This is a genomic window from Thermomonas carbonis (assembly GCF_014396975.1).
GTDB lineage: Bacteria > Pseudomonadota > Gammaproteobacteria > Xanthomonadales > Xanthomonadaceae > Thermomonas > Thermomonas carbonis.
Map to the genome: position 1 here is coordinate 840,001 of NZ_CP060719.1, position 115,080 is coordinate 955,080.

At 67.2% G+C, this 115,080-nt stretch carries 97 protein-coding genes and 3 pseudogenes (2 of these 100 cut by a window edge); 43 read left to right on the forward strand and 57 right to left on the reverse strand.

Annotation, left to right across the window (positions count from 1 at the left end):
- On the reverse strand, positions 1-63 hold the 5' end (the start) of the coding sequence (gene tyrS / locus H9L16_RS03945) for a tyrosine--tRNA ligase (protein WP_187553276.1). It extends 1,149 nt beyond the left edge of the window; the window shows 63 of its 1,212 coding nt (coding positions 1-63); the start codon lies at positions 61-63; its stop codon lies beyond the left edge, outside the window.
- A 166-nt stretch (positions 64-229) separates the two neighbouring features.
- Here tyrS and H9L16_RS03950 point away from each other — a divergent pair, with 166 nt between their 5' ends.
- Both H9L16_RS03950 and H9L16_RS03955 read left to right on the forward strand, forming a co-directional pair.
- Positions 230-1,660: a M23 family metallopeptidase gene (locus H9L16_RS03950; RefSeq protein ID WP_187553277.1), complete on the forward strand. Its 1,431-nt coding sequence runs from the start codon at positions 230-232 to the stop codon at positions 1,658-1,660.
- A 31-nt stretch (positions 1,661-1,691) separates the two neighbouring features.
- Positions 1,692-2,819 carry an anhydro-N-acetylmuramic acid kinase gene (locus H9L16_RS03955; RefSeq protein WP_187553278.1) on the forward strand — a complete coding sequence of 376 codons (1,128 nt, stop codon included), beginning with the start codon at positions 1,692-1,694 and terminating at the stop codon, positions 2,817-2,819.
- A gap of 1 nt (position 2,820) precedes the next feature.
- Here H9L16_RS03955 and H9L16_RS03960 read toward each other — a convergent pair whose 3' ends face one another.
- The 3 genes from H9L16_RS03960 to H9L16_RS03970 are packed head-to-tail and all read right to left on the reverse strand — an operon-like array spanning position 2,821 to position 5,513.
- Positions 2,821-3,078 (reverse strand): hypothetical protein, encoded by a 258-nt coding sequence (locus tag H9L16_RS03960; RefSeq protein ID WP_187553279.1) that lies wholly within the window; start codon positions 3,076-3,078, stop codon positions 2,821-2,823.
- Positions 3,079-3,120: 42 nt separating this feature from the next.
- Entirely contained in the window at positions 3,121-4,713 is a 1,593-nt protein-coding gene (locus tag H9L16_RS16105; RefSeq protein WP_229796536.1) for an AmpG family muropeptide MFS transporter, read from the reverse strand.
- Positions 4,710-5,513, reverse strand: a complete 804-nt coding sequence (locus tag H9L16_RS03970) for an exodeoxyribonuclease III (protein WP_187553280.1) — start codon at positions 5,511-5,513, stop codon at positions 4,710-4,712. The genes H9L16_RS16105 and H9L16_RS03970 overlap by 4 nt, the downstream gene beginning before the upstream one ends.
- A gap of 96 nt (positions 5,514-5,609) precedes the next feature.
- Between H9L16_RS03970 and pyrE the strand changes: the two genes are divergently transcribed.
- The gene (pyrE, locus tag H9L16_RS03975; RefSeq protein ID WP_187553281.1) at positions 5,610-6,272 is read left to right on the forward strand and encodes an orotate phosphoribosyltransferase; all 663 of its coding nucleotides are present in this window, start codon (positions 5,610-5,612) and stop codon (positions 6,270-6,272) included.
- Positions 6,273-6,307: 35 nt separating this feature from the next.
- Entirely contained in the window at positions 6,308-6,988 is a 681-nt protein-coding gene (locus H9L16_RS03980) for a hypothetical protein (protein WP_187553282.1), read from the forward strand.
- Between the two features lie 15 nt (positions 6,989-7,003).
- Here H9L16_RS03980 and H9L16_RS03985 read toward each other — a convergent pair whose 3' ends face one another.
- The 3 genes and pseudogenes from H9L16_RS03985 to coaBC form a co-directional block, all read right to left on the reverse strand.
- Complete coding sequence (locus tag H9L16_RS03985) at positions 7,004-9,358, reverse strand: phosphomannomutase/phosphoglucomutase (protein WP_187553283.1); 2,355 nt, start codon at positions 9,356-9,358, stop codon at positions 7,004-7,006.
- A 12-nt stretch (positions 9,359-9,370) separates the two neighbouring features.
- A complete protein-coding gene (gene dut / locus H9L16_RS03990) occupies positions 9,371-9,829 on the reverse strand; it encodes a dUTP diphosphatase (RefSeq protein ID WP_187553284.1) in 459 nt (152 codons plus the stop codon).
- Positions 9,829-11,054 (reverse strand): annotated as a pseudogene (coaBC, locus tag H9L16_RS03995) (bifunctional phosphopantothenoylcysteine decarboxylase/phosphopantothenate--cysteine ligase CoaBC). The gene dut and the pseudogene coaBC overlap by 1 nt, the downstream one beginning before the upstream one ends.
- Positions 11,055-11,151: 97 nt before the next feature.
- On the opposite strand from coaBC, the gene radC reads away from it, so the two are divergent.
- The 9 genes from radC to H9L16_RS04040 all read left to right on the forward strand — a co-directional run bounded on the left by radC (position 11,152) and on the right by H9L16_RS04040 (position 18,052).
- A complete protein-coding gene (gene radC, locus H9L16_RS04000; protein WP_187553285.1) occupies positions 11,152-11,826 on the forward strand; it encodes a RadC family protein in 675 nt (224 codons plus the stop codon).
- A 163-nt stretch (positions 11,827-11,989) separates the two neighbouring features.
- Entirely contained in the window at positions 11,990-13,693 is a 1,704-nt protein-coding gene (gene argS / locus H9L16_RS04005; protein WP_187553286.1) for an arginine--tRNA ligase, read from the forward strand.
- A 15-nt stretch (positions 13,694-13,708) separates the two neighbouring features.
- The gene (locus H9L16_RS04010; protein WP_187553287.1) at positions 13,709-14,467 is read left to right on the forward strand and encodes an SPOR domain-containing protein; all 759 of its coding nucleotides are present in this window, start codon (positions 13,709-13,711) and stop codon (positions 14,465-14,467) included.
- Positions 14,467-15,288: a carboxylesterase family protein gene (locus H9L16_RS04015; protein ID WP_187553288.1), complete on the forward strand. Its 822-nt coding sequence runs from the start codon at positions 14,467-14,469 to the stop codon at positions 15,286-15,288. Before H9L16_RS04010 ends, H9L16_RS04015 begins: the two co-directional genes overlap by 1 nt.
- 42 nt (positions 15,289-15,330) lie before the next feature.
- A complete protein-coding gene (locus tag H9L16_RS04020; RefSeq protein WP_187553289.1) occupies positions 15,331-15,699 on the forward strand; it encodes a hypothetical protein in 369 nt (122 codons plus the stop codon).
- 28 nt (positions 15,700-15,727) lie between these two features.
- Complete coding sequence (locus H9L16_RS04025; protein ID WP_187553290.1) at positions 15,728-16,495, forward strand: SDR family NAD(P)-dependent oxidoreductase; 768 nt, start codon at positions 15,728-15,730, stop codon at positions 16,493-16,495.
- Positions 16,492-16,986: a DMT family transporter gene (locus H9L16_RS04030; RefSeq protein ID WP_223158171.1), complete on the forward strand. Its 495-nt coding sequence runs from the start codon at positions 16,492-16,494 to the stop codon at positions 16,984-16,986. Before H9L16_RS04025 ends, H9L16_RS04030 begins: the two co-directional genes overlap by 4 nt.
- Positions 16,987-17,062: 76 nt before the next feature.
- Positions 17,063-17,419, forward strand: a complete 357-nt coding sequence (locus H9L16_RS04035; protein ID WP_187553291.1) for a type II toxin-antitoxin system prevent-host-death family antitoxin — start codon at positions 17,063-17,065, stop codon at positions 17,417-17,419.
- 18 nt (positions 17,420-17,437) lie between these two features.
- Positions 17,438-18,052 (forward strand): ATPase, encoded by a 615-nt coding sequence (locus H9L16_RS04040; protein ID WP_187553292.1) that lies wholly within the window; start codon positions 17,438-17,440, stop codon positions 18,050-18,052.
- A 9-nt stretch (positions 18,053-18,061) separates the two neighbouring features.
- Here the strand turns inward: H9L16_RS04040 and H9L16_RS04045 are convergent, their stop codons facing one another.
- The 3 genes from H9L16_RS04045 to H9L16_RS04055 all read right to left on the reverse strand — a co-directional run bounded on the left by H9L16_RS04045 (position 18,062) and on the right by H9L16_RS04055 (position 22,945).
- Positions 18,062-19,093 carry an acyltransferase family protein gene (locus H9L16_RS04045; RefSeq protein WP_187554038.1) on the reverse strand — a complete coding sequence of 344 codons (1,032 nt, stop codon included), beginning with the start codon at positions 19,091-19,093 and terminating at the stop codon, positions 18,062-18,064.
- 71 nt (positions 19,094-19,164) lie between these two features.
- Positions 19,165-21,051 (reverse strand): arginine decarboxylase, encoded by a 1,887-nt coding sequence (gene speA, locus H9L16_RS04050; protein ID WP_187553293.1) that lies wholly within the window; start codon positions 21,049-21,051, stop codon positions 19,165-19,167.
- 40 nt (positions 21,052-21,091) lie between these two features.
- Positions 21,092-22,945: a M48 family metallopeptidase gene (locus H9L16_RS04055; RefSeq protein ID WP_187553294.1), complete on the reverse strand. Its 1,854-nt coding sequence runs from the start codon at positions 22,943-22,945 to the stop codon at positions 21,092-21,094.
- A gap of 120 nt (positions 22,946-23,065) precedes the next feature.
- Between H9L16_RS04055 and speE the strand changes: the two genes are divergently transcribed.
- Complete coding sequence (speE, locus tag H9L16_RS04060) at positions 23,066-23,920, forward strand: polyamine aminopropyltransferase (RefSeq protein ID WP_187553295.1); 855 nt, start codon at positions 23,066-23,068, stop codon at positions 23,918-23,920.
- Positions 23,921-23,997: 77 nt separating this feature from the next.
- Positions 23,998-25,899 carry a tetratricopeptide repeat-containing diguanylate cyclase gene (locus H9L16_RS04065; RefSeq protein WP_187553296.1) on the forward strand — a complete coding sequence of 634 codons (1,902 nt, stop codon included), beginning with the start codon at positions 23,998-24,000 and terminating at the stop codon, positions 25,897-25,899.
- 21 nt (positions 25,900-25,920) lie between these two features.
- Here the strand turns inward: H9L16_RS04065 and H9L16_RS04070 are convergent, their stop codons facing one another.
- Positions 25,921-26,259: a P-II family nitrogen regulator gene (locus H9L16_RS04070; protein ID WP_187553297.1), complete on the reverse strand. Its 339-nt coding sequence runs from the start codon at positions 26,257-26,259 to the stop codon at positions 25,921-25,923.
- 171 nt (positions 26,260-26,430) lie between these two features.
- Here H9L16_RS04070 and ubiK point away from each other — a divergent pair, with 171 nt between their 5' ends.
- The 3 genes from ubiK (at position 26,431) to H9L16_RS04085 (ending at position 30,385) form a co-directional block, all read left to right on the forward strand.
- Positions 26,431-26,688: a ubiquinone biosynthesis accessory factor UbiK gene (gene ubiK, locus H9L16_RS04075; protein WP_187554039.1), complete on the forward strand. Its 258-nt coding sequence runs from the start codon at positions 26,431-26,433 to the stop codon at positions 26,686-26,688.
- A gap of 11 nt (positions 26,689-26,699) precedes the next feature.
- Positions 26,700-28,229 carry a YifB family Mg chelatase-like AAA ATPase gene (locus H9L16_RS04080; RefSeq protein ID WP_187553298.1) on the forward strand — a complete coding sequence of 510 codons (1,530 nt, stop codon included), beginning with the start codon at positions 26,700-26,702 and terminating at the stop codon, positions 28,227-28,229.
- A gap of 74 nt (positions 28,230-28,303) precedes the next feature.
- The gene (locus H9L16_RS04085) at positions 28,304-30,385 is read left to right on the forward strand and encodes a S9 family peptidase (RefSeq protein ID WP_187554040.1); all 2,082 of its coding nucleotides are present in this window, start codon (positions 28,304-28,306) and stop codon (positions 30,383-30,385) included.
- Positions 30,386-30,409: 24 nt separating this feature from the next.
- Here H9L16_RS04085 and H9L16_RS04090 read toward each other — a convergent pair whose 3' ends face one another.
- Entirely contained in the window at positions 30,410-31,648 is a 1,239-nt protein-coding gene (locus H9L16_RS04090) for a putative peptide maturation dehydrogenase (protein ID WP_187553299.1), read from the reverse strand.
- A 60-nt stretch (positions 31,649-31,708) separates the two neighbouring features.
- On the opposite strand from H9L16_RS04090, the gene H9L16_RS04095 reads away from it, so the two are divergent.
- Positions 31,709-31,984 carry an NHLP-related RiPP peptide gene (locus H9L16_RS04095; protein WP_187553300.1) on the forward strand — a complete coding sequence of 92 codons (276 nt, stop codon included), beginning with the start codon at positions 31,709-31,711 and terminating at the stop codon, positions 31,982-31,984.
- On the opposite strand, the gene H9L16_RS04100 is transcribed toward H9L16_RS04095, so the two are convergent.
- The 4 genes from H9L16_RS04100 to aceB all read right to left on the reverse strand — a co-directional run bounded on the left by H9L16_RS04100 (position 31,981) and on the right by aceB (position 38,706).
- Positions 31,981-34,533, reverse strand: a complete 2,553-nt coding sequence (locus tag H9L16_RS04100; RefSeq protein WP_187553301.1) for a putative peptide modification system cyclase — start codon at positions 34,531-34,533, stop codon at positions 31,981-31,983. The genes H9L16_RS04095 and H9L16_RS04100 overlap by 4 nt on opposite strands.
- A gap of 2 nt (positions 34,534-34,535) precedes the next feature.
- On the reverse strand, positions 34,536-35,555 hold the full coding sequence (locus H9L16_RS04105) for a GGDEF domain-containing protein (RefSeq protein ID WP_229796537.1): 1,020 nt from the start codon (positions 35,553-35,555) through the stop codon (positions 34,536-34,538).
- A 168-nt stretch (positions 35,556-35,723) separates the two neighbouring features.
- Positions 35,724-37,022 carry an isocitrate lyase gene (gene aceA / locus H9L16_RS04110; RefSeq protein WP_187553302.1) on the reverse strand — a complete coding sequence of 433 codons (1,299 nt, stop codon included), beginning with the start codon at positions 37,020-37,022 and terminating at the stop codon, positions 35,724-35,726.
- A 61-nt stretch (positions 37,023-37,083) separates the two neighbouring features.
- Positions 37,084-38,706, reverse strand: a complete 1,623-nt coding sequence (aceB, locus tag H9L16_RS04115; protein WP_187553303.1) for a malate synthase A — start codon at positions 38,704-38,706, stop codon at positions 37,084-37,086.
- Between the two features lie 115 nt (positions 38,707-38,821).
- Between aceB and H9L16_RS04120 the strand changes: the two genes are divergently transcribed.
- Complete coding sequence (locus H9L16_RS04120) at positions 38,822-39,790, forward strand: LysR family transcriptional regulator (RefSeq protein ID WP_229796538.1); 969 nt, start codon at positions 38,822-38,824, stop codon at positions 39,788-39,790.
- Between the two features lie 110 nt (positions 39,791-39,900).
- Here the strand turns inward: H9L16_RS04120 and H9L16_RS16110 are convergent, their stop codons facing one another.
- Both H9L16_RS16110 and H9L16_RS16375 read right to left on the reverse strand, forming a co-directional pair.
- Positions 39,901-40,908: an isoaspartyl peptidase/L-asparaginase family protein gene (locus tag H9L16_RS16110; RefSeq protein ID WP_229796580.1), complete on the reverse strand. Its 1,008-nt coding sequence runs from the start codon at positions 40,906-40,908 to the stop codon at positions 39,901-39,903.
- 477 nt (positions 40,909-41,385) lie between these two features.
- Positions 41,386-41,844: pseudogene (locus H9L16_RS16375) on the reverse strand (isoaspartyl peptidase/L-asparaginase); the annotation flags it as partial.
- An 84-nt stretch (positions 41,845-41,928) separates the two neighbouring features.
- Here H9L16_RS16375 and H9L16_RS04130 point away from each other — a divergent pair.
- The 4 genes from H9L16_RS04130 to H9L16_RS04145 all read left to right on the forward strand — a co-directional run bounded on the left by H9L16_RS04130 (position 41,929) and on the right by H9L16_RS04145 (position 46,712).
- Positions 41,929-42,501: an RNA polymerase sigma factor gene (locus H9L16_RS04130; protein ID WP_187554042.1), complete on the forward strand. Its 573-nt coding sequence runs from the start codon at positions 41,929-41,931 to the stop codon at positions 42,499-42,501.
- The gene (locus H9L16_RS04135; protein WP_187553306.1) at positions 42,479-43,528 is read left to right on the forward strand and encodes a FecR family protein; all 1,050 of its coding nucleotides are present in this window, start codon (positions 42,479-42,481) and stop codon (positions 43,526-43,528) included. The genes H9L16_RS04130 and H9L16_RS04135 overlap by 23 nt, the downstream gene beginning before the upstream one ends.
- Positions 43,529-43,614: 86 nt before the next feature.
- Positions 43,615-44,085 carry an STN domain-containing protein gene (locus tag H9L16_RS04140; protein ID WP_187553307.1) on the forward strand — a complete coding sequence of 157 codons (471 nt, stop codon included), beginning with the start codon at positions 43,615-43,617 and terminating at the stop codon, positions 44,083-44,085.
- On the forward strand, positions 43,986-46,712 hold the full coding sequence (locus tag H9L16_RS04145; protein ID WP_187553308.1) for a TonB-dependent receptor: 2,727 nt from the start codon (positions 43,986-43,988) through the stop codon (positions 46,710-46,712). The genes H9L16_RS04140 and H9L16_RS04145 overlap by 100 nt, the downstream gene beginning before the upstream one ends.
- A 56-nt stretch (positions 46,713-46,768) precedes the next feature.
- Here H9L16_RS04145 and H9L16_RS04150 read toward each other — a convergent pair whose 3' ends face one another.
- Together H9L16_RS04150 and arfB are read right to left on the reverse strand one after the other, a co-directional pair.
- The gene (locus H9L16_RS04150; RefSeq protein WP_187554043.1) at positions 46,769-47,335 is read right to left on the reverse strand and encodes a 1-acyl-sn-glycerol-3-phosphate acyltransferase; all 567 of its coding nucleotides are present in this window, start codon (positions 47,333-47,335) and stop codon (positions 46,769-46,771) included.
- Positions 47,336-47,388: 53 nt separating this feature from the next.
- Positions 47,389-47,802 (reverse strand): alternative ribosome rescue aminoacyl-tRNA hydrolase ArfB, encoded by a 414-nt coding sequence (arfB, locus tag H9L16_RS04155; protein ID WP_187553309.1) that lies wholly within the window; start codon positions 47,800-47,802, stop codon positions 47,389-47,391.
- Positions 47,803-47,877: 75 nt separating this feature from the next.
- On the opposite strand from arfB, the gene H9L16_RS04160 reads away from it, so the two are divergent.
- The gene (locus tag H9L16_RS04160) at positions 47,878-48,396 is read left to right on the forward strand and encodes a DUF2059 domain-containing protein (RefSeq protein ID WP_187553310.1); all 519 of its coding nucleotides are present in this window, start codon (positions 47,878-47,880) and stop codon (positions 48,394-48,396) included.
- A gap of 7 nt (positions 48,397-48,403) precedes the next feature.
- Here H9L16_RS04160 and H9L16_RS04165 read toward each other — a convergent pair whose 3' ends face one another.
- The 12 genes and pseudogenes from H9L16_RS04165 to oleC form a co-directional block, all read right to left on the reverse strand.
- Positions 48,404-49,159 (reverse strand): pseudouridine synthase, encoded by a 756-nt coding sequence (locus tag H9L16_RS04165; RefSeq protein ID WP_187553311.1) that lies wholly within the window; start codon positions 49,157-49,159, stop codon positions 48,404-48,406.
- Between the two features lie 54 nt (positions 49,160-49,213).
- Positions 49,214-50,155, reverse strand: a complete 942-nt coding sequence (locus tag H9L16_RS04170; RefSeq protein ID WP_187553312.1) for a cation diffusion facilitator family transporter — start codon at positions 50,153-50,155, stop codon at positions 49,214-49,216.
- A gap of 50 nt (positions 50,156-50,205) precedes the next feature.
- Positions 50,206-53,394, reverse strand: coding sequence for an efflux RND transporter permease subunit (locus tag H9L16_RS04175; RefSeq protein WP_187553313.1), 3,189 nt, complete (start codon positions 53,392-53,394; stop codon positions 50,206-50,208).
- 8 nt (positions 53,395-53,402) lie between these two features.
- Positions 53,403-54,419: an efflux RND transporter periplasmic adaptor subunit gene (locus H9L16_RS04180; RefSeq protein ID WP_187553314.1), complete on the reverse strand. Its 1,017-nt coding sequence runs from the start codon at positions 54,417-54,419 to the stop codon at positions 53,403-53,405.
- Positions 54,416-55,705 carry a TolC family protein gene (locus H9L16_RS04185; RefSeq protein ID WP_187553315.1) on the reverse strand — a complete coding sequence of 430 codons (1,290 nt, stop codon included), beginning with the start codon at positions 55,703-55,705 and terminating at the stop codon, positions 54,416-54,418. Before H9L16_RS04185 ends, H9L16_RS04180 begins: the two co-directional genes overlap by 4 nt.
- Positions 55,706-55,756: 51 nt before the next feature.
- Positions 55,757-56,098 (reverse strand): hypothetical protein, encoded by a 342-nt coding sequence (locus H9L16_RS04190; RefSeq protein WP_187553316.1) that lies wholly within the window; start codon positions 56,096-56,098, stop codon positions 55,757-55,759.
- 37 nt (positions 56,099-56,135) lie between these two features.
- Complete coding sequence (locus H9L16_RS04195) at positions 56,136-57,203, reverse strand: serine hydrolase domain-containing protein (protein WP_187553317.1); 1,068 nt, start codon at positions 57,201-57,203, stop codon at positions 56,136-56,138.
- Entirely contained in the window at positions 57,200-58,090 is an 891-nt protein-coding gene (locus tag H9L16_RS04200; RefSeq protein ID WP_187553318.1) for a helix-turn-helix domain-containing protein, read from the reverse strand. Before H9L16_RS04200 ends, H9L16_RS04195 begins: the two co-directional genes overlap by 4 nt.
- 3 nt (positions 58,091-58,093) lie before the next feature.
- Complete coding sequence (ubiB, locus tag H9L16_RS04205; RefSeq protein ID WP_187553319.1) at positions 58,094-59,746, reverse strand: ubiquinone biosynthesis regulatory protein kinase UbiB; 1,653 nt, start codon at positions 59,744-59,746, stop codon at positions 58,094-58,096.
- Complete coding sequence (locus H9L16_RS04210; RefSeq protein WP_187553320.1) at positions 59,743-60,381, reverse strand: ubiquinone biosynthesis accessory factor UbiJ; 639 nt, start codon at positions 60,379-60,381, stop codon at positions 59,743-59,745. Before H9L16_RS04210 ends, ubiB begins: the two co-directional genes overlap by 4 nt.
- 162 nt (positions 60,382-60,543) lie before the next feature.
- Positions 60,544-61,625: pseudogene (gene oleD, locus H9L16_RS04215) on the reverse strand (2-alkyl-3-oxoalkanoate reductase).
- A complete protein-coding gene (oleC, locus tag H9L16_RS04220; protein ID WP_187553321.1) occupies positions 61,535-63,199 on the reverse strand; it encodes an olefin beta-lactone synthetase in 1,665 nt (554 codons plus the stop codon). The pseudogene oleD and the gene oleC overlap by 91 nt, the downstream one beginning before the upstream one ends.
- A gap of 26 nt (positions 63,200-63,225) precedes the next feature.
- Here oleC and H9L16_RS04225 point away from each other — a divergent pair, with 26 nt between their 5' ends.
- Positions 63,226-63,615, forward strand: a complete 390-nt coding sequence (locus H9L16_RS04225; RefSeq protein ID WP_187553322.1) for a YkgJ family cysteine cluster protein — start codon at positions 63,226-63,228, stop codon at positions 63,613-63,615.
- Between the two features lie 6 nt (positions 63,616-63,621).
- Here H9L16_RS04225 and H9L16_RS04230 read toward each other — a convergent pair whose 3' ends face one another.
- Both H9L16_RS04230 and H9L16_RS04235 read right to left on the reverse strand, forming a co-directional pair.
- Positions 63,622-64,305: a phospholipase D-like domain-containing protein gene (locus H9L16_RS04230; RefSeq protein ID WP_187553323.1), complete on the reverse strand. Its 684-nt coding sequence runs from the start codon at positions 64,303-64,305 to the stop codon at positions 63,622-63,624.
- Positions 64,305-65,234, reverse strand: a complete 930-nt coding sequence (locus H9L16_RS04235) for an alpha/beta fold hydrolase (RefSeq protein ID WP_187553324.1) — start codon at positions 65,232-65,234, stop codon at positions 64,305-64,307. The genes H9L16_RS04230 and H9L16_RS04235 overlap by 1 nt, the downstream gene beginning before the upstream one ends.
- A gap of 112 nt (positions 65,235-65,346) precedes the next feature.
- On the opposite strand from H9L16_RS04235, the gene H9L16_RS04240 reads away from it, so the two are divergent.
- The gene (locus H9L16_RS04240) at positions 65,347-66,261 is read left to right on the forward strand and encodes an AEC family transporter (RefSeq protein ID WP_187554044.1); all 915 of its coding nucleotides are present in this window, start codon (positions 65,347-65,349) and stop codon (positions 66,259-66,261) included.
- A 46-nt stretch (positions 66,262-66,307) separates the two neighbouring features.
- On the opposite strand, the gene H9L16_RS04245 is transcribed toward H9L16_RS04240, so the two are convergent.
- Together H9L16_RS04245 and H9L16_RS04250 are read right to left on the reverse strand one after the other, a co-directional pair.
- Entirely contained in the window at positions 66,308-67,888 is a 1,581-nt protein-coding gene (locus tag H9L16_RS04245) for a phosphoethanolamine transferase (RefSeq protein ID WP_229796540.1), read from the reverse strand.
- Between the two features lie 68 nt (positions 67,889-67,956).
- Positions 67,957-68,652 (reverse strand): phosphatase PAP2 family protein, encoded by a 696-nt coding sequence (locus tag H9L16_RS04250; protein ID WP_187553326.1) that lies wholly within the window; start codon positions 68,650-68,652, stop codon positions 67,957-67,959.
- 176 nt (positions 68,653-68,828) lie between these two features.
- Between H9L16_RS04250 and H9L16_RS04255 the strand changes: the two genes are divergently transcribed.
- Positions 68,829-69,521 (forward strand): response regulator transcription factor, encoded by a 693-nt coding sequence (locus H9L16_RS04255; RefSeq protein ID WP_187553327.1) that lies wholly within the window; start codon positions 68,829-68,831, stop codon positions 69,519-69,521.
- Positions 69,521-70,795, forward strand: a complete 1,275-nt coding sequence (locus H9L16_RS04260; RefSeq protein ID WP_187553328.1) for a sensor histidine kinase — start codon at positions 69,521-69,523, stop codon at positions 70,793-70,795. Before H9L16_RS04255 ends, H9L16_RS04260 begins: the two co-directional genes overlap by 1 nt.
- A 205-nt stretch (positions 70,796-71,000) precedes the next feature.
- On the opposite strand, the gene H9L16_RS04265 is transcribed toward H9L16_RS04260, so the two are convergent.
- The 3 genes from H9L16_RS04265 to H9L16_RS04275 all read right to left on the reverse strand — a co-directional run bounded on the left by H9L16_RS04265 (position 71,001) and on the right by H9L16_RS04275 (position 75,346).
- Positions 71,001-72,017, reverse strand: a complete 1,017-nt coding sequence (locus tag H9L16_RS04265; protein ID WP_187553329.1) for a 3-oxoacyl-ACP synthase III — start codon at positions 72,015-72,017, stop codon at positions 71,001-71,003.
- A 107-nt stretch (positions 72,018-72,124) separates the two neighbouring features.
- On the reverse strand, positions 72,125-72,430 hold the full coding sequence (locus H9L16_RS04270) for a DUF4156 domain-containing protein (protein ID WP_187553330.1): 306 nt from the start codon (positions 72,428-72,430) through the stop codon (positions 72,125-72,127).
- A 72-nt stretch (positions 72,431-72,502) separates the two neighbouring features.
- Positions 72,503-75,346: a M16 family metallopeptidase gene (locus tag H9L16_RS04275; protein ID WP_187553331.1), complete on the reverse strand. Its 2,844-nt coding sequence runs from the start codon at positions 75,344-75,346 to the stop codon at positions 72,503-72,505.
- Positions 75,347-75,443: 97 nt separating this feature from the next.
- Between H9L16_RS04275 and H9L16_RS04280 the strand changes: the two genes are divergently transcribed.
- The 5 genes from H9L16_RS04280 (at position 75,444) to H9L16_RS04300 (ending at position 78,260) form a co-directional block, all read left to right on the forward strand.
- Positions 75,444-76,241 (forward strand): SDR family oxidoreductase, encoded by a 798-nt coding sequence (locus H9L16_RS04280; RefSeq protein ID WP_187553332.1) that lies wholly within the window; start codon positions 75,444-75,446, stop codon positions 76,239-76,241.
- A gap of 13 nt (positions 76,242-76,254) precedes the next feature.
- The gene (locus H9L16_RS04285) at positions 76,255-76,734 is read left to right on the forward strand and encodes a tRNA (cytidine(34)-2'-O)-methyltransferase (protein WP_187553333.1); all 480 of its coding nucleotides are present in this window, start codon (positions 76,255-76,257) and stop codon (positions 76,732-76,734) included.
- A 148-nt stretch (positions 76,735-76,882) separates the two neighbouring features.
- Positions 76,883-77,470, forward strand: a complete 588-nt coding sequence (locus H9L16_RS04290) for a diffusible signal factor-reguated Ax21 faimly protein (RefSeq protein WP_187553334.1) — start codon at positions 76,883-76,885, stop codon at positions 77,468-77,470.
- A 142-nt stretch (positions 77,471-77,612) separates the two neighbouring features.
- The gene (locus H9L16_RS04295) at positions 77,613-77,867 is read left to right on the forward strand and encodes an antitoxin (RefSeq protein ID WP_187553335.1); all 255 of its coding nucleotides are present in this window, start codon (positions 77,613-77,615) and stop codon (positions 77,865-77,867) included.
- 30 nt (positions 77,868-77,897) lie between these two features.
- Positions 77,898-78,260, forward strand: coding sequence for a PIN domain-containing protein (locus tag H9L16_RS04300; protein WP_229796541.1), 363 nt, complete (start codon positions 77,898-77,900; stop codon positions 78,258-78,260).
- Positions 78,261-78,293: 33 nt separating this feature from the next.
- Here H9L16_RS04300 and H9L16_RS04305 read toward each other — a convergent pair whose 3' ends face one another.
- From H9L16_RS04305 to H9L16_RS04325, 5 genes are all read right to left on the reverse strand, one after another.
- The gene (locus H9L16_RS04305; RefSeq protein ID WP_187553336.1) at positions 78,294-79,340 is read right to left on the reverse strand and encodes an NAD(P)H-dependent glycerol-3-phosphate dehydrogenase; all 1,047 of its coding nucleotides are present in this window, start codon (positions 79,338-79,340) and stop codon (positions 78,294-78,296) included.
- Positions 79,341-79,436: 96 nt separating this feature from the next.
- Positions 79,437-79,958, reverse strand: a complete 522-nt coding sequence (gene secB / locus H9L16_RS04310; RefSeq protein WP_187553337.1) for a protein-export chaperone SecB — start codon at positions 79,956-79,958, stop codon at positions 79,437-79,439.
- Positions 79,959-80,100: 142 nt separating this feature from the next.
- Positions 80,101-80,535: a rhodanese-like domain-containing protein gene (locus tag H9L16_RS04315; RefSeq protein WP_187553338.1), complete on the reverse strand. Its 435-nt coding sequence runs from the start codon at positions 80,533-80,535 to the stop codon at positions 80,101-80,103.
- A 46-nt stretch (positions 80,536-80,581) separates the two neighbouring features.
- On the reverse strand, positions 80,582-81,004 hold the full coding sequence (locus H9L16_RS04320; protein ID WP_187553339.1) for a hypothetical protein: 423 nt from the start codon (positions 81,002-81,004) through the stop codon (positions 80,582-80,584).
- Positions 81,005-81,059: 55 nt separating this feature from the next.
- Entirely contained in the window at positions 81,060-81,545 is a 486-nt protein-coding gene (locus H9L16_RS04325) for a YiiD C-terminal domain-containing protein (RefSeq protein ID WP_187553340.1), read from the reverse strand.
- 45 nt (positions 81,546-81,590) lie between these two features.
- Here H9L16_RS04325 and H9L16_RS04330 point away from each other — a divergent pair, with 45 nt between their 5' ends.
- From H9L16_RS04330 to hemF, 4 genes are all read left to right on the forward strand, one after another.
- Positions 81,591-82,370, forward strand: coding sequence for a uroporphyrinogen-III synthase (locus H9L16_RS04330; protein WP_187553341.1), 780 nt, complete (start codon positions 81,591-81,593; stop codon positions 82,368-82,370).
- 15 nt (positions 82,371-82,385) lie between these two features.
- On the forward strand, positions 82,386-83,351 hold the full coding sequence (locus H9L16_RS04335; RefSeq protein ID WP_187554045.1) for a uroporphyrinogen-III C-methyltransferase: 966 nt from the start codon (positions 82,386-82,388) through the stop codon (positions 83,349-83,351).
- Between the two features lie 81 nt (positions 83,352-83,432).
- Positions 83,433-84,683 carry a heme biosynthesis protein HemY gene (locus H9L16_RS04340; RefSeq protein WP_187553342.1) on the forward strand — a complete coding sequence of 417 codons (1,251 nt, stop codon included), beginning with the start codon at positions 83,433-83,435 and terminating at the stop codon, positions 84,681-84,683.
- A gap of 36 nt (positions 84,684-84,719) precedes the next feature.
- On the forward strand, positions 84,720-85,661 hold the full coding sequence (gene hemF, locus H9L16_RS04345; RefSeq protein WP_425507231.1) for an oxygen-dependent coproporphyrinogen oxidase: 942 nt from the start codon (positions 84,720-84,722) through the stop codon (positions 85,659-85,661).
- A gap of 21 nt (positions 85,662-85,682) precedes the next feature.
- Here the strand turns inward: hemF and H9L16_RS04350 are convergent, their stop codons facing one another.
- Positions 85,683-86,162 (reverse strand): DUF421 domain-containing protein, encoded by a 480-nt coding sequence (locus H9L16_RS04350; protein WP_187553343.1) that lies wholly within the window; start codon positions 86,160-86,162, stop codon positions 85,683-85,685.
- Between the two features lie 125 nt (positions 86,163-86,287).
- Here H9L16_RS04350 and H9L16_RS04355 point away from each other — a divergent pair, with 125 nt between their 5' ends.
- Entirely contained in the window at positions 86,288-87,859 is a 1,572-nt protein-coding gene (locus H9L16_RS04355; RefSeq protein ID WP_187553344.1) for a carboxylesterase/lipase family protein, read from the forward strand.
- Positions 87,860-88,298: 439 nt separating this feature from the next.
- On the opposite strand, the gene polA is transcribed toward H9L16_RS04355, so the two are convergent.
- Positions 88,299-91,073, reverse strand: a complete 2,775-nt coding sequence (gene polA / locus H9L16_RS04360; RefSeq protein ID WP_187553345.1) for a DNA polymerase I — start codon at positions 91,071-91,073, stop codon at positions 88,299-88,301.
- Positions 91,074-91,130: 57 nt separating this feature from the next.
- On the opposite strand from polA, the gene H9L16_RS04365 reads away from it, so the two are divergent.
- The 3 genes from H9L16_RS04365 (at position 91,131) to H9L16_RS04375 (ending at position 94,738) form a co-directional block, all read left to right on the forward strand.
- On the forward strand, positions 91,131-92,981 hold the full coding sequence (locus tag H9L16_RS04365) for an ABC transporter ATP-binding protein (protein ID WP_308427040.1): 1,851 nt from the start codon (positions 91,131-91,133) through the stop codon (positions 92,979-92,981).
- Between the two features lie 70 nt (positions 92,982-93,051).
- Complete coding sequence (locus H9L16_RS04370; RefSeq protein WP_187553347.1) at positions 93,052-93,327, forward strand: DUF2782 domain-containing protein; 276 nt, start codon at positions 93,052-93,054, stop codon at positions 93,325-93,327.
- A 19-nt stretch (positions 93,328-93,346) separates the two neighbouring features.
- The gene (locus H9L16_RS04375; RefSeq protein ID WP_223158172.1) at positions 93,347-94,738 is read left to right on the forward strand and encodes a phospholipase D-like domain-containing protein; all 1,392 of its coding nucleotides are present in this window, start codon (positions 93,347-93,349) and stop codon (positions 94,736-94,738) included.
- 26 nt (positions 94,739-94,764) lie between these two features.
- Here the strand turns inward: H9L16_RS04375 and H9L16_RS04380 are convergent, their stop codons facing one another.
- From H9L16_RS04380 to H9L16_RS04395, 4 genes are all read right to left on the reverse strand, one after another.
- Positions 94,765-96,291: an alpha/beta fold hydrolase gene (locus H9L16_RS04380; RefSeq protein WP_187553348.1), complete on the reverse strand. Its 1,527-nt coding sequence runs from the start codon at positions 96,289-96,291 to the stop codon at positions 94,765-94,767.
- An 81-nt stretch (positions 96,292-96,372) separates the two neighbouring features.
- The gene (gene uvrD / locus H9L16_RS04385) at positions 96,373-98,580 is read right to left on the reverse strand and encodes a DNA helicase II (protein WP_187553349.1); all 2,208 of its coding nucleotides are present in this window, start codon (positions 98,578-98,580) and stop codon (positions 96,373-96,375) included.
- A gap of 9 nt (positions 98,581-98,589) precedes the next feature.
- Positions 98,590-102,711 (reverse strand): sensor domain-containing protein, encoded by a 4,122-nt coding sequence (locus H9L16_RS04390; RefSeq protein WP_187553350.1) that lies wholly within the window; start codon positions 102,709-102,711, stop codon positions 98,590-98,592.
- Between the two features lie 58 nt (positions 102,712-102,769).
- Positions 102,770-103,399 (reverse strand): TIGR00645 family protein, encoded by a 630-nt coding sequence (locus tag H9L16_RS04395; protein ID WP_187553351.1) that lies wholly within the window; start codon positions 103,397-103,399, stop codon positions 102,770-102,772.
- 214 nt (positions 103,400-103,613) lie between these two features.
- Between H9L16_RS04395 and H9L16_RS04400 the strand changes: the two genes are divergently transcribed.
- Positions 103,614-105,077 carry an MFS transporter gene (locus tag H9L16_RS04400; RefSeq protein WP_187553352.1) on the forward strand — a complete coding sequence of 488 codons (1,464 nt, stop codon included), beginning with the start codon at positions 103,614-103,616 and terminating at the stop codon, positions 105,075-105,077.
- A 91-nt stretch (positions 105,078-105,168) separates the two neighbouring features.
- Here the strand turns inward: H9L16_RS04400 and H9L16_RS04405 are convergent, their stop codons facing one another.
- From H9L16_RS04405 to H9L16_RS04435, 7 genes are all read right to left on the reverse strand, one after another.
- The gene (locus H9L16_RS04405; protein WP_187553353.1) at positions 105,169-106,416 is read right to left on the reverse strand and encodes a cation:proton antiporter; all 1,248 of its coding nucleotides are present in this window, start codon (positions 106,414-106,416) and stop codon (positions 105,169-105,171) included.
- Positions 106,413-107,945: a tryptophan halogenase family protein gene (locus H9L16_RS04410; protein WP_229796542.1), complete on the reverse strand. Its 1,533-nt coding sequence runs from the start codon at positions 107,943-107,945 to the stop codon at positions 106,413-106,415. Before H9L16_RS04410 ends, H9L16_RS04405 begins: the two co-directional genes overlap by 4 nt.
- A gap of 10 nt (positions 107,946-107,955) precedes the next feature.
- Positions 107,956-108,975, reverse strand: a complete 1,020-nt coding sequence (locus H9L16_RS04415) for a cupin-like domain-containing protein (protein WP_187553354.1) — start codon at positions 108,973-108,975, stop codon at positions 107,956-107,958.
- On the reverse strand, positions 108,959-109,666 hold the full coding sequence (locus tag H9L16_RS04420; protein ID WP_187553355.1) for a SapC family protein: 708 nt from the start codon (positions 109,664-109,666) through the stop codon (positions 108,959-108,961). Before H9L16_RS04420 ends, H9L16_RS04415 begins: the two co-directional genes overlap by 17 nt.
- Positions 109,667-109,676: 10 nt before the next feature.
- Entirely contained in the window at positions 109,677-111,230 is a 1,554-nt protein-coding gene (locus tag H9L16_RS04425) for a tryptophan halogenase family protein (RefSeq protein WP_187553356.1), read from the reverse strand.
- A 123-nt stretch (positions 111,231-111,353) separates the two neighbouring features.
- Positions 111,354-114,377 carry a TonB-dependent receptor gene (locus H9L16_RS04430; protein WP_187553357.1) on the reverse strand — a complete coding sequence of 1,008 codons (3,024 nt, stop codon included), beginning with the start codon at positions 114,375-114,377 and terminating at the stop codon, positions 111,354-111,356.
- A 238-nt stretch (positions 114,378-114,615) separates the two neighbouring features.
- Positions 114,616-115,080 carry the 3' portion of a LacI family DNA-binding transcriptional regulator gene (locus H9L16_RS04435; protein WP_187553358.1) on the reverse strand. The gene runs 609 nt beyond the window's last position, so only the last 465 of its 1,074 coding nucleotides appear in the window; its start codon lies off the right edge, out of view; it ends in the stop codon at positions 114,616-114,618.

A 115,080-nucleotide genomic window follows, 5' to 3' on the forward strand; every position in this document is an offset into this window, starting at 1 on the left:
GCGCTTGAGGATTTCGTCGCTGCAGCGGGCGATCAGGTCGAGGGCATGCTGGTGGTCGGACACAGGAAGGCTCGCTGGCGGTCGTTTCGTGACCGCGTTCGGGGAATGAGGTTAAGGTAACGTTAAACCGAATGGTCGAAAAACATTCGGAGATTCAACGAGTTGACGCATGTTGTTCGCATGATTATGGTACCGCGTCGACGCATTCGTCACACGCGGGGAGAGCCATATGACGGATTCGCACCACGACGCAGTGCGTCGCGAGAATCTGCAGCGGGCGCAAGCCAACGGCGCACAAAGTGCCTCGCCACTCGCACTCGCGCATCCTTTCAATGGCCGCTGGACCCGCCGCCACTGGGCGCATGCCAGCCTCTTCGCGACCATCGGTGCCTTGCTGGCAGCGATCGTGCCGGGCTTCTCCACCGCACTGGAAGCCGCGCCGAATACCCAGCGCACCACCCTGTCGCTGGCCTTGCCGCAGCTGCGCCTCGCCCGCGCCGACAAGGATCACTGGCAATCCGTCAGCCTGAAACCCGGGCAGACCCTGAGCGGTGTGTTCGATGAGCTGGGCATTCCCTACAGCCAGCTCGAAAAAGTCATGCAGCATCCGAAGATCAAGCCCGCGCTGCGCAAGCTGCGCCCGGGCACCGAGCTGAGCTTCAACCTGCCCAGCGATGGCAGCGTGCGGGCGATGCGCATCGAGGCGGCACCGGGCATCGGCGACGAGCCGGTGGAGCTGGAATTCGACGGCGACGCCCTGCGCGAGCGCGCCATTCCACAGGAAGTCACTACCCGCACGGTGGTGTTGAGCGGCGAAGTCGGCAAGTCGTTGTTCGCCTCCGCACGCAAGCTCGGCCTGGGCAGCTCGCAGCTGAACCAGCTGACCGACGAGATGTTCAAGTACGACATCGACTTCGACTCCGACCTGGACGAAGACGATCGCTTCAGCGTGGTGGTGGATCAGACCTGGAAGAACGGCCAGTTGGCGAGCACCGGCCCGGTGCTGGCGGCCACGTTCACCATGGATGGCAAGCTCAAGAGCGCATTCCGCCACCTGCGCAATGGCAAGCCGGAATACTTCACCCCGGACGGGCGCTCGCTGAAGCGCGCTTTCATCCGCATGCCGATCCCGTACGCGCGCCTGAGCTCCGGCTTCGGCGGTCGCAAACACCCGGTACTTGGGCGCTTCCGCATGCACAAGGGCGTGGACTACGCGGCCGGCACCGGCACCCCGATCCAGGCCGCCGGCGACGCGCGCGTGGAACTGGTGGGCTGGAAGGGCGGCTACGGCCGCACGGTGATCCTCAATCACGGTGGTGGCCGCACTACCCTGTACGGGCACATGTCGCGCTTCGCCGGGATCAAGCCGGGCCAGCGCGTGTCGCAGGGCACGGTGATCGGCTACGTCGGCAGCACCGGTCTGGCCACCGGTCCGCACCTGCACTACGAATTCCGCGTCAACGGCGTGCACATGAATCCGTTGAAGATGACCCTGCCGCCACCGCAACCGCTCAGCGGTGCTGCCCTGATCGCATTCAAGAGCGAGACTAGCCGCGCCTTGGACAAGATCCGCGAGGTCGAGGACGTGGTCTTCCAGCTCGACGATGGCAGCCGCGTCGCCAGCACCCGGAAGCCCACAGGCATTCGTAAGAAAGGTTGATCGGCTGCGCGGTGCGGCGATACTGCAGCACATGCCCAACCTGCAACCAGCGCGACTCTTCCTTGGCTTGATCTCCGGCACCAGCGCCGACGGCATCGATGCCGCGCTGGTGCGTTTCGCCGACGACACCCCGCATGCGCGGCCCGAGCTGGTGTTCGGCCGCACCTATGCCTGGGATCCCGCGCTGCGGGCGAGGCTGGTGGCGCTGGGCCAGCAATCCGCGCAACTCACCCTGGACGAGGTCGGCGAGCTCGACGTGCGCATCGGTCGCGCATTCGCGAATGCGGCGAAGGCGGCGATCGCCGACAGCGGCATCGACCGTGGCGAACTGGCGGCGATCGGCTCGCATGGTCAGACCCTGCGCCATCGCGCGCATGGCGACGTGCCCTACACCCTGCAGCTTGGCGACCCGTCCAGCATCGCCGAACGCTGCAAGGTGACCGTGGTGGCCGACTTCCGTCGTCGCGACGTGGCCGCTGGCGGGCATGGCGCGCCGCTGGTGCCGGCCTTCCACGCGGCGACCTTGCACGATGCCGGCGAGGATCGCGCCGTGCTCAACCTGGGCGGCATCGCCAATTTCACCCTGTTACCCGCGCAAGGTGCAGTGCGTGGCTTCGACACCGGCCCGGCGAACGGCCTGATGGATGCGTGGTGCCTGCACTACACCGGCCACGGCTTCGATGCAGGCGGCACGTTCGCCGCTTCAGGACAGGTCGACGCCGCGTTGCTGGCCGGGCTGCTGGACGAACCGTGGTTCGCGTTGCAGCCACCGAAATCGACCGGCCGCGACCAGTTCCACCTCGACTGGGTCGCCTCGAAGCTGACGGGCGATGAATCCGCGGCGGATGTACAGGCGACGCTACTGGCGTTGACCGTCCGCACCGTCGCTGATGCCTTGCGTGCCAGCCAACCCGGCACGCGACGACTGATCGCCTGCGGTGGCGGCGTGCACAACCGGGTGCTGATGGCGGCGCTGGCCGACGCGATGCCTGACCTCCGCGTTGAATCCAGCGCCGCGCACGGGTTGGATCCGGACAGCGTGGAAGCGATGGCCTTTGCCTGGCTGGCAAGGGAAACCCTGGCGAACCGGCCAGGCAACCTGCCGGCAGTGACCGGGGCTGCCGGGCCGCGCGTGCTGGGCGGAATCTACCCGCCCTGACTCAGTCGCGCCGGACGACGCGGCCGATCATGCCAAAGGCCGAGTCCGGCACTTTCTCGATCTGGGTGATCGCTTCCGACAGCGCGACCTGCTCGCGGGTGTTGAGCAAATGCTTGCGCACCCGATCCTCGATCGCATCCACACCGATCGCCAGCGCTTCGGCGGCCACGGTATCGAGGGAAAGACCCTGCAACTCGGCGAGACGACGCAGCCGTTCGTCGAGCTTGGGGCGGAGGTTGTGCACGGTGAGATCGGTCATGACAGGGAAATCCTTGCTTGCGCGGGGGAACGCACCGCTTTTCTAACCCGTGGGGCCGCGCCCGGCAAGCGGGGTGTCGTTGGGTGCGCGGATCCGTCGCGCCAGCAACAGGCATAACAGCAGCGCCGGAATGCCGGTCAATGCCGTGCCCAGGAAGAACAGCGCATAGCCGCCAATCTCACCGTGGCTGGCCTGCAAATATTCAACCGCGACGCCCGAAAAGCCCTTCAACACCTTGCCGAGCAGCGCGTAGAACGAGCTCAGCAGGGCATACTGGGTGGCGGTGTAGCCGATGCTGGTCAGGCTGGACATGTAGGCGACCAGGGCGGTGCCGGCGAAACCGGTGGAAAATCCGTCGATGAACATCGCCGCGGCGAACACGGTCGGGTCGCCATTCGCGTAGGCCACCCAGGTGAACGCCGCATTCGAGCCCGGCCCGAGGATCGCACCGGCCAACAGGGTCGGCACGAAGCCGAAGCGCACCGCACTGATCCCGGCCGCAGCGATGCCGAGCACCGAGGCGACCAACCCGATCGAGGCACGCACCTCGCCGACGAATTCCTTGCCGATCCCGATGTCCGCGTAGAACGGGTTGTTCATCGGACCCATCACGAAATCCGGCAGCCGGTACAGACTGATCGCCGCCAGCATCAGCAGCGCCCATTTGCCGTGGGTGCGGACGAACGCCAGCAGTGGACCCACCATCGCGTCGAAGAACCGCAGCAACGGCATGACCAGCGGACGCGACCAGGTTGCCTCCAGAATCGGTGCCGAAGTACCGCGGGGCCTGCGGATCAGCAGCCAGACCGCAAGCGGCACGCCGGCCAGGAATGCAAGGTCGTCTACAGTCCAGCCCATGTCCCAGACGGCATGCGCCATGACCAGCCAGGCCAGCCCATACAAGCCGATCGCTAGCGCGGCGAGCCAGCGCACGACCATCGCGTCGGACACGCCCGATTGCTTGTTGACGTTGATGACCGGCTCGGGCAAGCGGACCGTGTTCGGTTCCTTGGCCAGGAACAGCGCGGCCAGAACACCCACGCCCATCAGCGCCGCCATTACCCAGTACGACGGCGCCCAACCGATATAGGTGGCCAGAATGAGGATCAACGCATCCGTCACCAGCAGCGCGCCGCGATAACCGATCTGGGTACCCGAGGTCAGCAGGCTCTGTTCTTCGGTGTTGTCGGCGATCTCGATGCGCCAGGCATCGATCACGATGTCCTGCGTCGCCGAGGCGAACGCGGCCATCAGCGCCAGCGCCCCGAACACCATCAGGCCGCCCTCCGGTTGCACGATGGCCATGCCGGCCAGGCCGGCCGCGACGATGAACTGCGACAGCAACATCCAGCCGCGGCGACGACCGAGCCTGCCCAGCACCGGCACATCGGTCTTGTCGATGATCGGTGCCCACAGGAACTTCAGCGTGTAGGCCAGCCCGACCCACGACAGGAAGCCGATCGCGGAGAGCTCGCTGCCGCCCTCGCGCATCCAGTAGCCCATGGTGTTGCCGACCAGGTACAGCGGCAGCCCGGACGAGAAGCCGAGCAGCAACATCGCCAGCACCTTGGGCCGGCGCAGTGCGCGAAGGACGTCGCCGGCGGTGGTCTTGCGCGGCGTGGCGCTGGCGGTCACCCGGCGTACTCCACCAGGCAGGGCGCGTGGTCGGAGAACCTCGGTTCAGGGAAGATCTCGGCGGCGATCACCTTGGCCGCGATCCCGGGCGTGGCGATCTGGTAGTCGATCCGCCAGCCGACGTTGTTGGCGCGCGCCGCGCCACGCTGCGACCACCACGAATACTCGACGGCGTCCGGCTTGGCGACGCGGAAGGCGTCCTTCCAGCCGTGTTCGGGGCGGGCAATCAGGCCGTCATGGCAATCGTCGGCGATCAGCCCACTGAGCCACGCGCGTTCATGCGGCAGGCAGCCGGAATTCTTCTGGTTGCCGGTCCAGTTCTTGATGTCATTGCGCGCGCGGACGATGTTCCAGTCCCCGCACAGCACGTAATCGCGGCCGCTGGCGAGCCACTGATCCATGATCGGCTTCAGCCAGGCCATGACCTCTTCCTTGAAGCCCTGACGCAACTCGCCGGAACTGCCCGACGGGATATAGAACGAGACCACGCTGAGGTTGTCGAAGCGCGCCTCGATGTAGCGGCCTTCGTCATCGAACGGCGCCCAGCCCAGTGATGTGCGCACCTCGTCCGGTTCGCGCCGGCTGTAGATGGCCACGCCGCTGTAGCCCTTCTTGGTCGATGCGTCCTTGAACCACGCCTTGTAGCCGGCCGGCCGGAACACGGCATCGGACAGCTGGTGCTCCTGCGCCTTGGTTTCCTGCAGGCAGAGCACATCGATGTCCTGCGCGACGAACCAGTCGAAGAAGCCCTTGCTGGCCGCCGAGCGCAGGCCGTTGGCATTGAAACTGAGGATGCGCATGCGGCGGTCCGGCGTGAGCGATGGCCGAGGGTAGCCGATGCGCCGTGCCGCGCAAGCCCCCGCGACGGCACGCCGCACGCATGGGAGAATCGGTGCATGGATCCTGCACAGAACGACCACCGCACCCGCTTCCTGCACCTCGCGTTGCGCGCCGACGCGCTGCGTTTCGGCGAGTTCACCCTGAAGTCGGGGCGCACCAGTCCGTATTTCTTCAATGCCGGGCGTTTCGATTCCGGCGCATCGCTTGCGGAACTGGCCGGCTGCTATGCCGATGCCGTGGACGATGCCGGGCTGGGCTTCGACCTGCTGTTCGGCCCCGCCTACAAGGGCATCCCGCTGGCCACCGCGCTGGCCTGCGAATACGCCCGCCGTGGCCGCGACCTGCCGCTGGCGTTCAACCGCAAGGAAGCCAAGGCGCATGGCGAGGGCGGCACCCTGATCGGCGCACCGCTGGCCGGCCGCAAGGTGCTGATCGTCGATGACGTGATCACCGCCGGTACCGCGATCCGCGAGGCGCTGGACACCATCGCGGTGGCGGGCGGGATCGCGGCCGGTATCGTCATCGCGCTGGATCGCCAGGAGCGCGTGCGTGAAGACGTGGCGCAATCCGCGGCGCAGGCGGTCGCGGTGGAGCACGGGATCCCGGTGGTCGCCGTGGCCGGCCTGGCCGACCTGCTTGAATTCGCCGGCGAAAGCGCCGACCTTGTACGCCAACGCGATGCCCTGCTCGCCTACCGCGCGCGCTACGGCATCGCATGACCCGCCACGCTTCAGGACTGCCACAGGGGGCTGTCATGACGCATTTCCGCCACATTGCGACCGCTGCGCTGACCATGACCGTGCTGGGCACGAGCATCGCATTCGCGCAGACCAAGCCATCCACAGAAAAGAAGATCTACTGCTGGAACGAAGGCGGCCGCAAGGTCTGCGGCGACGCGCTGCCGGCCTCTGCCGCCAACAGCGCGCGCACCGAAATCAGCACCCGCAGCGGCATGACCACTGGCCGCGTGGATCGCGCGCTGACCGGCAGCGAACGCAGCGCCGCGGATCAGGCCGCCGAACTGGCCCGCAAGCAAGCCGAGGCGCTGGCATTGCAGCAGCGCCGCGATCTGGCGATGGTCGAGTCGTACATGACCGAGGCCGACCTGCGCCGCGCCTATGGCGAACGCACTGCGCTACTCGATGAAACCCTCAAGGCCAGCAAGCTCGGCTTGTCCAACCTGCGTCTGAGCCTGTTGGCGCTGCTGCGCCAGGCCGGCGACCAGGAACTGGCCGGGCCGGTCACCAAAGGCCTGACGACTTCGATTCGCGAACAACACGGCGAACTGCTGCGTCAGCAGCAGATCCTGATTACCCAGCAGCAGGATCGCGGCATGCTCGAAGACGACCTGCAGGATTCGCTGCGCCGCTACCGCGAGTTGAAGCGCGACGAAGCCCCCGCGGCGACCGCACCCGCCGCGCCTGCAGCGGGCTGAGACCGCTGCTGCCGCTCAGAACGGCAGCTTGAGGTCCGGCTGCACCAGGTGCAGCTGCTCGCGGAAGACCTGCTGGATGCGCGCCATCGCCGCGTTGGTGTCCGCGTCGAAGCGCATGACCAGCACCGGCGTGGTGTTGGACGCACGCACCAAGCCCCAACCATCCGGCCAGTCCACGCGCAGGCCGTCCATGGTCGACAGCCGCGCACCCTCGAACTTCGCCACAAGCTTGAATCGGTCGACGAAGGCATGCGGGTCGCCGCCGTCCGGGGCATCGATCTTGATCTCCGGGGTGGAAATACCATCGGGCAACGTGGCGAAGAGTTCTTCCGGCGTCATCCCGCTGCCGTCCAGGATTTCCAGCAGGCGCGCGGCAGCATAGATGCCGTCGTCGAAACCGAACCAGCGCTCCGCGAAGAAGAAGTGACCGCTCATCTCGCCGGCCAGTTCGGCCTCGGTTTCGCGCATCTTCGCCTTGATCAGCGAATGCCCGGTCTTCCACATCAGCGGGCTGCCGCCGTGGCGCAGGATATGCGTGGGCAGGCGGCCGGTGCACTTCACGTCGTACACGATCACCGCGCCCGGGTTGCGCTCCAGCACGTCGGCCGCGAACAGCATCAGCAGGCGATCTGGGAAGATGTACTTGCCGGACCTGGTGACCACGCCCAGGCGGTCGCCGTCGCCGTCGAAGGCGATGCCGAGGTCGGCGTCCAGGCGCTGGACCATCTGCACCAGCGCTTCCAGGTTGTGCAGCTCGCTGGGGTCCGGATGGTGGTTGGGGAAGGTGCCGTCGATGTCGCAGAACAGCGGGGTGACATCGGCACCGATCGCTTCCAGCACGCGCGGACCGAGCACCCCGGCCACGCCGTTGCCGGCATCGACCACCACCTTCAGACGCTGGCCGACCTGGATGTCGCCGGCGATCCGGTGCACGTAGTCCTCGCCGATGTCGCGCTCGCTGAGCGAACCCGGCACCTTGGTCTCCAGCAGGCGGTCCTCGGCGATGCGCGCGTGCAGGTCGAGGATGGCGTCGCCGGAGAGGGTCTCGCCGCCGACCACGATCTTGAAGCCGTTGTAGTCGGGCGGATTGTGGCTGCCGGTGATCGACACCCCGCAACCGGTGCGCAAGTGATAGCAGCCGAAGTACACCACCGGTGTCGGCACCATGCCCAGGTCGATGACGTTGCGGCCGGCCTTGCGCAGACCCGCGATCAGACCTTCGGCCAGTTCCGGGCCGGAAAGGCGACCATCGCGACCGATCACGATCTCATCCAGGCCTTGGTCGAACATCAGCGAACCAACCGCCTGGCCGATCAGCTCGGCCACGCTGGCATCCAGGGTTTTGCCCATCACGCCGCGGATGTCGTACGCGCGGAAGATGCTGCGGTCGATCGCCACCGGCACGGCATCGGCCTTGCTGTCTGCGGACACTTTCTCGCGCACTACCGGCTCGGGGGCGGGCTGGTCGCGCTGGATGTCGGCCAGCGTCGGTTCGGCATCCGCGGCGTCGCTGACGCGCAGGCCCAGCAGGCGCGGGCGCACGATCACCCACAACCATGCCGACAACAGCACCAGGATCGCGCCCAGCCCCACCGCCGGCATGCCACCCAGTTCGAACGGGGTAGCCGCGGCGGCGGGTGCCGATGCGGCAATGCGCAGGTCGCTGTCCGGCACCTTGGCGGCCAGTGCTTCAGCGGCATTACCCAGGCTCAGGTCGCCGCGCTCCAGCACGTTGCGACTGCCTTGGCGCAGGGCGAGATAGGTGTTGGACGGCACCGTGGGAGCCTTGACGCCGTTGGTCAGCTTCTCCAGCGGCAGTTCCACGTAGACGATCATCGGGCCGCGCCCGCCGGCCACCGGCGCTGCCAACGCCAGGCGCTGGACCCCGGCGGATTTCACCACCCGCGCCACCGGCTTGCCTTCGGCCAGAGCGGCTTCGCAGGTCGCCAGCGCGCCGAACCCGGTGCGCGGCAGGCCAGCGTACGCCTGGGTCAGATCGGCCGGCCACAGTTCGGCGCGTTGCAGTTCCGGCCAGCCCTGGCGCAGCAGGCGCAGAGCCGCGACACTGTCGCCGGTCGCCAGCGCGGCCTTGACCCCGTCGGCCGCCAGCCGCTGCACCAGCCGCCCGCGTTCGTCGTTGAGGGTGCGCCGCGCCGCCATCACCGCATCGTCGCGGGCCACCTGCAGACCTGCATGGCGGGCGTCGTCACGAATATGCAGGGCACCGCTGACCAGGCACCAGATGCCCAGCGCCGCCAGCAGGACGACCAGCAGCGGCAGCGTCTTCGCCGCCTGCGCCGGATCCAGCTTCAGCCTGCTCTTTTCTTCGCCGTCGTCCTTGCCACGACCGCCGATTCCGAACACACCCATCGTCATCCCCCGTCAACGCACGCCGGTGTGGCCGAATCCGCCCTGGCCGCGCGCGCTCTCCTCGAAAGTATCCACCACCTGCAGCGCCGCGCGCACGATCGGCAACAGGACCAGCTGGGCGATGCGATCGCCGGGGGAGATCGTGTACCCCGCATCGCCACGGTTCCAGGTGCTGATCATCAGCGGCCCCTGGTAGTCGGCATCGATCAACCCGGTGCCATTGCCCAGCACGATGCCATGTTTGTGGCCCAGCCCGGAGCGCGGCAGGATCACGGCGCACAGGCCCGGGTCGCCGATGTGGATGGCCAGTCCGGACGGAATCAGTGCCGTCTCGCCCGGCGCCAACAACAACGGCGCATCGATTGCCGCACGCAGATCCAGCCCCGCGCTGTGCTCGGTCGCGTAGGCCGGCAGCGGCCATTCGCCGCCGAAACGCGGGTCCAGCAACTTCACCTGCAGGGCCTGCGCCATCAGCCTGCGCTCCGTGCCGACAGGCGACCGGCCACGATGTCGAGCAGTTCACCGGCCAGCGCAGTCTTGGAAGCCGGGCCCAGCGCGCGTTCGCCGTCGCGGTCGATCACCAGCAGCGCGTTGTCGTCGCTCTCGAAGCCGCCGCCGGCCACGCCGACCCGGTTCGCGCAGATCAGGTCCACGCCCTTGCGTTCCAGCTTGCCGCGCGCATAGCCGGCGACGTTGTCGGTCTCGGCGGCGAAGCCGACCACCAGTCGCGGGCGCGCGGCGTGCGCGGCGACCTCGGCCAGGATGTCGCGGGTCTTCACCAGTTCCAGCAGCAGCGTGTCCTGGCCAGGCTGCTTCTTCAGCTTGTTCGCCGATGCCGCCCGCGGGGTGAAATCGGCTACCGCAGCCGCGCCGATGTAGACGTCGCAGGGCAGCGCGCCGATCACCGCGTCGTGCATCTGCGCGGCACTGCGCACATCGATGCGCATCACCGCGGCCGGCGTGGCCATGTGCACGGGGCCGGCCACCAACACGACCTCCGCACCAAGTTCGGCCGCCACCGCGGCAATCGCGAAGCCCATCTTGCCGCTGCTGCGATTGCCCAGGAATCGCACCGGATCGATGTCTTCATAGGTCGGGCCGGCGCTGACCAGCAAGCGCACACCCGCCAGCGACGCGCTCATCGCATGGCTCCGAGTGCCGCGACGATCGCCGCGGGTTCGGCCATCCGGCCCGGGCCGGATTCGCCTTCGGCCAACGGGCCGTCGTCCGGGCCGATCACCAACACGCCACGCGCATGCAGGGTGGCCACGTTCGCCTCGGTCGCGGGATGCCGCCACATCCGGTGGTTCATCGCCGGGGCTATCGCCAGTGGCGCTTCGGTGGCCAGGCACAGCGTGCTGACCAAATCGTCGGCCATGCCGTGGGCGAGCTTGGCGATGGTGTTGGCGGTGGCCGGTGCCACGATCACCTGCTGTGCCCAACCGGCCAGTTCCAGATGCCCCATCGCAGCCTCGGCGCTTTCGTCCCACAAGCTCGTGCGCACCGGCCGATGCGACAAGGCCTGGAAGGTCTGCGCGGTGACGAAGCGCTGTGCATTGTCGGTCATCGCCACCTGCACCTCGGCACCGGCATCGCGCAACCGGCGCAGCAGCTCGGCGGACTTGTAGGCGGCGATGCCACCGCAGACGCAGAGCAGCACGCGACGCGCAGCGTTTGTGGAAGGCGGAGCCTGCATCCGGCCGGTTTCCTGACCACGTGACGGGCAACCAGCTTACCCGATGGTCGATGCCGCACCGATGCCGCGTCGCCATGCCGCGCTGCACGCTGGCCGCATGCATATCCGTGACTGGCCCGAAGGCGAGCGCCCCCGCGAAAGACTGCTGGCCCACGGTGCCGGCAGCCTCTCCGACGCCGAATTGCTGGCGATCTTCCTCGGCTCCGGCACCGCCGGTCGCGATGCGGTGGCAGGCGCGCGCGACCTGCTCGCCGCGGAAGGCGGCCTGCGCCCGTTGCTCGACCGCGAGCCGAAGGCGCTGACCCGGCTGCGCGGGATCGGCCCGGCGCGTGCCTGTTCACTCGCCGCTGCGCTGGAACTGGGGCACCGACACCTCGCCGCGCAACTGGAGCGCGGCGAAATGCTGGGCGATCCGGGCGCAGCCGGTCGCTATTTCGCCCAGCGCCTGCGCGGGCTGGCCCACGAGGTCTTCGCCGCGCTGTTCCTCGACACCCGCCATCGCGCCCTCGGTTTCGAGGAGCTGTTCCGCGGCAGCATCGACGGCGCCGAAGTCCATCCGCGCGCGCTGGTCGAACGCGCGCTGGCACGCGGCGCGGCGGCGGTGATCATCGGCCACAACCATCCCAGCGGGAATCCTGAACCGAGTGCCGCAGATCGGGCGGTCACTGCGCGCATCAAGCAGGCGCTGGGGCTGGTCGACATCCGCCTGCTCGATCACTTCGTCATCGGCGACGGCCCACCGCTGTCGATGGCGGCGCGGGGGCTGGTGTGATACCGGCCACTGGCAGATCCGGGCGGCGGGTCGGGGCTGTCGCAACCAAGCGAGTATCGGGGAGCGACTTTCGATAGCCCCGCCGCCCGGATTCCGTGCAGCCAAGGGTTCATGGAGCGCTCGCGTACAATGCGCAGCCATTGAAACGGCTGCCTGATCCTTCGTGAAAACCCAGCTCCGCGCCCTCATCGAACAGGGCCTGACCGCCCTGCGTGCCGTCGGCACCCTGCCCGCCGACCTTGCCTCGCCCGAGTTCGTGATCGAGCGACCGAAGGAGCGTGCGCATGGCGATTTCTCGACCAATGCGGCGATGCTGCTGGCCCGTGAGCTTGGCAAGAGCGGGGCCAAGACCAATCCGCGTGCGCTGGCACAGCAGCTGGTCGATGTGCTGCCGGCCTCGGATGCGGTGGCGAAGATCGAGCTCGCCGGCCCGGGCTTCATCAATTTCCACCTGACGCCCGCCGCCTGGCAAGACCAGGTGCGCGAAATCCTCGTCACCGGCAGCGAATTCGGCCGCAACAGCAGCGGCGCAGGCAAGACCGTGGGCGTCGAGTACGTCTCGGCCAATCCGACCGGCCCGCTGCATGTCGGCCACGGTCGCGCCGGGGTGATCGGCGACTGCATCGCGCGGGTGATGGCCGCCAGCGGCTGGAACGTGAAGCGCGAGTTCTACTACAACGATGCCGGCGTGCAGATCGAGAACCTCGCGCGCTCGACGCAGGCGCGTGCGCAGGGCCTGAAGCCGGGCGACGAGGCCTGGCCTGCCGATGCCTACAACGGCGACTACATCGGCGATGTCGCTGACGCTTACCTCCGCGGCGACAGCGTCGAGGTCGACGGCCACATCGTCACCGGCAAGGACGACGCGAGCGACATCGACGCCATCCGCAAGTTCGCCGTCGCCTGGCTGCGCCGCGAGCAGAACGCCGACCTCGCCGCGTTCGGCGTGTCGTTCGACCGCTATTTCCTGGAATCGTCGCTGTACGCCGACGGCAAGGTCGAGGAGACCGTGCGCGAGCTGATCGCGCACGGCCACACCTACGAGGAAGGCGGCGCGCTGTGGCTGCGCACCACCGACTTCGGCGACGACAAGGACCGCGTGATGCGCAAGTCCGACGGCACCTACACGTACTTCGTGCCGGACGTGGCCTACCACCTCAGCAAGTGGCAGCGCGGCTACGCGCGCGCGGTCACCGAACTCGGTGCAGACCATCATGGCTCGCTCGCTCGCGTGAAGGCCGGCCTGCAGGCGCTGGATTGCGGCATCCCGGCGGGCTATCCGGACTACGTGCTGCACCAGATGGTCACGGTGATGCGCGGCGGCGAAGAAGTGAAGCTCTCCAAGCGCGCCGGCAGCTACCTGACCCTGCGCGACCTGATCGAGGAAACCAGCGCGGATGCCGTGCGCTGGTTCCTGGTCGCGCGCAAGCCGGATTCGCAGCTCACCTTCGACATCGACCTCGCGCGTTCGCAATCGAACGACAACCCGGTCTATTACGTGCAGTACGCGCATGCCCGCGTGTGCAGCCTGCTGCGCCAGGCCGGCGAGAAGGGCTACAACTACGATGCGGCGAACGGACACGCGTCGCTGCACCTGCTCGACGACGCGCCGGCGCAGGACCTGATGCGCGAACTGTCGCGCTTCCCGGAAGTGGTCGAGACCGCCGGCACCACGCTGGAGCCGCACCTCATCGCGCAATACCTGCGCGAACTGGCCAATGCCTTCCACGGCTGGTATCACGCCAGCCCGGTCTTGGTCGAAGGCGCTGCGCTGCGCGACGCGCGGCTGGCATTGGCCCTGGCGACACGGCAGGTGCTGGCCAACGGCCTGGATCTGCTCGGCGTCAGCGCCCCGGAGAAGATGTAAATGAGGATCGGGTAAATGGCAGCACGACGCGGCAAGTCGCAGGCGCGACGCAACGGTTCCAACGGATTGCCCGGCTGGGCCTGGCTGGTGATCGGCGTGCTGATCACGCTGGCGATTGTGCTGGCCGCACCACGCCTGCTGAAATCCGAAGGTGGCACCGACGGCTTCTTCCGCCCGAAACCCAATCCCGATGCGCAGCCGGCAGCGACCAACGAAGACGGCGAAGCGATCGCCCCGGACACTGCGATCGATGCCGCCAAGCCCGAGGCCGACAAGCCGAAGCAGACCCAGTACGACTTCTACACATTGCTGCCCGGCGAAGGCGTGCAGATGAGCGATGCCGAGCTGGCCGCCAGCGCCAAGGCGGAAGCCGAAGCGCAGGCCAAGGCCGTGCAGCAACCCGACACGACCACGACCACCACCACGGCCGATGGCAGCCTGCCCGCACCCATCGCCGAAACGCCCGCCGCAACATCGACCACGTCCCCGACCACGGAAGTTGCGACGAATGCATCGATCACGCCCGCGACCGGAAGCGACGACACCCGCTACCTGCTGCAGGCCGGCGCGTTCGGTGCCTCCGGTGATGCGGAGACTGTCAAGGCGAAGATCGCGATGCTCGGGCTGAACGCCCGCGTGGAATCGGCGCAGATCGGCGGCAAGACCGTCTATCGCGTGCGCATGGGTCCGTACGGCAGCGCGTCGGAACTGGCCGACGCCAAGGCCAGGCTGTCCGGTGGCGGCTTGCCGGCGATGGCGGTCAAGACCAACTGATGCGGCTCGTCGTGCTCGCCTGCGTTGCGCTGCTGGCGGGCTGCGTCGGCATGACCGGCGAGACCCTCGTGCGCGGCACACCGCCGCTGGATCGCAGCCTGGCGGCGGGAATTTCCGCGGATGATTTCGAGGCAGGCACCTTCACCGCGAGCGACGGCACCACACTGCCCTATCGCCTGCTTGCGCCCGCGAGGATCGAACCCGGCCGCCGCTATCCAGTGGTGGTGCAATTCCACGGATCCGGTGCCATCGGCAGCGACAACCGCGCACAGGTCGAGCGCGATTTCGCTGCGCGCGCCTGGGCGATTCCCGCAATCCGCGCCCGGCATCCCGCCTTCGTGCTGGTCCCGCAGTTCCCGGTCCGCAGCGCGAACTACGACGATCCGTCGACGCCGCGCGTCGCCAACGCCACACCCGCGTTGTCGGCGGCGCTTGAACTGGTCGATGCGATCGTCGCCAAGCAACCGGTGGATCCCGCGCGCATCTATGCCAGCGGCTTCTCGATGGGCGGATCGGCCACGTGGCTGTCGCTGCTGGCGAGGCCGAAGCTGTTCGCCGCCGCGATGCCGATCAGCGGCATCGCACCCGACCGCGACCGGGCGAAGGAACTGAAGCACATTCCGATACTCGTCCTGCATGGCGATGCCGACACCGAAAATCCCATCGACGCGGATCGCGAGATGGTCGCCGCCATTCGCGCTGCCGGCGGCAGGCAAGTGCGCATGCGCACCCATGTCGGCCTCGCGCACATGCCACCGGGCGATCTCGTGCCCGGCGACGCATGGCGCGACTGGCTGTTCGCGCAGCATCGCGATCCCTGAGACACTCCGGCCGCAAGGTGCCTGACCGAAAGGACGCATGCCATGGCCATCGAAACCGCCCTGATCAAACCCGTCGTCGATGCGCTGATGGCCTTGCTCCAGCGCGGCGAGAAAGCCACCCTGAAGCGCAACGCCGAAGCCGCCCTGCGCGATGCGATCCGCGAACTGCTGCTGGCCAATCCCGACGAGAACAAGGCGCAGGCGCGGATCGCGGTGGCCAAGGCGGCCGGCATCCTGTCCGAAGACGTGCTGCTGGCCGAGGACATGCTGCAGAAGACCCGTGCGGCCAAGGCGAAGACCGCCGGCAAGTCGACCACCGGACGCGCGCGCAAGACGCCCGCCATCAAAGCCGACGACAAGCAGGCGAAAAGACCGGCGACCACGCCGCGCAAGCCCGCGAAGAAGCCCTGAGTGCACCTGCCGCCTTAGAATCGGCGGCATGACAGCACACTCCCCACGCACCGCCCTCATCACCGGTGCCACCGCCGGCTTCGGACGCGCCGCCGCGCGCCGCTTCGTCGACGCCGGCTGGCAGGTCGTCGCCACCGGCCGCCGCGCCGATCGCCTCGACGCACTGCGCGCCGAACTCGGCGACGCCGTGCACGCGGCCTGCTTCGACATCCGCGACGAAGTGGCGATGCGCGCCGCGCTGGATGCCTTGCCGGAGCGCTTCCGCGGCATCGACCTGCTGGTCAACAACGCCGGCCTGGCCCAGGGCACCAAGCCTGCGCAGGCCGCGCTGCTGTCCGATTGGAAGACCATGATCGACACCAACATCACCGCGCTGGTGACGCTGACCCACGCGCTGCTGCCGCAACTGGTCGCGCGCAAGGGCGCGATCATCAACATCAGTTCGGTGGCCGGCGTGTATCCGTATCCCGGCGGCAACACCTATGGCGGCAGCAAGGCCTTCGTCAGCCACTTTTCGTTGGGCCTGCGCTCCGACCTGCACGGCACCGGCGTGCGGGTGACCACGATCGAACCCGGCATGGCAGAAACAGAATTCACCGTGGTCCGCACCCATGGCGATCAGGCGGCGTCGGACACGCTGTACACCGGCGCCAACCCGATGACCGCCGAGGACATCGCCGAGTCGATTTTCTGGGTCGCCACGCTGCCGCAGCACCTCAACATCAACCGGCTCGAGATCATGCCGACCTCGCAGTCGGTGGCCGGCTTCCAGGTCCATCGCGAAGGGCAGCCGTGAACGTCTTCGCCGCGATGGTGGTGGCGGTGCTGATCGGTGCCGTGCTGCCGCTGCAGGGCCTGATCAACGCGCGCCTGGGCACGCACATCGGCGGACCGATCGTTGCGGCGTTCGTGTCGTTCCTGGTCGGCACCGCGATGCTCGGCGCGTACCTGCTCGCCACGCGCACGCCGATCCTCCTGCAAGGCAGCATGAAGCTGCCGGCGTGGGTCTGGGCCGGCGGCGTATTCGGCGCGATCTACGTCGCCTGTTTCACCCTGCTGGTGCCGCGCATCGGCGCGGCCGGGATGATCTGCCTGGCAGTGCTCGGCCAGGTCACCGCGTCGTTGCTGCTGGACCAGTTCGGGATCCTGCAAGCGCCCAAGCCAGTCGACGCGGTGCGCATCGTCGGCGCGCTGTTGGTGCTGGCCGGTGTGGTGCTCGTCGTCGCGCCGTGGCGCACGCCGCCAGTGCAGCCAAACGCGCCGCAAGCGACATTGCCGGGCGATTGAGCCTGCTGCGAACGCATTCAGGCGAAAACGGACGAAATGGGTATAAAGTCCAATTTATCCAAATTGGAGCCCCCCCATGACGCCCGCTCTCGCCCTCAAGTCACTGGAAAGCCTGCCGCGCACGCCGGCCTCCGACGTGAAGAAGCTGGGCTGGCGCGGAGTGATGAAGGCCATGGCCAAGAACGGTCAGGTCCTGATCACCAATCACGAGACGCCGGAAGCGGTGATCCTGCCGGTGGAGGAATACACCGCGATCATGAATCTGCTGCGTGATGCCGCCGCCCGCGACGAGGCCGCGCTCGACGCGCTGCGCCGCAAGTACGACGAGCGCCTGCAATGGCTCGATGCACCGGGCGCAGGCGATGTACTCGACGGTTTGTTCGACAAACCGCTGGACTTGAACGGAAAGATTTTCACCGGAACCGAGTTCTGAGCCGTGCCCAAGCCAAGGATGTTCGTATTGGCCGGCGTCAACGGGGCCGGCAAGAGTTCCGTGGGCGGCGATCCCCTGCGCCGCGCAGGCAGGACGTGGTTCAACCCCGATGACTATGCGCGCGACCTGGTTGCCGCTTCCGGCTGTTCACCCATGGAAGCCAACGCCGAAGCATGGCAAGAGGGGATGCGCCGGCTTGAAACTGCCATCAGGGAAAGGCGCCCCCATGCGTTCGAAACCACGCTGGGCGGCAATTCCATTCCGGCAAGACTGCGCGAGGCATCCGCGACCCACGACGTGCTGATGTGGTTTTGCGGACTGGATTCGCCGGAGCATCACATTGCCCGCGTGCAGCAGCGCGTGGCTCGTGGCGGCCACGACATTCCCCCAGCGAAAATCCGCGAGCGCTACGTCACCGCCATCATCAACCTGATCGCCCTGCTGCCGCAGCTCGCACGCTTGCAGGTGTACGACAACAGCATCGACGCCATTCCCGGCCAGCCCATGCCGAATCCGCGCCTGCTGTTGCAGCTCGATCACGAACGAATCACCTGCCCGCGCGACGTGCAGGCCCTGCGGCAAATCCCGGACTGGGCAAAACCCATCGTCGAAGCAGCACTCTCGGGTGCCTGACTGCGGGCCTCAACCGCGCGACAGCACCCGCGTCCGCAAGCGCAGGCCCGGCCGCTCCACCGCGTAATACAGCAGCGCCGCCGCCAGCAGCGAGGCAGCGCCGTACGCCGCATACGCCACGATGCCGCGGCCTTCCAGCCAGTCTCCCCACTGCGACTGCACCACGCCGTACATCGGCTTGTGCACCAGGTACAGGCTGAACGAGATCGCCGCGAACCATGCCGCACCCGGTAGCGCGCGCCTGCCGAGCAGGCCATGCGGTTGCGCGCCGGCGAACACCAGCAATGCCAGCGCGAATGAAAGCACCGGCCAGCCGACGCTGTTGCCGAGCAGGCCGGTGCGCTCGCGGAATAGCCAGAACGCCAACGCGAGCACCGCCACGCCGAGCAAGGCGGCGACATTCGCGTGCTTCGCCATCCGCGCCCACGCGTCGGGGCGATACGCCTGCCATGTCGCCAGCATCACCCCCATCAGCAGGCCGTCGAGGCGGTTCCACGTCGGGTAGTAGATGTCCTCGACGAACCACGCGCGCTGCGGTTGCAGCGCGTCGAAGTGCAGCCAGACGCCGGTGCGCAACGCGATGCCGCCGAGCAGGATGGCGATGCACACCGCCCAGAATTTCATCGCCGACGGTTTGCGCGCCAGCAGCAGCGCGAGCGCCGGGAACAGCAGGTAGAAATGCTCCTCCACGCACAGCGACCACGCATGCGAGAACGCCGCATTCGTCGCGTAGTCGATGTCGAGGTTCACGAAGAAGAGCGCGAACTTCCACCATGGCTCCATGCCGGGCGCCTCGCGAAAGCCTGGCCACAGCAGGTAGACCGCCAGCACCACCCAGAACGCGGGCAGGATGCGGAACACGCGCTTGACGTAGAACGCGCGCAGCGATGGTGACTCGCCGCGCGCCAGTGGCCGCAGCAACTGACCGCCGATCAGGAACCCGCTGAGCACGAAGAACAGGTCGACGCCCATCCAGCCGTAGCGCTCCAGCCAGCGCCAATCCGCGCCCAACCCACCGACGATGAAGCCGTGGAACTGCATCGTCCACAGCACCGCGATCGCGCGCAGCAGGTCCAGCCCCGGCAAGCGGGCCGGCGCTGCATGCGCGTCGTTCACTGCGGGGTGTCGTCGAGGTAGGTGTACGCGGTCAGGCCGGCTTCCAGCGCGGCCTTTAGCATCTCGCTTTCGGCGGCGGGCAGGTTGGCGGCGTCGACCTTGCCGTTGTACGCGTCGCGCAGGTCCTGCAGCTTGTAGCCCACGTAATCCAGCATCACGTCGGTGGTGTCGCCGCGACGCTGCTGGACGATGCGATGACCGTCGCCCTCGCAGCGCACTTCGATCGCGTCGGTGTCGCCGAACAGGTTGTGGATGTCGCCGAGGATTTCCTGGTACGCGCCGACCAGGAAGAAGCCGAGCCGGTAGCTCTCGCCCTTGCGCAGTTCGTGCAGCGGCAGCGAGGAATCGAGGTCCTCGTTCTCGACGTAGGTGTCGATCTTGCCGTCGGAGTCGCAGGTCAGGTCGGCAATGATCCCGCGCCGCGTCGGCTCTTCGTCCAGCCGCTCGATCGGGGTGATCGGGAACACCTGGTCGATCGCCCAGACGTCCGGCATCGATTCGAACACGCTGAAGTTGACGAAATACTTGTCGACCAGCCGCTCGCTGAGTTCGTCCAGCAAATCGCGGTGACTTTTTTCGTCATAAGTCAGGCGCGCCTTCACCGCGTGGGCGATGGCGTAGAACAAATCATCGATGCGCGCGCGCTGGATCAGGTCGATCTGGCCGAGCGTGTACAGCGACAAGCCTTCGGCATGCGCCTGCGACGCCTCGTGGAAGACTTCCACCGCGGGACGCCCGGCCATTTCCTCATGCAGTTCGCGCAGGCGGCGTACCGGCTGCGATTCATCGTCGTGCGGTTCCGGTACGCGACCTTCGGGTGCTTGTTCGACTTCGGAGACGTTGGCCACCAGCACCGCGTGGTGCGCGGTCATCGCGCGGCCACATTCGGTGACGATGCGCGGCGGCGTGAGCCCTTCGGCCTGGCAGGCCTCGGCCAGCGGCTGGACGATGCTCGACGCGTAATGGTGGATGCCGTAGTTGACCGAGTTATAGCTGCGGCTGCGGGTGCCTTCGTAATCGACGCCGAGGCCGCCGCCGACATCGACATGGGTGATGTTGGCGCCGAGCCGCGACAGCTCGACGAAGTAACGCGTCGCCTCGCGCATGCCGGCGGCGATGTCGCGCACGTTGGAAATCTGGCTGCCCATGTGGAAGTGCAGCAGTTGCAGGCAATCGCCCATGCCGGCGTCGCGCAGCGACTTCCACAGGGTGAGCAACTGACGCGGGTCGAGACCGAACTTGGCCTTGTCGCCGCCGCTGTTCTGCCACTTGCCGGAGCCCAGCGAGGCCAGCCGCATGCGCACGCCCAGCCCCGGTTTCACGCCCAGCGCGGCCGCTTCTTCCAGCGCGATCTCGAGCTCCGACGGCTTCTCGATGACGATGAAGGTCTGCAGGCCCAGCTTGCGGCCGATCAGCGCCAGGCGGATGTACTCGCGGTCCTTGTAGCCGTTGCAGACGACCAGCCCGCCCGGCCGCGACAGCGCCAGCACCGCCATCAACTCCGGCTTGCTGCCGGCTTCAAGCCCGAAGCCTTCGCCATGGTGCGATGCCAGGGTGCCGGCCACGGCCTGGTGCTGGTTGACCTTGATCGGATACACCGCGGTGTAGCCGCCGGCATAGTCCCAGTCCTTGCGCGCCTGCGCGAACGCGCCCTGCAGCTTGCCGAGACGGTCCCCGAGGATATCCGGGAAGCGCACCAGCACCGGCAGGTTGCCACCCTGTGCCAGCGAGGCGTCGATCACGTCGGGCAAGGGAATGGCCGGGCCGTTGGCACCCTTCGGCCGCACCACGATGCGGCCCCGGTCGTCGACATCGAAATAGCCGTCCGACCAGTGCGGGATCGAATAGGTCTTGCGGGCCAGGTCGGGCGACCAGTCGGTCATGTCGGCGATGCCAGCGTCGGGGGGACGCGCATTCTACGGGCTACCACCAACCCTTGCGATAAACCGGCACGCCTGCCGCTTTGCGCAACTTGCGGGCGATGCCGCGGCGGTTGCTGGCGACGAACACCATGCAGCTGCCCGGCAGCTCCAGCGCATCGACGATCTTCTGCAGCTTGCTGTCTTCGCTGAATACGATGCCGCGCCACTTGACCAGCATCACGTAGTGCGGCAGCCCGCCATCCGCGCCGGGCAAGCGCTTGCGCGCCAGCCATGCTCCTCCCACGTTGCCGCTGCGTTCGAGCGCCGCATGCACCGATGCCAGCGCGCCGTCGTCCAGCCCGTGCGGCAGGAATTCGTCGCGCGTGGTCAGTTCGTTGCGCGCATGGTGGACCTTGATCTGCGCCGCCTGCAGGCGCTTCCATTCCTCGGCAACGCCATCACGCCCCGCGGCATCGCCGGTTTCGCGATAGAAATTGTCCAGGCAATGCAGTGCCGCTTCGGTGCTGTCGGCATCCAGCGCGATCGCCTTGCGCAGCAGCCCGACCCCCGCCGCGTCGCCGCGTTCCAGCAACATGGCACCCAGCCGCAAGTGCGCGAAGCCATCGTCCGGCGCGTATGCCAGTGCGTCCCGGTAGAGCGCGATTGCATCCACGTCTGCAAGCAACGCTTCCATCAGCCGCGCGCGCTCGACGACCTGGCCCGGATCGCGCACCTCCATCGCATCGAGTTCGGCGAGGCGCTCGCGATCCTGCGCATGCTGGCGGAAATTCTGTTCCCACCCGGCCTGCACGCGATCGCGCCAGTCTTCACTGAACCTGCGTTCCAGTTCGGGCAGCAGGTCGCCGAGCAAGCCGGCGGCGGATTCGCCCTGCGCCGGCAAGCCCTCGGCATCCACGCCCAGCGCGGCGAGGCGCTGCGCCAATGTCGGATGGGTGTCATCGAACCCCGGGGGATGCGCAAGCGCGCGCGCCAGCCGTTCGCCATCGGTCGCGGCCGGCGTGAGCAGGCTCGCACGCATGTCGCCATACAGCAGCGCGGGCGGTGCCGCCTGCGCCTGGCTGGCGCGCTGCACGCCAGGCCAGAAATCCTGTTCAAGGCGCTCCGCGCCGAGGTTGACCCGTACCAGCGCCTGCGCGGCCGCGCGCGGGCCGACCACCCGCGCCGCAGTGGCATCCGCCTGGTATTCCTGCGCACGTGCCAGCACGAAGGTGTAGGCATTGAAGTAGGGCGCGTACCAGTCGAAGAAGCGCACGAACACCGCATTGGCCCACGAACGCTGCGCCTGCAACGCCTCCAGCAGCCGATACCAGCTCATTCTCACGTAGTAGATCCGGCCGGAGAACCGGCCATGGCCGCCTCCGAAATGGCCGAACTCGTGGGCGACCACCGACGCGAACTGCGCGCGGTCCAGCAAGTGCATCAGCGGCATGCCCAGCACGAGGTAATGGCGCTGGCCCAGCAGGCCCATGGCACGCGGCACGCTCGCGGCGGCGGCGTTGAGGTCGGCGTCGATGACGATGCCGTCCAGCCTGGGCGCCCCGGTGGCGGCCCGCAGGCGCTCCACTTCCTCCCGCAACGCGGGCGCTTCGTCCTTGCCCAGCTGATACCCGTCCGGTGGCGAGAACTTGATCCACAGGCTGCGCAACAGCACCCAGCCGAAGGCGATCGGGATCCAGATCAACTTGGCCAGCTTCAACAGCAGCAAAGGGCTGATCGCCAGCAGCACGACCACCAGCCCAATCGACAGGCCGAACGCAAGCACCACCGCGCCGCCCAGCACCACGAACCCGAGGGCCGCCAGCAGCGCCACCTTGACCTTGTAGCGGCCGGGCGAGCGCTCCGCCTCGCGCTCCAGTCGTTCGATCAGTTGCCGCCGCGCGTCCGCCGTCGCCATCCGTATCCCTGATTTCCCATCGGAGCGACATCCTAGACCGACCGCGCGCCACCGACGCCTCGGCGTCATCGGTCATCCGCTACAATCCGCGCCCCGTCACGTTTCCAAGGCTCCGCCGCCATGACCGAACCGACCTGGTTGCACGAGAACTTCGACAAGGCCGGCTCGTCGATCGGCTTCCGCGTGACCCGCAAGCTGGACGAGGTGCAGTCGCCGTTCCAGCACATCGAGATCTACGAGAGCACCGACTGGGGCAACGTCATGCTGATCGACGGCGCGATGATGCTGACCACCCGCGACAACTTCCTCTACCACGAGATGATGTCGCACCCGGCGCTGTTCACCCACGCCGATCCGAAGCGCGTGGTGATCATCGGCGGCGGCGACTGCGGCACCCTGCGCGAGGTGCTGCGCCACCCGGGCGTGGTGAGCGCGACGCAGTGCGACATCGATGAACAGGTCACCCGCATGGCGGAACAGTATTTCCCCGAGCTGTGCGAGTCCAACAATGATCCGCGCGCCGAGCTGCTGTTCGACGACGGCCTGGCCTACATGGCCAATTGCGAGCCCGGCAGCTTGGACATCGTGATCGTGGATTCCACCGATCCGGTCGGCCCGGCCGAGGGCCTGTTCAACAAGGCGTTCTTCGCCGACTGCCACCGCGCGTTGAAGGACGACGGCATCCTGGTCCAGCAGAGCGAATCGCCGCTGGTCCTGCTCGACCTGATCAAGGCGATGCGCGCGGAAATGGGCAAGGCCGGTTTCGCCAGCTTCCAGACCCTGCCATTCCCGCAGCCCTGCTACCCCACCGGCTGGTGGAGCTGCACGATGGCGAAGAAGGCCGCGGGTGCCGATTTCGGCTTCCGCGAGGCCGATGCCCGCGCCAAGGATTTCGCGACCGATTACTACAGCGCCGGCATTCACAAGGGAGCGCAGTCCCTGCCGCCGTTCGTCGCGAAGGCGCTGGCCGGCTGACAGACTGCGAACCCCGGCACGTACATTTAGAGCCTCCGGCGCTACTCTGCCGGGTCGTGGCGAGGACGGGGACAGGCGTGGCCAGTTGGCGGCATCGCTGGTGGATCGGGTGGATCGCCTTGCTGGCGATGCCGGGGCTTCTGCTTGCCCAGCCGAACACCGCTCCAGCCGTCGAAACCGGACAGGCAGCCGACTTCGACCAGATCCTGCAACGGGTGATCGGCCCGGCGTCGCTGGAGGCCAGCAGCACCGAATACGATGCCGACCTGCAGCGTCTGCGCGTCGCCTTGCCGGCGGGCGACCCGGCACGCGACGCGCGGTTCCGTTCGGTCTATTGCGGCAGCTCGACCTGGCGCGACCCGGTCGAGGGCCTGGCCTATGCCGATGGCGCGCTGGCACTGGCCCGCGATCTCAACGACAGCGCATCGCAGGCACGCGCCCTGCTCTGCCGCGCCGAATACGTGATGCTCACCAGCGGTACCCAGCGCGGCCTGGCGGACGTGGACCAAGCCGTGGACATGCTCCGCAACGGCCACGAACCACAACTGCTGGCGGAAGCGCTGGAAACCCGTGGCGACATCCTGTCCCTGCTCGGCGAGCAGGCCAAGGCGATGCTCGACTTCCAGCGCGCCCGCGCCGCCTACCAGCAGGCCGGGATCGCGGGGGAGGCGGAATCGCTGGTCCTGAGCATCGCCGTGGCTTACCGACGGATGGGCGATGTCGAACAGGCACGCCGCTATTTCACCCAGGCCCTGCAGCGCATGCAGGCGCGTGCGGACTGGGAGGGCGTGGCCACCAACCTGATCCAGCTGGGCTTCCTGCAGGAGGAAGCCGGCGCACCGGAACGCGCGGTGCGGCCGTTCCAGCAGGCCCTCGACGTCGCCATCGCGCACCGACTGCCAAACACCGCCAACTCGGCGCTGCTGGGCCTGGCCGAAGCGCAGATCAACCTGGGCCAGGGCGAGACCGGCCTGCGCACACTGGAACGCGCACGCGCCGGATTCGCTGCCCGCCAGGACGCCTCGTCGGAGGACAGCCTGCAACTGCTCACTGGACAGGCGCTGGCCCGCCAGGGGCGGCACGCCGAAGCCTTGGCGCATTACCGGCAGGCGCTGCCGCTGATCAAGCGCAACGGCAACGATCGCTATCTCGCCCTGCTGTACAAGGCGCAGGCGACCAGTCTGGAGGCGATGGGACACCCGGCGGCCGCGCTGTCCGACTACAAGACCTACACCGATCTGCAACTGCGGCTGCAGGGCAAGATGCGCCTGGAACAGGGCCGCCTGCTGGAATACGAATACGAGATCCGCCGCGGCGAATTCGAGAACCGGCGGCTGCGCAGCGAGGCCGCGAGCAAGCAGGAGCAGGTGCAGGCGCTCGAACGCGTGCGCCACTGGCAATGGCTGACCATCCTGCTGGGCGCGCTATTGCTGGCCCTGCTCACCTCGTTGGCCTGGCGACACGGGCGGACCTCGCGTCGGCTCAGTCGGGAAAGCCTGATCGACCCGCTCACCGGCATTTCCAACCGCGCCGCGATCGAAGCCGAGGCGATGCGCGCGCTCGAGGGCGCCACGCGACCGGGCGCGGCGGTGTCGCTGCTGATCCTCGACCTCGACAATTTCAAGGCGATCAACGATCGCCATGGTCACGCCGCAGGGGATCAGGTATTGCGCGGCGCAACCGACGCCTGGCATACGGTGCTGCGCGGCCGCGACCCGCTGGGCCGGATCGGCGGCGAAGAATTCGTGGTGGTCTGCGCAGACACCAGCCTGGAACAGGCCATGGCGGTGGCCGAACGGCTGCGCGAGGCCACCACGGCACTGCGTTTCGACGACATCGACCCGGCCTTGCGGGTGACGGTCAGCATCGGCGTGGCCCAGTCGCAACACAGCGACGACACCCACGAAGACGTGCTGGCGCGCGCCGATGCCGCGCTCTACCGGGCCAAGCAGCGCGGCCGCGACCGCGTCGAACACTGACGCGGGCGCAGCGGTCAGCGCCTAGATCGCGTCGGCATCCAGCTCGCCGGTGCGGATCCGCACTACCTTGCCCAAGTCCCAGACGAAGATCTTGCCGTCGCCGATCTTGCCGGTGCCGGCGGCACGCATGATCGCCTCGACCACGGCATCGACCTGCTCGTCCGGCACCGCGACTTCCAGCTTGATCTTGGGCAGGAAGTCGACCAGGTACTCGGCCCCGCGATACAGCTCGGTGTGGCCTTTCTGGCGGCCGAAGCCCTTGACCTCGGTCGCGGTGATGCCGGCCACGCCGGCGTCCGCCAGCGCCTCGCGCACGTCGTCCAGCTTGAACGGCTTGATCACCGCCATCACCATTTTCATCACGACGCCTCCCAGTTGTCGCCGCGAGCATACCGCGCAGCGCCGATGCATACTGCCGATCCGGCCGCGGGGTTTACTGACCGCGCCCCGCACCCTGCACCGACGGCCCTGGCGCACCGCGATGCGCATGCTGGCGACACCCGCAGGAGAACCCAGATGACACCCGAGCGCATGATCGACCTGGCCCAACTCGACGAACTCGCCCGCCGCCTCAGCAGCCTGGTCCCACCGGGCCTGCGCGAGAGCCGCGAAGAACTGCAGCAGAATTTCAAGTCGGTGCTGCAGGCCGGACTGGGCAAACTGGACCTGGTCACCCGCGAGGAATTCGACGTGCAGCGCGCGGTGCTGCTGCGCACCCGCGAGAAGCTCGACGCGCTGGAGCAGCGGCTGGCCGAACTGGCCAACCTCCCGCAACCGCCCCGCCACTGAGGGCCGCCACCATGGGTCTTGCGATCGTGCACAGCCGTGCGCGGGTGGGCGTGCGTGCACCCGAAGTCCGCGTGGAAGTCCATCTGGCCGGTGGGTTGCCCGCGATGTCGATTGTCGGGTTGCCGGAAGCGGCGGTGCGCGAAGCCAAGGATCGCGTGCGTGCGGCAATCCAGTGCGCGCAATTCGAATTCCCGTCGCGGCGGATCACCATCAACCTCGCCCCCGCCGACCTGCCGAAGGACGGCGGCCGCTTCGACCTGGCCATCGCCCTCGGGATCCTGGCCGCCAGCGGCCAGTTGTCCAACGACACCTTGCAGGAATGGGAGTTCCTCGGCGAGCTGGCCTTGACCGGGGAAATCCGCAGCGTCGATGGCGTGCTGGGTGCCGCGATTGCCGCGGGCGAGGCGGGACGACGCCTGCTGGTCGCACCGGGCAACGGCCCCGAGGCCGCGCTGGCCTCGACCGTCGACGTGCGCACCGCACGCACTTTGCTGGAAGTCTGCGCCGCACTGGATGCCGGCAAGGTGCTGCCGCGTGCAGAGCCGCTGCCCTGCCGCGACCGGCCACCACCGGATCTGGCCGATGTGCGCGGACAGGCGCAGGCCCGGCGCGCACTCGAGATCGCCGCGGCGGGTTCGCACCATCTGTTTTTTGTCGGGCCTCCCGGCAGCGGCAAGACCCTGCTGGCCTCGCGCCTGTGCGGGATCCTGCCTCCGCCGAGCGAAGCCGAGGCGCTGGAAACGGCATCGATCGCCTCGGCGCGCGGCTTCGGCGAAGGCGGACGCGGACTGGATCCCACCCGTTGGCGGCAACGCCCGTTCCGCGCGCCGCATCACACCGCCAGTGCGGTCGCGCTGGTCGGTGGCGGTGCCGATCCGCGCCCCGGCGAAATCTCGCTGGCCCACCATGGCGTGCTGTTCCTCGACGAGCTGCCGGAATGGAGCCGGCATGCGCTGGAAGTGCTGCGCGAGCCGCTGGAATCCGGCAGCGTGCACATCTCGCGCGCCGCCCGTCATTGCGAATTCCCGGCACGCTTCCAGCTGGTGGCGGCGATGAATCCCTGCCCCTGCGGCTGGGCCGGCGATCCCTCCGGCCGCTGCCTGTGCAACGACGAAATGATCCGCCGCTACCGTGCGCGCATCTCCGGGCCGCTGCTCGAACGCATCGACCTGCACGTGGAAGTACCACGGCTGCCGCCGAGCGCTTTGCGCACCGATGGCCCGCCGGGCGAATCGAGCGCATCCGTCGGCGAGCGGGTGTTGCGTGCCCGTGCCGTGCAAGAGGCGCGATGCGGGCAGGTCAATGCGCGCTTCGACCAGTCGCAGACCGATGCGCACTGCCGGCTCGCCCCGCGCGACACCGTCCTGCTCGAACGTGCGGTGGACAGCCTGCAACTGTCGGCGCGCTCGCTGCACCGGATCCTGCGCGTCGCCCGCACCATCGCCGACCTTGCCGACAGCCCCGACATCCAGACCCCGCACCTCACCGAGGCGATCGGTTATCGCAAGCTGGAGCGCGGGCGGGAGCGCGCCGCGGCCTGACCTTCGGCATGTCCGTGCCGCATGGGCGTTTCCGTATGCTTCAGCTTCGGACCACACGGAGAGACGCCATGTCGCTGCACCGCACGCTCATCGCCAGTTCGATCGCCGCCTGCCTGCTCTCTGCCTGCGATCGCGCGCCGAGCGAGCCCACTGCCCAGGCCGCCGCACCTGCTGCCGCGCCGGCGTCGATCAACGATGTCGAGCTGATCCCGCGCGAGGCGCTGTTCGGGAATCCGGAGCGCGCCGCGGTGCAGATCAGCCCGGACGGCAAATACCTGAGCTGGATCGCCGCCGTCGACGGGGTGATGAACGTCTGGGTCGCCCCGGCCAACGACACCGCCAAGGCACGCTCCGTCACTGCCGACAAGGCACGCGGCATCCGCCAGTACTTCTGGAGCCACCATCCGGACACGCTGCTGTACATGCGCGACACCGGCGGCGACGAGGATTTCCATCTGTTCTCGGTGGACCTGGCCAGCGGAACAACGCGCGACCTCAGCGATTTCCCGAAGACGCGCGCGCAAGTGGTCGGCGTCAGCCATCTGCACCCGGGCGCGGTACTGGTCGGCATGAACGATCGCGACCCGAAGTGGCACGACCTCTACAGCGTCGACCTCGCCACCGGCCAACGCACGCTGGTGCAGAAGAACACCCTGGAATTCGCCGAATACATCGCCGACCCGGACTTCAAGGTCAGGATGGCGACCAAGGCGCGCACGGATGGCGGCAGCGACCTGCTGGAACCGGACGGCAAGGGCGGCTGGAAGATCGTGGGCGAGATCCCGTTCGCCGATTCGCTGACCAGCTTCCCCGGTGGCTACACCACCGACGGCAAGACCCTGTATTTCATCGACTCGCGTGGCCGCGATACCGCCGCGCTGTTCGCCGTCGACACCACAACCGGCGCCAAGACGCTGGTCGCCGACAACCCGCGCGCGGATGTCAGCGATTCGCTGCGCGCCCCCACCACCAACAAGGTGCAGGCGGTTGCGATCAATCACCTGAAGGAAGAATGGAAATCGGTCGATCCCGCCATCGCCGCCGACCTGGACACACTGAAGGCAATCGGCCCCGGCGAAACGTGGGTCGCGTCGCGCACGCAGGACGACAAGACCTGGATCGTCGGCTACGCCGCCGCCGAATCGCCAGCGGTGTTCTATCGCTATACGCGCGGCGGCAAACCGGAGGAATTGTTCTCCGTGCGCCCCGCGCTCGACGGCAAGCCGCTGGTGCCGATGTGGCCGCAGGAAATCACGTCGCGCGATGGCCTGAACCTGGTCAGTTACCTCACCCTGCCCAAGACCGCGGACGCCAACAACGACGGCAAGGCCGACACACCGGTTCCGATGGTGCTGCTGGTCCATGGCGGCCCGTGGGGACGCGACGTCTATGGCTACAACGGCACGACCCAGTGGCTGGCCAACCGCGGCTATGCGGTACTCAACGTCAACTTCCGCGGCTCCACCGGCTTCGGCAAGCAGTTCACCAACGCCGGCGACGGCGAATGGGCCGGCAAGATGCACGACGACCTGATCGACGCGGTGGACTGGGCGGTCGAGGGCGGCGTCACCCGCAAGGATTCGGTCGCGATCATGGGCGGCAGCTACGGCGGCTACGCCACCCTCGCCGGGCTGACCTTCACCCCGGACACGTTCAAGTGCGGCGTCGACATCGTCGGCCCCTCCAACCTCAACACCTTGTTGAGCACGATCCCGCCCTACTGGGCCGCGTTCTTCGAGCAGTTCGCCAAGCGCGTCGGCGATCCGCGCACGGAGGCCGGCAAGCAATTGCTGGAGGAACGCTCCCCGCTGACCCACGTCGCCAAGATCACCAAGCCGCTGCTGATCGGCCAGGGCGCCAACGACCCGCGGGTGAAGCAGCCCGAGAGCGACCAGATCGTCAAGGCGATGCAGGAGAAGAAGATCCCGGTGACCTACGTGCTGTTCCCGGACGAAGGCCACGGCTTCGCGCGACCGGAGAACAACAAGGCGTTCAATGCGGTGACCGAAGGCTTCCTGGCGCAATGCCTGGGCGGTCGCGCGCAACCGATCGGCAACGACTTTGCCGGCTCCAGCATCAGCGTGCCAGCCGGCGCGGACGGCGTGTCCGGCCTGGCGGAGGCGCTGAAGTCGCACACGGCGGCGGTCAAGAACTGACGTGACCGCAGCTGGCCGCGCGGCTCAGTCGCGCGGCCAGACCTTGCGGTTGGGATCGAACTCGGACTCGGTCAACGTGTCCGTGCGCGCGCCGAACCCGCAGACCACCAACGGGCTTTGCCTATAGCCGGTGAACCCGAACGCACGCTCCAGGTCGACCTCGTTGATCGCGCCGGTGACGAAGGGCCCAAGCCCGGCCTGGGTAGCGCACAACTGCAGGGTTTGCGACAGGTGGCCGGCGTCCAGCACGCACACGCGATATGCCTTGGCGTGGTTGCGGTACTTCCAGAAATTGCGATGGAAGCGCGGCGCCAGCACGCACAACACTGCGGCATCGGCAAAGAAGTCCTGGCCGGCGACCGCGATGCGCGCGAACGCATGCAGCTCATCGTCGCTCCAAACCCGCTGCGCGGCATCGCCCAAGGGCCGGGTGCATGCGTCGCCGAGCTGCGGCGGGGCGATCGCAGGCGCCACCGGTTCCAGCGCATGTGACTCGATGCGATACCGGTACAGGCCGGGCGCGATGCCCTCCACCCGCTGCACGATCAGCAGGCAGTCGGTGGGATGCAGCGAACCACCGGACGGGCTGGTGCGCTTGTAGACGTCGAAGCCAGGCGCGGGATGGCCGATGCCGCGCGCGCCGAACACCCGTGCCATCAGCTGCGAGAACGCCGCCAGCGGCACCTGCGCTTCTGGATCGTAGTTGCGGCAGGTCGTGCGGGTATCGAGCAAGGCGTCGAAGTCGTCGCGTTCGATGCGCGGCAAGGCGAGTTGCGATTCCGGCGACAGGCACGGCTCCACAGGGGATGGCGGCAGGCCGTGCTGGCGCAACAGGCCTTCGTTGGTATCGACGTCGGCCTCGGCCATGCCTTTCGGTCCGTCGACGCCTTCCCAGCGCGCGGCCATGTGCGCCACCGCAGCGGGCGGATGCCAGCCTAGTTCGCGGAAGTTCGTATCGGCGGGTGCGACCTCTTCATCTTCTACGTTCGTCAGCAGCAGCCCTGCGCCGAGCAGCGCATCCACCGCATCGCCACCGAAACCGGCATCCAGTTCATCGCGTTCGATCCAGTCCACCGGGCTTAGCGCGCCCAGCACGAGCGCATGCGCGGCGTCGACCTCGATCGCCGCACCCAGGTGTGGCGCATGCGCAAACCACGCCAGCCGACTCACCACGCCGGTACCGCCTGACAACAAGTCGTCCAACTGGAAGCTGGCCACCTCGCGCGGCTCCAGCCACACCACCGCGCATCGCCTGATCAACATGTCGACTCCGCACTGTTCCGATTGCTATTGTCGGCGTTCCAATCAACAGGGGGAAACACCATGACTCAGGACGGTCCGCCCGGCTTGCCGCCGCGCATCGCAAAGCTGTTGCTCGACAAGCTGGAAACCGACGACGCCTTCCGCGAAGCCTTCGCCAAGGCACCGGGACAGGCGCTGCGCTCGATCGGCCACGCCGATGCCGCGCCGTGCATGGCGTTGAAGGCAGGTCAGACGCTGGCGTCGCCGGCGCAGATCAAGGCGCAGCGCAGCAAGCTGGAGGAAGTGATGACAGGCATCCAGGGGATGGACTGCGCCTTGGCGTCACAAGAGAACTAATGCGGCTTGCCCGCTGACTGCGTCGCCCCTCTGGCAGCAGGTGCTGCCAGAGGGTTGGCGGTTGGTTCGGCATTCGACAGCAAGGCCTCCCGCGACACCGCGACGTTGAAGAAGCGCAACACTTCCGTGGTTGTGGCTTCCGTGAACACACGTCCCCGACGCGTCGCCAACCACTTCCCATGCACCTGCATGCCTTCTGCATTACCAGTCGCCTGCTCTGCACGCATCAACCCCCAATGGGCCGCGACGAGCGCATCGTCGCGCTTGGCGATGGGACGCAGACGCATCACGGCCGCCTGCGGCTTGCCGGCAAGCCGCTCTTGCTCGGCCATCACGACCTGCTGAAGCTGGCCGACGGTCGGATAGTCGCGAGGCACGCTGCTTGACTGCGTGACACGCAAGGCGTCCTCCACACCAACGGCATCGTCAAGCTGCGCCGACAGCAGGCCGGCATACAGGCGCATCTCGGTCGATGTCGGCGGATAGATCGCATCGGCCGCAGCCGCATCGGCATCGACCGCCTCCAGTAGCCGCCAAATCAGACGGCGTGCTTCGGGGTTGTTGGTCACGACCGCAACACTCGCGATGGCGGCGCGCGCGCGCAGCGCTTCGAGCACATCGTTCGCGCCAATCGCATCCTTCAGCCACGCATCGGCGGCATCGGCCGATTTCTGCCATTGCCCGCGATCGATCCAGGTCACCACGGCGGCATCGTGTTTCCAGCCGTCCCTTCCGTTGGTGCCACTCATGTAGACATTGTCGGATTGCGCATGCTCGCCGCGCGCGTCGTAAGCGCGCGCATACATCACACCGAATCCGCTGAACCCGCCAGCCCGCGAACGCCGGAATTCCGCAAGCGCTTCTTCGTAGCGTTCCTGGCCGAGCAATGCAGTCGCCAAAGCGTAGCGACGGGCTTCGAGATTTTCCGCCTGCGGTTTCATGGCGCCGCGTATCGTAGCCTCCATGCGCTTGAAGTCGTTGAGCTGGTGCCATTGGTTGGTACCCAGACGTCCCCGCAACCGGTAATCATCCGGATACAGCGCGAGGTACTGCTCTGCTTCGCGCAGGTACGCCATTGGCGATGAATGCTGGGTCAGAAGCAGGTCGATCCTCGCCCGCTCCTGCAGGGAAAGCCGCTGCGGGATCGTTAGTGCCTTGCGTCTAGCCTCGGTTGCCTTCGCAACGTTGTCCAGGCTCGAATACAAGTCGGCCATGTCGGCATAGGCCAGCGCAAACTGCGGATCCAGTTGCAGCGCGCGCCGATACAGGCCAAGCGCCTGCTCGCGATCGCGGGTGGTCGCCACCACATTACGCGCCACCGCAAACGCCTTCAACGCGTCCAGGCTCGGCGTGGCCACGTTCGGCAGCGGTACCGAGGTCTTCTCCACGTTCTGCATCGCCTCGCCGAGCTGCTCGCGCAACTGGTCGGTGACGTCGTCGATCGAACCCAGCGCGGATTCGATGCCCTTGCCGTCGGCGGACACCGCGTACACGGTGGTCTGGGTGCGGGGGTCGACCACTTCCGCGCTCACCCGCAGGCGGCCTCCGACTTCGGCCACGGTGGGCAGCAGCAGCGCGCGCGCGCCGTCGCGCAGGGCGATCTCGGAGCCGCTGGCGCGATCGACCTTGGCGTCGTCGGGCCGCTGCATGCGCTGCATGGTCTCGCGCATCTTCAGGTCGCTGAGCACGTTGACGTAGCGCGACTGTTCCAGGCTGATCCGGAACGCCTGCTCCAGCGAGTCGTCCAGTCGCGGGTCGCCGGTGAGGTTGCGCAGGTCGCCGACCACCACCCAGTCGCGTTCGCCGAATGCGATCGCGGGTTGCGGCCGAGTGATGAACCAGCCGCCGACCAGCAGGCAGCCCAGCAGCATGGTCTCCGCGGCCAGCGCCACCGGCCGCCGCCATAGCGGCAGGTCGCGCCAGGCCTTGGGCGTGTGCGATGGCATGCGCAGAGGCGCAAGCCCGGGCTCGCCGACCTCGTAGATTTCCTGTGCTTCCGGCACGCCCTTGAAGCGCCAGCGACCGTAAGACTTCCATACCAGCAGTTCGCCGCGTTCGCCGAGTTCACGCGCGGCGCGATGCGCGAGCGGTTCGGCGGTAGCGGACAGCAGGATCTGCCCGGGCCGGGCCAGTGCCATCAAGCGCCCGGCCAGCGGCTTGGCCAGGCCCTCGACCTCCAGCGACTTGGCGCCAAGCTGCACCGCGTCCACGCTGTTTTCCCAGAGCAGCACTTCGCCGACGTGCAAGCCGGCGCGCGCCTGCAACGGCTGATTGTGCTCGCGGCCCAATTCGCGCAGGCCGCGCACGTAGTCCAGGGCGAAACCGAGGCCATCGATCGGCCGCTCGAAGATCAGCAACAGGCCGTCGCTGCGGTCGATCAGGCGGCCGCGCCAGCGTTGCTGCAGGTCCAGCACGATGCGGTCGTGGGCACGGAACAGGTCCGCCGCGGCGGTGTCACCGATGCGCTCCACCAGCCCGGTCGAATCGACCAGGTCGGTGAGCAGCAGGGTGCGCACCTGCGGCGTGGTGGGGACCTGCGACTCCGCCATGGCTAGTCCTGCCACTCCACGCGGTCGCCGCCCAGGCGTTTCGCGCGATACAGCGCGGTGTCGGCCTGCCCGTACCAGTGTTCCCAGTCGTGCGCGGCGTCGGCGATCACGCAGGCGCCGATGCTCAGGGTGGTGATCTGCGGCGGCACGCTCTGCATCTGCCGCAGGGTGCGCGCGCTGGCGGCGATGTAGTTGGCCATCCGCGCCACGTCCTGCGACTGTCGGCCGGCCACCAGCAGGCAGAATTCATCGCCGCCCAGCCGGCAGGCGATGTCGTCCGGCCCGGACACCGCCCGCAGCAGGTTGGCCACGCTCTGCAGCACGCGATCCCCGGCCAGGTGGCCATGGGCGTCGTTGATCGCCTTGAAGCGGTCGCAGTCGATCAGCACCAGACTCTGTCCGCCCAGTCCCTGGCTGCGCCGGCGCTGGTCGACGTGCAGGGCAAAGCCGCGGCGGTTGGTCAGTCCGGTGAGTTCGTCGGTGCGGGTCAGCACCTCGGTCTGGTTCAATCTGTGCGCGGTGGCGCGCAGCGTATCCAGCGCCATCTGCAGTTCCTGATTGCGCCGGCGCAGGCGTGCGATCAAGCCCTGTTCGTTGTAGACCACGCGCATGATCGCGCGGCGCAGGAAATGCGAGAGCAGTTGCGGGTCGCGCTGGGCGAGCAGGTCGAATTCGTGGCGGCCCAGTTCCAGCAACACCCCGTCCTCGACCATGGTCGCGTCGGCGCTGCGCGCGTGGTCGCCGATCAGCAGGCCGAGTTCGCCGAAGAATTCGCGCGGTCCGAGCCGCTTGGCCACCAGGTCTTCGCCGAAGTCGAGTTCGATCGCACCACTGGCGATCACGAACATGCTGGTGCCGAGGTCGCCGCGGCGGAAGAGCGGCGTGCCGGCATCGATCCGGCGGGCACGCCCGACCTGCGCGAACAGCGCGTACTCGCTGGCGATCAGCACCGAGGCCGTGGGATCGTCCACGTCCCGCCGGCTGTCGTCGTCGTGCACCTGCGCTGCCACACTTTCCGCCACCCACGTCCCCCGACACGCTGGAGGCCACGAGAATACACCGGCCTCTCCATCTCGGTTGAACGCAGGCCGGCGCCACGGCCGGCCCTGCGCCGCGAACGTAAAAATCCCACACGGCCGACCCAGGGCGCGAACGCCCACCGGCATGCAAGCCGCCGGGCCACCACTGCCTCAGGCGGCTTTGCTTTCGCCGTGGAACTGCTCCTCTTCGGTGCTGCCCTTCAGCGCCACCGTCGAGCTCTTGCCGCCCTGGATGGTCTGGGTGATCGCATCGAAGTAGCCGGTGCCGACCTCGCGCTGGTGCTTGACCGCGGTGAAGCCGCGATCCGCTGCCGCGAACTCCTTCTCCTGCAGCTCGACGAAGGCGCTCATCTGCCGGCGCGCGTAGCCATGCGCCAGGTCGAACATGCCGTAGTTCAGCGCGTGGAAGCCGGCCAGCGTGATGAACTGGAACTTGTAGCCATAGGTCGCGATTTCCTTCTGGAAGCGGGCGATGGTGGCGTCGTCCAGGTTCTTCTTCCAGTTGAAGCTCGGCGAGCAGTTGTAGGCCAGCAGCTTGCCGGGGAATTTCGCGTGGATCGCCTCGGCGAACTTGCGGGCGAACTCCAGGTCCGGCTTGCCGGTTTCGCACCAGACCAGGTCGGCGTACGGCGCATACGCCAGGCCGCGGCTGATCGCCTGGTCCAGGCCGTTGTCGGTCTTGAAGAAGCCTTCCATGGTGCGCTCGCCGGTGCAGAACGGCTTGTCGTTGTCGTCGATGTCGGAGGTCACCAGGTCGGCGGCTTCGGCATCGGTGCGGGCGACGATCAGCGTCGGCACGCCCATCACGTCGGCGGCCAGGCGCGCGGCGGTCAACTTCTCGATGGCCTCGCGTGTCGGCACCAGCACCTTGCCGCCCATGTGGCCGCACTTCTTCACCGAGGCCAGTTGGTCCTCGAAGTGCACGCCGGCGGCGCCAGCCTCGATCATCGCCTTCATCAGCTCGTAGGCATTCAGCACGCCGCCGAAGCCGGCTTCGGCATCGGCCACGATCGGCTGCAGGAAGTCGATGGAATGGTCGCCCTCGGCGTGGTGCAACTGGTCGGCGCGCAGCAGGGTGTTGTTGATGCGCTTGACCACCTGCGGCACCGAGTTGGCCGGGTACAGCGACTGGTCGGGATACATCTCGCCGGCCAGGTTGGCGTCGGCGGCGACCTGCCAGCCGCTCAGGTAGATCGCCTTCAGGCCGGCCTTGACCTGCTGCATCGCCTGGTTGCCGGTCATCGCGCCCAGCGCATTGACGAAGTCCTCGGTGTGCAGCGACTTCCACAGCTTCTCCGCACCAAGCCGGGCGATGGAATGCTCGACGTGCACGGTGCCGCGCAGGCGCACCACGTCCTCGGCCGAGTAGGCCCGGGTGATCCCGGCCCAGCGCGGATTGTTGGCCCAGTCCAGCTTCAGTTGTTCGGCGCTCGGCAGGTGGTTCTTCATGGCAGGTCCTCGGTGGGGTGCAGCAAGAGTGGGTTGGCGATGCGGTCGGATCGATGCGATGTCAGTCGATGCGTTCGTAGGCGGGAAGCGTCAGGAAGTCGGCGAGCTCGTCGGCATGGGTGAGCCGATCGAGCATCCCGATCGCTTCGTTGATGCGACTGGCACCGGGCATCCGCAGTTGGTCGTTGAACTTGCTGGGCAGGCCGATGAAGGCGCGCTCGAGCAGGGCGAAGTCGACCGGCGTGCCGTCGTCCAGATGCAGCGGCTCATGGCCGTCGTCGGCGAAGTGCAGCCACTGCCACAGCTGGGTGCGGGCGATCTCGGCGGTCGCGGCGTCTTCCATCAGCCAGTGGATCGGCACGCAGCCGTTGCCGTCGAGCCACGCCGCCAGGTAGCGCACGCAGACCTCGACGTTGCCCTCGAAGCCGGCCTTGCTGATCGTGCCCAGCGAGGGCCGCAACAAGTCGTCGCGCTCCGCATGCACGTCATCGCGGGCGATATGGACCTGGTTGGCCTCCGGCATGTGCGCGTCGAACACCTCGCGGGCCAACGGGATCAACGCGGGATGTGCGACCCAGGTACCGTCGTGGCCGGCAGTGACTTCGCGCAGCTTGTCGGCGCGGACGCGGGCCAGCGCGGCACCATTGGCAGCGTCATCGCCACTGATCGGGATCTGCGCGGCCATGCCACCCATCGCATGCGCGCCGCGGCGATGGCAGGTCTTGACCAGCAACTCCGAATACGCGCGCAGGAACGGCTGCACCATCGTCACCTGGCCGCGCTCTGGCAGCACCCGGTCGCGATGCCGGCGCAGGGTCTTGATGTAGGAAAAGATGTAGTCCCAGCGACCGCAGTTGAGGCCGACGATGCGGTCCTTCAGCGCGTGCAGGATCTCGTCCATCTCGAACGCGGCCGGCAGCGTCTCGATCAGCACGGTGACCTTGACCTGGCCGTGCGACAGGCCCAGGGTGGCCTCGATGTCGCCGAGCACCGCGTTCCACAGCGCCGCCTCTTCCATCGACTGCAGCTTGGGGATGTAGAAGTAGGGGCCGCGATCCTTGGCCGCCAGCGCCACCGCGTTGTGGAAGCAGAACAGACCCAGGTCGAACAGGCTGGCCGAAAGCCGCTGGCCGTCGACCAGCACGTGCTTCTCGTCCAGGTGCCAGCCGCGCGGGCGCACGATCAGGACGGCCTGCTCGGCCTCGGGTCGGAGCGCGTAGGCCTTGCCGTTGTCACCGGTGAATTCCAGGGTGCCTTTGATCGCCTCGCGCAGCGCCTCCTGGCCGGCCAGCAGGTTCGCCCAGGTCGGCGCGGTGCTGTCCTCGAAGTCGGCCATGTAGCAGTTGGCACCGGAGTTCAGCGCATTGATCACCATCTTCGGGTCGACCGGACCGGTGATCTCGACGCGGCGGTCCTGCAGCGCGGCCGGGATCGGCGCGACGCGCCAGTCGCCGTTGCGGATCGGGGCGGTGTCGGGGCGGAAATCCGGCAGGGCGCCGGCATCGAAGGCGGCCTGGCGGGTGCGGCGGGCGGCCAGGCGGGCCTGGCGCTCACCCTCGAAGCGGACATGCAGGCCGGCGAGGAAGGCTTGCGCCGCGGGGGTCAGCAGCGCCTCCTGGCCCGGCAGGCTCCGGGTCAGATCCACGGTGCCCGGCTCGGGGCGGTCTTGCAGCACAGCGGACATCGACAACTCCAGCGTTCGATCAGTGGGGAACCGAACCATCCGCCTGCGTCTGGTATTTGACAAACCAGATTTGTCAATGATTACTATTAGAAAATCTAATACAGATATCGAAACCGTGGCGGATAGCCCTTCCAGCAACATCCGCTTCGCCTACAAGGGCTCGCGACTGAAGCCTTTGCGGGCGTTCTGCCAAGTGGCGCGGCTGGGATCGGTGAGCCGTGCCGCGGAAGCGCTGTACCTCAGCCAACCGGCAGTGACCCTGCAGTTGCAGGCGCTGGAGCGCGAACTGGGCGTGCGCCTGCTGGAGCGCAGCGGACGCCGGCTGACCCCCACCCGCGAAGGCGAACTCCTCTACGAACTGGCCAAGCCGCTGGTGGAAGGGCTGGACGGGCTGGCGGCCAGCTTCCGCGAGCAGGTGCGCGGGCTGGATGCCGGCGAGCTAAACGTGGCCGCCGGCAGCTCGACCATCCTGTACCTGCTGCCCGGGATCGTGGACGCGTTCCGCCAGCGCCATGCCGACGTACGCCTGAGCCTGCACAACGTCACCGGTGCCGGCGGCCTGGACCTGCTGCGCAACGATGCGGTGGATCTGGCCGTGGGTTCGATGCTGGATGTGCCCGCGGACCTGACCTACGCCCCGGTCTACAGCTTCGAGCCGATGCTGATCATGCCGCCCGACCACCCGCTGGCCTCCAAGCGCGACCTGAGCCTGCAGGACCTGTCGCCGTACGGCCTGATCCTGCCGCCCAAGCGCCTGACCACGTATCGGCTGGTCGACCTGGTGTTCCAGCAAAACCGCGTGCCGTATACGGTGGCACTCGAAGTCGGCGGCTGGGAGGTGATCAAGCAGTACGTGGCGATGGGGCTGGGGATCAGCATCGTCACCGCGATCTGCCTGACCGAGGCCGACCGCCAGCGGCTGGCGGCGCGCTCGCTTGCGCGCTGGTTTCCCTCGCGCAGCTACGGCATCGTGATGCGCAAGGGCAAGTTCCTGTCATCGCAGGCGCGCGCCTTCGTCGAGCTGATCAAGCCGGAGCTGCTGTCCCCGCGCGAGCAGGATCGTGGCGGGCACTCCGAGCGCTGAGCGCCCCGTTCCGCCACATCGTAGGAAAGGCGGGTCATAGGAAAGGCGGGTCAGAGTCGAGTTTCGCCCGCGAAACTCGACTCTGACCCGCCTTTCCCTTTCGCCGTCCGTTACTTGCCCGGCGTGGCCAATGCGTCGGTCTTGTAGATCGCCACGTGCGGCACGCCGTCGCTGCCGATCCAGCCGCGGTACATGCCGCCGGTGTTGAACGGGAACGCCACGCTGCCATCCGCGCCCAGCGCGATCGCGCCGCCGTCGCCGCCGGCCTTGGGGATGTCGCGGTTGATGACGCGGTCGGCGGCGCGGGCGATGGGATCGCCGGCCAGCCGCACCCGCGCGCAGATCTCGTGGGCGGCGGCGGCGCGGATGTAGAACTCGCCCCAGCCGGTGCTGGACACCGCGCAGCGGTCGTCGGCCCAGGTGCCGGCGCCGATGATCGGCGCATCGCCGACGCGGCCGTAGCGCTTGTTGGTCATGCCGCCGGTCGAGGTCCCGCCGGCGAGCCGTCCCTGCGCGTCCAGTGCCAGCGCGCCGACGGTGCCGAAGTAGGCCTTGCCGGGCAGCACCAGCGGCGTGTTGCTGGCCTGCGCCTTCTTTTCCTCGTCGAGCGCCTTCTGCAACTGCTGCCAGCGCTTCTCGACGCGGAAGTACGCCGGGTCGACCAGGGTGACGCCCTGCTCCTTCGCGAACGCCTCGGCACCATCGCCGACCATCATCACGTGCCTGGACTTGTCCATGATCGTGCGCGCCAGCAGGATCGGGTTCTTCACCCGGCGCAGGCCCGCGGCCGCGCCGGCCTTGCCGCTGGCGCCGTCCATCAGCGATGTGTCCAGCTCGTTGCGTCCGTCGTGGGTGAACACCGCGCCACGCCCGGCGTTGAACTGCGGCGCATCCTCCAGCACGGTGATCGCGGCGGTCACCGCATCCACCGACGGCGCACCGGCCTGCAACTTCGCGTAGCCGGCCTTGAGCGCCTCGCGCAGGGCGGCGCGCGCCGCCTCTTCCTCGGCCGGCGTGAGGTCACCAGGCTCCACGCCCGCACCGCCATGGATCACCAGCAAGGGCGCATCCAGCGCGACCAGCACGCCATTGCGCACGGCGTAGTGGCGCTGGGCCAGCGGTTTTTCGACGCGGCCCTCGGGCAGGTGCAGCACGGAGTCCACGCCGGCGACCACGGTGTCGACGCGATCGAGCGTCATCGCGGTGTCTTCTGCCTGCTTCTGCCTGAAACCACCCTTGACCACGATCGCGCCGGCACCCGGTGCGGTGGCGTAGACGCGGGCACGGCCATCGCCTTCGACCGCGACCGCGGCGTCTTCGTCCACGCCGAGCCCGATCAGCGGCTTGCCGGCGAGGTGCTCGCCCTTGGCGACAAAGGCAATGAGACGACCAAGGCGGCCGCGCTCGCTGAAGTGGGTATCGGTGATCACGCCCTTGAGCTGGGCGATGTGCAGGAAGTCGGTTTCGATGGTGTTGCCGTCGCCGAGCGGGTCGGCCAGCGCCGCCGGGCTGACCTGGCTGCCGCCATCCATCGCGCCGTAAAGATATTCGCCGAGCATCGCCAGGCCGGCGCTGGTGCCGCCCAGCGGCTTGCCGGCGCGCACGTGCGCATCCAGCGCCTCGGCGACCGGGGTCCCGCGCCAGTAGCGCACGTAGCGCGACTGGTCGCCGCCGGCGATGAAGATGCCGTCCGCACGCTTCAGCGTGGCCAGGATCTTCGGATCGGTCGATGCCTCGCGATCCTTGAACACGAAGGTCTCGACCGACTTGATGCCGCCGACCTCGTTGAAGAATTCCTCGCCGATCTCGCCGGCCTGCGAGGCGCGCAACACCACGATGTGGCCATTGCCGGCCTGCTTCATGAACCAGCGCATCGCATCGAAGTTGCGGTCGCCGCCGCCCATCAGCAGCAGGCCAGGCTGGATCGTGCCGGGCGTCTTCGCGGCGACATCACCGATCACGTAATGGCCGACATCGGCCGCCAGCGCGCCGCCTGCAAGCAGCAGCCCCAGTGTTGCCGCAAGGAATTTCGAAACGCCGGCACGTCGCATCATCGGGTGTCCTCATTCGCCGTCATCGGCAGCCACGTTGGAAGACGAACGGCGGCGCGGTTTCCCCCGTTCGGCTATGGTGCGGCGATGCAGGCCGCGCTCGACCGCTGGTTCATCGACGAGATCCTCGTCCACGAGGGCGCGCTCGTGCGCTACCTGCAGCGCTGCTGGTCGCGCCGCGACGAGATCCACGACCTCCGCCAGGAAGTCTACGCGCGGGTCTACGAGGCCGCGGCCAAGTCGCTGCCGACCCAGCCCAAGTCGTTCCTGTTCGCCAGCGCGCGTCATCTCATGACCGATCGCCTGCGCCGCAGCCGGGTGGTCTCGATCGAACCGATGGGTGATTTCGAGCCTTCGCACGTCTTGGTGGATGACGTGTCGCCGGAGCGCTGGTGCGGCGGCAGGCAGGGATTGCTGCGGCTGGCCGAGGCCTTCGACCGCCTGCCCGACCGCTGTCGCGAGGTGGTCTGGCTGCGCCGCGTCGAGGATCTGTCGCAGAAGGAGGTGGCCGTGCGCCTGGGAATCAGCGAGAAAACCGTGGAAAAGCACATCGCCAAGGGCATGCGCCTGCTCGCCGATCATCTGCACGGCAGCGATGACGTGCGCACACCAAAGGCCGCCACCGTGGATCGTCGTGATGGACAGCAGCGCGCCGATTGACCACCCGCCCGGCGACAGCCGGAGCATCGAGCAATGCGCAGCCGAATGGCTGGCGCGCCGCGAGTTCGGCGCGTGGGCGGACGACGAGGAACAGGCGTTGCAGGCCTGGCTTGGCGCGAATACCGCGCACCGGGTCGCGTTCCTGCGCTTGCAGGCGGCGTGGTCGGAAAGCGACCGGCTGCAGGCGCTGGCCGCGGGCTGGAAGCAGCCGGGGCCGCCGCCACGCGGCTACTGGACCACGCCTGCCGGCGAACGCATCGAACTGGCACCACGCGAATCCACTCGCAGCGCACGGCTACCAAAGCTCGCTGCCGCCGCGGTGCTGGTGATCGCGTGCACGCTGGCGACCGGCCTGGGCTGGCGCAGCTACAACCGCGTCGACAGCGCACATTTGCAGACCGCGCTGGGCGCGACCGGGACGTTGCCGCTGGCCGACGGTTCGCAGGCGATCCTGGCCAGCGACAGCCGCATCGACGTGCGCCTCTCGCGCAAGCAGCGGCACATCGCGCTGGCGCAGGGCGAGGCGTTTTTCAGCGTGGCCAAGGATCCGGACCGCCCATTCGTGGTCGCCGCCGGCGGCCATGACGTGGTCGCGGTCGGCACCCGCTTCTCGGTGCGCCGCGATGGCCCCGACCTGCGGGTGGTGGTGACCGAGGGCACGGTGCGCCTGGAATCGCAGGCCGGCGGGAGCACGCGGCCGGCGTCGCTGTTGCCCGCCGGCAGCGTCGCACTGGTGCGTGGCGATGACGTACTGGTGCGCAGCGTGGCGCTGGACGATGCCGAACGCCTGCTGGATTGGCGGCAAGGCCTGCTGGCCTTCCGCGACACCACGCTGGCCGAGGCCGCCGCCGAGTTCAACCGCTACAACGCGCGCAAGCTGGTGATCGGCGATGCCGAGGCCGGCGCACTGCGGATCGGCGGCAGCTTCCGCGCCGACAACGCCACCGCCTTCGTGCGCCTGCTCGAGCAGGGCTTCCCGGTGCGCGCCGACGCATCCGGCGACCGCATCGTCCTGCACAGCCGCTGACCTCGCGCTGCGCCGGCGGGGGATTTCGCCGGTTCGTTCGTCCTGATCACTTGAAGCGCCGAACACAAGGCGCATGGGGAACCGTCTTGAAGCCATCTCGCCCGTTGCGCGCCCTGCTGCTGTCCCTGGCCTGTACCGCCGCGCTTGCCGCGCAGGCGCAGACCGCCCCCCGCATCGACATTCCCGCGGGCGACCTCGCCGCCGCGCTGGATGTCTACGCCCGTCAGTCCGGTACCCAGCTGGTCTATCGCGCCGACCAGCTGAAAGGCGCGCGCACACCGGGCGTGAAAGGCCAGGCAGCCTCGCCGCAAGCGCTGGATGCCCTGCTCAAGGGCAGCGGCTACCGCGCCCAGCGCGATGCCTCCGGCGCGGTGGTGATCGTGCCGCAGGCGGCCGCGAAGCCGGCAGCGGCCGCACCTCCCCGCCGCGCGCCGCGCAGGCCGCGCCGACACCGACCGTGGCCGATGACACCCCGGTCACCGATCTGCAGACCGTGCAAGTCACCGGATCGCGGATCCCGCGCGCTCAGGTGGAAGGGCCTGCGCCGATCACCCTGATCACCGCCGAGCAGATCCAGGCCGCGGGCCTGACCTCCGTGCCCGATGTGCTGCGCTCGCTCAGCCAGAACAGCGGCAGCGTGCAGGGCCAGCAGAACACCACCAGCGCGCAGTCCACGCCGGGTGCGCAGGCGGTCGACCTGCGCGGCCTCGGCCCGAACCACACCCTAGTGCTGATCAACGGCCGCCGCATCGCCGACTTTCCGCTGCCGCTCAACAGCCGCAGCAACTTCACCGACATCGGCAACATCCCGCTGGGCATGATCGACCGCGTCGAGGTGCTGACCGGCAGCGCTTCGGCGGTGTACGGCTCGGACGCGATGGCCGGCGTGATCAACTTCATCCTGAAGAAATCGACCGACGGCACGACGATCGACTATCGCTACGGCGACACCCAGCGCGGCGGCGGTGAATCGCACCGGCTGTCGCTGACCACCGGTTTCGAGCGCGGCAACTTCAGCGGCATCGTCGGCATCGAATTGCTCGACAAGCGCCCGCTGTGGGGCTTCGATCGCGATATCCAGGACTCCACGCTTGATGCGCCGACATCGCGTCGCCGCCTGCCGCGACTCGTCGCCCAACTCTACGACTGGGACGACGACGTCAACATCGGCCCGGCCGACGACTGCGCGGCGATGTCCGGCCTCAACGACGGCACCACCGTGCTGGCCGAAGACCGCTGGGGCGAGCCGCTGTGCGGCAGCGAGCGCGCCATCGCGTATCGCACCATCCAGAACCAGCGCAAGGGCGCGAATGTCTACGGCGCGCTGGAATACCGCTTCTCCAGCGACCTGTCCTGGTTCGCGGATTTCCAGCTGGGCCGGCAGACGGTCAAGCTGCTGACCGGCACCAACGGCAACGACGTGGCCAGCGACCACATGGGCTGGGAATTCCACGACCCGGACTCGACCGACAACAACGACAAGATCTTCTTCAATGCCGGCACCGGCCACTACGAAATCTGGTCGCGCCAGTTCGCGCCGGAAGAAGTCGGCGGCCTGCAGAACCGCATGAACAGCACCACCCAGAAAACCTTCGCGATCACCACCGGTTTCAACGGCACGCTGGGCGAGGACTGGACCTGGGAAGCGGCCTACAACCATTCCGAATACAAGGCCGTGGTGAAGATGCCGCGCATCGATGCCGCGGCCGCCAATCGTTTTTTCCTGGGCGAACGGCTCGGCTATGACGATGACGGCTACGCCATCTACAACCCCGACCCGACGCGCCTGTTCACCCCGCTGACGCCGGCCGAATTCGCCGCCATCGGGGTGATGTCGACCTGGCATCCGGTGGCCAAGAACGACAACGTCAGTTTCACCGCCAACACGCCGTCGCTGTTCACGATGCCGGCCGGCGACGTGGGCTTTGCCGGCGCGATCGAATACGGCAGCCAGTCCTACAAGATCAATCCCGATCCGCTGGCGCTGACCGACGACGCCTACTACGGTCCGCGCTACGGCGACGGCCGCGGCAGCCGCGACCACTGGAGCGCTGCGGGCGAGTTGCGCGTGCCGCTGCTGGCATCCCTGCAGGCCAGCGTGGCCGGCCGCTACGACCTGTACAGCTACGGCGACAAGAACCCGGGCAAGTTCACCTACAGCATGGGCCTGGAATGGCGGCCGCTGGATACCGTGCTGGTGCGCGGCTCCTACGGCACCGGCTTCCGCGCGCCGGACATGCACTACCTGTTCGCCGACAACGACTACTACCGCACCGTCTCCACCGATTACTACCAGTGCCGCAGCGAAGAACCCGGCTACAGCGATGCCGACTGCTACGACGACGGCAGCTGGGACGTGAACACGTTCGATGTCTACAAGGGCAACATGCAGCTGGACGTGGAAACCAGCAAGTCGTTCACTGCGGGCTTCGTCTGGTCGCCGTCCGCGAACTTCGATCTGGCCGTGGACTACTACCAGATCCGCATCGCCAACCAGGTGCAGACGCAGAGCCGCGAACTGCTGCGGGCCACCGAAGCGAACTGCCTGCTCGGCGTGACCGATGCCGGCGTGTCCGTCGACATCAATTCACCGACCTGCGTGGATGCGCTGGCCCGCGTGCTTCGCGAGGATCCCGCCGATCCGTTCAGCACCATCACCAGCGTCCTGTTCGCGCCGATCAACATCGCCAACGAGGAAACGTCGGGCATCGACGTGACCGCCAACTACCGCCTGCAGACCGCCAGCGCCGGCGATTTCCGCTTCACCGGCAACTACACCTGGGCGCACCGCCACAACCGCATGCTGTACCCGGGCGATCCGGAAGAAGACATGCTGGACCTGAGCTTCAGCGCCACCACCCTGCCGCGGACCAAGGGCAACGTGGGCGTGGACTGGGACCGCAACGCATGGGGTGCCGGCCTGTTCGGCAACTACGTGGGCCGCGTGGCCAACTACAACAACGATGCGTGGACCGGCGCGACCTGGCGTTTCAATGGCAGCGCGCGCTACGACATCAGCGATCACCTGCGGGTCTCGCTGTCGGTCAACAACCTGCTCGACAAGATGCCGCCCAAGGATGCGACCTGGGCCAATTATCCGTACTACGACACCTCGTGGTTCGACAGCATGGGCCGCAGCTACTACCTGCAGCTCACCTGGAAGCTCGGCGGCTCGCCGTTGTAATCCATTACCCCGCGTGGCGACACTTGCAGCCCCGGCATGCCGGGGCTTTTTTTCGTTCAGTCGGCCGGCTGCTGCACGTCGTGATTGCGACCCTTGTAGGGTTTGTACCAGCGCTGGATGCGGGCGATGTCGGCGTGCATGTCATCGGTCAACTCGAACACCGGGCCGATGCCGACCACCTTGTTGGCGTAATCGAAATACGCCAACACCACCGGCACCCCGGCGGCACGGGCGATGTGCCAGAACCCCGGCTTCCAGCGGTCGACCAGTTTCCGCGTGCCTTCCGGGGCGATGGTGAACCACATGCGGTCGGCGTTGCGGATCGCCATGACGGCTTGTTCCACCACGCCATGCGCGGCGCTGCGATCGACCCCGATCACGCCCTGCCAGACCGCCAGCGGCCCGAACAGCGGTGCTTTCACCAATGCTTGCTTGCCGAGGATCGACAGTTTCACGCCCATGCCCAGCTTCACAGCCGCCCCCCACACGCCGTCCCAGTTGGACGAATGCGGCGCAGCGATCAGCACGAATTTCGGCAGGTCGGGAAACGCGCCGACCATGCGCCAGCCGCCCAGCCGCAACACCGCACGACCCAGCCCTTCCATGAAACGATTGCGCGGCATCCGCGGCGCGCTGGGCGGCAATGCCAGCACCACGTCGTCGTTTTTTTGCGCGTTCAATCCCAATCCCGCCCCGTGCGTCCCTGCTTGATCGTCGCACGCCCGCGTTTCTCGCCCAACCGGCGTTCCTTGGCCCCGCGCGACGGCTTGGTCGCGATCCGCGGCTTGGGCGCATGCAGGCCGCCTTCGATGAAATGCGCCAGCCGCTCGCGTGCGTCCTGTCGATTGCGCTCCTGGGTGCGGAAGCGCTGCGCGGCGAGCACCAGCACGCCCTCGTTGGTCATCCGCCGGTCGCGCTTCGCCAGCAGGCGCTCGCGCACCGGCTCCGGCAGCGATGGCGACTGCGCCACGTCGAAGCGCAGTTCCACCGCGGTCGACACCTTGTTGACGTTCTGCCCACCCGGCCCCGACGCCCGCACGAAGCGTTCGATCAGTTCGTCGTCATCGATGGAAAGGTGGCCGACCTGCATGGCGCAATTCTAGGGCGGTTGCCATTCGCGGGCCGGGTTGGGACGATGCCGCACCCATCCCCCACGGAACCTGCCATGCGCCGTCTCGGCCTTGTCCTCGCCCTTGCCCTGTCCACCGCGTTCGCCAGTCCGGCATTCGCCGCCGATCCGCCGCCCGCGCCGCAACAGGCGTCCGCCGCCGACATCGACCGCCTGCTCCAAGTCATGGACATGCAAAAGATGATGAGCGGGATCATGGAGCAGATGTCCACCGTGCAAGGGCAGATGGTGGACGAAGCCTTCGGCAAGGACCTGTCCGATGCCGATCGCGAACGCATGCGCTCGGTGACGGCACGCAGCCAGGCAATGGTGGAGAAGCGCATGTCCTGGCCGGCGATCGAACCGATCATCCGCAAGGTCTACCTGCAACTGTTCAGCAAGCCGGAAGTGGACGCGATGATCGCGTTCTACGGCAGCCCCGAAGGCAGCTCGATCCTGCGCAAGGCACCGCAGGCGATGACGCTGACCATGCAGGAAATGCAGCCGCTGATGGAAGGCCTGATGGAAGACATCAAGGCCGACATCGACAGCGAAGCGAAGGCCCGCAAGGACTGACGCGGGCTCAGCGCGGCGCGGCGTCGAACAAGGCCAGCGCCTTCGCGAATTCCGCATCCACTGGCGCGCGCGTCTCGATGCGCTCGCCGGTGTGCGGATGCATGAAGGCCAGCCGCTGCGCATGCAGCAGCATGCGGTGGATGCCGAGCATGCGGAAGTTGCGGTTGTGGCGGCCATCGCCGTGGCTGCTGTCGCCGATCAGGTGATGGAAGTGGTGCTTGAGGTGGCGACGGATCTGGCGGAAACGACCGGTGCGCGGCGAGGCGCGCAACCACGCATAACGCGAGGTCGGAAAGCCGGCGGACGGCATCGACAACTCGCAGGTCGCCAATACCTCGTAATCGGTGATGGCCGGCTTCTTCTGCGGTTTGCCGGGCCCGCCGTCGAGCGGATGATCGATGGTGAAGATGGCTTCCGCCGGCCAGCCGCGGCAGATCGCCCAGTAGTCCTTTTCGACTTCGTGCGACATCAGGGTCTTGCCGAGTGCGGACGCGGTCTCGCGGTCGAAGGCCAGCAGCAGGCAGCCGCTGGTGGCGCGGTCGAGGCGATGGACGAGGAAGATCGGCTTGCCGAACTGCTCGCGCAACCGATCCGCGGCGAAGTCGGTTTCGCCACGCGCCAGCGCGCTGTCGTGGACCATCAGGCCAGCGGGCTTGCACACCACCGCCAACGACTCGTCGCGGAACAGCACGGGCAGGTCGAGCTTGATGTCGATGTCGATGTCGATGTCGACGTGCAGGGCATCGGGCGCGAGGTCGGTCATGCGCCATTGTCCCGCATCGCGTCAGCGCCGATGGGTTCTCGACGATGCGCGCGCTCAGGCGTGCAGGTCGCCTCCGCAGTGCCGGCGCTCCACTTGCAGGGTCGCGTGGTCGATGTCGAAGCGCTCGTGCAGCATCGCGGCCATCGCGTGGCGCACCGCGTCGGCATCGACGGTTTCGTTCGCCAGCAGGACGTGCGCGGTGAGGATCGGCTCCTTCGACCCCAGCGCCCAGACATGCAGGTCGTGCACGGTCGCCACGTCGGGCTGCGATCCCATTGCATCGCGGACCTCGTCCAGGTCCAGGCCGGAAGGCACGCCCTGCATCAGCACGTGGCCGGCGGCGCGCAGCAGGGTCCAGGTGCGTGGCAGCACCCACAGGCCGATCAGCACCGCGATGATCGGATCGACCACGGTCCAGCCGGTGAAGCGGATCAATAGCGCGCCGGCGATCACGCCCAGCGAGCCGAGCATGTCGCTCCACACTTCCAGGTATGCGCCCTTCATGTTCAGGCTTTCGCCGGCACCGGCCTGCAGCAACTTCATCGAGATCAGATTGACGACCAGGCCGAGCACGGCGACCAGCAGCATGCCGCTGGATTCGACATGCGGTGGTTGGCTGAAGCGACCGATCGCTTCCCACAGGATGTAGCCGGCGACCAGGAACAGCAGGCCGCCGTTGACCAGCGCACCGATCGCTTCCATCCGCGCATAGCCGTAGGTGCGCTTCGCGTCCGCTGGCCTGCGCGCCATCCGCACCGCAAACAGCGAAATGCCCAGCGCGAGCACGTCGGTCATCATGTGCGCGGCATCGGACAGCAAGGCCAGGCTGTTGGTCAGCAGGCCGCCGACCACTTCCACGATCAGGAACGCCAGGGTCAGGCCGAACGCGATCCACAACGGTCGTTCGAACTTGATCGTGCTGGGCACATGACTGTGCCCGGCGCTACCGTGGTCATGCCGGTGGTGATCGTGCCTGTGGTCGTGGCCTGCGCCCATTGCCCGACGTCCGTTTCGCGATGACGCCACCCTAGCGAGCGCCGCGCGGGTTACACAATTTCACTGCGACCACTGCGCGGCATCTGCTTCGCACCGTGCAGCCACGCGTACAGCGCGGGCAGCACCAGCAACGTGAGCAGCGTGGAAGAAACGATCCCGCCGATTACCACCGTCGCCAGCGGTCGCTGCACTTCCGAACCCGCACCGACATTGAGCGCCATCGGCACGAAGCCGAGCGAGGCCACCAGCGCGGTCATCAGCACCGGACGCAAACGGCCGAGCGCGCCATCGACGATCGCATCGCCGAGTGCAATGCCCTGCTCGCGCAGCGTGCGGATGAAACTGATCATCACCAAGCCGTTGAGCACGGCGATGCCGGACAGCGCGATGAAGCCCACGCCCGCCGAGATCGACAGCGGGATATCGCGCAGCCACAACGCCAGCACGCCCCCGGTCAGCGCCAGCGGCACGCCGCTGAACACGATGGCGGCGTCCTTGGCCGAGCCGAAGGCCATGAACAGCAGGCCGAAGATCAGCAGCAACGTCACCGGCACCACGATGGACAGGCGCCGGCTGGCCGAGATCAGTTGCTCGAAGGTGCCGCCGTAGTCGATCCAGTAGCCTTCCGGCAGGGTCACCTCACGCGCGACGGCGGATTGCACATCGGCCACGAATCCGCCAAGGTCGCGCTCGCGCACGTTGGCGCTGACCACGATGCGGCGCTTGCCGTCCTCGCGATTGATCTGGTTCGGCCCGAGTCGAGATTCGATGTTCGCCACGTCGCGTAGCGGCACCGTGCGCGGCTCGCCGGTCTGCCAGCGCGCGATTCCGCTGGATTCGTCCGCCTGCCCGCCTTCTCCCAGTGCGATCGGCAGTTCGGCAAGCGCGCGCGGATCCTCGCGCAAGTGATCGGGCAAGCGCACCACGATGTCGAAGCGGCGGTCGCCCTCGAACAGCTGCCCGGCGTCGCGACCGCCCACGGCAATCGCCACGGTCTCCTGCAACTGGCCCGGATTGAGTCCGTAATTCGCCAGCGCGACGCGATCCGGTTCCACCGTCAGCAGCGGCAGGCCGGTGACCTGCTCCCCCTTGACGTCGGCTGCGCCGGGCACGCGCTTGATCGCCGCTTCGATCTGCCTGGCGACGCGCACCAGCTGGTCGAGGTCGTCGCCGTAGACCTTCACCGCCACATCCGCGCGCACGCCGGAAATCAGTTCATTGGTGCGCATCTGGATCGGTTGGGTCACTTCGTAGTTGTTGCCGGGCACGGCGGCGATCACCGCTTCGATATCCTCCAGCAATTGCAGTTTCGGCTTGCCGGGATCCGGCCAGTCCTTGCGGTCCTCGAGCATCACGAAGGTGTCGGCGATCGAAGGCGGCATCGGATCGTTGGCGACCTCGGCGGTACCGATGCGACCGAACACCCGCTGCACTTCCGGCAGCTTCGCCAGCGCGGCTTCCAGCGTCTTCTGCATCTCCACCGACTGGCTCAGGCTGGTGCCCGGGATGCGCAGCGCCTGGACCACGACATCGCCTTCGTCGAGATTGGGGATGAACTCGCTGCCCAGTCGCGTCGCCAGCAGGCCACACAGCACGGTGAGCACGGCAGCACCGGCCACCACGCCGACTCGCAGCCGCAGCGCCGCCCGCAGCACGGGCGCGTAGCGGCGCTTGCACCAGCCGATCAAACGATTTTCGCGCTCATCCACCTTGCCGCCCAGGAATGCGGCGACGGCCGCCGGCACGAAGGTCAGCGACAGCAGCATCGCGCCGGTCAGCGCCAGCACCACGGTCACGGCCAACGGGTGGAACATCTTTCCCTCGATGCCATCGAAGGCAAAGATCGGCAGATAGACCGCGGCGATGATGCCGAGGCCGAACAGGCTCGGCCGGATCACTTCCGCCGTTGCCGAGGCCGTGGCGTCGAGTCGTTCCTGATGGTTCAGCGCGCGGCCAAGCCGATGCTGCAGCTCGCCGAAGCGACGCAGGCAGTTCTCGATGATGATGACGGCGCCATCCACGATCAGGCCGAAATCCAGCGCACCCAGGCTCATCAGATTGCCTGACACGCCACCGCGCACCATGCCGATCAGGGTGAACAGCATCGCCAGTGGAATCACCGCCGCGGTGATCAGCGCCGCGCGGATGTTCCCGAGCAACAGGAACAGCACCACGATCACCAGCAACGCACCTTCCACCAGGTTCTTCGCCACCGTGGCGATGGTGCGATCGACCAGTGCGGTGCGGTCGTACACCGCCGTCGCGGTCACGCCTTCCGGCAGGCTGGCATTGGCGTCGCGCAATTTTGCCGCGGCGGCGCGCGAAACCTCGCGGCTGTTGGCACCGACCAGCATCACCACGGTGCCGACCACCGCCTCGTGGCCGTTCTGGGTCGCCGCACCGCTGCGCAGTTCGCGGCCTTCGCCGACCTGAGCCACGTCGCGGACGCGGATCGGCACGCCCTCGCGACGATCCAGCACGATCAGCGCGAGCTGCTGCGCATCGCCGACCTGGCCGGGCACGCGCACCAGCAACTGCTCGCCGTTGCGCTCGATGTAACCGGCCCCGACGTTGCGGTTGTTGCTGGCCACCGCCGCGACCACGTCCTGCAAGGTGAAGCCGAGTGCGCGCAGCTTCACCGGATCCGGTGTGACGTGGATCTGCCGCTCGTAACCGCCGATGGTATTGACCTCGGTGACGCCGGGCACGTTACGCAACTGCGGGCGGATCACCCAGTCCTGCAGGGTGCGCAGGTCGGTGGGCGTGTACGCGCTGCCATCCGGCTTGCGTGCGCCGGGTTTGGCATCGACCGTGTACATGAAGATCTCGCCCATGCCGGTGGCGATCGGACCCATCGTGGGTTCGAGCCCTTCGGGCAATTGCGCACGTGCCTGCTGCAGGCGTTCGGCCACCTGCTGGCGGGCGAAGTAGATGTCGGTGCCGTCCTTGAACGCCACCGTCACTTGCGACAGCCCGTAGCGCGAGATCGAGCGCGTGTAGTCCAGCCCTGGCAGACCGGCCAGCACGGTCTCGATCGGGAACGTCACCCGCTGCTCGGATTCCAGCGGCGAATAGCCGGGCGTCTCGGTGTTGACCTGCACCTGGATGTTGGTGATGTCGGGCGTGGCATCGATCGGGAGTTTCGTGAAGCTCCAGCCGCCCAGCGCGATGAGCGCCAGCGTGAGCGCCAGCATCATCCAGCGATGGCGGACGGAAAAAGCGATCAGTGATTCGAGCATGGCGCGCCTCAGTGCTCGTGCGTCGCAGCGGACTTGCCGATGTCCGCCTTGACCAGGAAGCTCTGCGCGACGACGACCTGTTCGCCGGGCTTCAGTCCCGCGGTGATTTCGACGCTCTTCGCATCGCGACGACCGAGCGTCACCACGCGTTCCTCGTAGCGTTCACCCTCGCGCACATAGACCACGTCGCGACCGCCTTCGTCGGTCTGCAACGCGGTGAGCGGCACCACCTGCGCGGCATCGGCGCGATCCACCACGATCCGCGCGCGCACTGCGGAACCGGGACGCCACAGGCCATCGATGTTGCCGATCGTCGCGCGCGCCACCGTGCTCTGGCTGGCCGTGGCGGTGCCGGGCAGGATGCGTTCCAGCGTGGTCTCGGCGCCGACGCCGTCGCTCATTCGCGTCACCGTCACCGGAATCCCCGCGGTGATATGGCCGGCATCGTTGCCGAAGATGTGCAGGTCGACCCACAACGTGGACAGGTCGGCGACCTCGAACAACGGCATGCCTTCGCCCGCCACTGCGCCGACCGAGGCAGAGCGCTGCAGGATCACGCCGGAGATCGGCGAAGCCACCGTGTACGTGGTCAGGCTGAGGTTGCTTTCGATGCTTGCCAGCGGCTGGCCGGCGCGCACGCGGTCGCCGATGTTGGCGCGCAATGCGCGGATCGGGCCGGGGAAGCGCGCCATCACCTGGGCGACGTGGCCCTCGACCGGCGTCAGCAGGCCCTGCACCTCGTGTTCGTCGGCGATGCTGCCGGGAGCAACGGCGGCCACGCGGATGCCGGAGGTCTCGGCGATCGCGGCGGGAATGGTGGTGGCGGCCGCGCCTTCCTCGTGACCGGCTTCACCCTCGCCTTCTTCATGACCGCCTTCTTCGTGGCCATGTTCATCGTGACCGGCGTCTTCGGCATGCGTGTCGCTTTCGGCGTGTGCGGCGTCGGACTTGTCGCCGCAGGCGGTGATTGCCGCTGCCAGCACAAGCAACATGAGGAGGCGGGGAATGCGGTTCGTCGATGTCATGGCGTGTTTCCCCGTGCGGACGACGCGGCGTCCACGACCAGCGATTGACCGGTCAGGCGTTGCAGTTCGATCAGCGCGCGCTGGGCATCCAGCGCGACCTCGAGTTGTTGTTTGCGAGCCGCGGTGCGCTCGGATTGCAGCTGCGCCCATTCGAGGTAGCTGATCGCGCCGGCGCGATAGGCGCGCTCGGCGGCGGCTTCGGCACGCGCCAACTTGGGCAGCACGTCATCGCGCAGACGCGCCACTTCAAGCTGTGCCACGCGGTAGCGGCCATGTGCCTCGACCAATGTGGAATAGAGGGCCATGTCCTTCGCTTCGCGTTCGATTTCCAGCGAGGCGAGTTCGGCCTCGGCGGCGCGGATCGCCGGTTGCGCACGGCTGCGTGCACCCAGCGGCATCGACACCCCGGCGACCAGGCCGAAGTCGCCGCGGGCCTGCAACCGGCGCACGCCGAACGACCAGTCCAGGTCGGCAACGGACTCGCTGCGCACCAGTTGCAGACGTGCTTCACGCACCCGCGCATCGCTGGCGAAGGCGTGCAATTCCGGCGTGCGTTCCAGCAGCGCCGCCAGTGCGCCCATGTCGCTCATCTTCGGCAACGTCAACGGATCGCCCGCCTCGACATCGAAGCTCGGCGCTCGCTCGCCCCATAGCGCGGCCAGATGCTGGCGCGCGGCGATGACACGCTGCGCGGCGCGATCGCGATCCAGTTCCGCGCGCGCTAGTGCGGCCTGCGCAGTGAGGACCACCGATTCCGGCGAAGCCCCGGCCTGCAGACGCTGGCGTGCGCCGGCCACGGTGCGCGTGCGCTGGGCGATGTCGAGCAGCGCGATCTCGCGCTGTTCGCGCGCACCGGTCATCGCCAAGTAACGCCGCGCGGTCTCGGCCAGCAGGTCGAGCCGTCGGGTTTCGCGTTCGACGGCAAATGCGTCGATGCGGCGGTCGGCCAGTGTGCGCCGCGCGTCGAGTTTACCGCCGCGTTCGAACACCGACGACAGGTTCAAGGTGAGTTCGGTGCCTTGCAGGCCGCGTGCATCGCCGCTGCCAAGCGCGTTCTCCAGCTCCGCACCAATCCGCAAGGGCGCACGCAACATGGACCGGTCGCGTTCGGCCAGCAGCACGTGCTGGCGCGGGCCAAGCAGGCGCAGATCGGGATGACTGTCGGCGACGCGGGCGAAGGCATCGTCGAGGCTGAGGATCGTCGATGAATCAGGCATCGCTTGCGCGCGTGCGGGCAGGCACGGCACAAGCGACAGGACGGCCAATGCCGCCAATCGCAACCACATGGGACTTCTCCGAAAGATGAACGACGTCGGCCGGCTCGGCCGGCGAATGCGTCAGTTCGTGATCGGAGGTCGTTGATCCACGGACTCATCACTCGACGCGAAGTCGAGGCAAGTCGGCGTGCTGCAGTTGCCGGGGCGGAGCCCGGTCATCAGCAGTTGCGTCGCCGGCAACTGCGCGGTGGCATGCAGGCAGCAATCCCCGCAGGCCGGGTTGGCGCAGCAATCGCCGGCGTCATCAGCGGTCGATGCCGCATCGGCGTCGTGATCGAACACGATGCGCACATCCTCGACATCGCATGCCGCGGCCAACACCGGCTGCAGGCAAGTGCCCAGCATCAACATGGCCAACAGGACCATGCGCAGGCAAGCCAGCAGGGAGGTGCGACGCGACATGGCGCGCACCTTACCCGCTGCCCATGCGGTTACACAATCACTTCGCCGGCACGGCCTTGGCATCGCCTAGCAACGGCAACACCTGCTGCAACAGCTTTGCGGTGATCTGGTGCGGCTGGCGCTCGTTGTAGTTGGTGGTGGTCACCACCACCACGACGCGCTGTCCGGGGAACACTTGCACGCTGTTGCCGCCGCTGCCGTTCATCGAATACGACCGCCACGTCGACTGCCCCACCGGCCAGCGCATCAGCCACCACAGGTAGCCGTAGTCCATGTCGTCGTTGGCCTTCGCGTGCGCCACCACCGAGGCCGCCACCCACGCCGCCGGCACGATCCGCTTGCCGTCGTGCACGCCGCCGTCCAGGTAGAGCTGGCCCAGCGCGAGCAAGTCGCGGCTGCGCAGGCCCAGGCCGCCGCCGGTCTGGGCGATGCCCACCGGCGAGAACTGCCATTCCGGTGCCTCGATCCCGAGCGGCGCGAACAGCTTGCGCTGCGCGTAGTCCTGCAGCGGCTCGCCGACGGCCGACTGGATCACCGCACCGAGCGTGGTCGAGCCGGCGGTGCAATAGCGGAAGTTGCGCCCATGCGGTGAATCCTTCGGCTTCGGCATCCATGCCGGGAAGCCCTGGATCGGCAGGTCGAGATAGAACTGCACCCAATCCTCGACCAGGTACATGCGCTCCTCGTTGCCGCGCGAGAACTGGTTCTCGTCGTCGCATTCCAGCAGCGAGGACATCGTCATCAGGTCCTCGACGGTGATCGCGTCCTTGCGCGGATCGGGATTCTGCAGCGGCAGCTTGTCGCGCAGCAGCGGCATGATCGGTGCCTGCGCCCCGCTCAACTTGCCATCGGCGATGGCGATGCCGGCGAGCATGCCGGCCACGGTCTTGGTCGCCGAGCGCGTGTTGCGACGCGCCTGCGCGCCGCCTTCGTCGAAATAGGCCTCGTACACCAGCTTGCCATCGCGCGCGACCAGCACGCTGGTGACCTGCTTGTACTCGCCGGCGCGGATGGATTTGTCGACCGGATCGAAGCGCGGGTCGTTGGCGGCGAGTGCCGGAGCGACGGCGAGTGCGATGGCGACGAACAGCAGGCGACGGATCATGCGGGAGATTCTCGTTGAGCGAAGACGACAGCCTGCGCGCGACGGCGACGCCGTTCTTGCAGATTCGCAACCTGCAGCCGACTCAAGCGCCGCAATTGCAACGGACTGAGGCCAACCGCACGTTGCAGCGCATGGCTCATGTGGCTCTGGTCGGCGAAACCGCACGCGCCGGCCACCTCGGCCAACGGTTGCGTGCCGCCACACAGCCCCGCAATGGCCAGCTCCACGCGGCGTTGTCGCAGGTAATCGCCGGGAGAGCAGCCATGCGCGCGGCGGAACGCACGGGCGAAATACACCGGGTGCAGGCCGGCCTCGCGGGCCAGTTCCGCCACGCCCGGCACGTTGCCCACATCGTCCTCCAAGCGCGCACGCGCACGCACCAGCCACGCGCTGCCGGATGCCTCGGCTGCCGCGTCGCTGATGCCGGCGCTGCGCGCCAGCAACGCCTGCACTTCCGCTTCGATCGCGAGTACCGAGGTGTCGTCGAAGTCGATCAGCTGCCGCCACAGGCGATACGCCTCCGGCAATGCCAGCGCCGGCAATCGCGTTGCATGCGATGGCACGGCGGCACCGGCGGTCGCCTGTGTCCACAACGCACTGTCCAGTGACACGGTCAGGAAGCGCGCGTCATCGAGCGAATGAAAACAATCGCGATGATGCGTGCCCGGCGGATTCAGGAGTACGACCGGTTCAACGCAAACCTCGGGCATTGCGCGTGCGCTGCTCAGGTAGGCACCGCGATGCAGCACCAGCAGGTGCGCTTCGTCATGCGTGTGCGTGTGCACGTCTTGGCGCGGCACGGTCGGGCGCATGTCGGCCAGCTCGATGCCGGAGAACCGGCGACGCGTCTGCCGATCCCCCAGGAACTGGCCCGCCGCGAAACGCATCGATCAGCGCCGTGGCCACGCCGCCAGCAAGGCCCATGCACCGCCCACACCGGCAACCCAGGTCGCCACCGGCACGCCAATCAGCTGCGGGCCACCGGCCTCCAGCGCGTACAGCACTGCAGCGACGATCAGCAGGCCAACGCCCAGGATCGCCGCGACCACGCGCTTCTGCAGCGCGCCCAGCGTCTGCGTGATGTCGCGAATATCCTGCGAGCGCATCGCCAATTCATGCTTGCCCTCGACCTGCTGCTGCAGCCAGGCGTGCAAGAGCCGCGGCACATCCGGCGCGCGGGTGATCATTTCCGGCAGGCGCTTGCGGAATTCGCCGGCAAGCCGCTGCGGGCTGTAGCGCTCGACCAGGATTTTTTCCAGCACCGGCTTCGCCACCGCCCAGATGTCGATCTCCGGATCCAGCTGGCGGCCCACGCCCTCGATGTTGAGCAGGGTCTTCTGCAGCAGGATCAATTGCGGTTGCAGGGTCAGTTCGTAGCGCTGCGCGGTGCGGAACAATTTGACCAGCACTTCCGCCAGCGAAATCTCGCTGAGCGGGCGAGTGAAATACGGTTCGCAGACCGCACGCGCGGCGGCTTCCAGTTCGTCGATCCGGATGTAGGACGGCATCCAGCCGGCCTGCACATGCAGCTCGGCGATGCGGCGGTAATCGCGGTTGAAGATCGCCATGAAGTTCTCGGCGAGGTAGTACTGATCTTCACTGGACAGCTGGCCCATGATCCCGAAATCCAGGGCGATGAAGCGCGGGTTCTGCTTGCGCGTGGCATCCACCCAGATGTTGCCGGCGTGCGCATCGGCATGGAAGAAATTGTCGCGGAACACCTGCTGGTAGAAGACGCGCACACCCTTCGCCGCCAGCGCCTTGCGATCGATGCCGGCGGCGTCGAGCGCGGCGATGTCGTCGGACGGGATGCCGCGCACGCGCTCCATCGTCATCGCACGCTCGGCGGTGTGGGACCAGATCACCTCGGGCACGTACAGGTCGGGCGAATCGGTCCAGTTGCGGCGCAGCAGGCTGGCGTTGCCGGCCTCGCGCTGCAGGTCGAGCTCGGCGGCGAGGGTGGTTTCGATCTCGGCGACGATCTCGCGCGGGCGGATCTTGTCGGCGCGCGGATGGGTGCGGTCGACGATCGCGGCCACGCTGTTGAGCAAGGCGATGTCGCCGGCGATCTGCCTGCGGATCCCGGGGCGCAACACCTTCACCACGACCTCGCGGCCGCCATGCAGGGTCGCCGCGTGCACCTGCGCAATGCTGGCCGAGGCCAGCGGCGTGGTGTCGAAGGTCTCGTAGGCCTCGGCGATGCCGCGACCGAGTTCCGTTTCCACCAACGTGCGCGCCACGTCGCCATCGAAGGACGCAACGCGATCCTGCAACTGGGTCAGTTCCTCGGCGATGTCCGGCGGCACCAGGTCGCGCCGGGTCGACAGGATCTGCCCGAACTTGACGAAGATCGGACCGAGCTCCTGCAGCGCCAGGCGCAGGCGTTCGCCGCGCGACAACAAGGCGACCCGGGGCGATGCCCGTGGCACGAACGGCCGCGCCAGTTTCAGCCAGCGCTCGGCCGGGGTGTCGTCCAGCAGATCGTCCAGCCGATAGCGCAGCAGCACCCGGCCGATTCGCACTGCGCGCAGGGCGGACTTCATGCGTCCAGCCCGCGTTCGCGGCGCACGCGCGCGATTTTCGCGGCGATGCGTTCGACGTCGTCGCGCAGCGCGTCGACATCGTCGTGGAAGGCATCGAGCTCGGCGCGCGGCACCACGTCGCGGCTTTCCTCGGTGACGAATTCGGCGGCGGTCTCCGCCAGGTTCTTGCCCACCACTTGTGCCTGCTTCAACCCGGCCGACACCGCTTTCGCAATCTGCACGCCCAGCACGTCGCCGAACACGCGGGTGAACGGCAGCGCCCAGTCGGGATCGAAGCGTTGCGCCAGTTGCTGCAGGCGACGCGCAAGTTCGGCATCGCCCTCGATGCGCAACTTGCCGACCGGCGGTGCGTCGTCGCGACGGAACATCGGAATCTGGCCAAGCAAGCCGGCCAGCGTGGTTCGCACGCCGAGGTCGGGTTCCTGCCCGGCATCGACGGGGCCGACGCGGAGCGCCTCGCCTTCCACCCGCACCTGCAAGGCCATCGGCGGCGAGGTCAGCTGCAGCGCAACGCGCTGGCCGTCGAGCCCGCGCAGCGCGGCCTGGGTTTCAGCGTCCAGGGACAGCGCGCGGTTCAGCGCCACTTCCAGCGCCTTGCCCGCAGGTTGCTTCCAGTTGAAGGGCGTTTCGGTCATGCGGGCATTGTAGCTTTGCCCCGCCCTCTGGCCGGCCGGTATGCGCAGCCGCTCCGTCCAGTCATCCACGACTGAGTCGCGGCCGCGGGCCCTCCATGGCCCGCTCTGCACATACCGGCCGGCCAGAGGGCTACCTGTGTGGCGATGTGAACGACGCCGAACTCAAGAGCGAAACGAAGCCTTCAAGCGTTCCAGCCCTTCCGCCATCGTCACCTTCGGCACGTAACCAAAATCGCGGGTGGCCGGCGCCATCGAATACCAGTGCGATGTCGACAGCTGTTCGGCAAGGAACCGCGTCATCGGCGGCTCACCCTTCAGCGGCAGGACCGTCCACAAGCCTTCGCAGGCAATGCCGACCGCGTACGCCACGCCGAATGGCAGGTGCTTGTGGACTTCGGGCGCACCGGCCGCGCGCAGCAGGCCATTGAGCACGTCGCGCATCGGCCATGGCTCGCCGTTGCTGATGAAGTAGGCCTTGCCCGCACAAGCCGCGCCCGGGGCGAGGTGCTCGAGCGCATCGAAATGCGCCTGCGCGGCGTTGTCGATGAAGGTGGTGTCGACCTTGTTGTCGCCACTGCCGACGATGCGCAGCCGCCCGGCGTTCGCACGCTCCACCAATCGCGGCAGGATCTGGTTGTCGCCCGGCCCCAGATCAGTCGCGGGCGCAACGCGATGGTCGCCAGGCTCGCATTATTCGCCCCGAGCACGGTTTTCTCGGCGATGGTCTTGGTGGTGGCGTAATGCGCCTGGAAATGTTCGCCGTATGGCACGGTCTCGGCGGTGCCGCCTTCGACTGGATGGGTGGCGCGATGGGTGACGCTGGGCGTGGAGGTGTAGATCAGCTTGCCGATGCCGTGCGCGCGACAGGCATCGAGTACGTTCTGGGTGCCGACCACGTTGGCCCGGTGGTAGCTGTCGTAGCTGCCCCAGGCACCGGCTTTCGCGGCGTTGTGGAACACCGCACCGAACCCGCCCGCGAATGCGGCCAGCACTGCTTCGCGATCGGCGAGATCACCGGCGACCTGCCTCACACCGATTGTGTCCAGTGCGGGGTAGTGACCGCGATTGAAACTGGTGAGCTCATGCCCACGGCCGACCAGGCCGCGGCACAAGGCTTGCCCGAGGAAACCGCCACCGCCGGTCACGAGGATCTTCATTCGCTGTCCTTCAATGGCTGCTTCGCCGCCCAGACCGCCAGCTTCTCCCGCCCGATCTTGGCGTTGTGGCGGATATCGACGGGGAATGCTTTCGGGTAACGCAGGAACGCCTTCACTTTCGCGGTGTGCACGAAGCCTTCGCCGATGTGGCGCAGTTCGTCGTTGATCTCCGCGATATCGACGGACACGCCGGGTTTGAGTTCGTATACCAGCACCGGCGTCTGATTGCCCTTCGGCCCGATCCCGACCAGTGCACTGCGCAACACCGACGGATGCGTGTTGAACACCGGCTCGACCTGTTCGGTGCACAGTGTGGTGAGGTCGTCGACGACGACGCGCTGCGACTTGCGTCCGCAGAACCACAGCCGGCCTTCGCCATCGCACCAGCCCAGGTCGCCCATGCGGTGGACGATGCGCTCGCAGCCGTCGGGCAAGCGCTCGCGGATCTTCGCCAGCGCAGTCTGCGCGTCGCGGTTGAAGTAGCTGTCGGTCGCGCTGGGGCCGGCCACGGTGATCTCGCCGACCTGCCCCGCACCGACCAGCAAGGCGTCGTCCCATCCTGCAATCGCGTCATCGCTGATGCGGATGATGCGCACCGTATTACCTGCGACGGGACGGCCCACGCACGTGCCGGCACCGGTTTCGGTGCGTGCGCGCAGCGTCAGCAGTTCGCGACCTTCGATGACCGCGACCGGCAGGCATTCGGTGGCGCCATACGGCGTCCACAACTGCGCATCGGCCGGCAGAAGTTCGAACATGCGCTGCACGACCGCAGGCGGCACCGGTGCGCCGGCGCTGGTGACGCGCTTCACCGTGGGCAGCTTTTCGCCATGCGTGGCCAGCACCTGCATCAATGCAGGGGAACCGAACAACTGGGTGATGCCGAAACGCGCGATGGCCGCATGCAATTTGCGCGGATCGGCAAGCGCGGGCTTGGTCGGATCCATGTCGGGAATGATCGAGGTCAGTCCCAGCGCGGGATCGAACAAGGCGAACGGCGGGAACGTGGGCAGGTCGATGCCGCCGGGCGCGATCCCGAACGCCGTGCGCAACATCTCGATCTGCGCAACGAAATGCCGGTGCCGATAGACCACGCCCTTGGGCACGCCGGTACTGCCGCTGGTGAACAGGATGCCGGCCACGTCGTCCGGCTGGGTGCCCGCCAGTTGCGGTGGCGCGTTGGCACCGTCGCGCTCGACATCGGCCAGCGTGGCATCGGCCAGCCATGCGCGTGTGCCGGTGGTGATGCGCACGCGCGCGGATCGTGCCCATCCCAGCAGGGCCCTCGCCATCATCGCCAGCGGGATGCCGATGAAGGCCTCGGGTTTTGCTTCGTCCAGGCATTGCTTCAGCGCGCGCTTGTCGATGCCGGGATCGACCAGCACCGGCACCGCGCCGGCCTTGAACAACGCGAACATCAACAGGAAGAACTCCGGCGTGGGCCGCACCATCACCACCGTGCGCGTGCCGCGGACGATGCCGCGCTTCGCCAGCCCGGCGGCGATGGCGTCGCTGCGCGCGTCCAGCTGCGCATAGGTCAGGGCAACGTCGTATCGGCCATTGCGACCGGGGCAACGCATCGCGACCTGTTCGGGGCGCTCGCGGGCGAGCCGCGGCAGCGCGGCGGCGATGTTGCAGGTCTCGGATTGCGTCTCGCTCATGCGCGCATTGTCGCCGACAATGGCGCATGCCCGCCGAACATCCCTGCCTCACCTGCGGTGCCTGCTGCGCGTTCTTCCGGGTCAGTTTCCACTGGTCGGAAGCCGATCCCGCACTGGGCGGCCAGGTCCCTTTCGAACTGACGGATCCGCTGCGCACGCATGAGCGGGTGATGCGCGGCACCTCGCAGAAAAACCCGCGCTGCATCGCGCTGGATGCCGACATCGGCCGCTACAGCCGTTGCACCATCCACGACCGCCGGCCCTCGGCATGCGCACTGGTGCCGGCGAGCTGGGAATTCGGCGCGGCCAGTGCGCAATGCGACAAGTCGCGGCTGGCGCATGGCTTGCCCATGCTCACGCCGGCGGATTGGATCGATGTGGACGAGAGCGAGAAGAATCCCTTGCCCGCCGCCTGAGCGGCCTCAGCCGAACTGCTGCCAGAGTTTCTCGAACTGCAGGCCGAACACGCGCACCAGGTTGGCGTCGTCGGTGACCACCAGGTTCTCGTCGTTCTTGTCGGTCGCGCTGCGGGTCCAGTTGAAACTGCCGTTGGCCAGCAGGCGTCCATCGACCAAGGCGAACTTGTGGTGCATGTGGTACGGCGCGCCATCCAGCCGCACCGGCACGCCATGGTCGCGCAGGCGGGCGATGTCGCTGCCGCTGTCGTGCTGCTTGTCGTTGTCGCTGACCACGCGCACCTGCACGCCGCGCGCATGGCATTCCAGGATCGCGTCGGTCAGGCGATCGTCGGCGATGGTGAACACGCAGATGTCCAGCATCTGCTTGCAGCCGCGCATCAGGTCGCGCAGCCGGCGCAGGCAGGTGTCGCCCGGCGAGAAATACGAGCTCGATACCACCGGCGCAGCCGCGTTCGCGGCATCCAGTGTCTTCACCACCTGTTCCAGCCAGCGCAACACGTCCAGTGTTTCCGCGGGCGTGGCCAGCATGACCTCGCGGGCGATGTCGAACGCGCGGTTGCGCAGGAAGCGCACCCGCCCCGCATCCAGCTGCACGCCGAGTTCGCGCAGTTGCAGCTTTTCGTCCGCGTCCAGGGTGAAGTCCTGCGCGGATTCGCGCAGGCTGCGATCCAGCGCTTCGAAATCCATCACGCATCACCCGCCAGCGGATGCGCATCCAGCGGGTGCCTGTCGAGAAACCGGCGAATCGCCGGTACCAGCACCTCATGCTTGTCTTCCAGCACGTAGTGCCCGGCATCCTCGAACTCGCTCACCATCGCACGCGGCAAGGCCTTGCGGAAGCCGGCCAGGAAATGTTTGTCGAACACGAAATCGCGCAGGCCCCAGCCGATGAAGGCCGGACGATCCGCGTAGCCCGGCAAGGCCCTGGCGGCCGCCTGAACGATCGGCATCGCCCGGTCGCCGGCATCCAGCGGGATGTCCTGCATGAAGCGCAGGGTGCTGATCGCCTGGTTCCAGCCGTCGTAGATGCCGGCATACGCGGCACGCACGTCCTTCGGCAGCGACCGGGTGGTGCCGAACCACGCCGCGCCGCGCGCAAACAGGTTGAAGCGGCGGATCAGCCAGCCGCCCGGGCGCGAATCGCGACCCATCGCCAGCCGCCTCGGGAAACGCTTGCTGGCGGGCAACGGGAACGACGCGGTGTTGGTGATCACCAGCCGCTTCACCCGCGACGGATCGCGCAGCGCCCAGCCGAAGCCGATCATCCCGCCCCAGTCGTGCACTGCCAGCGTCACCGGCCCGCTCACGCCCACGTGCTTGAGCAATCCATCGAAGTCGTCGATCCGCGATTGCAGGGTGTAATCGTAATTCGGCGATGCCGAAGCCGCATCGTCCGGCCGATCCGACAGGCCCATGCCGACATGGTCGGGCACGATGCAGCGGTAGCGATCACGCAAGCCGTTGACCAGGTGCCGCCAGTAGAAACTCCACGACGGATTGCCGTGGAGCATGACGATCACCTCACCGTCGCGCGGACCTTCGTCGAGGTACGACATGGCGATGCCGGGTCGCACTTCGAAGCGTTGCGGGGCGAAGGGGTAGTCGGGGAAATGCATGCGCGGCTGGATCCTGCGCGGGGCGGGCCGCGTGGCCGCACAGGATACCGGCGCGGGCCATCTCGACCAATTGCCGATGGCAAGCCACCGCTGGCACGGCGAGAATCCCCGCATGGCCTTCGACGCATTCGCCCTGATCCTGACCATGCTCGGCATCGGCATGCTGTTCGCGCGCCTGCGCGTGCTGCCGGACAACGCCGGCGAAGTCCTCAACCGCATCGTCCTGCTGGTTTGCCTGCCGGCGGCGGTGCTGACCTACGTGCCGCGGCTGCACATGGACGCGTCCCTGCTGGGCATCGCCGCCACGCCCTGGCTGCTGGCCGCGGCCACCGTCGGCCTGGTCACCCTGGCCAGCCGCTGCCTGCATTTCCGCCGCGACGAACATGCGGTCCTGCTGCTGTGCGTGGCGCTGGGCAACAGCAGCTTCATCGGCTATCCGATGGTCCACGCGCTGCTGGGCGAACACGCGCTGCCGTACGCCGTGGTCTACGACCAGTTCGGCATCTTCGTGCTGCTCTCGACCTTCGGCCTGTACGTGCTCGCCCGCTACGGCGGCGACGCTCCGCCGACCCTGCGCACGGTACTCATGCGCATGCTCCGCTTCCCGCCGCTGTGGGCACTGCTGCTGGGCTTGACCGTGATGCCGGCCGAACCGCCCACGTGGATCGCCGGCGGCCTGCAACGGCTGGCCGATGCGCTGCTGCCGCTGGTGATGCTGGCGGTCGGCCTGACCATCCAGCTCAAGCTGCCGCGCGACGAAGTGAAGCCGCTCGCGGTGGGGCTGGTGTTGCGCCTGATCGTATTGCCGGCGCTCGCCTTGCCGCTGTCGCTGGCCTTCGGCCTGCAGGGCGCGATGCTGCAGGCGAACGTGCTGGAGTCCGCGATGCCGAGCATGATCACCGCCGCTGCGCTGGCGATCTCGCATCAGCTCGCTCCACGGCTGGCGGCAGCGCTGGTGGGTTACGGGATCTTGCTGTCGCTGGTGACGCTGCCGGCGTGGGCATGGGTATTGCAGCGCTGGGGCTGATCATATTCAGCAGCGGCAGCCGCCCACCCGTTTCCGGTTGTCGGCCTCATCCGCGACAGCCCGCCAGCAGGTCACGTGTCGGCATGCGCGCGGTGGTATGCACGTCGAACACGCCAAGCACGGTGGAAAACAGGTCGTCGTGGCTGGCGGGACGGCCGGCACGCGTTCGCAGGCACTTCAGGTCCAGCCCGGTGTCTGCAGCGAATCCGGGCGAGAACCACATCAGCATCGGCACCCGCAACTGCTCCTTCGGCGCGATGGGATACGGCATGCCGTGCAGATACAGGCCGTTTTCGCCGAGCGATTCACCGTGATCGGAGACGTATAGCAGCGCGGTGTCGTAGCCATCGATCCGGTGCAGACGCTCGATGGCCGTCGCCAGCACATGGTCGGTGTAGAGGATGGCGTTGTCGTAGGCGTTGGTGACCTCCTCGCGCTTGCAGTCACCCAGCTCGGCGGTGTCGCAGGTCGGCACGAACTGGCGGAAGCGCGCGGGGTAACGCTGGAAATAGCTTGGGCCGTGATTGCCCAGCATGTGCAGGACGAGGATCCGGTCGCCACCTTGCGCCTGGCCTGCAGGCAGATCCTTGAGCAGGACTTCATCCAGGCAGCGCAGGCCGTCGCACAGCGCGGGATCCCCGGCGTCGGCGACCGACTCGAAGGGCAGGCCACGGCACACGCCCTTGCAGCCGCTCTGGTTGTCGCGCCACAGGACATCCACGCCGACGCGGTCGAGGACATGCAGCAAGGACTCGTGACTGCGGATTTTCCCCTCGTCGTACAGGCTGCGCCCGAACGGCGAGAACATGCAGGGCAGCGACACTTCGGTGCTGCTGCCGCAGGCCTGGACGCTGCGGAAGTTGACCGCATCGAGGCGCTGCAGCTGGGGTGTGGTCTGGCGTGCATAGCCGTTCAGGCCCCAGTTTTGCGCCCGCACGGTTTCCCCCACCACCAGCACCAGCAGGCGCGGTTTGCGGGTGGCTGCCGACGGCAGCTGGCGGGCGTCTTCGGCCACTGGCAGCAACGGCGCATCGCTGGCGGCAGGATTGGCGAAGGCAAGATGGGCAAGGCCGTACAGATAGTTCGCAGGCGTGACCAGATAGCGCACTTCACGCTGGTTGCGCATGAGCGCCGAAAGATCCTTGAAGGCCACCGCCGCCCCCACCATCATCAGCACCCACATCACCAGCAGAAAGCCGGCGCGCACCATCGCGCCCTGCAGCAGCGGCCGGCGCAGCAGTTGCAGTCGCCAGACCAGAAGACTCGGCAAGCCGGCAAGCAACAGCATGTGCTGGCCAAGCCTCCAGGTCAGCAACTCGCGCGATTCGGCCCAGTCCGTATGCAGCACGTTGCGCAGCATGTCCGCATCCAGATAGACGCCATACGACTGCATGTAGTACGTGGTGCCGGCTGTCACGGACAGCAGCATCACCAGCGCGGGCTTGGCCCAGCGCCCGTGCAGCAGCAGCCCCAGCAGCAGGCCATGCGCGCCGAGCAGCAGGGGCAGCAGCGCCAGCGCCAACCGCCACTGACCCATGCCGCGAGGAAGCGCGGCTGACCAGAACGACAGGTTGGCCGTGAGCGCAAAAAAGACACTGGCCAGCAACACCAGCATTTCGACGGTCATCCGTGGCCAGCGTGATCCGGATTGCCGAACCGCAGGGATGACGCCCGGGAGACGCCACGGCACGCTGCTCATGCCATGTCCTGCGCAAGCATCCGCTGGTACAGACCCTGCGCCACGCACCAGCAGATCGCAGCAGCGAACAAGTCATGCGAAAGGAAGTGCGCTCCGCGCAGCTGTTGAGCAAGGCCGAAGACCAGCCCGGCACCCAACCCGATCAACAACCCGGCATGACGCCGGGCCGGCCTGACAGTGGAGAAGAAAAAGAACAGCGCCAGCCATGCATAGCCGGCACTGGCATGGCCGGCCGGAAAACAATGCCCCGGCATGCCGACGCCGGGGCTCAGCAGGTCGTGCCACGCATGGGTGCCGCCATAGCGTGCCAGGTCCCAGGGGCAGTCCAGCGGGCTGATCGATTTCAACAACGACACCAGACTTGTGGCCAGCAGCACCGCCAATGCCAGATAGCCCAGTGGCAGGCGCCAAGCTCGCCACGCCGGCCGGACCAGTGACACCAGCCAAGCCAGCAGCACCGCGAGCCAGGCCAGCGCCGATACCCGCCGCGCGCCGACATGCAGGACCGATTCGACCAGCCAGTGCGATTGCAGCGACCAGCGCCCGCCTTCCCATGCATACAACCGGTCGGTCCACCACAGATCGCCGCGCAGGCCGATCAACAGCACCGACGCCAGCAGCAGCGCGACGAGCGGCCATTGCGACTCGGAGAAGCGCTGCACACCGATGGAAACGCGGACATGACTGGACATGCCGCACAGATTCCGCGCCGGCGCGTCGGAAGCCGGTCGCCTGGAGGTCGGAAGGCCGTCGCGAACATGTCGGAACGCCATCGGAACCCCGCAAGAATCCGGTTAACCTGCGGGCAACGAAACTCCGACATTCTCCGCCGCACAATCTGCGATTCGGCGGTTCTCCGGGGTACTGCATGCGCTTGCTGGTCATCGAAGACAACCGCAACCTGGTCGCCAACCTGTTTGCCTATTTCGAACCCCGTGGCCACGTGCTGGATGCCGCCCCGGACGGCATCACCGGCCTGCATCTTGCGCTGACGCAGTCCTACGATGCGCTGATCCTGGACTGGATGCTGCCGCGGATGAGCGGCCCCGAGGTGCTGCGCAAGCTTCGCGAAGATCTCCACAGCGAGCTGCCGGTCATCATGCTGACCGCGCGCGACGAGCTGTCCGACAAGGTCACCGGCTTCCGCGCCGGTACCGACGACTACCTGACCAAACCGTTCGAGTTTCAGGAACTGGAGTTGCGACTGGAAGCCCTGCAGGCACGCCGGCAAGGGCGCGGGCACAGCCGCCTGCTGCAGGTGGAAGACCTGCAGCTCGACCTGTCCATCCTGGAGGCCCGGCGCGGTGGCAAACCGGTTCGCCTGTTTCCCGCCGGTCGCAAATTGCTGGAGGTGCTGATGCGCGCCAGCCCCGCGGTGGTGCCCCGCGAGCGGCTCGAACAGGCGCTGTGGGGTGAGCAGCCACCGGACGGCGACATGCTCCGTTCGCACATCTACGAACTGCGCCGCGAAGTGGATGGCCCCTTCGATGTGAAGCTGATCCAGACCGTCCCGCGCGTGGGCTATCGCCTGGCCCGCACCACCACCCCGGACGGCCACTGATGCCACTGCGCCAGCCGCACAGCCTGCACCATCGCATCGTGCTGTGGCTGCTGGCGTTCGCGCTTGCGCTGACCGTCGCGGTGATAGCGCAGGGCACGGTGGTCATCGAGTATGTCGAGCGCATCGTCTGGCGTTCGATGCTGATGGCGGAACTGGACCATTTCATCCAACGCAGCAGAAACAACCCCGGCTACCACTGGGACGAAACCGCAGGCTTCGTCATCCATGTCGGTGCGGACGATCCCGACCTGCCCGTCGAGTTGCGCGGGCTGAAGCCGGGGCTGCACGACGACATTCTCGTCGCTGGCACCAACCATGTGGCGATGGTTCACGACGACGCCGGTATCCGCTACGCCCTGGTGATGGATATCGAGCAGTTCGAGATCGAGGAATCAGGCTTCGAACTGCTGACCCTGCTGGCCGCTGTCCTGTTGCTGCTGGCGGTCAGCGTGGCGGCGGTGTTCGGTGTCCGCCGCCTGTTGGGCCCCTTGCAACAACTGGCCGAGCGGATCGGCGGCATTCGTCCGGAAGATGGCCTGGAACGGATCGAGCTGGAGCCGAATGCCGGTTCCGAGCTGCAGGTGATCGCCGATGCGTTCAACGATTACCTGCAACGCAATGCGCAATTCGTCGAGCGCGAGCGCACCTTCGTCAATACCGCCAGCCACGAGTTGCGCACGCCCGTGGCGGTGATCAACGGCGCTGCCCAATTGGCCTTGCAGGCGGATGCCGACCCGACCATGAGCCGGCTCCAGTTGCAGCGGATCCAGCGCAGCGCGCGGGAGATGGAGCAACTGATCGAACTGCTGCTGGCGTTGGCCAAGGATCCCGAACGGCTGACCAGGAACAGCCAGGCGTTGTCGATGGACACGCTGTTGGCGCAGATCGTCGAAGACCATCAGTACCTCACCGCAGGCAAGTCGCTGCAACTGCAGCTGACGACATCGCCACACTGCGAGATCCACGCACCCGCAGGGATCGTTCGCGCAGCCGTGGGCAATCTGCTGCGCAACGCCATCGAGAACAGCGACACAGGCGTGATCGACATTCGGTTGCAGGACGCCACCGTGGTCATCCGCGACCCCGGCCATGGCATGAGTCCCGAACAGATCAGCGCGCTATACACACGCATGGCGCGCGACAGCGGGCGTCTTGCCGACTCGGGCATCGGACTGGAGTTGATCGCGCGCCTGTGCGAACACGTCGGCTGGCACCTGGAACTGCGCCCGGACTCGCCCCGCGGCACCATCGCCACGCTGCAATTCAAGCGCTAGCGAGCCAGCCGCTACGCGCAGCGGAAGAACCGCGAATACCTCCCCGTCGTTACCTTGCGGATACTGCGGATTGGCAGCTGTTTTTTCCTTAGGCGGCGTGTTGACCACCGCAAGGAAGATAAACAGCACTTGTTTTCTTAAGTGCCCGGAAGCCCGGCGGTAACGAAAGAAATTTGCAGAAACTATCTGTATCGAGCGGCCGCTCTTACCAGACCACTTCCGCCATCGAGCAATTCAGCCCCGAACCAATCCCCAGCAGGGCAACCCGATCACCCTTCTTCAGGCGACCCATCTCGCGCAGCTTCGACAGCACGATCGGCACCGATGCCGGCCCGATGTTGCCATGTTCGCCGAAGATGGTCAGCACCTTGCGCGGATCGATGCCGATCGCCTTGGTGAAAGCGGCGGTGTGGACCTTGCTGACCTGGTGGATGACGAACTGGTCGAGCTCCTCGGAAACCCAACCCAGCGCATGCTTGGCGGCGATGAAGGTCTTCTGCGCCAGCTTGACGCCTTCGATCAGCAGCAGGCGGGTATCGGTGACCATGCCGTCCAGGTTGCCGCGGCACAGCTTGTTCCACTCGGTCGCGGCGCGGGTGACGCCTCCCTTGTAACGCGGCGCGCCCGGGACCAGCTCGGCGCGGGCCAGCACCATCGCGGCGGCGCCGGAGCCCAGGGTCAGGGTGGCCAGTTCGTTGCGGAACTGCTCTTCGGTGGCGTCGTCGCGGCCCAGGCGCTCGAGGGTCTTCTCGTAGGCGAGGTTGGCGGTTTCGCCATCGACGATCAGCGCGTATTCGATCTCGCCGCGCTCGATCATCCGGCTGGCGATGTCCATGCCGTTGATGAAGGCGAGGCAGGCGTTGGCCACGTCGAAGTTCTGGCAGAGATCCGACAGCCCCAGGTTGCCGCTGACGATGGACGCCGTGGACGGCTCCAGGTAATCGCGACTGACCGAGGTATTCACCAGCAGGCCGACCTTGTCCGGGTCGATGCCGGCATCGGCCAGCGCCTTGATCCCGGCCAGCGTGGCCACGTCGGAGGCCAGCACGTTGTCTTCCCACAGGAAGCGCGAATGGATGCCGGCGATCTCGCCGAGCACGTCGGTCTTGATGCCGAGGCGGTCCATGGTGGGGCGAAGGCGTGCGTTGATCTCAACCGAGGTCAGGCGGCGCGGAGCATCGATATGGGCCAGGCCGGCGATGGCAACGTGTTGGAACAGCATGGGCGCGGACTTCAGGGACGCGGAGACGCGGGAACCTGACAGGATAACGGGTTAGCCCGGCGCTTGCGCGAACAGCGTTTGCGGTTCCGCAGCGTGGAACATGCGCCTCAGCGCGCGCAGCGCCACAGGGCCCAGCGCTGGGAGCCGTCCATCGGCTGCCCAAGCGGGCTGATGCTGTCCGCGCCCACGCCGGGGGCTTCGTTGCGGGCCAGGGTTTCAAGTTCGTCGCGGACCTGCGCCTCGCTGCGCTCGTAGAAGCCGACCTTGTGCCGGACCGAGACCTCGGCCTCGCCGCGTTTCTCGCAGGACGGTGCGCTGGCCAGCACCTTCACCTTGGTCGCGCTGGGAGCCATGTGCACGAAGGTGCAGGCGGACAGGGACAGCACGCAGCCCAGCATCAGGATCGAACGCATCGTCGGTACCTCGTCAAAAAGAAAGCCCGCCGAGTGTGGCGGGCTTCCTCGATCACTTGCTGAACGGCTCGCTTACTTCTTCGCCACCGGCTTGCCGTCGGCGTCGAGGATGGTGACCTCGCCCAGGTTCAGCGCGCGCACGACCTGCTCGGTCTTGCTCAGGTCGCCCACGACCACCCAAGTCAGCGCGTTCGGATCAAGCGCCTTGGCGGCCGCATCGACCTGTGCCGGAGTCATCGCCTCGATCTCGGCCTTGCGCTTGAACACGTAGTCGTCCGGGCGGCCGTACAGCAGGTTGCTGCCGATCGTGCCCATCACCGACGCCGCGGTCTCGTACGCGCCGGGCAGGCTCAGGGTCAGGATCTTCTGCATGCCGCTGACTTCCTCGGCGCTCGCTCCCTGCTTGCCGCTGGCGAAGTCGGCGATCTCGCGCTTGATCTCGGCGACCGACTCGGCGGTCTTGTCGATCTGCACCGGCGCGGACGCCGTCCACATCCGCGGGCCGACCGAATTGCCGGCACCGCTGCGCGCACCGTACGACCAGTGCTTGTCCTCGCGCAGGTTCATGTTGAGGCGGGCGGTGAAGTCGCCGCCGATCACCATGTTGGCCATGTCGAAGGCGACCGCGGCCGGATCCATGCTGGACGGTGCCAGCTGGGCGGCCACGATGTTCGCCTGCACCGCACCAGGCTGGTCGATCAGGAACACGCGCGGCTTGGTCTGGGCGGCAACCGCCGGGACCTTCGATACCGCCGCGGCATTGCCGGTCGCCTTCCAGTCGCCGAAGTGCTTTTCCAGCACCGGCACGATCTCGCCGAGGGTGGTGTCGCCCACCACGACCAGGGTGGCGTCCTGCGGGCGCAGCGCACCGCCGTGGTAAGCGACCAGGTCGGCGCGGGTCAGGCCGGCGATGGATGCCTCGGTGCCGCTGCCGGTGCGCGGTGCGCCGTACGGATGATCAGCCCCGTAGACCAGGCCCGGCACCACGCGCTGGATGATCCCGCCCGGGTTCGCCTTCTCCTGCTTGATGCCGGCAATCCACTGGCCCTTCACGCGGTCGATCTCGGCCTGATCGAAGCGCGGCTTGCGCAGCATGTCGGCGTACAGCGCAACCGACGGCTCCAGGTTCTGCTTCAACGAGGACAGATAGGCGCTGCTGCTGTCCAGGCTGGCGCTGGCACCCAGGTTGGCACCCAGCGATTCGGCACGGTCGGCGAACGCCAGCGCGTCGAGGTCGCCCGCACCTTCGTCCAGCAGGCCCATCGCGAAGCTGGCGGTGCCGAGCTTCGCCGCCGGGTCGGCCGCCTGGCCACCACGGAACTCGTAGCTCATCTGCACCACCGGGATGTCGTGGCGCTCGGCCAGGACGACCTTGGTGCCGTTCTTCAGGGTGGCGCGCTGCAAGCTGGGGAACTTCAGGTCGGGGAAGCTGGCGGTGACCGGCACGCCGGCCTTGCGGTCGACCGTACTGGCGGTGGTCTTGTACTTGGCATCCACCGCCGGCAACTTGAACGGTGCCGGGGTGACCGCCGGTTCTTCGGGAATGTCGACGCGCTTGCCCGGATTGACCACCAGGGTGTAGCTGCCCTTGCCGGCACCGAGCCAGGTGTTGCCGGTGCCGCGCACCGAGGCCGCGGTGGCATCGCCCAGGGTCTTGAGGCTGTCGCGGAAACAGCCCGGATCACCGGTGTAAACGGCGCACTCGGCCAGCGCGTCGGCCTTGCCGCCGAAGCCGCCGATGCGTTCCACGCCACGGATCCAGCCGGCCTGGATGCTGGTGCGTGCGCGCGCCAGTTCATCCGCGGTCGGGCCGTCCTTGAGCAGCTTCTGCAGCTCCTCGTCGATCGCCGCCTCGACCTTGGCCACGTCCACGCCTTGCTTGACCGCGGCGGTGATCATGAAATTGCTGCCCAGCTGCGAGCCGAACGCCGATGCGCCGACGTTGTCGACCAACTTGTCCTGGTGCACCAGGCGACGGTCCAGGCGCGACGACTTGCCGCCGCCCAGCACCTGCGCGAACACCTGCAGACGGTCGAGGTCCGGCTGGCCGTATTCGGCCACGTTCCACATCCGGTAGATCCGCGACTGCGGGACGTTGTCGGTCATCTCGCCGCGGCTGTCGCTGGTGTGCGCGGCCACGTCCACCTTCGGCTGGGCCATGGTCGGACCGGCCGGGATGTCGCCGAAGTACTGGGTGACCTTCGCCTTCGCGGTGGCCAGGTCGATGTCGCCGGCCAGCACCAGCACCGCGTTGTTCGGGCCGTACCAGGTCTTGAACCAGGTCTTCACGTCCTCCAGCGAGGCCGCGTTGAGGTCGTTCATCGAACCGATGGTGCTGTGGTTGTACGGGTGGCCCTTGGGATACATGGCCTTGCCCAGCACGTCCCAGACCTGGCCGTAAGGCTGGTTCTGGCCCTGGCGCTTCTCGTTCTGGACCACGCCGCGCTGCTCGTCCAGGGTCTTCTGGTCGATCGCGCCGAGCAGATGGCCCATGCGGTCGGATTCCATCCACAACGCCATGTCCAGCGCGGTGGTCGGCACGTTCTCGAAGTAGTTGGTGCGGTCGGAATTGGTCGTGCCGTTCTGGTTGGTGGCACCGACCTGCTTGAACGGGCCGAAAAATTCGCCCGGGTTGTTCTCCGAGCCATTGAACATCAGGTGCTCGAACAGGTGGGCGAAGCCGCTGCGGCCGGCCGGCTCGTCCTTGCTGCCCACGTGGTACCAGACGTTGACCGCCACGATCGGCGCCTTGCGGTCGGTGTGCACGATCACCCGCAGGCCATTCGGCAGGGTGAAGCTCTCGTAGGCGATGTCGACCACCGGGGCAGTGGCGGCCTGCGCCTGCGGCGCATAGGCACCGGCGGACATGGCGGTGGCGAGGGCAACGGCGAGCACGGCGGGACGGAACACGGACATGGGCAACTCCTGGGACGGACACGGGACAGCGAACCGTCGATGTTAGCCCCCGCGGCCGGCCGATACACTAGGCCGGAAGCCACCCGAGGAGCAGCACATGGCCCGTACCGCCCTGGTCACAGGCGCCAACCGCGGCATCGGCCTGGAATTCGTCCGCCAGTTGCTGGCGCGTGGCGATCACGTGGTCGCCGCCTGCCGGCATCCGGGAAAGGCCAGCGCCCTCAACACGCTCGCCGGCGACTATCCCGGCCGCCTGCACGTGCTGCCGCTCGACGTGGCCGATGCGAAATCGCGCGCCAGCCTGCTGCACGACCTGCCGTTGGTGCTGGGCGACGACGGCCGCATCGACCTGCTGCTGAACAACGCAGGAGTACTGCATTCCGGCGAGCGCTTCGGCCATGTCGAGCAGGCCGTGCTCGACGACAGCCTGCGGATCAATGCGATCGGTCCGTTCCTGCTGGCGCAGGCGTTGGCTCCTTTGCTTCGCGATGTCACCGACGCGGCCGGGGGTGCGGTCAATTCGCTCCCCGATACTCGCTCGGTTGACCGCACCCCCGGCCACGCCGACGACACCAAGCTGCCCAGCACCGTCATCGCCAACATCAGCTCGCAGCTGGGATCGATCACGAATACGACCCGCTTCGGCACGCCCAGCTACGCCATCAGCAAGGCCGCGCAGAACATGGCCAGCGCCTTGCTCGCCCAAGCGCTGGCCGAGCGCGGCATCGTCGTCCTCGCCCTGCATCCGGGCTGGGTGCAGACCGAGATGGGCGGCGCTCAAGCGCAGGTTACACCGGCCCATGCGGTGGCCGGGCTGCTGCGGGTGATCGACGCCGCCACGCCGGCGCAGTCCGGCAGCTTCCTCGACTGGCGCGGCGAGTCGTTGCCGTGGTGAGCGTGGGTCACTGATGTTCCACGTCATCCTGCATCGTCCCGAAATCCCGCCCAACACCGGCAACGTGATCCGCCTGTGCGCCAACACCGGCGCGCAGTTGCACCTGGTGCGCCCGCTGGGGTTCGACATCGACGACAAGCAGTTGCGCCGCGCCGGACTGGACTACCACGAGTACGCGCGCATGCAGGTCCACGACGACCTCGATGCGGCGCTGACCGCAGTCGCCCAGGCGAACGCCGAGCCGCCCCGCGTGTTCGCGCTGTCCACCCGCGGCAGGATTCGTTTCGATGCTCCGGCCTACCGGCCGGGCGACGCGTTCCTGTTCGGTAGCGAAACGGCCGGGCTGCCGCAGGCCACCCTCGACGCTATCCCAGAGGCACAACGCCTGCGCCTGCCGATGCGCCCGGGCAACCGCAGCCTCAACCTGTCCAACAGTGTGGCCGTGGTGGTGTTCGAGGCCTGGCGGCAGGCCGGCTTCGATGGTGGTGCCTGAGCGGCGCGACCCTGACCAGAACGAACCGGAATAGTTCCTGTACCGATGAGTTTTGTATTCATGCCGGGTTGTGATCCGCTGCCCAGAATGCGCCCACGTCCTGCCTCCTGGCCGGGCGCAATAACAACAACTCAATGAGGTTTCCCCCATGAAGCGTTCACTGCTTGCGCTGACCCTGCTGGCCGCCCTCCCCTTTGCCGCCTCTGCGGCCGACGGCCTGTCCTACAACTACGTCCAGGGCGGCTACACCCACATCAATTCCGACATCAACGCCAAGGGCTGGGCACTGGAAGGTTCCGCCGCGATCGCCCCGAACTTCCATGTGTTCGGCGGCTACAACGCAGTAAAGGCGGATACCGCCATCCTGATCCCGGGCGGCGGCACCCAGAAGCCGAAGCTCGACCAGTGGAAGCTGGGCGTGGGCTACAACCACTCGATCTCGGCCAACACCGATTTCGTCGGCACCGTGGCCTACCAGAAAGCCGAGGCCAAGCTGGCCGGCGTGAGCACCAACCTGGACGGCTATGCCGCCGAGGCCGGCGTGCGCAGCGCCTTCGGTTCGCGCTTCGAGGGTTACGCCTTGGCCGGTTACGAAGACGGCGACGATTACGACGGTGACGCCTACGGCCGCCTTGGTGGCCAGGTCAAGATCAACGCCAATTGGGGCGTGGCCGCGGACGTGAAGTTCGCCGATGGCGACACCCAGTACTTCGTCGGCCCGCGCATTACCTGGTAAGCGATCAACGCAAGACCGGCCGGTTCTCGAGGGAATCGCCACGAAAACGCCCGGCGCATGCCGGGCGTTTTTCGTTGGTGGCCACCGGGATCAGGCGATCCTTGCCACTGACATCATGATGTCATCCCATCACGATGCGATGATGCGAACGACACTTGACCTGCCAGATGACCTGCACTGCATCGCCACCAGCCTGGCACGCCACAACAAGCGCAGTCTGGGGCAGATCGTGGCCGAACTGTTGCGGTTGGGGCTGGAAGCGCGGGCGGCACTGACCAACCGCATGGCCGAGCCGCAGACGTTCTACCGCATCGACGCACTGACGGGCTTGCCTGTGGTGCGTTCACCAAGGTCCATCACCGATGAAGACGTGAAGGCACTGGAAGACGAACCGTGAGTCCATCCGCCGAGCCGGTCTGGCTACTGGATGGCAACCGTGCTGATTGCGCTGGCGGACGAAGCGCATCTGCACCACACCGCCGCCAGAACCTGGTTTGCCGCACGTGCGCGCCTCTTTGCCACCTGCCCGATCACTCAAGGCACGCTGCTTCGCATGCTTCTGAACGCAAACGGCAAGCACAGCGTTGCGGGCGTCGTGGCAACCATGCGCGGCTTCATCGAACACCCGCGCCACCGCTTCTGGCCGGACGCCATCGACTACCTGCAGGCGGACTGGAAAGGCGTGCTTGCCCACCGACAGGTGACCGCCATCTGGCGTCGCTGGCGCGCAGCAACGGCGGTCGTTTGGCAACCTTCGACCAGGGCCTGGCCGCGCTGCATCCGGACGTGACCGAGCTGATTCCGCCGGTCTGACCCTGCAGGATCAGTCGAACAGCGACTGCGGGTATTCCGCCTTGCGCTCGCGCGCCATCAGCCTCCTGAGGCCTTCGGCGGGAGTGATGTCGCCATGCAGGACATCGCGCACGTTTTCGGCGATGGGCAGTTCGATGCCGTGGCGCTGCGCCAGCCGCATCACTTCGTCCGCGGTCTGGATCGATTCCACGACTTGCCCGATCGCGCGGACGGCATCCTCGATCGACTGGCCACGTCCGAGCGCCAAGCCCAGGCGACGATTGCGCGAGAGGTCGCCGGTGCAAGTCAGCACCAGGTCGCCCAGCCCGGCCAAGCCCATCAAGGTTTCCGGGCGGCCGCCGATGCCGATGTTGAGCCGCAGCATCTCGTTGAGGCCGCGGGTGATCAGGCCTGCGCGCGCATTGAGGCCCAGGCCCATGCCATCGGCCACGCCGGTGGCGACGGCCAGCACGTTCTTCATTGCGCCGCCCAGTTCGGCACCGCACATGTCGTCGCCGGTGTAGGCGCGGAACGCGGGGCCATGCAGCGCATCGGCGACCTGCTGGCAGAACACCGCATCCTCGGAATGCACGGTCAAGGCGGTCGGCAGTCCTTCGGCCACTTCCTTGGCGAACGACGGGCCGGTGACGACCGCCAGTGGCACGTCATCACCCAGAACTTCGCCCGCGACCTCGTGCAGGAAGCGCCCGCTGCCGGGCTCGAAGCCCTTGGTCGCCCACGCCACGCCCGCACCCGGCTCGCGCCATGGCGCCAGCGCGCGCAAGGTTTCGGCAAAGGCATGCGAGGGGACGACGACCAGGACCAAGTCGGCATCGGCCATCGCCTCGGGCAATGCGGTGGTCGCGCGCAAGGTGCCCGGCAGCGGAATGCCGGGCAGGTAGCGGGGGTTCTCGCCGTTCGCTTCGATCGCGGAGATCGTGCCAGCATCGCGACCCCACAGCACGGTCGAATGACCGTGCCGTGCGATCAGGGCGGCCAGCGCTGTGCCCCAGGAGCCCGCGCCAAGCACCGCAACCGATGGGCGAGTGGTCGCGTCCAGCTGATGCCCTATCGGCATCAGCTGCGACCTCGAGCGCCCGGCCGTGGACGGCCGGGCCGCTCGCTCCGCCAGCCCTGATGGCTGCGCCATGGAAGGCCGCGGATCATATCGACGTTACGCGTTGCCGGCGGTTTCGGTGTTGGCCAGCTCGCCGCCGGCCTGCTGCGCGGCACGCTGGCGCAGGGTTTCGCCGTACAGCGCATCGAAGTTGATCGGCTGCATCGGGAACGGCGGGAAGCCGCCTGAGACGATCAGCTGACCGACTGCCGCGGAGGCATACGGGTACAGGATGTTCGGGCACTGGGTGCCGAGCATCGCGTCGAGGATGTGATCTTCGAACCCGCCCAGGCCGAACACGCCGGCCTGCTCGACTTCTGCCAGGTACGCAGTGCGGCCATTGATGGTGCAGGTCAGGGTGATGCCCAGGCTGACTTCGAAGGCGTTGTCGGCCAGGCGCTGGACCTTCTGGTTGAGCTTCATCTGCAGGTCCGGCTGGCCCTGTTCGTTGAACACCTGCGGCGCGTTCGGCGCTTCGAAGGACAGGTCCTTCACGTACAGCTTCTCGACGGTGAAGGTCGCGCCTTGCGGCTGGGCGTCGGCGACCGGGGCAGCGCCGTTCAGGATTTCGTCGGACATGGTGGCTCCAGGAATTGCACATGGATGCGCGGTGGGGCGCGCGGAAAATGAAGACAGCGATTATCGCACCGCGAGGCGCTTGCTGCCTGAGTTGGGGCGGCCGGGCGGTTTCGCAAGCGCCGGACGCTGCCGACGCGCCGGATCAGCGGCCCTTGACCAGCGGCAGGTCTGCGCCCTGCCAGGCCTGGACGCCGCCCTCGAGCACGTTGATGTTGGCGAAACCGGCCTTGCGCAGGCGCTTCGCCGCACCGCTGGCGGTCTCGCCGGACTTGCAGACCAGCACCACCGGCAGCGCTTTTGCGGGCGCCAGGTGCTTGTTCTCGGGATCGAACTGGGCCATCTGCACGTTCTTCGCGCCGGCGATGTGGCCCTTCTCGAAGTCCGCGGCGGGACGCAGGTCGATCACCAGGGCGTCGTCGCGATTGATCATCCCGGTCAGCTGCGCGGGTCCGACCCGGCGGAAACCGCTGAAACGGCCGGCGATCTCGTTGTAGAGGATGGCCAGGGTGATGCCGGCCAGCGCCAGCGAGAGGATCGGGTGGCGGCCGGCAAAGGCGACCAGTTCGGCAAACGTCACGGCAATGACCGGGTGGTGCGGGGCGTGGATTGTACCCGTGCCGCGCTCAATCGCCCTGCCACAGATCCGGCAGGCCGCTGAGCAGCCACCAGGTCTTGGCCGGCTCGTCGTAGCGCCAGCGCTCGCGGTAACGGACCGTGCGCTCGGTCAGGGTATTGCGATTGATCACCCCGATCTCGACATCGCGGACCATTACGCCATCGGGTTCGACGGTGCCGCCCATGTCGCGATAGGTGGAAATCTGCACCTGCTTGTAACGGGAGAAGTCGATGTCGGTGAGCGGCTTTTCCTTGCGCAACTTCGGATCGACCAGGGTCCACGCACCCTCGAAATCGCCCCAGCGGATCGCCGCGGAATAGGCGTACTGCACTTCGTCCAGCGCGCTGCCCTTGCTGGCGTGCGTTTTCGGACAGCCCGCGAGCAGGGCCAGGCAGCACAGCAGCAGGCAGCGCAGCAGCAGTCGTGGCATCGCGGTTCCTCCGTTGGGTGCCCGCATCCTAACCGCTCGACGTAGGCAGGCGGACTCAGTCGCGGGCGATGGCGACGTAGCGGCCGACCAGCACCGCAGCCGCGCCGCCATCGGCCAACACGGTACGCGCCTCCATGCGCACGCTGGCGCGGCCCTTGCTGCGCAGTGCGCCGGGCAGGTCGATGGCGTCGGCACCTTCGCCGGCGGTATCCAGACGCACTTCCACCAGCAGGTCGTCGTACACCGGCTTGAGATAGCGCACGCGACTGTCTGCGATGTAGATGTCCGCTTCCTGACCGGCTTGTGCCAGGGTCAGGAAGGCCAGCCCCCAACCGGCGATGGTCATCAGCGAGCTCAGGCTGCCGCCGAACGCGCAGCCCTTGTCGTTGACGTTGGCGGCCAGCGGCGCGTGCATGCGCAGGCAACCGTCCTCCCAGTCGAGCACGCGGGGTTGCATCGCGGCGACCGGCGGCATCGCCATGTAGTGGGCCGCGAGCGCGGCGAGCAAGGCATCGGGGGACGACGAAGAAGGGATCTGCATCGCGCAAGCCTGACGCAAGCAACAGCACCATGCCAAGCTGTATTGATGACCCGACGCACCACCACCGCGATGGCATTGACCGGCTGGACCGTGGTTTCGCTGCGGCCGCAAGGGCAGCACGCGAGCCTGCGCGCTGCCGCCGCGCGCGTTGGCGCAGGCGTGCTCGCGCTGTCGCCGCTGGCGGTCGAAACCCGCATCGATACCGCCAGCCGCAAGGCGCTGCGCGAAACACTCGCCACCGACATCGTGCTGTTCACCAGCCCCAACGCGGTGCTGGCGGCATCGAGAGTGCGCGGCTTGCGCATCGCGCGTCGTCAAACGGTGCTGGCGGTCGGCGATGGCACCCGACGCGCACTGCAACGGCTCGGCATCGAGGCCATCGCACCCGCACGCATGGACAGCGAGGGCCTGCTGGCGGTGCCGGCACTGCGCGACATCGCTGGCCGCTCCATCGGCCTGGTCACCGCGCCGGGCGGACGCAATCGCATCGCGCCGACGTTGCAGGCGCGCGGTGCCGATCTGATACGCGCCGATATCTACGAACGCACGCCCATCACGATCACCGTGGCGCGCTGGCAAGCATTGGCCACTGTGCTGGCGAAGCCGCAGCATGTCGTGCTGGCACTGAGCAGCGCTGAAGCACTGGACGCGATGCTTCGCCAGCATCCCGCCGACCTCGCAAAACCGCTGCGAAGGATCGCGGTGACCGCGGCCAGCGAGCGTCTGGCCCAAGCTGCGCGCGACGCCGGTTTCCGACGCATCGTGTTGGCCGGCGATGCGCGGCCGGCCTCGCTGCTGCGCGCCGTCGTCGATGCCTTCGTTTAGCATCGCCGGGTGAGCATGCCGAAGCCTCCCGCGCCCATCGCCCCCGCGCGCCGTTCGCGCGCCGGCGCCTTGCTGCTGTCGGTATTGCTGATCCTTGTGATCGCCGCCGCAGCCGTCTTTGCCTGGCGGCACTGGCAGGCACTCGAGCAGCAACGGCAATCGCGTGCCGAACAACAGCGCACGGCACTGGATGCGCGCGTGGAAAGCCTTCGCCAGATACAACGCGCGCAGACGCAACGCCTGCAACAGGCCGAAGCCACCAACCGCGTGCTGCGCGACGAACTGCTCGGCATCGGCCAGCGTGCGGCCCTGCTCGAAGACAGCGTGTCGAAACTGGCCGATCCCGACCGCCACGGCGCGCAGGCGCTGCGCCTGGACGAGATCGAACTGTTGCTCGGCATCGGCCAGCAGCGCCTGCGCCTGGACGACGACATCGATGGCGCGCGACGCGCACTGGCACTGGCCGCGCCGCTGCTCGACGGCCTGGACGATCCGGGCTATCTCAACCTGCGCCAGACGCTGGCGCAGGAGCAGGCCGCGCTGCAGGCACTCGGCGCGGATCCGCGCATCCAGGCCAATGCGCTGCTGGAACGGATCGCCGACGGCATCGACGCCAGCACGCCGATTCAACCTGCGCCATCACTGCGCGCGCCGTGGTACCAGCGCCTGTTCGGCCGCTTCGTCCATCGTCAGCCGACCGCATCGGCCGGCCTGCAACAACGCCCCGATCGCGATGCCGCATTCGCCGCGCTGCAGATCGAATTCAGCCTGGCCCGCGCCGCGGTGGAACGCCGCGATACCACGGGTTTGCGCCATGCGCTGGCGCGCATCGATGGCTGGCTGCAGCGGTTGCTGGCGGGCTCGCCCGGCCTGCAGCAGAAGCGCCGGCTGCTGGCCGAACTGCAGGCGCTGCCGTTGCGCATGGAATCGCCGCTGGCCGGCACCACCCTGCAACAATTGCGCGCCTTGCGCGGCCAGTGACGCAGCGCGCTCACGCAACGCTTGCAGCAGGCCTGCGATGCTCGCATCGACCCTGATCCATCCGTATCGCAAGGAGGCACGATGACCCTGTTCCGCAGCGTGTTGTTCTGGCTGATCCTCGCCGTGCTGGGGGCGTTGCTCGCGCAGGTGCTGCTGCAGGATCCCGGCTACGTGCTGGTGCGCTTCCGCGGCACCGACTACAGCACCACCGTGGCGGTCGCGACGGGCTTGCTGTTCGCACTCATGCTGGGCCTGGCATTGTTGTGGACCTTGTTGCGGCTGCCGTTTCGCGCCTGGCGGCGACATCGCGCACGGCAGGCGCGGGCCAAGCTGACCGATGGATTCGCGGCCTATCGCCGTGGCGACTATGTCCGTGCCGAGCAACTGTTGGCGCAAGCCGCCGACAGCGGCGACGCCGAGGCCATCGCGCGCACCCAGGCGGCACGCGCGGCGCTGGCGCGTGGCGACGAAGCGGCGGCCAAGGCGCATCTGGATGCGTTCGGCGACCGGCATCCCGCAGCAAGCGCGATGGAGCGAGCGCGCCAGGAACTCTCGCTGGGTCGTTCGGCGGAGGCATTGCTTGCATTGGATTTGTCCGCCGCACAACCGTTGCCACCACGCGGGCTGCGCCTGCGCGCGGAAGCCCTGGCGGCCAGCGGACGCAGCATCGAAGCTTATGGCCTGCTCGGCGCGTTGCGCCAGCAGCAGGCCTTGCCGGCATCGACACTGGATGCGTTGCAAGCCGAATGGGCTGCGCAATCCCTGCAACAGGCCGGCGATGCCAATGCGCTCGCGGATCGCTGGGATGCGCTGCCCGAACCCCTGCGGACCAGTGCACCGGTGGTCAGCGCCTATGCCTCCCGCGCGGCGGCCATGAGCTGGGACGAAGCCGCGACCCGCAGCATCGAACACGCGCTGGATGCGCAGTGGGACGAATCGCTGATCGACCTGTATGGCCGACTTCCGGTGACACGTTTCGATCACCGCCGGGCGCAAGTCGAACGCTGGTTGCCTGCCCACCCCTCCAGCCCCGCGCTGCTGCTGGCAGCCGCACGCATCGCCCATGCGCAAGGACAGGGACCGCAGGCGGACACGTGGCTGCCCCGCGCGATCGCGCAGGGCGCGGGCGCACCCGCGTGGGAACTGCTGGGCGATGCTGCCGTGCAGGCCGGCGACGAATCGCGCGCGCGCCTGGCCTATGCGAATGCATTGCGCAGCCAGCGTGGCGAAGCGGCACTCGACCTGCCCGGCCGCGGCCTGCGCCAGCAGATCGCCGATACCGCGGCCATCGAGGAACGCGACGATCACGGTGTCCCGCGCCTGCGCGGCTGACGCACGTCGCCAGGGCCATGCGGCGATAATGACCGCATGACCACGATCCCCGACATCGACCTCGTCCGCGATTACCTCACCGGATTGCAGGATCGTATCTGCGCCGCCATCGAACGTGCTGACGGTTCCGCACGCTTCGTCGAGGACGCATGGCAACGCGATCCGGATGATGCATCCACCCATCTTCGCGGTGGTGGACGCACCCGCATCCTCCGCGGTGGCGCGGTGTTCGAGCAGGCCGGTATTGGGTTTTCCGATGTCTCGGGCACGAAATTGCCGCCTTCGGCCACGGCGGCACGTCCAGAACTTGAAGGCGCGTCTTGGCGCGCCGTCGGCGTGTCGCTGGTGTTCCACCCGCGCAATCCCTACCTGCCGACGACGCATGCCAACGTCCGCCACTTCCGTGCCGAGCGCGATGGCGAAACCGTGGCCTGGTGGTTCGGTGGCGGCTTCGACCTGACCCCGTTCTATCCGTTCGACGAGGACGTGCGCCACTGGCATCGCACCGCCCGCGACCTGTGCGAACCGTTCGGCGGCAGCGAGCGTTACGCCGCGCACAAGCGCTGGTGCGACGAGTACTTCGTCCTCAAGCATCGCAACGAAACGCGCGGCGTCGGTGGCCTGTTCTTCGACGACCTGCACGGCGATTTCGACAGCGACTTTGGCTACATGCAGGCAGTCGGCAATGGCTTCCTCCACGCGTACCTGCCGATCGTGGAGCGCCGCAAGGACATGTCGTTCGGCGAGCGCGAGCGCCAGTTCCAGCTGTACCGGCGCGGCCGCTACGTCGAGTTCAACCTGGTATTCGATCGCGGCACCCTGTTCGGCCTGCAGAGCGGCGGCCGCACCGAATCGATCCTGATGAGCCTGCCGCCACTGGTGCGCTGGGAATACGGCTACACGCCCGAAGCCGCCAGCGACGAAGCGCGCCTGGCCGACTACCTGCGGCCGCGCGACTGGCTGGGCGAATCCGCCTGATCCTTCTGCGCACGCGCCGGATCAGTCGTCGCGCTTCTTCACCACGCTGATGCTGCCGTTGGTCTCGAGCAACGCGAGTTCCACCTCCGACACATCCTCGACGCCGTTCATCCGCAGCGCTTCGCGGAAATCCTCGCGGCTGACCAGCTCGCGGCGCAGCACGTGATCGAATATCTTGCCGTTGCGCGCCAGTACCACCGGCACACCTTCGACGAATTTTTCCACCTTGCGATTGCGGGAGGTCACGAAGGCCACGCCGTAGTTCAACGCGATCAGCGTGGTCGCCATGATCGCCGCGCCGGTCAGGGAGTTGTCGCCGCCATTGATGCCGTTCTGCACCGCGTTGCCGATCAGGATCAGCAGCACCAGGTCGAACGGGGTGAACTGCCCGACTGCGCGCTTGCCGGACACCCGCACCAGCACCATCACCAGCACGTAGATCGCGCACGCCCGCAGGACGAAGTGCCACCACGGCGCGGACAGCTGGAACAGGTCTTCCATGGGCGCGCTTCCTCGTCCTGCCGGGTGCGCGGAGCATCCCACAGACGGGTGATGGCGCGGTCATGCCATCGAACCACGGGATCGGCTCATACTCGACCGCACGTGCCCCCTGACGGAGTGACCTCATGCAAGGCAACCGCTTGTTCGCCGTGGCGCTGGCATTGGCCGGCTGGCTCCTTCCGGGCATCGGCAACGCGGCGACGCCTCCGGCATCGGCACCCTCGCTCCAGGTCCAGACTGCAGGCGGTGCCGTACAAGGCACCCGCGAAGGCGACCTCCTGGTGTTCAAGGGCCTCCCCTATGCAGCGCCGCCGGTCGGCTCGCTGCGCTGGCAAGCGCCGCAACCCGCAATGCCCTGGCAGGGCATGCGCAAGGCCGAAGCGTTCGGCAAGGCCTGCATGCAGGCACCGGGGGCCGCGCTGGCAGCCGGTGCGGGCGATATCGGGCCGATGAGCGAAGACTGCCTCACCCTCAACATCTGGACGCCGGGAACCGGCAACGCACGGCGACCGGTGATGGTCTGGATCCACGGCGGCGCACTGGTGTTCGGGGCCGGCAGCCAGTCGCTCTACGACGGGCAGGCGTTGGCCGCGCGCGGCGCGGTGGTGGTCAGCCTGAATTATCGGCTGGGGCCACTCGGGTTCTTCGACCACCCGGCGCTCGCCGGCACCTCCGGCGGCCACGTCAACTTCGGCCTGCTCGACCAGATCGCCGCGCTCAAGTGGGTGCGCGAGAACATCGGCGCCTTCGGTGGCGATCCCGGCAACGTGACGGTGTTCGGCGAATCGGCCGGCGGCCAGAGCGTGCTCGCCCTGTTCGCCTCGCCGAAGGCGCGCGGCCTGTTCCAGCGCGGCATCGTGCAGAGCGCCTACGGGATCCCCAGCAGCAACCGTGCGAAGGCGCGCACGGTGTCGATCAAGGTCGCATCGTCGCTGGGCGTGCAAGGTGCCGATGCCACTGCGGCCCGGCTCCGCGCGGTCCCGGCACAGCGCTTCGCGACCGCCTTCAGCGGCGAGGACATGAGCCTGGCACCCGGCTTCGTCGTTGGCGACAACGTCCTGCCGCAGCCGATCCTGGAAACTTTCCAGCAAGGCCGCCAGGCCAGATTTCCGCTGATCATCGGCAGCAACAGCGACGAGGCCACGGTAGCGACCGCGTTCGGGCTGGATCCAGCGGCCGTGGTCGACCGTCTGGGCGCCGGCAAGGTCATGCTGAAGCCGCTCTACCCGGGCGTGAAAGACGCCTCGGAACTCGGCCGGCAGGCGATCCGCGACCTGGTGTTCACCGCATACGCCAAACGCATCGCCTACCTGCACTCACGGCGAGCACCGACCTGGCGTTACTACTTCAGCCACGTGCAGACCGGAATGCGTCCGCAGCCACCGGGCGTCGGCCATGGCGGCGAGATCGCCTTCGTGATGGGCACCGGCGACTCCTGCCGCTGCCTGGGCGCGCCGTTCTCGGCCGCGGATCGCGCCGTGTCGCGCAACGTCGGCGACTACTGGGTCGCGTTCGCCCGCAACGGCGTGCCCACGGCCGCAGGTGCACCCGCGTGGCCGAAGGATTCCGCCAGGCGCGCACAGGTGCTCGAATTCGCCGAGCCCCCCATTCCACGCCCCAACTTCATGCAAGCGCGGCTCAACGTCATGATCGGCGCGCTCAAGGGCATCGGCGGTTACCTGGGCAAGAGGGAATAGCCGCAAAGGCGACCTAATTTTGTCCCCGCGACTCTCCGCCGCGAAATCCCGGATGGAGAACAGCCCCCTTCCCGAAGGGGCGGGATCGGAAGCACATAGCGGGGCCCAAAGTTTGCGCAGCAAATCTTGGGTTTTTATTGGCGCAGCCAAATAAAAAGCCCCGCAGCCAGGGGGGACTGCGGGGCCGGTGGAAGGCAGGTTGGGGAGAACCTGCATTTCCGTGATCACACCAGGGGAGGGGTAGTGATCGGCAACAGGCATTGCACCTGTTACGCGACATATGACCACTCCGCACATGGATGGTTCGTGAAGATTCGAGTTAAAAAACTGTTGGGTTCAGGAATTATTCATTCCGATTCTCAGGAACCGCTACACCCCGCATTCCAGAGCGGTTTCCAGCGATTCCGTGAACACCCCAGCGGGCCTCAAAGCGCACAAGTCAGTGCGCTTCATCCCAGTTGTTGCCGACGCCGGTATCGACCACCAGGGGCACCCGCAGCTCGGCCGCGCCTGCCATCAGCGCAGGCACCTGTTCCAGCAGGGTGGGCAGGAAGGCGTCGTCGACCTCGAACACCAGTTCATCGTGCACCTGCAGGACCATCAGGGCGCGGTCGCGATATCCCGCAAGCCAGGCGTCCACGCGCACCATCGCGCGCTTGATGATGTCGGCGGCGGTGCCCTGCATCGGTGCGTTGATCGCGGCGCGCTCGGCACCGGCGCGCTGCGCCGCGTTGCGCGAGTGGATGTAGTCCAGCGCGAGCCTGCGCCCAAACACGGTTTCCACGTAACCGGCATCGCGCGCCTGCTGGCGGGTGCGGTCCATGAAGTCGCGCACGCCCGGATAGCGGCTGAAGTACAGGCCGATGTAGTCCTGCGCCTCGCCGCGGGCGATGCCGAGCTGCTTGGCCAGGCCGAACGCGCTCATCCCGTACATCAGCCCGAAGTTGATCGCCTTGGCCGCGCGCCGCTCGTTGCTGCTCACGTCCTCCAGCGGCTTGCCGAACACTTCCGCCGCGGTCGCGCGGTGGATGTCGGCGCCGCTTTCGAACGCGCGCACCAGCGCAGGATCGCCGGACAGGTGCGCCATGATCCGCAGTTCGATCTGCGAATAGTCGCAGGCCACGATCTTGCGCCCGGGCGGCGCAACGAAGGCGGTGCGGATGCGGCGGCCGTCCTCGCTGCGGATCGGGATGTTCTGCAGGTTCGGATCCGACGACGACAGCCGTCCGGTCGCCGCGCCGGCCTGGTGGTAGCTGGTGTGCACGCGGCCGGTCTCCGGGTTGACCATCTCCGGCAGCTTGTCGGTGTAGGTACTGCGCAGCTTCGCCAGGCCGCGGTACTCGAGGATGATGCGCGGCAGTTCGTGCTGGTCGGCGATCGCTTCCAGCGCTTCCTCGTTGGTCGAGGGCGCGCCGCTCGGGGTCTTCACCAACGCCGGCAATTTGAGTTCGTCGAACAGCAACGCGCCGAGCTGCTTCGGCGAATCCAGGTTGAAGCTGCGCCCGGCCAATTCGGTCGCCTGTTGCTGCGCCGTCAGCATGCGCCGCGACAGATCGGCGGATTGCCGGCGCAGTTCATCGGCATCGATCATCACGCCGTTGGCCTCGACCCGCGCCAGCACCGGCACCAGTGGCATTTCGATGTCGCGGTACACCGACAGCAGCGCCGGCTCTGCCTGCAGCTTCGGCAGCATCGCGCGATGCAGGCGCAGGGTGATATCGGCATCTTCCGCCGCGTAACGGGTGGCATCGTCCAGCGCGACCTGGGCAAACCCGATCTGCTTCGCGCCCTTGCCGGCCACGTCCTCGTACTTCACGGTCTGGTAGCCGAGGTGGCGCTGCGCCAGCGAATCCATGTCGTGTCGAGCAATGCCGGCGTTCAGCACGAAACTTTCCAGCATGGTGTCGTCGGTGTAGCCCTGCACCTCGACACCGTGGCGGCGCAGCACGTGCAGATCGTACTTGCCGTGCTGGCCGAGCTTGCGCTTCGACGGATCGACAAGGCATGGCCGCAATGCATCAAGCACCGCTTCGCGCGGCAATTGCGCGGCCACGCCCGGCGCCTCATGCGCGATCGGGATGTAGCAGGCTTGGCCGGATTCCACGCACAGGCTGATGCCGACAAGGTTGGCGCGCATCGAATCGAGTGAATCGGTTTCGGTGTCGAAGGCGAATTCATCGGCAGCGTGCAACTTCGCGATCCATGCATCGAGTTGCGCCATCTCCAGCACGCAATCGTATTCGCCGGGCGCGGACAGGGCGGGATCGAGTTCCGTTTGCGATGCCGGCGCACTGGGCGCAACAAAACCGTTGCCGCGCGCGATACCCGGCTCCTTCTCCGTCGCTGCCGATGAGGCATTCGACGACGCGCTCCCGTCGAGTTCCTTCAACGCCTGGTTGAAGCCGTAACGCGCGTACAACGTGCGCAGTGCTTCGACATCGCGCTCGCGCAGGTGCAGCTCGTGCGGGTCCTGGTCCAGCGCCACGTCGGTCTTGATGGTGGTGAGCGTGCGGTTGAGCGGCAGCCGCGGCAGCGCCTCACGCAGGGCCTCCCCGATCTTGCCGCCGATCTTGTCGGCATTGGCGATCACGCCGTCGAGCGTGTCGTACTCGGCCAGCCATTTCGCCGCGGTCTTGGGGCCACACTTCGGGATGCCGGGGATGTTGTCGATCGCATCTCCCATCAGCGCCAGGTAGTCGACGATCTGGTCGGCGCGCACGCCGAACTTGGCCATCACCGCTTCGTCGGAATCGAGCTTGCCGCCGCTCATCGTATTGACCAGCGCCACGTGCGGACGCACCAGTTGCGCCATGTCCTTGTCGCCGGTCGAAACGACGACGTCGATGCCGGCCTCCGCACCGCGGATCGCCAGGGTGCCGATCACGTCGTCGGCCTCCACGCCTTCCACGCGCAGCACGGGCAGGCCGAGTGCGGCGACGATCGCCATCATCGGCTCGATCTGCGACCGCAACTCATCCGGCATCGGTGCGCGGTTGGCCTTGTACTCCGCGTACAGGTCGTCGCGGAAGGTCTTGCCGGGCGCATCCATCACGAAGGCGATGTAGTCCGGCTTTTCCTTCAGGTGCCCGCGCAGCATGTTGACGATGCCGAACAGCGCGCCGGTCGGTTCGCCCGCCGCATTGCTCAACGGCGGCAGCGCGTGGAAGGCGCGATAGAGGTAGTTGTATCCGTCGATCAGTACGAGCTTGGCCATGCATCGATTCTACGCGGCGATGCGCTGGCACAATGACCGCATATCGCACGAGCAAACATGATGCAGCGCTGGTTCGAATCCCGCCTCGACCCCTTCCCCGACGCGCCACCGGCGCAGCCGCCAGCGACGCTGTACGCGTTTTGCCGCCACTACACCCGTGGTGCCGAGCGCTGGTTGATTCTGCTCACCGTCAGCACCGGCCTGATCGCGCTGGCGGAAGTGGCGCTGTATGCCTACGTGGGCGCGCTGGTCGACCGGATGAATGCGGTCGGCCCAAGTGCATTCATGGCGCAGGAGGGCCCGCGACTGGCGTGGATGGCGGCGCTGGTTCTGGTCGTGTTGCCAGCACTGGTGCTGCTGAATTCGCTGGTGCAGCACCAGACCCTGCTGGGCAACTTCCCGATGCGGATCCGCTGGAACGTGCATCGCTACCTGCTGCGGCAGTCGATGGGCTATTTCCAGGACGAGTTCGCCGGGCGTATCGCCACCAAGCTGATGCAGACCTCGCTGGCGGTGCGCGAGACCGTGGTCAAGCTGCTGGACATCGGCAACTACGTGCTGGTGTATTTCGGCGGCACGTTGATCGTCGCGGCCAGCGCGGATTGGCGACTGATGCTGCCGTTCGTGGGCTGGCTCGGGTGCTACGCGCTGCTGATGCGCTGGTTCGTGCCGCAGATGGGCAAGGTGTCGCAGCAGCAGGCCGATGCGCGCTCCGACATGACCGGGCGCATCGTCGACAGCTACACCAACATCGCCACGGTCAAGCTGTTTTCGCATTCGCAGCGCGAACAGGCCTACGCACGCGAGGCGATGGGCGGGTTCCTGCAAAGCGTCTACGCGCAGATGCGGCTGGCGACCAATGTCTATAGCCTGCTGTACGCACTGAACATGGCCCTGCTGTTCGCAGTCGCCGCGCTGGGCCTGTGGCTGTGGCTGCATGGCCACGTCAGCGTGGGCGCGGTGGCGGTGGCCTCCGCGCTTGCGCTGCGCCTGCTCGGCATGTCGCACTGGATCATGTGGGAGCTGTCCGCGCTGTTCGAGAACATCGGCACCGTGCACGACGGCATCAGCTCGATCTCGCTGCCTCCGACCGTCGACGATGCGCCCGGCGCACCGGCATTGCCGCGCGTGTCCGGCGAGATCCGTTTCGAGGACGTGGCCTTCCACTACGGCAAGGGCAGCGGCGTCATCGAACACCTGGGCCTGCACATCCGCGCCGGCGAGAAGATTGGCGTGGTCGGCCGCTCCGGTGCCGGCAAGTCGACGCTGGTGAACCTGTTGCTGCGCTTCCACGACGTCGAAGCCGGGCGCATTACCGTGGACGGCGTCGACGTGGCCAGCGTGCAGCAGGACTCGCTGCGTGCGCAGATTGGCGTCGTCACCCAGGACACCTCGCTGCTTCATCGAAGCGTGCGCGAGAACATCCTCTACGGCCGCCCGGATGCGACCGAAGAAGAAATGATCGAAGCCGCGCGCCAGGCGAACGCCGAGGGCTTCATCCATGAGCTTGTCGACGCGAAGGGCCGTCGCGGTTACGACGCCCAGGTCGGCGAACGCGGGGTCAAGCTGTCCGGCGGCCAGCGCCAGCGCGTCGCGATCGCCCGGGTGCTGCTGAAGAACGCGCCGATCCTGGTGCTGGACGAAGCGACCTCGGCGCTCGATTCGGAAGTGGAAGCGGTGATCCAGGAGAACCTGTACCGGCTGATGCAGGGCAAGACGGTGATCGCGATCGCCCATCGGCTGTCGACCATCGCCGCGATGGACCGACTGGTGGTGATGGATGCCGGCCACATCGTCGAGGAAGGCAGCCACGAACAACTGCTGGCGCGCGGCGGCCTGTACGCGCAGCTGTGGCAGCGGCAGTCGGGCGGTTTCCTTACCCTCGAACCGGCCGCGGACGAGGGCTGATGGTTCGCGTTTCACGGCGCGTCGCGGCCACCATCGCGCATACTTCGATCACCCCACGCAGGAGCCCGACATGCGCAAGACCTTGCTGATCCTGTTCGCACTTGTGGTGTCAGCCTGCAGCACGGTGCCGCCGGAAGAGATGCTGGCCAACGCCGAACCGGTCACCCGCAAGGAAGCCAACGGCGACACCGTGACCGAGTACCGCGTGGCCGGTGCGCTGAAGATGGTGAAAGTGGTGCCGTTCCGCGGGCCGACGTACTACATCCACGACCGCGACGGCGACGGCAAGCTCGACTGGAACGAAGGCGAGGCGCCGATGACCTACTACAAGCTCTACAGCTGGTAATCGTCGCGGCGGATCGCGCGTGCCGGGCCTGTTCCCGCTGGGCGAACTGCATGGCATGGCCCTGCTGCATGTCGCCGCGGTCGCGGTCGGCCTGCTGCTGTATGTCGCACTGACCCACTCCGGCCGGCAACGGCGCGCACCATCTGCCGCCATCGGCTGGGTGGTGTCGCTGGTCGCCTTCCCCTACCTTGCGCTGCCCGTCTACCTGCTGCTCGGCACGCGCAAGCTCGCCCATCCATGCGAGGCCATCGCAAACGAGGCGGTCGCCGATGAGGGGCGGTGGCTGCAGGCGCTGGGCCATGGACTGGGCCTGCCGCCTGCACGGCATTGCCATCGCATTGACCTGCATGCCGATGGTGAAGGGGCATTGCAGGCGTTGCTGGTATTGCTCGATGGCGCGTCCTCACGCATCGACATCGAGATCTTCATCCTGCGCGATGACGCGGTGGGCAAGCAGGTCGCCGCGGCGTTGCAACGCGCGACGGTCCGTGGCGTGCGCGTACGGGTGTTGCTGGACGGCGTCGGCACCTTGGCCGGGCATCGCGCCAGCGCCGCGCTGTTGCGCGATGCCGGTGCCGAGCTGCGCTGGTTCGCACCAATGCGGCTGCGCCTGCATCCGCAGTTCGGGCGCGGCAACCTGCGCAACCATCGCAAGCTGGTGCTCGTCGACGGCCACGCAATGTGGACCGGCGGCCGCAACCTGGCCGAAGAATATTTCCTCGATGGTGCGACATCGATGGCCTGGCGCGACCTGAGCGTGGTGGTCGAAGGCGGCATCGTCGCGGATGCGCAGACGGTGTTCGAGCGCGACTGGGCATCGACGTTTTCGGGCACCTCAAAGACACCGTCGCCTGTTCCCGCAGCGCCCGATGCAGGCGCTCGCGCGCAGTTGCTGCCCAGTGGCCCCGACCGCCGCGACGACACGGCGTATTCGCTGTTCCTCAACGCGATCCACCGCGCCGACGCGCGGGTGCTGCTGGCGACGCCGTACTTCGTGCCGGATGCGCAGTTGCAGACGGCATTGCTGCTGGCCTGCCGGCGCGGCGTCGACGTGCAACTGCTGATGCCGGCGCGTTCCAACCACCGCATGGCCGACATCGCCCGTGAGCGCAGCCTGCGCGAACTGGCGGCGGCTGGCGCGCGCATCCATCTGCTGCCGGGGATGCTGCATGCGAAGGCGATCATCGTCGACGATGCGCTGGCGAGCTGCGGTTCGATCAACTTCGACGGACGCAGCCTGTTCCTCAACTACGAGCTCAACCTGCTGTTCCACGATGCCGGGCAGGTCGCCGACTTGGCCGCTTGGTTCACGGCGCAGCGCGCGCAGGCCGCCGGCTATGTGGCGCGTGCGCCAGGCTGGTGGCGCGACATCGGCGAAGGCTTGGTGCGCGCGGTGGGCTTCCAGTTGTAGCGGCCCACGCCAATGGCGCTCCGGCGTTACTGCTTCAGCGAATCGAGGTGTGCCCGCAGTCCGTCGGTGGCGATGGGCGCAACGTCGCGCGTCGACAGGCAGGCAAGATCGGGCTTGGCCGCCGGGTTGCGCAGGAACGCATGGGCGATGCCACGCGTGCAGTCGTCCTGGCCCATGCCGGCGTGCGAGGCACCACGCACCTGCACCAGGGTGCTGTTGCGCAGGTGGCGACTGGCCAGGACGGCATCGTCGTAGGGCGTGGCGGGATCGAATTCGCCGCCGTACAGCAGGCTGGGCACGTCGCTGTGCACCGGCGTGAAGAACGCCGGCGGCGCGCGTTCGGATTGCCAGGCCGCGCACTCGCGGGCATTTGCTTCGGCTATCGCATCTGTTCCTGCCAGCTCGGGATAGCGTTGCATCGCCGCGCGGACCGCGGGCGTGGTGTCGCCGACGCCGATCTCGAAACAGTTGATCGTCTGCGCCAGGCCAAAGCTGTAGTCGCCAAAGCTGTCGGTGCCGCCGTACAGCGCAACGATGCGGCGGATCATCGCTTCGTCGCCGTTGGCGGCGTGCTCGATCGCCAACGGCACCCAACGCACCAAGCTGGATTGCACCAGCATCGTCCAGATCGAGGACAGCAACCGACCGCCATTGATGCGCCCGCCATCGTCCTGCACCAGCGGCGCGGCATCTAGTCGTTTCCTCGCCACCTGCAAGCGACCCAGCATGTCGGGGAAGCGCGCATGGCAGGCGGCTTCGCGATCACAGCTGCGCTGCAGGGCCTGGAAGGCGAGCGCGGTGCTGGTGATCTGCTCCGCGCCATGCGGCGAGTTCGGCGGATATGGCGAATCGAGGATCGCCGCACGCACGCTGCCCGGATGTCGCCGCAGGTATACCAGACCAACCAGTGTGCCGTAGGAGATGCCGTAGAGGTTCCATTGCCGCACACCGAGCGCGCGACGCAGGTCCTCGGCATCCTCCACCGTCGCGCTGCTGCTGTAGGCGGCGAAGTCGAAGCCCTCCGCCAGCATTCTTGGTCGGCAGTCCGCATAGGCGGCGATCGTGCGCTGCATCGCTTCGCGGGGCGCGAGCGCCTGTGCGTTCACGGTCTCCAGCGTGCGCTTCAACTCCGGGCAGAACGCAGGTTGCGAGCGGCCGGTGCCGCGCTGGTCGAGGAACACCAGGTCGCGGGTCTTGCGCAGCGCTGGCCAGGTCTTGCTCTGCGGGAAGTACGGGAAGAAATAATCGACCGTGGCATAGCCGGGGCCGCCGTTGAGATACAGCAGGGGCGCGTCATCGCTTTCCGGAACATCGGCGCGGGCAATCGCGATCCACAGCTTGAGCGTGCGGTTGTCAGCCTTGCCGCGCGATTCGCGCACGTGCAACCAGCCGCAATCGATGCGCTGCTGCGAAGCCCAATCGGCGGCGACATCGAGGAACGCGCACGGCGCGGGCTCGAAACGTGGCGTGGTCGCGCGCACGGGGTCGGCCGCGGCGGCGACGGTGCCTGCAAACAGGCAACAACATGCAAGCAGGGCTTCGCGAAACCGCATCCTCATTCCCGTCGGCGGAATGCCGGCATCGAACACTTGCGCCAACGCCAAGGCATGCGCTGCGCGGCCAACAGGCTTGCGCTACGCCGGTTGCAGGTTCGCGTAAGCCAGCACCAGCCACTTGCTGCCCACGTCGTCGAAGTTCACCTGGATGCGCGCATGCGTACCGCTGCCTTCGACATCGGTGACGAAGCCGGTGCCGAAGGTCGGGTGGCGCACGTTGGCACCGAGCCGCACCGCCGGCACTTCGATCGCCGCATGGCCTCGGTCGCGCGGCGCGAAGCGGTTGGCCTGGTTGCCGTAGCCACCGCGCGCCGCGTACGCATTCGCCTGCGGCTTCGGGCGGATCTCGCGCAGCAGCGACTTGGGGATCTCGCGCAGGAAGCGCGAGGGCAGGCCGTACATGTCGCTGCCGTGGATGCGCCGGGTCTCCGCGTGGCTGAGCACCAGTTGCTGGCGCGCACGGGTGATGCCGACGTAGGCCAGCCGCCGCTCTTCCGCCATGCGCCCCGCTTCCTCGGCCGAGCGCGCATTCGGGAACAACCCCTCCTCCAGCCCCGCAAGGAACACCAGCGGGAATTCCAGGCCCTTGGCGCTGTGCAGGGTCATCAGCTGCACGCCATCGGCACCGGCTTCGGTCTGGCCTTCGCCGGCTTCGAGTGCGGCGTAGCTGAGGAAGGCGACCAGTTCGGTCAGGCCAGCGGCTTCGTCGTCGTCGCGGCGGGTGAAGCGCGACGCCACCGAGACCAGTTCGTCCAGGTTCTCGATCCGCGATTCGGAATCCAGCCCGCCGCGGCCTTCCTTCGCCCAGTGCTCGCGCAGGCCTGAGCGTGCCAGCACGTGGTCGATCTTCTCCGGCAACGGCATGTCGGCGGTTTCCGTCGCCAGCAGGTCGATCAACTGGGAGAAACCGGCCAGCGCGTTGCGCGCACGGCCCGCCAATGTCGATTGTTCGCACAGACGGCGCGACGCCCGCCACAGCGATTCGCGATGCTCGCGGGCGGTGCGCCGTACTTCGTCGAGGGTGCGCTCGCCGATGCCGCGGGTCGGCGTGTTGACCGCGCGCTCGAACGCCGCGTCGTCGTCGCGATTGGCGACCAGTCGCAGGTAGGCCAACGCGTCCTTGATTTCGGCGCGTTCGAAGAAGCGCATGCCGCCATACACGCGGTACGGCACCTGCGCGGCCAACAGCGCTTCTTCGAAGGCACGCGACTGCGCATTGCTGCGGTAGAGGATCGCGGCCTCGCCGTGGGCACCGCCATCGCGCACCCATTGCGAGATGCGCTCCACCACGTAGCGCGCCTCGTCGATCTCGTTCCAGGCGGCGTACAGGTCGATCTGCTCGCCCTCGCCGGCATCGGTCCACAACTGCTTGCCGAGGCGATCCTCGTTGTGTGCGATCACCGCGTTGGCGGCATTGAGGATGTTGGCGCTGGAACGGTAATTCTGTTCCAGCTTGAGCGTGACGGCACCCGGGTAGTCGCGCAGGAAGCGCTGCACGTTCTCGACCTTGGCGCCGCGCCATCCGTAGATCGCCTGGTCGTCGTCGCCGACCACGAAGACTTGTCCGGTCTCGCCGGCAAGCAAGCGCACGAAGCCGTACTGGATCGCATTGGTGTCCTGGAATTCGTCGACCAGCAGCTGGCCGAACCGGTGCCGGTAATGCGCCAGCAACGCCGGCGTGTCACGCAGCACTTCATGCGCGCGCAGCAGCAGCTCGGCGAAATCGACCAGGCCCGCGCGTTCGCAACGCGCCTGGTATTCGGTGTAGGCGCTGAGCATCGCCGAGGCCCATTCGTCCCCTTCCGGCTGGATGTGCTGCGGCCGGCGGCCCTCGTCCTTCTGCGCGTTGATCCACCACGCGATCTGCCGCGGCGGGAAGCGCGCCTCGTCCAGTTCCAGCGACTGCACCACGCGTTTGACCAGGCGTTGCTGGTCGTCGCTGTCCAGCACCTGGAAACTTTCCGGCAACTTCGCGTCCTGCCAGTGCAGGCGCAGCAGGCGGTGGGCGATACCGTGGAAAGTGCCGACCCACATGCCGCGCGGCTCGCCACCCAGCTGCGCGGCGATGCGCGCGCGCATCTCGCCGGCCGCCTTGTTGGTGAAGGTGACCGCGAGGATGCCGTGCATCGGCACGCCATACACCTCGTGCAGCCAGGCGATGCGATGGGTGAGCACGCGGGTCTTGCCGGAGCCGGCACCGGCGAGGACGAGGTAATGACCGGGCGCAGCGGAAACGGCCTCGCGCTGGGCCGGGTTCAGCCCGTCGAGGAGGTGGGAAACATCCATCCGGCAAGTTTACGCGGACGCGGCTGGCCCACCCAGCGAAAGCCGCGCGAGGATCTCGCTGAATGGCGCAGGACGCGCGAGCAGGTAGCCCTGCACCTCGTCGCAACCATTGGCCCGCAGCCATTGCAGCTGCGCGTCGGTCTCGACTCCCTCGCCCACCGTTTGCAGCTGGAGTGCATGCGCCATACCGATGATCGAGTGGCAGATCGAGGCGGCCTCACGGTCGTCGGGCAAGTCCTCGACGAACGATCGGTCGATCTTGAGGCGATCGATCGGTAGCCGCCGCAGATAGGCCAGGCTCGAGTAGCCGGTGCCGAAATCGTCGACGGCCAGGCAGACGCCCAGGGCGGCGATGTGCTGCATGGCCTCGATCGCACGTTCCGGGTTTTCCAGGATCACGCTTTCGGTGATCTCGAGCTCGAGGACGCCAGGCGGCAGCTGGTACTGGCGCACGATCGCGGCGACGTCGTCCTCGAACGCGTAGCCGAATTGCAGCGCGGACACGTTGACCGCGATCCTGACATTCGGGAAGCCGGCAGCGGCGAGATGGGCGTGGTGGCGTGCGGCCTGGTGCAGGACGCTGCGACCGAGCTCGATGATCAATCCGCTTTCCTCGCAAACACCGATGAATTCGGACGGGGGCAGCAGGCCGCGTTCCGGGTGGCGCCAACGCACCAGCCCCTCCAGCGCGACCGGCCGGCCTTGCGTATCGAACAGCGGCTGGAACATCAGTTCGAATTCGTCCCGTTCCAGGGCATCGCGCAATTGCGCGACCAGTTGCATGCGCTGGGAGACCTGCGCGTCGAAGCCGGGGTCGTAAGCGATCGCGCGGTTGCGGCCCTGTCGCTTGGCTTGGTACATCGCCATGTCGGCATGCTTCAGCAGCGAGTCGGCATCGGACCCGCCATCCGGGTAACGGCACCAGCCGATGCTCGGGGTGATGGTGTGGGACATGCCGGCGATCTCCATCGGCACGGACAGTGCCTTGGAAATCCTGGCAATGACCTGGTTCACGCCGGCCTGGTCGGTCTGCTCGGTCAACACGACCACGAATTCGTCGCCGCCGAAGCGTCCGACCGTGTCGGTGTCCCGCACCAGCGTGCGCAGCCTTGCGGCGACGATGCGCAGCGCCTCATCGCCGGCCGCGTGGTCCAGGTTGTCGTTGATCAGTTTGAAGTCGTCCAGGTCGATGAACAGCACGCAAGCATGGCGACCGTAGCGGTCGGCGTTGCGGATCGCCTGCTGCAGCCGGTCCATGATCAGCTGGCGATTGGGCAGCCCGGTGAGCTGGTCGTGGGTCGCGCGATGCGCCAGTTCCTGCTCGTAATGATGGCGGTGCGACACGTCGGTCAGGATGCCCACGAAGTGGGAGACGCTGCCGTCCTCGGCGTGCACCGGCGCCACGTGCAATTCGTTCCAGAACAGCGAGCCATCCTTGCGGTAGTTGCGCAACACGACGCGCGACTCGCGCCGCTCGGCGATCGCGAGTCGCAGTGTCTGCAGGGCGGCCTGATCCTGGTCGCTTCCCTGCAGGAAGCGGCAGTTGCGACCCATCACCTCGGCTGCCGCATAGCCCGTCATGTGCTCGAACGCCGGATTGGCATAGACCAGCGGCTGGTCCGGGTGTCGCACGTCGGCAATCAGGATGCCGTTGTCGGTCGATTCGACCGCGCGCCGCAGCAGGCGCAGATCGGCTTCATCCAGACGCTTCTGGGTGACATCGATCATCCCGCCGACCGCGCGGTAGGCGCGTCCATCCACGTCGCGCAGCAGGAAGCCGCGATCGACGACGTCGGCGTACGTCCCGTCCTTGCGCCGCAGGCGGTACTCGCACTCCCAGCCGTCCTCGTCGGACGCGATCGCCTCGCTCACGGCCGTTTGCACGACCAGGCGATCCTCGGGGTGCAGCAGGCCGGACCAGCCGGTCATCGATCCGACGATTTCGCCCGGCGCATAACCGAACAGCGGGTAGACGTTGTCGCTGCGCCAGGTCTCGTCGCGGGCGATGTCCCAGTCCCACACCGCGTCGCTGGTCGCGCGCGCCACCAGCTGGAAGCGCTCCTCGCTGCGCTGGCGCTCGCTCACGTCGGTGGACACGCTGACCATGTGGGTGATGGTGCCGGCCTCGTCCAGCACCGGCGCCATGTAGAAGTCGTTCCAGAACTCGCCACCGTCCTTGCGCCGCATCCGCACCAGGGTACGCAGCTCGGCGTGCCCCGCGATGGCCCGCCGGATCTGCCTGATCTTGTCCACGTCGCGCGGGTCGAAATCGAGCAACCGGCTGTCCTTGCCGAGGACTTCGTCGGCGCGATAACCGGTCATCGCCAGGAACCCCTGGTTCACGTAGACCGCCGGAATCCCGGGCGCACGCACGTCCGCGATGAGGACGCCGCTTTCGGTCGCCTCCACCGCCCGCCGCAGCAGCCGCAGGTCCGCGTCCTGCTTCCGTTTCTCGGTGACGTCGAGCACGCTGCCGACCATGCGCACCACCATGCCGTCCTCGCGCACGAAGAACCCGCGATCGACGACGAGGGCATAGGTGCCGTCACCGCGGCGCAGCCGGTATTCCATCTCCAGTTGATCGAGCCGGGGATTCTTGAGCGCGCCGTACAGGCTGGAACGTATCTGCGGGCGATCGTCTGGATGGATCATGTCCTCCCAGGCACCCACCGTTGGCGCGACCTCCTCGCGTGTGTAACCGAACACCGCATACATGGTGTCGCTCCACCACAGGGTGCCCGCAGGGATGTCGAGGTCGTAGATCGCGTCGCTGGTGGCACGCGCGACCAGTTGGAAGCGCTGCTCGCTGGCTTCGCGTTCGGTCACGTCCTGCGCGGCCACAAGACGCGCGGGGCGCTCGTCGAACAGGATGTCGTGCGTGTAGACCGCAGCCCGCAGGCGCGTCCCGTCCTTGCGCATATGCGTCCATACCCGTCCCTGCGGTCGATCGACGGATTGCAGGCGGGCCGCGGCCTCGACCGCATCCCGGTCTTGAGGCGGGCGGATGTCGAGCATGCTGCGACCCAGGATTTCCCCGCGTGTGTATCCGTAATGCCGCGCCATCGCGTCATTCACTGCAAGGAATGCCAGCGACTGGCGATCGAACACCCACATCGGTACCGGGTTGTGCTCGAACAGGAAGCGGTACTGCTCTTCGGTCTCCACCAGCCGATTCCGGGCCAGTGCCAGCTCGGTGACGTCCTGCTGGATGCTGCGGATGATGGTGCCGCCGCCGGGCGCGATCTCCCGCGATCCGATGCAGCGAAGGGTGCGGACTTCGCCATCCGGCCGGACGATCCTGAACTCCGTCTCGCAACGCTCGCCTGTTTCGGCCAGGTTGCTGGCGAAGGTGCGCAGGGCGTCGCGGTCATCGTGGTGGATGAGCCCGAAGACGTTGTCGGCATCGGGTTCATAGGTGGCCGGGTCAAGGCCGTAGATCGAGTACATGGTGTCGGACCAGCGGATGCGACCGCTGCCGACGTCCCACTCCCAGTCGCCGAGCCTGGCGATCTCCTGCGCCAGGCGCAGCCGCTCACGGTCGATGACCTGCGGGGTGATGTCCTGCTGGACCCCGACCAGGGTGCGGGCACCTTCGGGGTCATCCGCCTCGACCTTGCCCAAGACCCAGCGCACCGAACCATCGTCGCGAACCACCCGATATTCGACGGACAAACCAACGAGTTCACGCGGATCCGCCGATCGCGCCCGCTCCATCCAGCGCGCGACGAGTCCCACGTCGTCCGGATGCATGCGGCGCATGACCTCTTCGAGCGGAACCACGACAGTATCCACGGGAAAGCCGTAGATGCGCGCCGATTCACCGCCCCATTCGATCGTCGGCGAGTCCACGCGCCACCGCCAGGTGCCCAGTACCGCCAATTCCTGCGCTTGCTCGAGCCGCTGCAGCAGGCGAGCCTGCTCGCGTGCGCCGCGGGCGAATGCGCCAACCAGCCACGACACGGTGAGAACGCCCACGATCACCAGCAGTAGCGACCGCTCCCTGCCATCGAACAGCGCCAGTGCGACCACCAACAACGACAACCCGATCGCCAGCAGCAGTCGTTTGACCCATCTGGCTTGCCGGGATGATTCAGGGTTGTTGCCTGGTGCCATCCCTCGCACCGCGGTCATCGCTCCTTTCCTCGTGTCAGGGTCGCTCGCGGCCTATCGCCATGGGGTCACGCGTGGGTCAGTGCGCGTGCGCCTCGCGCTTGCTGCTGCTGCCGGTCATCACTTTGTCCGTCCATGCGATACCTAACGCGGACAGGATGAAGATGGTGTGGATGATGGTCTGCCACATCACACCGGTGGAGGTGACCTTGCTGCAGGTCACGCCGACATAGTTCGCGGCCAGCGCTTCCCTGGCCGCTGCGAACGCCTCCGAGGTGCCGCACAGGGGCACGCCGTCCAAGGTGCCGGCCTCGATGAAGGTCTTGAGCAGGTGGATCGACGAGATGCCGATGATCGCCATCGCCAGCTTGACCTTGAGCACGCTGGCGTTGACGTGGCTCAGCCATTCCGGCTGGTCGGGATGACGGTCCAGGCGCATGCGCGAGACGAAGGTCTCGTAACCGCCCACAATCACCATCATCAGCAGGTTGCTGATCATCACCACGTCGATCAAGCCCAGCACCAGCAGCATGATCTCCTGCTCGGTGAGGGTGGCCGCATCGGACACCAAGTGGGTCAGTTCCTTCAGGAACAGGAACACGTACACCCCCTGCGCGACGATCAGGCCCAGGTACAACGGCAGTTGCAGCCAGCGCGAAGAGAAGATCAGCGCAGCCAGCGGATTGAGGCGGGCATTCGGGTCGGGCATCGGGTGGGCATCGCGCGTCGGGATGCTGCATTGCAACGACTGTTCGACGCCCCGTCAACCTTTGATTGCCGGGCTCGCTTCGATCGACGCCCGCATTTGACAGCGTTGTCAGACGGCCTGTAAAAGCCATGCACGCCTGCACAATCGGCGACGGGGAGCGCGGGGGCGAGATCGCCTGCCACGCCGCAACGACAACCACACACGGCGGAATCACATGGCCCATCAGCAAACGCGTTGGTCGCAGTTCCTTGTCCTGATCACGGTGTTCTTTTTCTGGGGTTTCGTGGCCGCCAGCAACGACATCCTGATCCCGGTGTTCAAGAAGGCATTTGATCTTTCGCAGATGCAGAGCATGTTCGTCGCGTTTGCCTTCTACGTGGCCTACACGGTCGGCTCGCTGATCTACTTCTTCACCTCCAAGGCCATCGGTGCCGACGTGCTCAACCGCATCGGCTACAAGAACGGCATCTGCCTGGGCCTGCTGATCTCGGCGATGGGCTCGCTGCTGTTCTACCCGGCGGCGAACAGCGGTTCGTTCGGGCTGATGCTGTCGGGCCTGTTCATCGTCGGCCTGGGCTTCTCGCTGCAGCAGATCGCGGCCAATCCGCTGGCGATCGTGATGGGCAACCCGGCCACCGGTGCGCAGCGCCTGACCATGGCCGGCGGCGTCAACAACTTCGGCACCACCATCGGCCCGCTGCTGGTCAGCTTCGCGATCTTCGGCAGCGTCGCCGCCGGCGGCACCGAGGCCAGCATCGAGAGCGTCAAGATCCCGTACCTCGTGCTCGGCGCGGCCTTCGTGCTGGTGGCGGTGTTCCTGAAGTTCTCCTCGGTGCCCAACCACATCGACCTCGACGGCGTTGCCGCCGGCGAAGCCGCGGACGCCAGCAAGCTGGTCCACAAGTCGTCCGCGTTCGCATACCCGCAGCTGGTGCTGGGCATGATCGCGATCTTCGTCTACGTCGGCGTGGAAGTCTCGACCATCGCCAACCTGCCGGCCTACCTGGAACTTCCGGTGTCCGAAGGCGGGCTGGGCATCGAGACCGCGCTGATCGCGCCGTTCGTGTCGCTGTACTGGGCCAGCCTGATGATCGGCCGCTGGGCCGGCACGGCCGGTGCGTTCGACGTCGGCAAGAGCACCAGGTGGATGCTGACCATCCTGCTGCCCTACCTGGCGTTCGGGGTGTTCCTGGCGGTCAACGCCTTCGCCAGCCACGAAATCTCGCACTTCTTCATGTACGCCTTCGTCATCGTGCTGATGATCGCGGCGACCTTCGCCAGCCGCGGCAACCCGGCGCGCATGCTGCTGCTGTTTGCACTGTGCGGCACCATCGCCTTGCTGATCGGCATGTTCACCACCGGCATGACCAGCGTGGTCGCCTTCGTCAGCGTGGGCCTGTTCTGCAGCACGATGTGGCCGTGCATCTTCACCCTGGCGATCAGCGGACTGGGCAGGAACACCAACCAGGGCAGCAGCCTGCTGATCATGATGATCCTGGGCGGTGGCGTGGTCAGCCTGGCGCAGGGCGCACTCGCCGACGCCATCGGCATCCACTACAGCTTCGTGATCGGCGTGCTGTGCTTCGCCTACCTGGCTTTCTATGCGATCGCCGCAACGCGCGCACTGCAGAAGCAGGGCATCGACCTGGACCAGCTCGCTGCATCCGGCGGCCACTGAGCCTTCCCGCCTTGCGACAAACGAAAACCCCGGCGCGACCCGCCGGGGTTTTTCGTGGGCGACAGCCTGTCCAGCGACCTCGGCAATGCCCTCAGACGATGCGTCCGCTGTCCGCCACCGCATCGTTGCGCCGCGCATGGAACAGGCTGAGCAAGGGCGAGGCCATCAGCGTCGTCACCAGGGTCATCCCGAACAGCAGGGTGAACAGTTCCGGGCCGATCAGGCCGGCGTCCAGCCCGATCTTGATCACCACCAGTTCCATCAGGCCGCGTGCATTCATCAGCGAGCCGACGGTCAGGCTGTCGCGCCAGCTGTAGCCGCCCAGGCGCGCACCGATGGCGCATCCGGCAAGCTTGCCGACGATCGCCGCCAGCAGGACCAGTGCGAACGCACCGATGCCCGCACCGGCGAATACCGCCGGCGTGGCGTTCTGCCCCGCCAGCGCGAACAGCACCGGCATCAGCAGCACAATCGCCACCGGTTCGATGCGCCGCGCCAGTGCGTGCAGGAGGCGGTCGTTCCTTGGCAGCGCAACGCCGAACAGGAAGGCACCGAAGATCGCATGCAGGCCAATCCACTCGGCGAATCCCGCGCAGGCCAGCACGCCGATCATGATCCACGCGAACGCCGGTGCCGGCAGCTCATCGCTGTCCTCCCTGGACATAAGCAGGCGCGCGAACAGCGGCTTCAGCAGGACGAACACCACTGCAACCATCAGCGCGCCGCCGCCGACCGCGAGCAATGCGCCACCCTCCTGGCGGCCGACCATCGCCAGCACCATCGCCAGCAAGATCCACGCGCAAGCATCGTTGATCACCGCCGCGCCCAGCGCGAGCCGTCCCGGCGCAGTCTGGGCGAGACCCTGATCCTTGAGGATGCGGGCCAGCACCGGGACGGCCGTGACCGACATCGTGATCGCCAGGAACAATGCGAACGGCCAGAAACCGACGCCGGCAGGCGCGAATTCCGGATACAGGAACGGCGCGATCGAAAGGCCCAGCGCCATCGGGACGACCATGCCCAGCGAGCCCACCAGGCCGGCCGAGCGCAGCTGCGCGCGGGTGCCTTCCGGCGCGCGCAGTTCAGCGCCGACGATGAACATGAAGAGCGAGACGCCCAGCGTCGCCAGCCCGGACAGCACCGGCAATGTCGATGTTTCGAAGACTGTCGCGTGCAATTCCGGCAGCCATGCGCCGAACGCGATCGGCCCAAGCAGCAGGCCCGCGACCATCTCGCCGATCACCGGCGGCTGGCCGAAACGCAGGAGCACGGCGCCGCACAGACGCGCGGCAACCAGGATCACGACCAGCTGCAGCAGGACCTGCAGGGTGGGGTTCATCGAGGCGGCTGGCCCGGCATCGGGGGAACGGGGGCAGGACAGTACTGGCGCAGGTAGTCCATGTGCGCCGGCAATCCCTCGACGTTACGCAGGGTATGGGTGCGGATGTCGCCCAGGAAGCGCTCCAGTTCCGCCTTGCTCATCGCATCGGCGGTCGGGTGGTGGCGATGCGGCGTCACTCCCTGCCCCATCATCACCTGGATCCACGAGTTCTCCGCGAACAACTCGCCGGGCACGTGGAACACGTTGCCGGTGTCGCGGAACAGGTCGATCCGGTGCTGCAGCGATGCCGGCAGCGGCATGTTCGCCATGTACTCCCAGTACGGCGTGTCCCGGCGGTTGCTCAGCGCGTAATGCAGCACCACGAAGTCGCGCACGTGTTGCAGTTCCGCATCCAGCTGCGCGTTGTATTGCTCGATGCCGCTACGGGTGATCACCTGCGGGAAGTTCTGCAGCAGATGGGTGATGCCGCGCTGGATCAAATGGATGGTGGTCGATTCCAGCGGCTCGATGAAACTGCCGGCCAGGCCCAGCGCCACGCAGTTCTTTTCCCAGCAACGCTCGCGCCGGCCCGGCCGGAAACGCACCGGCCACGGCTGTTTGATGATCTCGCCCTCGATGGTGGCGAGGAAATGTTCGCGCGCTTCATCGTCTGTGGTGTAGCGGCTGGAATAGACGATGCCGTTGCCGACCCTGTGCTGCAGCGGGATGCGCCATTGCCAGCCCGCCGTCCAGGCGATCGCGCGGGTGTACGGCACCGCATCGCGCACGGCGGTGGTCTGGGCGGCCAGCGCGCTGTCGTTGACCAGCCAGTGGGACCAGTCCTCGAAGCCCACGCCCAATGCCTTGCCGATCAGCAGCGCGCGGAAGCCGGTGCAGTCGATGAAGAAGTCGCCTTCGATGAGCGCACCATCCTCCATCTTCAGCGCGTTGATGCATCCGGACTGCGCATCGGTCAGCACGTCGACGATCTTGCCTTCCACGCGCCGCGCGCCGTGTTGCTCGCTGAAGGTGCGCAGGAACCTGGCGTACAGGCTGGCATCCATGTGGTACGCATAGTTGATGCCACCCCGCGGCAGATGCGCGAAGCGGTCGACCAGTGCCGCCTTCAACTCGAAGCAGTAGTCCTCGTAGCCGCTGGCGATGCCTTCCTTGCGTCCGCGCAACCAGAAATGCTGGAAGCCGGCGGTCTTTTGATCCTTGCCGCTGGTGCCGAAGGAATGGATGTAGCGATGACCGATGTCCAGCCAGTTCTCGAACGAGATACCCAGCTTGATGGTGCCCTGCACCGCGGCCATGAACTCCTGCTCGTTGATGTCGAGCATCTGGTGGAAGCTCAGCAGCGTGGGGATGGTGGCCTCACCCACGCCGACGGTGCCGATTTCCTCCGACTCCACTAGGGTGATGTCCAGCACCTTGCCGAGCAATTTCGACACCGCCGCCGCCGCCATCCATCCGGCCGTGCCGCCACCGGCGATGACCACGCGCTTGATCTCGCGGCCCTGGATTTCGCTTGTTCGATCGTTCACGACGGACCTCTCAACGGTTGATGCGTTTCAGCAGGCGCGCGCGCAGGTCGCGGGCGCGATGTTCGTCCAGTGGCGACAGCACGCGGCGTGCCGGTTCCGGGATATGCGCGGCGGTGTCCGCATCCGCTTCGAACACGTAGTGGCGGAACACTTCCTGCCACTCGGCGCGCTCGTGCGCCGGCAGGTCGCGGAGGGTCATCAGTGCGTACATCAGCACGTTCATCGGCGTGTCCATCCACCCGGGCGCATCGCGCCACCAGTAGTTGACCAGCACATTGAACGCGTCCAACCCTTCCATGTGATGCCACCACAGGGAAGGAATGAACACCGCATCGCCCGGTTCCAGTTCGGCCACTTGCGCATGCCGCATCGCTTCGGCGAAACGCGGGAAGCGGTCGAGGTCGGGCGCAGCGAAGTCGACCAGGCTGATGGCCTGGCCGGCCGGATTGAAGTCGAGCGGACCGATGTACAGGTTCTGCAGTTGCGAGGGCGGAAACAGGGTCACCCGCCGACGGCCGGCGACCACGCAGGCGATGTTGTTCGGCACGTCCTGGTGCGCGGCAATGCGCGTGCGGTTGCCGATCCAGATGCTGGCCAGCGCATCGCGCCCGCCCAGGTCGAGGTCGTTGTGCGTGCGCAAGCCCGGCAGCCAGGTGTCGATGCTGGTGGAGGCGACATAGATCATCGGCGGCGCGGCGTGCGCGGCGTATTTCAGCAGGGTGTCCAGGACCACGCCCAACGGCACGTTTTCCTGGCGGAAATTGAAGCCGTCGAAGGTCTCGTTGTAGAACACGCGGCCACCAATCTCCGGGGCTCCGGTGGTGGCGACCACCGGCGGTGCGTCCGCGCGCGCATGCCGGCGCAGGCAGGCCACCGCCTCTTCCATGGAACCGCGCGCAGCCGACACCATCGGCCAGTGCGCGGCCACGCCGCGCAACACCACCGGCCTGTCCGCCCCCAGCACTGCATCGGACAGGGCGTCGGGCGAGTCGCCCCGACGCTCCGGGATTGGCTCAGCGCCCGCCAGCACGGCTCCGGTTCATCCTGTCGATGAGACCGCGGAAATTCGACACCGAGGCCACCGCCATGAACACCGGCTCAAGGTGGCCGGCTGCATGCAGCTCGCCGAGGGCCATTGCATCGAGCGCACGCAGGCGCTCTTCGTTGATCGTGTAATAGCCGGTCAGCCGGTTCACCGAACCGTCGTCCAGCTCCACGTCCAGCACGAACGATTCCAGCAGGTCGCGCGCCAGCAAGGCATCGACGAACGCCGGCACGCGCTGCAAGCCGTTGTGCAGGGTCAGCAGCACGGAAGCGACCCGGTCGAGGTAATCGGTATTGCCGCCATGCTCGCGGAACAGCGCTTCGCCGGCATCGCTGCGCACGCGCGGGCTGTCCAGGTCGACATGCACGGTGACGTCATCGCCACCGCGCCCGATCAGGAACGGATGGCGTTCGATCCCCAGCGGCAGGTAGGCCGCATCCCAGCATTCGCCGTCCAGGAACAGGTTGTGCCCTTCCTGGAAGCCGAGCAATGCCACCGGCGACAGCACGCCCTGCGCGTCCTTGCGGAACACGATGGGGTAATGCGCCTGCAGGTCGCGGAACTCCGCGGGGAAGGTGGCGACGAAGGCCACGTCATCCCCGAGCGCCGCGCCGCGCCGCGTGTCGATGCGCAGGTCGCGATGGTCGATGTTGTTGAGCTGGACGTGGCGTGCCATTCGATCGGTCCTAGATGCGCGGCATGCCGCGCGTGTTCACATGATCGAGCATCTCGCGATGCCCCGGCAACGCCGCCAGCATCCTGCGCGCCATCTCGGCCGATTCGCGGAAATAGCCTTCGGCGCGCGCCACGTCGTCCATGCGCCGCGTGGCCGGCCGCAGCTCGGGCTTGAAGCCCATGCCGTAGAGGATGAACTGGTAGCTGGCCGAGGGAAACACTTCCTCGACGCGGTTGAGGTCGTATCGGGACGGCGGCTGGTGGCGCCACAGTTCCATCCGCTCGCGCAGGCGTTCGGGGATCGTTTCCGGCCGGCGGTTGTCGCGCCAGTACGCACTGCCATCGCGCTTGCTGAGCACGTAGTGCAGCTTGAGGAAATCGACGATGCGATCCCAGCGATAGCTGAAGGTGTCGTTGTAGCGCTTCGCCACGATGTCGACCGCCGCGCGCGTGGATGGCATCTGGTCGGCGAGCATGCCGGCCGCCAGTTCCACCATCACCAGCGACGAGGCTTCCAGCGGTTCCATGAAGCCGCTCGCAAGGCCGATCGCCACGCAGTTGCGATGCCACCCGCCACGCCGGAAACCGGGCTTGATGGTGATCCTGGGCAAGGTGTGGATGTCGTCCTCGCGGCCGCCGGTCTCCACGATGTAGCGGCGCAGCGCGGCTTCGGCATCGTCGTCGCTGGTGTGGGTGCTGGAGTAGACGTGACCGATGCCGCGCCGGCTCTGCAGGCCGATGTCCCAGATCCAGCCGGCCTCCTGCGCGGTCGAGATGGTCTGGCAGGCGATCTCCACGCTCGGATCGACGTACGGCACCTGCACCGCGATCGCACGGTCGTTGAACAGCACGTCCTTCTGCGACTCGATTTCGACCCCGTAGTGCTGGCCGATCAGCAGCGCGCGCATGCCGCTGCAATCGACGAACAGGTCGCCTTCGATCGCGCCGTTCTCGCGCGTCTGCAGGGACGCGATGTCGCCGTTGTCGTGGGTATTGATGCCGATCATGTGATCGGAAACATGACGCACGCCGAGTTTCTCGACGCAGTGCGTGCGCAGGAACGCGCCCAGCTTGGCGGCATCGAGGTGATAGGAGTAATTGGCCACCGCCGCCCATTCCGGTGTGGCGAACTGCTTGGGCGACTTGCCTGCCTCGCACAGGTGCGACTGGAAGCAGGTGAGCATGCTGAAGGGCACGTCGCTGTGCGCCAGCCAGCCGGCCGCGAGATGCGTGTCCAGGAAGCCCGGCGGCAGCACGAAGGGATGGTGGTAGTAGTCGCCCTGGAGGTCTTCCCGCCAGTTGACGAACTTCGAGCCCTGCTTGAAGGCCGCATCGCACTGGCGGATGAAGTCGGTCTCGCTCACGCCGATCCGGCGCAGGGTGTCGCGCATGGTCGGCCAGGTGCCTTCGCCCACGCCGATCGTCGACACCTCCGGCGATTCGATCAGAGTGATCCGCAAGCCGGAGCCGGACGCGGTGTCGTGCTCGGCGGCTAGCACGGCGGCCGTCAACCAGCCGGCAGAGCCACCGCCCAGGATGACCACATGTCTGATGAATTGATCCACGCGTCTGCCTCTCCAAGTTGCATGAACGGATCACGATAGCGAACCCGTGAAATGACGAAGCCGCTGGCGACCAGCGGCTTCGTCACGCGATCATGGCCCGTTGCCGGTCCCTGCCGCCACTGCTTACTGGAAGTCGTAACGCAGGCCCAGCATGTAACGCGGACCGGTCTGGGTGCCGTAGAACAGGATGTTCCGGTTGCGCTCGCTCAGGCGTGCGGTTTCGTCGGTCAGGTTGATCCCCTCGAACTGCAACGTCAGGCGCTCGTTGAACTTGTAACCCACGCTCAGATCCCACTGACCGTAGCGCTCGACATACACCGGGTTGTTCTTGGCGACATCGCCAGGATCGCCGTCGTACTGTCCGCTCAGGAACTGGTCGCGCCAGTTGTAGGCCAGGCGCACCTGCCAGTCGCCCTTGTCGTAGAAGCCGACCAGGTTTGCGGAATCGCTCAGGCCCACCAGCACCTGCTGCGGACCCTTTGCCGCATTGTCGTATTGCAGGCTGGGGCTGCGGACGATGGTGTAGTTGGTCGCCAGGCCAAAGCCGCTGTCACCGAACATGTGTTGCAGGTTGATTTCGAAGCCGTTGAGGTTGTGCGAGCCGGCATTGGCAGGCGTGGTGATGCTGAACACCGTCAGCGGATCCCCGGCTTGCCCGGTGATGATCCCATTCGCCGCGTCCACCCCAGGCTGGCCATCGTAGTTGGCGAAGATGTAGTCGCGAATGCACTGCCCGTCCGCGACACCGCAACCTTCGGCAATCGCTTCGTTCCAGTAATCGCCGCCGATCGGCGTGGGCAGACTGAACAGGGTGTCCTGGAACGAGCCCGCGCCGTTGTCGATGTAGTTGGAGATGTTCTTGCGGTAATAGCTCAACGAGAAGTAGCTGGCGTTCCCGTAGTACCACTCGTATGACAGGTCGATGTTCTTGGACAGCAGGGGCTTCAGGTTCGGGTTGCCGGCCGAGCCGCTGCCGCCATTCACGCGCACATTCCCGCCAATCACCAATCCGCCCTGGATGTCTTTCCAGCCGGGCCGGCCGATGCTGTGGCCATAGCTGGCGCGCAACACCATGTCCTCGGTCAGCTCGAACTTGGCGTCCAGGCTCGGCAGCCAGTAGTTGTACTCGCCCTCCAGACTGGTGAACGACTTGCCGCCCATGATCGCCTGGAGCTCGTTGGGTGCGTTCCACTGAACGGCGACCGGGGTCACCACCTGTGCTGCGGAGAGCACCTTGGTTTTTTCGTAGCGCACGCCCACCGCCAGATCGACCGGCACGCGGGTCTCCCAGCGCGTGTTGAACTGCACATAGGCGCTGCGCGTCTTCTCGGTGGTATTCAGGTCGTTGTTGAGGTACTCGTCCGGGTAGGTCGTCATCTCGCCGCTGGCACCCACCGCGTCGCGCAGGCGCTCCAGATCCGTGGTCAGGAACAGCGAGGTGAAACGCGGGTCGTTGCCGTTGGAAAACGCGCCGAAATACTTGGCCATGTCGTCGATCTGCCAGATCGCGTCATCCCAATCGCCCGGCGTACCGAGCGGCGCGCCCCAATCGGGGTACTCGGTGATGCCCAGCGCCGTGCGGTTCCTGACCTCGGTGCTGGCCACGCCGAACTTGAAACTCGAGTAGTCGCCGAACTTGAAGTCGCCATCCAGGCGGCCCTGTTCGACTTCGGAACGCGAGTATCCATTCACGTAACGACGCCCGCTGGGGCGTGCCTGCGACGGATGCACGCCACCGACCGTGGGGTTCAACCCCATCTCGAGGATCGGCAGTTCGCCGTCGAACCAGACCGTGGTATTGCCGCGCATGTTGGCGGCAACGCCGATGCTGCCGTCGGTACCCCAGTCGCTGTCGGGGCCGATCTCGGCCGACGAGTTGTGGTAGTCGAACTCCAGGTCGAACGCGTCGGTGACCGCCCATTCCACGTTGAAGCCGACCGAATCGTTGACGGCGCGGGTCGCCCCCTTGCTGCCGCCCACGGCCAGGTCGGCGCAGCCCACGTAGACCCCGTTCGGGCCGAGCTGGTCGGTGCAGTTGATCAGTTCGCGGTAGAACACCGGACCCGCGGCCGGGCCATCGGTCCACGCGCTTTCGGACGGGCCGAAGTTGAACCAGACCGACATTTCGTTGCGCTGCTGCTGGATCTTGTTTTCGGAATAGGTGTAGTCGAGCGTCGCGGTCAGGCGATCGGTCGGCGCGAACTGCAGGGTCAGCTGGCCATTGGTGCGCTGACGTTGCACGCTGTTGACCGTGTAGCCGAACGACTGCGGGACCGAATACAGGTCGGTCGGGCCGGGCTGGTTCTCGACGCCAGGCGCACCCTGCGGAATCACGCCCCAGCCGCCTTCATTGCCGAAGTGCGTGCGCCAGCCACTGCCCACGCTGGCCTGATTGTAGCCGCTGTCGCGATCCTGGTAGCTGCCGCTCAGCGCGATGCCGAACTTGCCGTCGGCGAAGCTGCGGCTGAAGATGCCGGACACTTCGCCGGTGTAATCCTTGCCCTGCAGCGACGTGGGCAGATTGCCGTTGGATGTGTCGTGGACCGTCTTGATGCCGAGATTGGCCAGCGGGCCGCTTTCCAGCGGTCGCGCGGTCTTGATGTTGATGGTCGCGCCGATGCCGCCGGTGGGATTGTCGGCGCGACCGGTCTTGTAGACCTCCACGCCAGCCACCGCTTCCGATGCCAGGTTGGCGAAGTCGAACGCGCGCGAGTTGGAGGCATCGAAGCCGTTGAGCAGGGCACCCGGCATCTGCCGCCCATTGAGCAGGACCAGGTTGTGATCCGGGCCGATGCCGCGCACGGTGACCTTGGACCCTTCGCCGCTGGCGGTGCGATCGATCGAGACGCCGCTGATGCGTTGCAGCGATTCGGCCAGGTTGGTGTCCGGGAACTTGCCGATGTCCTCGGCGGCGATACCGTCGACCACACCCTGCGAATCGCGCTTGAGGTTCATCGCGGATTCGAGGGCCCCGCGAATGCCGACCACCACGACGGTGTCGAGATCCTTCGCCTCTTCGCTGGTGGCCGTGCCCGCGGGCTTGTCCTGGTCGGCGTTGGCATCCTGCGCCATCACTGGCGATGCCATCGCCAGCAGCAATGCGGTGACGAGCAATTGTTTCCTGGGTGCAGCGTGCTGTTGCTTCATGGGCATCCCCCTCTCCAAGGATTTGCACGAAAACTGTGGGTGTCTGAATTTTTTGTCACACGCGCCAAGGTGCTGGCGACTGGTGCGGCGGCATTAGGAAGGCAAATTGACAGCGTTGTCAAACTGCAGTGCAGCACCGCCTTCCTGCTTGTGCTGCAGCGTCTTTCCGCATGAAATCTTGTTGCGTTGCAGCATCAGACGATCGACCTTCCCAATTGGGAACGCGTGTGCCGCTCCGTCAATCGACGCTGGAAACGGGCCCGGTCGAACGCCGCAACTGCAGCGCATAAGGCACGTCGACGATGCCGCCACTGCCCAGTTCGCGCACTTCCTTGAGCAACTCGGTGGCGGCCAGGCGGCCCATCTCGCGGGTGGGCTGGCGCACCGTGGTCAGCGCCGGATAGATCTGGTGGGCGATCGGGGTGTCGTCGAAGCCGCAGACCGAGATATCCCCGGGCACCGACAGGCCTCGTTCGCAGATCGCACAGATCGCGCCGGCGGCCATGTCGTCGTTGGCGGCGAAAATCGCGGTCGGGCGATCGTCCAGGTCGAGCAGTGCATTGGTCGCGGCATAGCCGGACTCGTAGGAAAATTCGCCATCCACCACCAGCCTGGCGTCATAGCGCAGGCCGGCCCGGCGCAGGCCCTCGCGATACCCCGCCAGCCGCCACGCGCTGGCGCCGTGCGCGGCATGCCCGCGGAC

Excerpts from the sequence above, each read along its gene's own strand:
- H9L16_RS04225 (WP_187553322.1), top strand. The coding sequence starts at position 63,226 with ATGCCCGCCGAACATCCCTGCCTCACCTGCGGTGCCTGCTGCGCGTTC.
- H9L16_RS04295 (WP_187553335.1), top strand. The coding sequence starts at position 77,613 with ATGCGAACGACACTTGACCTGCCAGATGACCTGCACTGCATCGCCACC.
- H9L16_RS04350 (WP_187553343.1), bottom strand. The coding sequence starts at position 86,162 with ATGGAAGACCTGTTCCAGCTGTCCGCGCCGTGGTGGCACTTCGTCCTG.
- H9L16_RS04015 (WP_187553288.1), top strand. The coding sequence starts at position 14,467 with ATGCGGCTCGTCGTGCTCGCCTGCGTTGCGCTGCTGGCGGGCTGCGTC.
- H9L16_RS04195 (WP_187553317.1), bottom strand. The coding sequence starts at position 57,203 with ATGATCCGTCGCCTGCTGTTCGTCGCCATCGCACTCGCCGTCGCTCCG.
- polA (WP_187553345.1), bottom strand. The coding sequence starts at position 91,073 with ATGGCCAAGCTCGTACTGATCGACGGATACAACTACCTCTATCGCGCC.
- H9L16_RS04280 (WP_187553332.1), top strand. The coding sequence starts at position 75,444 with ATGGCCCGTACCGCCCTGGTCACAGGCGCCAACCGCGGCATCGGCCTG.
- H9L16_RS04250 (WP_187553326.1), bottom strand. The coding sequence starts at position 68,652 with ATGTCCAGTCATGTCCGCGTTTCCATCGGTGTGCAGCGCTTCTCCGAG.
- H9L16_RS04185 (WP_187553315.1), bottom strand. The coding sequence starts at position 55,705 with ATGTGGTTGCGATTGGCGGCATTGGCCGTCCTGTCGCTTGTGCCGTGC.
- H9L16_RS04170 (WP_187553312.1), bottom strand. The coding sequence starts at position 50,155 with ATGGGCGCAGGCCACGACCACAGGCACGATCACCACCGGCATGACCAC.
- H9L16_RS04210 (WP_187553320.1), bottom strand. The coding sequence starts at position 60,381 with ATGACCGAAACGCCCTTCAACTGGAAGCAACCTGCGGGCAAGGCGCTG.
- H9L16_RS04335 (WP_187554045.1), top strand. The coding sequence starts at position 82,386 with ATGCCGAAGCCTCCCGCGCCCATCGCCCCCGCGCGCCGTTCGCGCGCC.
- H9L16_RS03960 (WP_187553279.1), bottom strand. The coding sequence starts at position 3,078 with ATGACCGATCTCACCGTGCACAACCTCCGCCCCAAGCTCGACGAACGG.
- secB (WP_187553337.1), bottom strand. The coding sequence starts at position 79,958 with ATGTCCGACGAAATCCTGAACGGCGCTGCCCCGGTCGCCGACGCCCAG.
- aceB (WP_187553303.1), bottom strand. The coding sequence starts at position 38,706 with ATGTCCGCTGTGCTGCAAGACCGCCCCGAGCCGGGCACCGTGGATCTG.
- H9L16_RS04230 (WP_187553323.1), bottom strand. The coding sequence starts at position 64,305 with ATGGATTTCGAAGCGCTGGATCGCAGCCTGCGCGAATCCGCGCAGGAC.
- H9L16_RS04340 (WP_187553342.1), top strand. The coding sequence starts at position 83,433 with ATGACCCTGTTCCGCAGCGTGTTGTTCTGGCTGATCCTCGCCGTGCTG.
- uvrD (WP_187553349.1), bottom strand. The coding sequence starts at position 98,580 with ATGGATGTTTCCCACCTCCTCGACGGGCTGAACCCGGCCCAGCGCGAG.
- H9L16_RS04420 (WP_187553355.1), bottom strand. The coding sequence starts at position 109,666 with ATGGCACGCCACGTCCAGCTCAACAACATCGACCATCGCGACCTGCGC.
- H9L16_RS04400 (WP_187553352.1), top strand. The coding sequence starts at position 103,614 with ATGGCCCATCAGCAAACGCGTTGGTCGCAGTTCCTTGTCCTGATCACG.
- H9L16_RS04290 (WP_187553334.1), top strand. The coding sequence starts at position 76,883 with ATGAAGCGTTCACTGCTTGCGCTGACCCTGCTGGCCGCCCTCCCCTTT.
- H9L16_RS04320 (WP_187553339.1), bottom strand. The coding sequence starts at position 81,004 with ATGCCACGACTGCTGCTGCGCTGCCTGCTGCTGTGCTGCCTGGCCCTG.
- H9L16_RS04380 (WP_187553348.1), bottom strand. The coding sequence starts at position 96,291 with ATGCGGTTTCGCGAAGCCCTGCTTGCATGTTGTTGCCTGTTTGCAGGC.
- radC (WP_187553285.1), top strand. The coding sequence starts at position 11,152 with ATGCATATCCGTGACTGGCCCGAAGGCGAGCGCCCCCGCGAAAGACTG.
- speA (WP_187553293.1), bottom strand. The coding sequence starts at position 21,051 with ATGACCGACTGGTCGCCCGACCTGGCCCGCAAGACCTATTCGATCCCG.
- H9L16_RS04325 (WP_187553340.1), bottom strand. The coding sequence starts at position 81,545 with ATGCAGATCCCTTCTTCGTCGTCCCCCGATGCCTTGCTCGCCGCGCTC.
- H9L16_RS03950 (WP_187553277.1), top strand. The coding sequence starts at position 230 with ATGACGGATTCGCACCACGACGCAGTGCGTCGCGAGAATCTGCAGCGG.
- H9L16_RS04200 (WP_187553318.1), bottom strand. The coding sequence starts at position 58,090 with ATGCGTTTCGCGGCGGGCCAGTTCCTGGGGGATCGGCAGACGCGTCGC.
- H9L16_RS04095 (WP_187553300.1), top strand. The coding sequence starts at position 31,709 with ATGACTCAGGACGGTCCGCCCGGCTTGCCGCCGCGCATCGCAAAGCTG.
- H9L16_RS04135 (WP_187553306.1), top strand. The coding sequence starts at position 42,479 with ATGGACAGCAGCGCGCCGATTGACCACCCGCCCGGCGACAGCCGGAGC.
- H9L16_RS04240 (WP_187554044.1), top strand. The coding sequence starts at position 65,347 with ATGGCCTTCGACGCATTCGCCCTGATCCTGACCATGCTCGGCATCGGC.
- hemF (WP_425507231.1), top strand. The coding sequence starts at position 84,720 with ATGACCACGATCCCCGACATCGACCTCGTCCGCGATTACCTCACCGGA.
- H9L16_RS04045 (WP_187554038.1), bottom strand. The coding sequence starts at position 19,093 with ATGCAGTTCCACGGCTTCATCGTCGGTGGGTTGGGCGCGGATTGGCGC.
- H9L16_RS04035 (WP_187553291.1), top strand. The coding sequence starts at position 17,063 with ATGACGCCCGCTCTCGCCCTCAAGTCACTGGAAAGCCTGCCGCGCACG.
- H9L16_RS04245 (WP_229796540.1), bottom strand. The coding sequence starts at position 67,888 with ATGACCGTCGAAATGCTGGTGTTGCTGGCCAGTGTCTTTTTTGCGCTC.
- H9L16_RS04265 (WP_187553329.1), bottom strand. The coding sequence starts at position 72,017 with ATGCTGTTCCAACACGTTGCCATCGCCGGCCTGGCCCATATCGATGCT.
- H9L16_RS04180 (WP_187553314.1), bottom strand. The coding sequence starts at position 54,419 with ATGACATCGACGAACCGCATTCCCCGCCTCCTCATGTTGCTTGTGCTG.
- H9L16_RS03955 (WP_187553278.1), top strand. The coding sequence starts at position 1,692 with ATGCCCAACCTGCAACCAGCGCGACTCTTCCTTGGCTTGATCTCCGGC.
- H9L16_RS04070 (WP_187553297.1), bottom strand. The coding sequence starts at position 26,259 with ATGAAAATGGTGATGGCGGTGATCAAGCCGTTCAAGCTGGACGACGTG.
- H9L16_RS03980 (WP_187553282.1), top strand. The coding sequence starts at position 6,308 with ATGACGCATTTCCGCCACATTGCGACCGCTGCGCTGACCATGACCGTG.
- H9L16_RS04270 (WP_187553330.1), bottom strand. The coding sequence starts at position 72,430 with ATGCGTTCGATCCTGATGCTGGGCTGCGTGCTGTCCCTGTCCGCCTGC.
- H9L16_RS04130 (WP_187554042.1), top strand. The coding sequence starts at position 41,929 with ATGCAGGCCGCGCTCGACCGCTGGTTCATCGACGAGATCCTCGTCCAC.
- H9L16_RS04100 (WP_187553301.1), bottom strand. The coding sequence starts at position 34,533 with ATGGCGGAGTCGCAGGTCCCCACCACGCCGCAGGTGCGCACCCTGCTG.
- H9L16_RS04430 (WP_187553357.1), bottom strand. The coding sequence starts at position 114,377 with ATGAAGCAACAGCACGCTGCACCCAGGAAACAATTGCTCGTCACCGCA.
- oleC (WP_187553321.1), bottom strand. The coding sequence starts at position 63,199 with ATGAGCGAGACGCAATCCGAGACCTGCAACATCGCCGCCGCGCTGCCG.
- H9L16_RS04275 (WP_187553331.1), bottom strand. The coding sequence starts at position 75,346 with ATGTCCGTGTTCCGTCCCGCCGTGCTCGCCGTTGCCCTCGCCACCGCC.
- H9L16_RS04025 (WP_187553290.1), top strand. The coding sequence starts at position 15,728 with ATGACAGCACACTCCCCACGCACCGCCCTCATCACCGGTGCCACCGCC.
- H9L16_RS04235 (WP_187553324.1), bottom strand. The coding sequence starts at position 65,234 with ATGCATTTCCCCGACTACCCCTTCGCCCCGCAACGCTTCGAAGTGCGA.
- H9L16_RS04175 (WP_187553313.1), bottom strand. The coding sequence starts at position 53,394 with ATGCTCGAATCACTGATCGCTTTTTCCGTCCGCCATCGCTGGATGATG.
- H9L16_RS04255 (WP_187553327.1), top strand. The coding sequence starts at position 68,829 with ATGCGCTTGCTGGTCATCGAAGACAACCGCAACCTGGTCGCCAACCTG.
- H9L16_RS04080 (WP_187553298.1), top strand. The coding sequence starts at position 26,700 with ATGGGTCTTGCGATCGTGCACAGCCGTGCGCGGGTGGGCGTGCGTGCA.
- H9L16_RS04330 (WP_187553341.1), top strand. The coding sequence starts at position 81,591 with ATGACCCGACGCACCACCACCGCGATGGCATTGACCGGCTGGACCGTG.
- H9L16_RS04395 (WP_187553351.1), bottom strand. The coding sequence starts at position 103,399 with ATGCCCGACCCGAATGCCCGCCTCAATCCGCTGGCTGCGCTGATCTTC.
- H9L16_RS03970 (WP_187553280.1), bottom strand. The coding sequence starts at position 5,513 with ATGCGCATCCTCAGTTTCAATGCCAACGGCCTGCGCTCGGCGGCCAGC.
- H9L16_RS04040 (WP_187553292.1), top strand. The coding sequence starts at position 17,438 with ATGTTCGTATTGGCCGGCGTCAACGGGGCCGGCAAGAGTTCCGTGGGC.
- H9L16_RS04370 (WP_187553347.1), top strand. The coding sequence starts at position 93,052 with ATGCGCAAGACCTTGCTGATCCTGTTCGCACTTGTGGTGTCAGCCTGC.
- H9L16_RS04020 (WP_187553289.1), top strand. The coding sequence starts at position 15,331 with ATGGCCATCGAAACCGCCCTGATCAAACCCGTCGTCGATGCGCTGATG.
- H9L16_RS04190 (WP_187553316.1), bottom strand. The coding sequence starts at position 56,098 with ATGTCGCGTCGCACCTCCCTGCTGGCTTGCCTGCGCATGGTCCTGTTG.
- speE (WP_187553295.1), top strand. The coding sequence starts at position 23,066 with ATGACCGAACCGACCTGGTTGCACGAGAACTTCGACAAGGCCGGCTCG.
- H9L16_RS04300 (WP_229796541.1), top strand. The coding sequence starts at position 77,898 with ATGGCAACCGTGCTGATTGCGCTGGCGGACGAAGCGCATCTGCACCAC.
- H9L16_RS04165 (WP_187553311.1), bottom strand. The coding sequence starts at position 49,159 with ATGACCGACCTCGCGCCCGATGCCCTGCACGTCGACATCGACATCGAC.
- H9L16_RS04260 (WP_187553328.1), top strand. The coding sequence starts at position 69,521 with ATGCCACTGCGCCAGCCGCACAGCCTGCACCATCGCATCGTGCTGTGG.
- H9L16_RS04365 (WP_308427040.1), top strand. The coding sequence starts at position 91,131 with ATGATGCAGCGCTGGTTCGAATCCCGCCTCGACCCCTTCCCCGACGCG.
- H9L16_RS04355 (WP_187553344.1), top strand. The coding sequence starts at position 86,288 with ATGCAAGGCAACCGCTTGTTCGCCGTGGCGCTGGCATTGGCCGGCTGG.
- H9L16_RS04405 (WP_187553353.1), bottom strand. The coding sequence starts at position 106,416 with ATGAACCCCACCCTGCAGGTCCTGCTGCAGCTGGTCGTGATCCTGGTT.
- ubiK (WP_187554039.1), top strand. The coding sequence starts at position 26,431 with ATGATCGACCTGGCCCAACTCGACGAACTCGCCCGCCGCCTCAGCAGC.
- H9L16_RS04010 (WP_187553287.1), top strand. The coding sequence starts at position 13,709 with ATGGCAGCACGACGCGGCAAGTCGCAGGCGCGACGCAACGGTTCCAAC.
- H9L16_RS04055 (WP_187553294.1), bottom strand. The coding sequence starts at position 22,945 with ATGGCGACGGCGGACGCGCGGCGGCAACTGATCGAACGACTGGAGCGC.
- H9L16_RS04305 (WP_187553336.1), bottom strand. The coding sequence starts at position 79,340 with ATGCCGATAGGGCATCAGCTGGACGCGACCACTCGCCCATCGGTTGCG.
- H9L16_RS04390 (WP_187553350.1), bottom strand. The coding sequence starts at position 102,711 with ATGACCGCGGTGCGAGGGATGGCACCAGGCAACAACCCTGAATCATCC.
- ubiB (WP_187553319.1), bottom strand. The coding sequence starts at position 59,746 with ATGAAGTCCGCCCTGCGCGCAGTGCGAATCGGCCGGGTGCTGCTGCGC.
- H9L16_RS03985 (WP_187553283.1), bottom strand. The coding sequence starts at position 9,358 with ATGGGTGTGTTCGGAATCGGCGGTCGTGGCAAGGACGACGGCGAAGAA.
- H9L16_RS04150 (WP_187554043.1), bottom strand. The coding sequence starts at position 47,335 with ATGCCGCGCAATCGTTTCATGGAAGGGCTGGGTCGTGCGGTGTTGCGG.
- H9L16_RS04090 (WP_187553299.1), bottom strand. The coding sequence starts at position 31,648 with ATGTTGATCAGGCGATGCGCGGTGGTGTGGCTGGAGCCGCGCGAGGTG.
- H9L16_RS04285 (WP_187553333.1), top strand. The coding sequence starts at position 76,255 with ATGTTCCACGTCATCCTGCATCGTCCCGAAATCCCGCCCAACACCGGC.
- dut (WP_187553284.1), bottom strand. The coding sequence starts at position 9,829 with ATGGCGCAGGCCCTGCAGGTGAAGTTGCTGGACCCGCGTTTCGGCGGC.
- pyrE (WP_187553281.1), top strand. The coding sequence starts at position 5,610 with ATGGATCCTGCACAGAACGACCACCGCACCCGCTTCCTGCACCTCGCG.
- H9L16_RS04160 (WP_187553310.1), top strand. The coding sequence starts at position 47,878 with ATGCGCCGTCTCGGCCTTGTCCTCGCCCTTGCCCTGTCCACCGCGTTC.
- arfB (WP_187553309.1), bottom strand. The coding sequence starts at position 47,802 with ATGCAGGTCGGCCACCTTTCCATCGATGACGACGAACTGATCGAACGC.
- aceA (WP_187553302.1), bottom strand. The coding sequence starts at position 37,022 with ATGAAGAACCACCTGCCGAGCGCCGAACAACTGAAGCTGGACTGGGCC.